Source organism: Buchnera aphidicola (Artemisaphis artemisicola), from assembly GCF_005082365.1.
Lineage (GTDB): Bacteria > Pseudomonadota > Gammaproteobacteria > Enterobacterales > Enterobacteriaceae > Buchnera > Buchnera aphidicola_AR.
On sequence record NZ_CP034900.1, the window covers coordinates 173015 to 288357 of the forward strand.

The 115343-nt window shown below is 24.7% G+C and carries 96 protein-coding genes, 3 tRNA genes, 1 rRNA gene, 1 other RNA gene and 4 pseudogenes (2 of these 105 running past the window's edge); 54 read left to right on the forward strand and 51 right to left on the reverse strand.

Annotation, left to right across the window (positions count from 1 at the left end):
• The 4 genes from nuoL to folC all read left to right on the forward strand — a co-directional run.
• Positions 1–451 carry the final stretch of an NADH-quinone oxidoreductase subunit L gene (gene nuoL, locus D9V59_RS00805; protein WP_158364172.1) on the forward strand. The gene continues 1394 nt to the left of window position 1, outside the view, so only the last 451 of its 1845 coding nucleotides appear in the window; the start codon falls outside the window, past its left edge; it ends in the stop codon at positions 449–451.
• Positions 452–545: 94 nt separating this feature from the next.
• The gene (locus D9V59_RS00810; RefSeq protein WP_158364175.1) at positions 546–2063 is read left to right on the forward strand and encodes an NADH-quinone oxidoreductase subunit M; all 1518 of its coding nucleotides are present in this window, start codon (positions 546–548) and stop codon (positions 2061–2063) included.
• 6 nt (positions 2064–2069) lie between these two features.
• Entirely contained in the window at positions 2070–3542 is a 1473-nt protein-coding gene (locus tag D9V59_RS00815) for an NADH-quinone oxidoreductase subunit N (protein WP_158364177.1), read from the forward strand.
• A gap of 66 nt (positions 3543–3608) precedes the next feature.
• Positions 3609–4868 carry a bifunctional tetrahydrofolate synthase/dihydrofolate synthase gene (gene folC / locus D9V59_RS00820; RefSeq protein WP_158364180.1) on the forward strand — a complete coding sequence of 420 codons (1260 nt, stop codon included), beginning with the start codon at positions 3609–3611 and terminating at the stop codon, positions 4866–4868.
• A gap of 578 nt (positions 4869–5446) precedes the next feature.
• Here the strand turns inward: folC and D9V59_RS00835 are convergent.
• Positions 5447–6394 (reverse strand): ribose-phosphate pyrophosphokinase, encoded by a 948-nt coding sequence (locus tag D9V59_RS00835; protein WP_158364186.1) that lies wholly within the window; start codon positions 6392–6394, stop codon positions 5447–5449.
• Between the two features lie 106 nt (positions 6395–6500).
• Positions 6501–7379, reverse strand: coding sequence for a 4-(cytidine 5'-diphospho)-2-C-methyl-D-erythritol kinase (gene ispE, locus D9V59_RS00840; protein WP_158364188.1), 879 nt, complete (start codon positions 7377–7379; stop codon positions 6501–6503).
• A 203-nt stretch (positions 7380–7582) separates the two neighbouring features.
• Here ispE and prfA point away from each other — a divergent pair, with 203 nt between their 5' ends.
• From prfA to sirB1, 3 genes are all read left to right on the forward strand, one after another.
• Positions 7583–8668, forward strand: a complete 1086-nt coding sequence (gene prfA / locus D9V59_RS00845; RefSeq protein WP_158364190.1) for a peptide chain release factor 1 — start codon at positions 7583–7585, stop codon at positions 8666–8668.
• Complete coding sequence (gene prmC / locus D9V59_RS00850) at positions 8665–9492, forward strand: peptide chain release factor N(5)-glutamine methyltransferase (RefSeq protein ID WP_158364192.1); 828 nt, start codon at positions 8665–8667, stop codon at positions 9490–9492. The genes prfA and prmC overlap by 4 nt, the downstream gene beginning before the upstream one ends.
• Before the next feature lie 168 nt (positions 9493–9660).
• Positions 9661–10470: an invasion regulator SirB1 gene (sirB1, locus tag D9V59_RS00855; RefSeq protein WP_158364194.1), complete on the forward strand. Its 810-nt coding sequence runs from the start codon at positions 9661–9663 to the stop codon at positions 10468–10470.
• A gap of 8 nt (positions 10471–10478) precedes the next feature.
• Here sirB1 and nadE read toward each other — a convergent pair whose 3' ends face one another.
• Positions 10479–11285: an ammonia-dependent NAD(+) synthetase gene (nadE, locus tag D9V59_RS00860; RefSeq protein ID WP_158364196.1), complete on the reverse strand. Its 807-nt coding sequence runs from the start codon at positions 11283–11285 to the stop codon at positions 10479–10481.
• An 89-nt stretch (positions 11286–11374) separates the two neighbouring features.
• Here nadE and D9V59_RS00865 point away from each other — a divergent pair, with 89 nt between their 5' ends.
• Positions 11375–12580 carry an acetate kinase gene (locus D9V59_RS00865; RefSeq protein WP_158364198.1) on the forward strand — a complete coding sequence of 402 codons (1206 nt, stop codon included), beginning with the start codon at positions 11375–11377 and terminating at the stop codon, positions 12578–12580.
• A 39-nt stretch (positions 12581–12619) separates the two neighbouring features.
• Entirely contained in the window at positions 12620–14737 is a 2118-nt protein-coding gene (gene pta / locus D9V59_RS00870; protein WP_158364200.1) for a phosphate acetyltransferase, read from the forward strand.
• Between the two features lie 26 nt (positions 14738–14763).
• Here the strand turns inward: pta and yfaE are convergent, their stop codons facing one another.
• The 4 genes from yfaE to gyrA all read right to left on the reverse strand — a co-directional run bounded on the left by yfaE (position 14764) and on the right by gyrA (position 21081).
• A complete protein-coding gene (gene yfaE, locus D9V59_RS00875) occupies positions 14764–15027 on the reverse strand; it encodes a class I ribonucleotide reductase maintenance protein YfaE (RefSeq protein ID WP_158364202.1) in 264 nt (87 codons plus the stop codon).
• Position 15028: 1 nt separating this feature from the next.
• The gene (gene nrdB, locus D9V59_RS00880) at positions 15029–16159 is read right to left on the reverse strand and encodes a class Ia ribonucleoside-diphosphate reductase subunit beta (RefSeq protein WP_158364204.1); all 1131 of its coding nucleotides are present in this window, start codon (positions 16157–16159) and stop codon (positions 15029–15031) included.
• Between the two features lie 55 nt (positions 16160–16214).
• A complete protein-coding gene (gene nrdA / locus D9V59_RS00885) occupies positions 16215–18500 on the reverse strand; it encodes a class 1a ribonucleoside-diphosphate reductase subunit alpha (RefSeq protein ID WP_158364206.1) in 2286 nt (761 codons plus the stop codon).
• Positions 18501–18564: 64 nt separating this feature from the next.
• On the reverse strand, positions 18565–21081 hold the full coding sequence (gyrA, locus tag D9V59_RS00890; RefSeq protein WP_158364208.1) for a DNA topoisomerase (ATP-hydrolyzing) subunit A: 2517 nt from the start codon (positions 21079–21081) through the stop codon (positions 18565–18567).
• A gap of 259 nt (positions 21082–21340) precedes the next feature.
• Here gyrA and D9V59_RS00895 point away from each other — a divergent pair, with 259 nt between their 5' ends.
• Positions 21341–22066, forward strand: coding sequence for a DUF2076 domain-containing protein (locus D9V59_RS00895; RefSeq protein ID WP_158364210.1), 726 nt, complete (start codon positions 21341–21343; stop codon positions 22064–22066).
• A gap of 96 nt (positions 22067–22162) precedes the next feature.
• Here the strand turns inward: D9V59_RS00895 and D9V59_RS00900 are convergent, their stop codons facing one another.
• Positions 22163–22756 carry a redoxin domain-containing protein gene (locus D9V59_RS00900; protein WP_158364212.1) on the reverse strand — a complete coding sequence of 198 codons (594 nt, stop codon included), beginning with the start codon at positions 22754–22756 and terminating at the stop codon, positions 22163–22165.
• Positions 22757–22835: 79 nt separating this feature from the next.
• Between D9V59_RS00900 and ung the strand changes: the two are divergent.
• Positions 22836–23508 (forward strand): annotated as a pseudogene (ung, locus tag D9V59_RS00905) (uracil-DNA glycosylase).
• A gap of 94 nt (positions 23509–23602) precedes the next feature.
• Here ung and grpE read toward each other — a convergent pair.
• On the reverse strand, positions 23603–24160 hold the full coding sequence (gene grpE / locus D9V59_RS00910; RefSeq protein ID WP_158364216.1) for a nucleotide exchange factor GrpE: 558 nt from the start codon (positions 24158–24160) through the stop codon (positions 23603–23605).
• Positions 24161–24278: 118 nt separating this feature from the next.
• Here grpE and nadK point away from each other — a divergent pair, with 118 nt between their 5' ends.
• Positions 24279–25157, forward strand: coding sequence for an NAD(+) kinase (gene nadK, locus D9V59_RS00915; protein WP_158364218.1), 879 nt, complete (start codon positions 24279–24281; stop codon positions 25155–25157).
• 193 nt (positions 25158–25350) lie between these two features.
• Positions 25351–25680, forward strand: a complete 330-nt coding sequence (bamE, locus tag D9V59_RS00920; protein WP_158364220.1) for an outer membrane protein assembly factor BamE — start codon at positions 25351–25353, stop codon at positions 25678–25680.
• Between the two features lie 32 nt (positions 25681–25712).
• Here the strand turns inward: bamE and ssrA are convergent.
• Positions 25713–26072: a transfer-messenger RNA gene (gene ssrA / locus D9V59_RS00925) on the reverse strand.
• A 90-nt stretch (positions 26073–26162) separates the two neighbouring features.
• Here ssrA and grxD point away from each other — a divergent pair.
• Complete coding sequence (grxD, locus tag D9V59_RS00930) at positions 26163–26492, forward strand: Grx4 family monothiol glutaredoxin (RefSeq protein ID WP_158364222.1); 330 nt, start codon at positions 26163–26165, stop codon at positions 26490–26492.
• A gap of 149 nt (positions 26493–26641) precedes the next feature.
• Here grxD and rnt read toward each other — a convergent pair whose 3' ends face one another.
• Positions 26642–27295 carry a ribonuclease T gene (rnt, locus tag D9V59_RS00935; protein ID WP_158364224.1) on the reverse strand — a complete coding sequence of 218 codons (654 nt, stop codon included), beginning with the start codon at positions 27293–27295 and terminating at the stop codon, positions 26642–26644.
• Positions 27296–27634: 339 nt separating this feature from the next.
• Here rnt and D9V59_RS00940 point away from each other — a divergent pair, with 339 nt between their 5' ends.
• From D9V59_RS00940 to ychF, 3 genes are all read left to right on the forward strand, one after another.
• The gene (locus D9V59_RS00940; protein ID WP_158364226.1) at positions 27635–28246 is read left to right on the forward strand and encodes a Fe-Mn family superoxide dismutase; all 612 of its coding nucleotides are present in this window, start codon (positions 27635–27637) and stop codon (positions 28244–28246) included.
• A gap of 137 nt (positions 28247–28383) precedes the next feature.
• Entirely contained in the window at positions 28384–28944 is a 561-nt protein-coding gene (pth, locus tag D9V59_RS00945; RefSeq protein ID WP_158364976.1) for an aminoacyl-tRNA hydrolase, read from the forward strand.
• A 12-nt stretch (positions 28945–28956) separates the two neighbouring features.
• On the forward strand, positions 28957–30048 hold the full coding sequence (gene ychF / locus D9V59_RS00950) for a redox-regulated ATPase YchF (protein WP_158364229.1): 1092 nt from the start codon (positions 28957–28959) through the stop codon (positions 30046–30048).
• 79 nt (positions 30049–30127) lie between these two features.
• Here the strand turns inward: ychF and thrC are convergent, their stop codons facing one another.
• The 3 genes from thrC to thrA are packed head-to-tail and all read right to left on the reverse strand — an operon-like array spanning position 30128 to position 34819.
• Positions 30128–31417 (reverse strand): threonine synthase, encoded by a 1290-nt coding sequence (thrC, locus tag D9V59_RS00955; protein ID WP_158364231.1) that lies wholly within the window; start codon positions 31415–31417, stop codon positions 30128–30130.
• On the reverse strand, positions 31404–32351 hold the full coding sequence (gene thrB / locus D9V59_RS00960) for a homoserine kinase (protein ID WP_158364233.1): 948 nt from the start codon (positions 32349–32351) through the stop codon (positions 31404–31406). The genes thrC and thrB overlap by 14 nt, the downstream gene beginning before the upstream one ends.
• Before the next feature lie 17 nt (positions 32352–32368).
• Positions 32369–34819 carry a bifunctional aspartate kinase/homoserine dehydrogenase I gene (gene thrA, locus D9V59_RS00965; RefSeq protein WP_158364235.1) on the reverse strand — a complete coding sequence of 817 codons (2451 nt, stop codon included), beginning with the start codon at positions 34817–34819 and terminating at the stop codon, positions 32369–32371.
• A gap of 524 nt (positions 34820–35343) precedes the next feature.
• Between thrA and hpt the strand changes: the two genes are divergently transcribed.
• Complete coding sequence (gene hpt, locus D9V59_RS00970; protein WP_158364237.1) at positions 35344–35880, forward strand: hypoxanthine phosphoribosyltransferase; 537 nt, start codon at positions 35344–35346, stop codon at positions 35878–35880.
• A gap of 6 nt (positions 35881–35886) precedes the next feature.
• Here the strand turns inward: hpt and panC are convergent, their stop codons facing one another.
• The 3 genes from panC to dksA form a co-directional block, all read right to left on the reverse strand.
• A complete protein-coding gene (gene panC / locus D9V59_RS00975) occupies positions 35887–36741 on the reverse strand; it encodes a pantoate--beta-alanine ligase (RefSeq protein ID WP_158364239.1) in 855 nt (284 codons plus the stop codon).
• Between the two features lie 21 nt (positions 36742–36762).
• On the reverse strand, positions 36763–37554 hold the full coding sequence (gene panB / locus D9V59_RS00980) for a 3-methyl-2-oxobutanoate hydroxymethyltransferase (RefSeq protein ID WP_158364241.1): 792 nt from the start codon (positions 37552–37554) through the stop codon (positions 36763–36765).
• A 110-nt stretch (positions 37555–37664) separates the two neighbouring features.
• A complete protein-coding gene (gene dksA, locus D9V59_RS00985; protein WP_158364243.1) occupies positions 37665–38120 on the reverse strand; it encodes an RNA polymerase-binding protein DksA in 456 nt (151 codons plus the stop codon).
• Positions 38121–38390: 270 nt separating this feature from the next.
• Between dksA and truA the strand changes: the two genes are divergently transcribed.
• From truA to D9V59_RS01005, 4 genes are all read left to right on the forward strand, one after another.
• The gene (truA, locus tag D9V59_RS00990) at positions 38391–39191 is read left to right on the forward strand and encodes a tRNA pseudouridine(38-40) synthase TruA (RefSeq protein ID WP_158364245.1); all 801 of its coding nucleotides are present in this window, start codon (positions 38391–38393) and stop codon (positions 39189–39191) included.
• Between the two features lie 155 nt (positions 39192–39346).
• Entirely contained in the window at positions 39347–40783 is a 1437-nt protein-coding gene (locus D9V59_RS03140) for a transglycosylase domain-containing protein (protein ID WP_261979394.1), read from the forward strand.
• Between the two features lie 883 nt (positions 40784–41666).
• The gene (secA, locus tag D9V59_RS01000) at positions 41667–44291 is read left to right on the forward strand and encodes a preprotein translocase subunit SecA (protein ID WP_158364247.1); all 2625 of its coding nucleotides are present in this window, start codon (positions 41667–41669) and stop codon (positions 44289–44291) included.
• A 23-nt stretch (positions 44292–44314) separates the two neighbouring features.
• Positions 44315–44707, forward strand: coding sequence for an NUDIX domain-containing protein (locus D9V59_RS01005; RefSeq protein WP_158364249.1), 393 nt, complete (start codon positions 44315–44317; stop codon positions 44705–44707).
• Positions 44708–44729: 22 nt separating this feature from the next.
• Here D9V59_RS01005 and coaE read toward each other — a convergent pair whose 3' ends face one another.
• Positions 44730–45383 (reverse strand): dephospho-CoA kinase, encoded by a 654-nt coding sequence (coaE, locus tag D9V59_RS01010; RefSeq protein ID WP_158364251.1) that lies wholly within the window; start codon positions 45381–45383, stop codon positions 44730–44732.
• A gap of 108 nt (positions 45384–45491) precedes the next feature.
• Between coaE and D9V59_RS01015 the strand changes: the two genes are divergently transcribed.
• The 4 genes from D9V59_RS01015 to lpdA all read left to right on the forward strand — a co-directional run bounded on the left by D9V59_RS01015 (position 45492) and on the right by lpdA (position 52134).
• Positions 45492–46541 carry a GMP reductase gene (locus D9V59_RS01015; protein ID WP_158364253.1) on the forward strand — a complete coding sequence of 350 codons (1050 nt, stop codon included), beginning with the start codon at positions 45492–45494 and terminating at the stop codon, positions 46539–46541.
• Positions 46542–46752: 211 nt separating this feature from the next.
• Entirely contained in the window at positions 46753–49416 is a 2664-nt protein-coding gene (gene aceE / locus D9V59_RS01020; RefSeq protein ID WP_158364255.1) for a pyruvate dehydrogenase (acetyl-transferring), homodimeric type, read from the forward strand.
• A gap of 15 nt (positions 49417–49431) precedes the next feature.
• The gene (locus D9V59_RS01025; protein WP_261979396.1) at positions 49432–50658 is read left to right on the forward strand and encodes a 2-oxo acid dehydrogenase subunit E2; all 1227 of its coding nucleotides are present in this window, start codon (positions 49432–49434) and stop codon (positions 50656–50658) included.
• Positions 50659–50718: 60 nt separating this feature from the next.
• A complete protein-coding gene (gene lpdA, locus D9V59_RS01030) occupies positions 50719–52134 on the forward strand; it encodes a dihydrolipoyl dehydrogenase (protein WP_158364257.1) in 1416 nt (471 codons plus the stop codon).
• A 150-nt stretch (positions 52135–52284) separates the two neighbouring features.
• Here the strand turns inward: lpdA and speD are convergent, their stop codons facing one another.
• From speD to D9V59_RS01130, 21 genes and pseudogenes are all read right to left on the reverse strand, one after another.
• On the reverse strand, positions 52285–53097 hold the full coding sequence (gene speD, locus D9V59_RS01035) for an adenosylmethionine decarboxylase (RefSeq protein ID WP_158364259.1): 813 nt from the start codon (positions 53095–53097) through the stop codon (positions 52285–52287).
• Between the two features lie 26 nt (positions 53098–53123).
• Positions 53124–53984: a polyamine aminopropyltransferase gene (speE, locus tag D9V59_RS01040; RefSeq protein ID WP_158364261.1), complete on the reverse strand. Its 861-nt coding sequence runs from the start codon at positions 53982–53984 to the stop codon at positions 53124–53126.
• Between the two features lie 273 nt (positions 53985–54257).
• Positions 54258–54956, reverse strand: coding sequence for a 5'-methylthioadenosine/adenosylhomocysteine nucleosidase (locus D9V59_RS01045; protein WP_158364263.1), 699 nt, complete (start codon positions 54954–54956; stop codon positions 54258–54260).
• A gap of 64 nt (positions 54957–55020) precedes the next feature.
• Entirely contained in the window at positions 55021–55365 is a 345-nt protein-coding gene (gene erpA / locus D9V59_RS01050; protein WP_158364265.1) for an iron-sulfur cluster insertion protein ErpA, read from the reverse strand.
• Positions 55366–55591: 226 nt separating this feature from the next.
• On the reverse strand, positions 55592–56746 hold the full coding sequence (gene ftsZ / locus D9V59_RS01055; RefSeq protein WP_158364268.1) for a cell division protein FtsZ: 1155 nt from the start codon (positions 56744–56746) through the stop codon (positions 55592–55594).
• Between the two features lie 55 nt (positions 56747–56801).
• Positions 56802–58058 (reverse strand): cell division protein FtsA, encoded by a 1257-nt coding sequence (gene ftsA, locus D9V59_RS01060; protein WP_158364270.1) that lies wholly within the window; start codon positions 58056–58058, stop codon positions 56802–56804.
• A gap of 176 nt (positions 58059–58234) precedes the next feature.
• Positions 58235–59150 (reverse strand): annotated as a pseudogene (locus D9V59_RS01065) (D-alanine--D-alanine ligase).
• Positions 59147–60594, reverse strand: a pseudogene (gene murC, locus D9V59_RS01070) (UDP-N-acetylmuramate--L-alanine ligase). Before murC ends, D9V59_RS01065 begins: the two co-directional pseudogenes overlap by 4 nt.
• A 28-nt stretch (positions 60595–60622) precedes the next feature.
• Positions 60623–61702, reverse strand: a complete 1080-nt coding sequence (gene murG / locus D9V59_RS01075) for an undecaprenyldiphospho-muramoylpentapeptide beta-N-acetylglucosaminyltransferase (RefSeq protein ID WP_158364980.1) — start codon at positions 61700–61702, stop codon at positions 60623–60625.
• Positions 61702–62886: a cell division protein FtsW gene (ftsW, locus tag D9V59_RS01080; protein WP_158364272.1), complete on the reverse strand. Its 1185-nt coding sequence runs from the start codon at positions 62884–62886 to the stop codon at positions 61702–61704. The genes murG and ftsW overlap by 1 nt, the downstream gene beginning before the upstream one ends.
• 1 nt (position 62887) lies before the next feature.
• Entirely contained in the window at positions 62888–64204 is a 1317-nt protein-coding gene (gene murD, locus D9V59_RS01085) for a UDP-N-acetylmuramoyl-L-alanine--D-glutamate ligase (RefSeq protein ID WP_158364274.1), read from the reverse strand.
• A complete protein-coding gene (mraY, locus tag D9V59_RS01090; protein ID WP_158364276.1) occupies positions 64204–65277 on the reverse strand; it encodes a phospho-N-acetylmuramoyl-pentapeptide-transferase in 1074 nt (357 codons plus the stop codon). The genes murD and mraY overlap by 1 nt, the downstream gene beginning before the upstream one ends.
• A complete protein-coding gene (locus D9V59_RS03145) occupies positions 65258–65845 on the reverse strand; it encodes a glutamate ligase domain-containing protein (RefSeq protein ID WP_410051778.1) in 588 nt (195 codons plus the stop codon). Before D9V59_RS03145 ends, mraY begins: the two co-directional genes overlap by 20 nt.
• Complete coding sequence (locus D9V59_RS03150) at positions 65821–66636, reverse strand: Mur ligase family protein (protein WP_261979398.1); 816 nt, start codon at positions 66634–66636, stop codon at positions 65821–65823. The genes D9V59_RS03145 and D9V59_RS03150 overlap by 25 nt, the downstream gene beginning before the upstream one ends.
• Complete coding sequence (gene murE / locus D9V59_RS01100) at positions 66633–68126, reverse strand: UDP-N-acetylmuramoyl-L-alanyl-D-glutamate--2,6-diaminopimelate ligase (RefSeq protein ID WP_158364278.1); 1494 nt, start codon at positions 68124–68126, stop codon at positions 66633–66635. The genes D9V59_RS03150 and murE overlap by 4 nt, the downstream gene beginning before the upstream one ends.
• Before the next feature lie 30 nt (positions 68127–68156).
• The gene (gene ftsI / locus D9V59_RS01105; protein WP_158364280.1) at positions 68157–69851 is read right to left on the reverse strand and encodes a peptidoglycan glycosyltransferase FtsI; all 1695 of its coding nucleotides are present in this window, start codon (positions 69849–69851) and stop codon (positions 68157–68159) included.
• Between the two features lie 90 nt (positions 69852–69941).
• Complete coding sequence (locus D9V59_RS01110) at positions 69942–70193, reverse strand: cell division protein FtsL (protein ID WP_158364282.1); 252 nt, start codon at positions 70191–70193, stop codon at positions 69942–69944.
• Positions 70174–71130 carry a 16S rRNA (cytosine(1402)-N(4))-methyltransferase RsmH gene (gene rsmH, locus D9V59_RS01115; protein ID WP_158364284.1) on the reverse strand — a complete coding sequence of 319 codons (957 nt, stop codon included), beginning with the start codon at positions 71128–71130 and terminating at the stop codon, positions 70174–70176. The genes D9V59_RS01110 and rsmH overlap by 20 nt, the downstream gene beginning before the upstream one ends.
• Positions 71131–71255: 125 nt before the next feature.
• Positions 71256–71732, reverse strand: a complete 477-nt coding sequence (gene ilvN, locus D9V59_RS01120; RefSeq protein ID WP_158364286.1) for an acetolactate synthase small subunit — start codon at positions 71730–71732, stop codon at positions 71256–71258.
• Positions 71733–71736: 4 nt separating this feature from the next.
• The gene (ilvB, locus tag D9V59_RS01125; protein WP_158364288.1) at positions 71737–73452 is read right to left on the reverse strand and encodes a biosynthetic-type acetolactate synthase large subunit; all 1716 of its coding nucleotides are present in this window, start codon (positions 73450–73452) and stop codon (positions 71737–71739) included.
• Positions 73453–73684: 232 nt separating this feature from the next.
• On the reverse strand, positions 73685–74743 hold the full coding sequence (locus D9V59_RS01130) for an FAD:protein FMN transferase (protein ID WP_158364290.1): 1059 nt from the start codon (positions 74741–74743) through the stop codon (positions 73685–73687).
• Between the two features lie 253 nt (positions 74744–74996).
• Here D9V59_RS01130 and degP point away from each other — a divergent pair, with 253 nt between their 5' ends.
• Positions 74997–76439, forward strand: a complete 1443-nt coding sequence (gene degP, locus D9V59_RS01135) for a serine endoprotease DegP (protein WP_158364292.1) — start codon at positions 74997–74999, stop codon at positions 76437–76439.
• 52 nt (positions 76440–76491) lie between these two features.
• On the opposite strand, the gene dapD is transcribed toward degP, so the two are convergent.
• Complete coding sequence (dapD, locus tag D9V59_RS01140; RefSeq protein ID WP_158364294.1) at positions 76492–77316, reverse strand: 2,3,4,5-tetrahydropyridine-2,6-dicarboxylate N-succinyltransferase; 825 nt, start codon at positions 77314–77316, stop codon at positions 76492–76494.
• A 53-nt stretch (positions 77317–77369) separates the two neighbouring features.
• Entirely contained in the window at positions 77370–78164 is a 795-nt protein-coding gene (gene map, locus D9V59_RS01145; RefSeq protein ID WP_158364296.1) for a type I methionyl aminopeptidase, read from the reverse strand.
• Positions 78165–78387: 223 nt separating this feature from the next.
• Between map and rpsB the strand changes: the two genes are divergently transcribed.
• From rpsB to dnaE, 9 genes are all read left to right on the forward strand, one after another.
• A complete protein-coding gene (gene rpsB, locus D9V59_RS01150; protein ID WP_158364298.1) occupies positions 78388–79107 on the forward strand; it encodes a 30S ribosomal protein S2 in 720 nt (239 codons plus the stop codon).
• Positions 79108–79165: 58 nt separating this feature from the next.
• Entirely contained in the window at positions 79166–79975 is an 810-nt protein-coding gene (gene tsf / locus D9V59_RS01155) for a translation elongation factor Ts (protein ID WP_158364300.1), read from the forward strand.
• 53 nt (positions 79976–80028) lie between these two features.
• Entirely contained in the window at positions 80029–80754 is a 726-nt protein-coding gene (gene pyrH / locus D9V59_RS01160; protein ID WP_158364302.1) for a UMP kinase, read from the forward strand.
• A gap of 63 nt (positions 80755–80817) precedes the next feature.
• On the forward strand, positions 80818–81375 hold the full coding sequence (gene frr, locus D9V59_RS01165; RefSeq protein ID WP_158364304.1) for a ribosome recycling factor: 558 nt from the start codon (positions 80818–80820) through the stop codon (positions 81373–81375).
• Between the two features lie 104 nt (positions 81376–81479).
• A complete protein-coding gene (ispC, locus tag D9V59_RS01170) occupies positions 81480–82676 on the forward strand; it encodes a 1-deoxy-D-xylulose-5-phosphate reductoisomerase (protein WP_158364306.1) in 1197 nt (398 codons plus the stop codon).
• A gap of 73 nt (positions 82677–82749) precedes the next feature.
• Entirely contained in the window at positions 82750–83499 is a 750-nt protein-coding gene (gene uppS / locus D9V59_RS01175; protein WP_158364308.1) for a polyprenyl diphosphate synthase, read from the forward strand.
• Positions 83500–83689: 190 nt separating this feature from the next.
• A complete protein-coding gene (gene bamA / locus D9V59_RS01180; protein ID WP_158364310.1) occupies positions 83690–86095 on the forward strand; it encodes an outer membrane protein assembly factor BamA in 2406 nt (801 codons plus the stop codon).
• Between the two features lie 98 nt (positions 86096–86193).
• On the forward strand, positions 86194–86649 hold the full coding sequence (gene fabZ / locus D9V59_RS01185; protein WP_158364312.1) for a 3-hydroxyacyl-ACP dehydratase FabZ: 456 nt from the start codon (positions 86194–86196) through the stop codon (positions 86647–86649).
• Positions 86650–86690: 41 nt separating this feature from the next.
• Positions 86691–89954 (forward strand): DNA polymerase III subunit alpha, encoded by a 3264-nt coding sequence (gene dnaE, locus D9V59_RS01190; RefSeq protein ID WP_187308366.1) that lies wholly within the window; start codon positions 86691–86693, stop codon positions 89952–89954.
• A 232-nt stretch (positions 89955–90186) separates the two neighbouring features.
• Here dnaE and D9V59_RS01195 read toward each other — a convergent pair whose 3' ends face one another.
• Positions 90187–91905, reverse strand: a complete 1719-nt coding sequence (locus D9V59_RS01195; protein WP_158364314.1) for a proline--tRNA ligase — start codon at positions 91903–91905, stop codon at positions 90187–90189.
• Positions 91906–92211: 306 nt separating this feature from the next.
• On the opposite strand from D9V59_RS01195, the gene flhB reads away from it, so the two are divergent.
• Positions 92212–93363 (forward strand): flagellar biosynthesis protein FlhB, encoded by a 1152-nt coding sequence (gene flhB / locus D9V59_RS01200; RefSeq protein ID WP_158364316.1) that lies wholly within the window; start codon positions 92212–92214, stop codon positions 93361–93363.
• A complete protein-coding gene (gene flhA, locus D9V59_RS01205; protein ID WP_158364318.1) occupies positions 93356–95446 on the forward strand; it encodes a flagellar biosynthesis protein FlhA in 2091 nt (696 codons plus the stop codon). Before flhB ends, flhA begins: the two co-directional genes overlap by 8 nt.
• 104 nt (positions 95447–95550) lie before the next feature.
• On the opposite strand, the gene argS is transcribed toward flhA, so the two are convergent.
• Positions 95551–97278 (reverse strand): arginine--tRNA ligase, encoded by a 1728-nt coding sequence (gene argS, locus D9V59_RS01210; RefSeq protein ID WP_158364320.1) that lies wholly within the window; start codon positions 97276–97278, stop codon positions 95551–95553.
• Positions 97279–97631: 353 nt separating this feature from the next.
• Between argS and D9V59_RS01215 the strand changes: the two genes are divergently transcribed.
• From D9V59_RS01215 to D9V59_RS01225, 3 genes are all read left to right on the forward strand, one after another.
• Positions 97632–99178 (forward strand): 16S ribosomal RNA (locus D9V59_RS01215).
• Between the two features lie 54 nt (positions 99179–99232).
• Positions 99233–99309, forward strand: a tRNA-Ile gene (locus tag D9V59_RS01220).
• A 12-nt stretch (positions 99310–99321) separates the two neighbouring features.
• A tRNA-Ala gene (locus tag D9V59_RS01225) sits at positions 99322–99394 on the forward strand.
• Here the strand turns inward: D9V59_RS01225 and gloB are convergent.
• Complete coding sequence (gene gloB / locus D9V59_RS01230; RefSeq protein ID WP_158364322.1) at positions 99376–100146, reverse strand: hydroxyacylglutathione hydrolase; 771 nt, start codon at positions 100144–100146, stop codon at positions 99376–99378. The genes D9V59_RS01225 and gloB overlap by 19 nt on opposite strands.
• 48 nt (positions 100147–100194) lie before the next feature.
• A pseudogene (gene rnhA / locus D9V59_RS03115) lies at positions 100195–100664 on the reverse strand (ribonuclease HI).
• A gap of 41 nt (positions 100665–100705) precedes the next feature.
• Here rnhA and dnaQ point away from each other — a divergent pair.
• The 5 genes from dnaQ (at position 100706) to D9V59_RS01265 (ending at position 103521) form a co-directional block, all read left to right on the forward strand.
• Positions 100706–101422, forward strand: a complete 717-nt coding sequence (dnaQ, locus tag D9V59_RS01245) for a DNA polymerase III subunit epsilon (RefSeq protein ID WP_158364982.1) — start codon at positions 100706–100708, stop codon at positions 101420–101422.
• Positions 101423–101492: 70 nt separating this feature from the next.
• Positions 101493–101566: transfer RNA gene (locus tag D9V59_RS01250), tRNA-Asp, on the forward strand.
• A 95-nt stretch (positions 101567–101661) separates the two neighbouring features.
• Positions 101662–102246: a D-sedoheptulose 7-phosphate isomerase gene (gene lpcA / locus D9V59_RS01255; protein WP_158364329.1), complete on the forward strand. Its 585-nt coding sequence runs from the start codon at positions 101662–101664 to the stop codon at positions 102244–102246.
• Positions 102247–102371: 125 nt separating this feature from the next.
• Complete coding sequence (gene gpt, locus D9V59_RS01260) at positions 102372–102869, forward strand: xanthine phosphoribosyltransferase (protein ID WP_158364331.1); 498 nt, start codon at positions 102372–102374, stop codon at positions 102867–102869.
• A gap of 91 nt (positions 102870–102960) precedes the next feature.
• Complete coding sequence (locus D9V59_RS01265; protein WP_158364333.1) at positions 102961–103521, forward strand: nucleotide exchange factor GrpE; 561 nt, start codon at positions 102961–102963, stop codon at positions 103519–103521.
• 92 nt (positions 103522–103613) lie between these two features.
• On the opposite strand, the gene D9V59_RS01270 is transcribed toward D9V59_RS01265, so the two are convergent.
• Positions 103614–103904 (reverse strand): RnfH family protein, encoded by a 291-nt coding sequence (locus tag D9V59_RS01270; protein ID WP_158364335.1) that lies wholly within the window; start codon positions 103902–103904, stop codon positions 103614–103616.
• A 77-nt stretch (positions 103905–103981) separates the two neighbouring features.
• On the opposite strand from D9V59_RS01270, the gene smpB reads away from it, so the two are divergent.
• Entirely contained in the window at positions 103982–104458 is a 477-nt protein-coding gene (gene smpB, locus D9V59_RS01275; RefSeq protein ID WP_158364337.1) for an SsrA-binding protein SmpB, read from the forward strand.
• A 15-nt stretch (positions 104459–104473) separates the two neighbouring features.
• Positions 104474–104956, forward strand: a complete 483-nt coding sequence (gene tadA / locus D9V59_RS01280; protein WP_158364339.1) for a tRNA adenosine(34) deaminase TadA — start codon at positions 104474–104476, stop codon at positions 104954–104956.
• A 15-nt stretch (positions 104957–104971) separates the two neighbouring features.
• Here tadA and acpS read toward each other — a convergent pair whose 3' ends face one another.
• The 5 genes from acpS to lepA form a co-directional block, all read right to left on the reverse strand.
• On the reverse strand, positions 104972–105352 hold the full coding sequence (acpS, locus tag D9V59_RS01285) for a holo-ACP synthase (protein ID WP_158364341.1): 381 nt from the start codon (positions 105350–105352) through the stop codon (positions 104972–104974).
• Positions 105353–105482: 130 nt separating this feature from the next.
• Positions 105483–106328, reverse strand: coding sequence for a GTPase Era (gene era / locus D9V59_RS01290; protein WP_158364343.1), 846 nt, complete (start codon positions 106326–106328; stop codon positions 105483–105485).
• On the reverse strand, positions 106325–107005 hold the full coding sequence (gene rnc / locus D9V59_RS01295; RefSeq protein ID WP_158364345.1) for a ribonuclease III: 681 nt from the start codon (positions 107003–107005) through the stop codon (positions 106325–106327). The genes era and rnc overlap by 4 nt, the downstream gene beginning before the upstream one ends.
• Positions 107006–107130: 125 nt before the next feature.
• Positions 107131–108072, reverse strand: a complete 942-nt coding sequence (gene lepB / locus D9V59_RS01300) for a signal peptidase I (RefSeq protein ID WP_158364347.1) — start codon at positions 108070–108072, stop codon at positions 107131–107133.
• 15 nt (positions 108073–108087) lie between these two features.
• Positions 108088–109881, reverse strand: coding sequence for a translation elongation factor 4 (gene lepA / locus D9V59_RS01305; RefSeq protein ID WP_158364349.1), 1794 nt, complete (start codon positions 109879–109881; stop codon positions 108088–108090).
• Between the two features lie 175 nt (positions 109882–110056).
• Between lepA and mnmA the strand changes: the two genes are divergently transcribed.
• The 6 genes from mnmA to rnb all read left to right on the forward strand — a co-directional run.
• The gene (gene mnmA / locus D9V59_RS01310) at positions 110057–111181 is read left to right on the forward strand and encodes a tRNA 2-thiouridine(34) synthase MnmA (RefSeq protein WP_410051779.1); all 1125 of its coding nucleotides are present in this window, start codon (positions 110057–110059) and stop codon (positions 111179–111181) included.
• 32 nt (positions 111182–111213) lie between these two features.
• On the forward strand, positions 111214–111852 hold the full coding sequence (hflD, locus tag D9V59_RS01315; RefSeq protein WP_261979399.1) for a high frequency lysogenization protein HflD: 639 nt from the start codon (positions 111214–111216) through the stop codon (positions 111850–111852).
• A 27-nt stretch (positions 111853–111879) separates the two neighbouring features.
• On the forward strand, positions 111880–113250 hold the full coding sequence (purB, locus tag D9V59_RS01320) for an adenylosuccinate lyase (RefSeq protein ID WP_158364351.1): 1371 nt from the start codon (positions 111880–111882) through the stop codon (positions 113248–113250).
• Between the two features lie 80 nt (positions 113251–113330).
• The gene (locus D9V59_RS01325; RefSeq protein WP_158364353.1) at positions 113331–113921 is read left to right on the forward strand and encodes a transglycosylase SLT domain-containing protein; all 591 of its coding nucleotides are present in this window, start codon (positions 113331–113333) and stop codon (positions 113919–113921) included.
• An 86-nt stretch (positions 113922–114007) separates the two neighbouring features.
• Complete coding sequence (locus D9V59_RS01330) at positions 114008–114787, forward strand: enoyl-ACP reductase (RefSeq protein ID WP_158364355.1); 780 nt, start codon at positions 114008–114010, stop codon at positions 114785–114787.
• A gap of 220 nt (positions 114788–115007) precedes the next feature.
• Positions 115008–115343: the 5' portion of an exoribonuclease II gene (gene rnb, locus D9V59_RS01335; RefSeq protein ID WP_158364358.1), read on the forward strand. The gene runs 1602 nt beyond the window's last position; 336 of the gene's 1938 nt are visible here — the first part of the coding sequence; it begins with the start codon at positions 115008–115010; its stop codon lies beyond the right edge, outside the window.

Here is a 115343-nt window from a genome sequence, read left to right on the forward strand (position 1 = left end):
CGTACTAGGTTCATATATATCACCACCATTATTGAATGTATTTCCTGTTTCTAATCTATTAAATCATGATAAATTTATATTTGAAATAGTATGTAGTATATTATCTATCTCTGGAATATATTTGTCTTATTATTTTTGGATTAAAAAACTGTATTGTATTAATCAAATATTTAAATATAAATTTATGCAAAATATATATTATTTTATTTTTAAAGGATTTGGTTTTGATTCATTTTATAATATATTTTTTGTAAATTTTTATTTATATATATGTAAAATAGTATCTCATGATCCGATTAATAAAATAATTAATTATTTATCAAAAATAACTCGGATACTTAACCTTTTTTTATTAAGAACGAGCAATGGCTATGTAAGATGGTATATTGCTTCTATGATATTAGGTATTACTTCTATTTTTATATTGATTTTATTTTTTAATGTAATTTAAAAACATTTCATATTAATCAACTTATAATTTTAACATGTAAATAAATAATTTAATTGATACAATAGTCATAATAAACAATAGGAATATATGTGTAATGTTACTTTCTTTATTGATTATCATTCCAATTTGTAGTGGTTTTTTTTCTTTTTTTTCTTATAAATTCAATAAAAACATTCCTCGTTGGATTTCATTAATAGGAATTGTATCTATATTATTAATTACGATTATAATATTTTTACAAACAAGTTATCATTCTCTTCAGGAGGTAAATTATCCTTATTGGAATTATCAATTAATTATACCTTGGATACCAAGATTTGGAATTGAATTTAATATTGCAGTTGATGGTTTTTCTATAATTATGCTTATTTTTTCTTCTTTACTATCTATAATAGGAGTTTTATGTTCATGGCATGCAGTTAAAAAAAATGAAGGATTTTTTTATTTAAATTTTATGCTTGTTTTAAGTAGTGTGATAGGCGTTTTTATTTCTATTGATCTATTTTTATTTTTTTGTTTTTGGGAAATTATGATAATTCCAATGTATTTTTTGATTACATTATGGAGTGATCAAAATGATCAAAATAAAATATTTTTTGCGGCTAATAAATTTATTATATATGGACAAATTTCTGGTGTAATACTTTTATCATCTATTTTATTGTTAGTGTTCAGTTGTTATCAAAATACTAATATTTTAACATTTAACTATGATTTATTAATGTCTGCACCTATTAATCAATATATAGAATATCTTGTCATGATCGGTTTTTTTTTATCCTTTGCTATAAAAATGCCAATTTTTCCATTTCATGGATGGTTGCCAGAAATTCATGCTCAATCTATATCTTGTGGTGTAGTAGAAATTATTGGTGTATTACTAAAAACAGCTCCTTATGCTCTTTTAAGATATAATTTAGCATTTTTCCCTTTAGCAACAAAAGATTTTGCTCCAATTGCTATTTTTTTAGGGATTACTAGTATACTATATGGATCTTTTCTTGCTTTTTCACAAACTAATATTAAACGATTAATTGCTTATTCTTCTCTTGCTCATATGGGTTTAATTTTAGTTGGAATTTATAGTAATAATGAAATAGCTCTTCAAGGTATAGTAATACAGATGCTATCTAATAGTTTATCTACTGCTGCTTTATGTATATTATCTGGTTATATTTATAAATATTTTAAAACTCAAGATATGAATAAAATAGAAGGTTTATGGTCTTGTATTTATTTTGTTCCAGCTTTTTCTTTATTTTTTTCTTTTGCAAATCTAGGAATTCCTGGAACAGGAAATTTTATTGGTGAATTTTTAATTTTATATGGTATTTTTAATGCGTTTCCTTTTATATGCATATTAGCATGTACTGGTATGATTTTTTCTTCTATTTATTCTTTGTATATGATTCAAAAAGTTTTTTATGGTTCATATCATAAAAATTTTACAATTTTTTATATAAAAAAAATAGAATTATGGACAATAATAGCATTAATTTTTATATTAATCTTTTTAGGCTTTAATCCACAAAAAGTTATAAATATTTCATATAATTCTATACATAATATTCAACAGAAATTTAACCATTCTATTTTAAAGATAAGGTTGTAATTAATAATGACAATAAATTTTCAACAATTAACAGTATTACTGCCTTTGTTGATTGTAATATTCACTGCAGTAACAGTCATATTATCTATTTCTTATAATCGAAATCATTTTTTTATTGCTATATTAAGTATAGTAGGTCTTATATGTTCATTTTTTTCACTATATTTATTATTTGATGTTATTCCTATAGATGTAACTACTTTATTTCATATTGATAGTTATTCTATTTTATATATCGGAATGATTATAATTTCTAGTATTAGTACATGCATTTTTGCATATCCGTGGCTAGTAAAATATCAATTTAATAAAGAAGAGTTTTACTTATTAATTTTAATTTCAACATTAGGTGCAATATCATTAATTATTTCAAATCATATGGCATCATATTTTATTAATATAGAATTGATATCTTTACCTATTGTTGGTTTAATTGCTTATTCTGATTATGAAAAATATTCTTTAGAAGCATCATTTAAATATATTATATTATCTGCTATTTCATCAAGTTTTTTATTGCTTGGTATTGCATGGATTTATGCTATTTCTGGTAATCTTGAAATTATATCTATACATCAAATTTTTAAAATAGCATCTGAAAAAGAAATATTAGTAGTGCTATTTGGAATTTTTATGATTTTATTTTCTTTATGTTTTAAATTGTCACTTGTTCCTTTTCATTTATGGACTCCTGATGTTTATCAAGGAACTCCTATTCCAGTATTATCTTTTTTATCTACTTCTGGTAAAATTGCTATTTTTAGTATTTTATTGCATTTATTATCACATATATCTGATTTAGATAATAAAATATTATTTTTTGCAATATCAATTATTACTATTTCTTCTATATTAATTGGTAATACAATGGCTCTTTTTCAAAATAATATTAAAAGATTATTTGGCTATTCCTCTATATCTCAATTTGGTTATCTACTTATAGTGGTTCTTGTGTCGAATAAAAATTATCAATTTTCTTTAGAAACGACCACAATTTATCTATTTAACTATTTACTTAGCAACATAGTATGTTTTGGTATTATTAATTTAATCGAAAATACAAACAGACAGCATTATAATAATTCAATTACTTCATATAAGGGATTGTTTTGGTCACAACCTATATTATCTAGTATACTCACTCTTGCTCTTCTTTCTTTATCAGGAATACCTATGACTTTAGGTTTTATTGGAAAATTTTATATCTTGTCAATTATTATAAAAGAACGTTTATGGATGATAGGTATTTCTTTTGCAATTGGAACTATATTAGGTCTTTATTGTTATTTAAGAATTCTTTTAAATTTATACTTAAGTCCTGTAAAATATCCTGAAAGAACTTTAAATATTTCAAGTAACTTGATTTATACACCTACTAAAATAGTTATATTTATTTTAGGAATATTATTATTTATCTTAGGTTTATATCCTGATCCTTTAATGAAATTAGTTCAATTGTTTCAATTAAATTCATATTAAAACTATATTTATATTAAAATTATTAAATATAATTGTAATATAAGATAATAATTATACAATTTATATATGACTAATAAAAATTTTTCTTTATCCATGTGGTTGAAATATTTAGAAAATTTAGATAAAAAAACAATATTTAATCTTTTTGAATTAAAATCTATTGCAAAAATTTTAGATTTATTATGTTTAAAATCTTTTATTTTTACTGTTGGAGGAACTAACGGTAAAGGTACAACTTGTGCAATGTTAGAAACATTGTTATTGAATTCAGGTTATACAGTAGGTTTATATACATCTCCTCATCTTATTAATTATGTAGAACGAGTTAGAATTAATGGTTGTGTTCTTGATGAAAATGATCATATTGATGCTTTTAAAAATATAGAACAAGCCAGAAATTCTACTTTACTAACTTATTTTGAATTCATTACACTGTCAGCATTAATGTTATTTAAAAAGCATTCTTTAGATGTTATAATATTAGAAGTAGGTTTAGGGGGACGATTGGATGCTACTAATGTTATAGATGCTAATTTATCTATAATTACTAATATAAGTTTAGAGCATACTTGTATATTAGGAAAAGATCGTGAAAGTATCGCTCGTGAAAAATCTGGTATTTTTAGAAAAAATAGGATTGCTGTAATTGGAGATATAGATATTCCAAATTCTATTATTAAAATAGCTCAGAAAAAAAAAACAATATTAAAAATAATCAATATAGACTGGTTTTGGAAAGAAAAAAAAAGTTCTTGGAATTTTATTCATTCAAATATTCAATTATATAATTTACCTAAAACTTACATACCATTATCTAATACAGCTACTGCTTTAGCTGCTCTATATTATTCAGGTTTAAAAATTAATGAAGAAATTATAAGAAAATATATTGTCTCTGTCAAAGTATTAGGAAGATTTCAGATAATTTCTACTAATCCTTATATTATTATTGATGTAGCTCATAATCCCAGTGCTGCTTTATTTTTATCTAAACAAATAAATAATATAAATAATATACATATACGGGGAAAGATATATGCAATATTAGGCGTATTAAGAGATAAAGATATTTTAGGAATAATTAATTATTTAAAAAATAAAATTAATTATTGGTACATCACACCTTTACAAACATCTCGAACTGTTACTAAAAAACAATTAAAAAGCATTTGTTCTAAAATTTCTAATATATCTATTGTAAATAATCTTCAAGAAGGTTATAAAAAAGCATTAATATTAGCAAAAAAAGAAGATGCTATTTTAATTTTTGGTTCGTTTTTTATTGTTTCAGAATTTTTTTCATTAACAATGAATAAAATATTATAAACTGATAAAAAATATAATTTTGGTAGATTTATGATTTTAATAGATTATATTATAATATTTATTATTATTGCTTCGATTTCTTTAGGTTTTTTACGTGGTTTTTATCAAGAATTGATTTCTATTTATTTTTGGTTTTTTAATTTTTGTTTTTTTAATAAATATTATTATTTTAGTTCTTTTTATTATAATTCAATGCCATTTTTTTTAAAAAATAAAATTCTTATCTTAATAATGATAATTTTTTTTTTATTATCAAAAAGATGTTAATTTTTTTTATAAAAATATTTATAAAAAGCAGCAAAATTTCTTATTATAATATTATATTAGGAGGTTTATTTGGAATTTTTAGAAGTGGAATATTAATTTTATTATTTTTTTTCTGTTTTAGTTTTTTGAATAAGAGTAATTATGATTTATATATAAGTAATTCAATATTAATTTCCATTTATTTTGAAATAATGAAATATGTTTTATTTTTTTTTCATAGTTTATAAACTAAGCACATTATTAGTATTTTATGAAATTATAGTGTGCTTAGAATTATAGATTGCGAGATGATATTAATATCTTTAATATTTTTAATGTTCAAACATAGCTGAAATAGATTCTTCGTTACTTATTCTTCTTATTGCTTCTGAAAGCATTCCTGCTAATGTTAATGTACGTACATTAGGTAAGATCTTTATTTTTTCTGATAATGGAATTGTGTCGCATACTACTACTTCATCAATAGCAGAATTTTTCAAGTTTATTGCAGCATCTCCAGAAAAAATAGGATGTGTTGCATATGCAAAAACTCTTTTAGCTCCTCGTTCTTTAAGAGCTTCTGCTGCCTTACAAAGAGTTCCTCCTGTATCTATCATATCATCTACTAATATACAATCTCGATTTGCTACATCACCAATAATATGCATAATTTGAGATACATTAGCACGTGGTCTTCTTTTATCAATAATCGCCATATCAGTATCATAAAGAAGCTTAGCAATCGCTCTTGCCCTTACTACACCTCCGATATCAGGGGAAACTACAATAGGATTTTTTAATTCTCTTTGCAGCATATCTTCTAAAAGAATTAAGCTTCCAAAAACATTATCAACAGGTACATCAAAAAAACCTTGAATTTGTTCTGCATGAAGATCTACTGTTAATACACGATCTACTCCAATACTAGATAAAAAATCTGCCACAACTTTTGCTGTTATAGGAACACGTGCTGATCTAACTCGACGATCCTGACGGGCATATCCAAAATATGGTATTACTGCAGTAATTCTACCTGCAGAAGCTCGTCTTAAAGCGTCTACCATTACAACTAATTCCATTATATTATCATTAGTTGGATAACAAGTAGATTGAATTATAAAAATATCGCCACCTCTTACGTTTTCATTGATTTGAACACTAATTTCACCATCACTAAATCTACCTACAGATGCATTTCCTAAATTAATATATAATCGGTTTGCAATGAATTTTGCTAGTCTTGGAATAGAATTTCCAGCAAAAATTTTCATATCGGGCATATATAAAAACCTTTTATTTGTAATTTAAATTAATATTATTTTCTATATTTAATTTTATTATTTAGATAATCAATTATTTAAAATATAGATATAAAAATATTTTTTTTTATTTATAAAAAAGATATTTTTTTTTATTAAGCATTTTATGTAATGGTGAAATATTAACACTTTTCGCTATAAATCCTTGCATATTTTTAGGTAATAAAGAAAAAATTTTTTGAGCGGATTTTTTATTGTTAAATTCGGAGAAAACACAAGAACCAGTACCAGTCATTCGTGAAGGTGCATATGAAGAAAGCATTGAAATTAATTTTTTTATTTTAATAAATTTTTTTTTTGCGATATATTCAAAATCATTACTAAAAGGTAATTTTAATAAACTCTTAAGAGATTTTTTAGAAGTATTGCTCATTAAAAATGGACTCGAAAACATTTGTTTTGTAGATATATGTATGTTGGGATATACGACTAAATACCATTTTTCTTGTCTTTTTATAGGATGCAATATATTTCCTATTCCTTCAACAATAGAAGTTTTTCCTATAATAAAACCTGGGGTATCTGTTCCTATTTTAAGACTAAATGAAGCTAATTCTTGCAACGTAAATTGTGTATTCCATAATTTATTTAAAACTATTAAAGTGGTTGCAGCATTTGAAGAACCACCTCCTAATCCACTACCCATTGGAATTCTTTTATATAAAAATATTTTTGCTCCATAATGATTTGCATCTATTCTGCCATAGGATAATGCTTTTGCTTTTAATAATTTAGCAGAACAAACAATGCTATTTTCTTTATTTTCTAAAAGTTTTTTTTTACTAAATAATTGAATTTTTCCAGTTTTATTAGGAATGATTTTTAATGTATCACCATAATTAAGAAATTGAAATAAAGTTTGTATATTATGATATTTATTTTCACGAATACCAGTGACGTAAAGAAATAAATTAATTTTTACAGGAGATAGCCATGTATAAATCATTTTTTGATTAATTTAAATATATTTATATTAGTGTTTATTGAAATTACAATAAAAAGATTTAAAATGATATAATCATTTTAATATAAATATTCTAATATTCATAGTTTTTAAAATTATTAAAAATATATTTTTGAATATATTAATAATTAAACATTTGATATTAATTAATATTTTTTTTAAATACTAATAAATAAAGGAATATTATGAATAATTCTATCTTAAATAAATTAAAATCTTTGAAAATTCGTTATCAAGAAATAGAATTAATGCTTACTCAAAAAGATGTTATATCAAATCAAGAAAATTTTAAAAATTTATCTAAAGAATATTTAAAACTATCTGAAATTATCAAATTATTTATTCAATGGGAAAAATTAGAAATTGATATTAAGAATATTAATTCTTTATTGAAAGATGTAGAAATTCAAGATATGGCAGAAGAAGAATTGTATTTATTTAAAAAAAAGAAAAAAATAATAGAAGAAAAAATTCATAAATTATTGTTACCTAAAGATCCTAATGATGAACATAGTTGTTTTATTGAAATTAGATCGGCAACTGGAGGAGATGAGTCTTCAATTTTTGCTGGTGAACTTTTTAGAATGTATACGCGATATTCAGAATCTCATTTTTGGAAAGTAGAAATAATGAATACTAGTGAAAGCGAGAAAGGAGGATTTAAAGAAATAATTGCAAAGATTACAGGAAAAGGTGTTTGTGGTCGTTTGAAATTCGAATCTGGCGGTCATCGTGTACAAAGAGTACCGGAAACAGAATCACAAGGAAGAATTCATACATCTACTTGTACTGTAGCTATTATGCCTGTTACTCCTGAAACTGAAAAAGAAGAGATTAATTCTTCTGATTTAAAAATTGATACTTTTCGGTCTTCTGGTGCTGGTGGACAACACGTTAATACTACTGATTCTGCTATTCGTATCACCCATATTCCTACTGGAAATGTAGTAGAATGTCAAGATGAACGATCTCAACATAAAAACAAAGCAAAAGCATTATCTATTTTATCAGCACGTATTTATGCAAATAAGTTAGAGAAAAATCATCAAGAAAATTCTTTAATGAGAAAAGTATTGTTAGGAACTGGTCAACGATCAGATAGAAATAGAACTTATAACTTTCCTCAAAATAGGATTACAGATCATCGAATTAATTTCACTATATATAAATTAGATGAAATATTAGAAGGAAACTTAGATCTGCTAATTGATCCAATAACTCAAGAATATCAGGCTGATATACTTTCTTCTCTATCTAAATCAAAACTATGAATATTAAAAATTGGTTAAAAAAAACTATTCAAATATTATCTTATGTAGATAATCCTAGATATGAAGCTGAACTTTTATTAAGTTATATTTTACAGCGTAATCGTAGTTTTATTATCACAACTGATTATGTTGAACTAACTAAAAAACAGTATAAATATTTAAATCATATAGTATATCGTAGATCTTTAGGAGAACCAATAGCTTATATAATTAAAGAAAAAGAATTTTGGTCTTTGTCTTTACGCGTTTCATATGATACTCTTATCCCGAGATCTGATACAGAAATTTTAGTAGAACAAGCAGTATCTAAAATAAATACTAACTCTTCTCTTATTCTTGATTTAGGAACTGGATGTGGAGCTATTGCTCTAGCTTTAGCAAGTATATGTTCTAATTGGAATATTATAGGAATTGATAAATCAAAAAAAGCACTTGAAATAGCTAAAATTAATGCATTTAAATTAAATTATAAAAATATTTCTTTCTTTTATAGCAATTGGTTTTCAAATGTTCATCAAAAATTTAATATTATTATAAGTAATCCTCCTTATATTAGTAAAAAAGAATTACATTTTTTAAAAAAAGATATTTTTTTTGAACCCCGAAATGCTTTAATTTCTAATAATAATGGATTGTTAGATATTCAAAAGATTATAAAAAAATCAAACAATTATTTATTTTCAGGAGGTTGGTTGTTAATAGAACATGGATGGCGGCAAAAATTGCAAGTGCAATATTTATTTAAAAAATATCATTTTTTCCAAATAGAATCTTATCAAGATTATGGAGGCAATGATCGTGTAACAGTTGGAAGAAAAATATAAAAATAGAATTTTGCATGATTTTAATAAATTCTTATAAAAATAAATATATTATATTAATAACAATAAAAAAATTTTAATATATGTTAATATATAATATATTGCTTATTATAAGTTTTCATAAAATTTAAATTTTTTAACTACTTTAAAAATATTACTATTACTAATAAAATGATATCTCTTTCTAATATTAATTTTTCTAAATTATCACTTTTTGAATCTATTATGATTGCTTTTCAAGCGATTCGAAAAGATTTTCCTACAAATTCTGTTTTATCTGAATTAAAAAATAGAACAAAGGAAGCAAAGTCTTATATTTCATCTGAACATGAACCAAAAAAAAAGTTAGAAAAATTATTAGAACTGTTTTATATTAATTGGAATTTTGGTAGTGCAAGCGGTGTTTATAAGCTTTCAGATGTACTCTGGATTGATAATGTATTGAAAACACGTCAAGGTACTGCAGTGTCTTTAGGTATTCTTTTTCTCCATATTGCTCAAGAATTAAAATTACCATTAAATCCTGTAGTTTTTCCTACTCAACTTATTTTAAGAGCAGATTGGTTGAATAAAAAAAAATGGCTTATTAATCCTTTTAATGGAGATATATTAGACCAACATACATTAGAAGTATGGTTAAAAGGCAATATTAGTCCAACCGCAGAATTATATGAAAACGATTTATATACAGCTGAATCTATTACAGTCATTCGAAAAATGTTAGATACATTGAAGTCTGCATTAATGGAAGAAAAAAAAATGGAATTAGCTTTAAATGTAACTAATTTATTATTACATATTGATCCAAATGACCCGTATGAAATTCGCGATAGAGGACTAATATATGCTCAATTAGAATGCAATCATGTTGCTTTAACAGATTTAATTTATTTTGTAGAACACTGTCCTGAAGATCCAATTAGTGAAATTATCAAAGTTCAAATTCATTCTATTGAGAAGAAAAAAATTACTTTGCATTAAAATATATTTTATTGTGTAATTGGTAGATTACGTTTATGTAATGTTTTTAAGTACATTGTTTCAATAATTTTTTGACTAATAGGATCTATTTTTTTGCCTTCTAAATATGAATCAATTGTATCATATGTTACGCCTAAAATACATTCATCTTCTTGTTGTGGATTTTCATCTTCTAGATCTGCCATTGGTTTTTTTAGATATAAATGCATAGGACAATTTAATTTTTTTAGTAAAAATTTACCTTGTCTTTTATTTAATTTAGCAATAGGATTAATATCTGTTGCATTATCTCCATATTTTGTAAAGAATCCAGTGATATTTTCAGCTGCATGTCCTGTTCCGACTACCAGACCACAATTAACTGCAGCAATACTATATAGTACTTTCATTCTTTCTCTAGCTTTTTCATTGCCTCGGATATAATCTGAAATAAAAATTCCTGATTTTTGTAAAGATTCTTCACTACTTAAAACTGCTGGTTTAATATTAACATTAACAACTTGATCTGGACATATAAAATTAACAACATCTTGACAATCTTTTTCATCATACTGAATACCATAAGGTAAGCGTAATGCAATAAATTTATAACTATTATTTTTCGTTTCTTTTCTTAGTTCTTCTATAGCTATTTGAGATAATTTTCCAGTTAATGTAGAGTCTTGTCCTCCACTAATCGCAACTATTAAAGATTTTAAATCACGATGATGAAGTAAATATTTTTTTAAGAAATCAATACAATTTATAATTTCTATTTCTGGTTTAATAATTGATTTTACTCCTAATAGTTTAATAATTTTTTTTTGAATACTCATATATATTTTCCTGATTGTTTTATATATTAAAGATTAAATATATCCTTTAAGATTAATTATTTTAATATTATTAAAAAGCGGATAAAAAATTGAATAATTTAATTCTTGTATTAAATTGTGGTAGTTCTTCTATAAAATTTGCAATATTAAATCCTAAAACTGAAAAAAAATATTTATCTGGTGTAGTAGAATGTTTATTTTTACCAGAAACATCTATCACATGGAAGTGTTTAGGAATCCAATATAAAAAAAGCATAGGTTCAAAAATTGATCATAAAACTGCTTTAATATTTATTATAGATGAAGTTTTATTTAAACAAAAAGATATTTTAAAAAATTTAATAGGAATAGGACATAGAGTAGTTCATGGAGGAATTAAAATTAAAAAATCAATGTTAATTAATGAAGATGTTATTAAAAAAATTAAAGATGCGATTTCTTTTGCTCCATTACATAATCCAGCAAATTTAATAGGAATTAAAATATTTAGAGAAAAATATTTTAATTTATCAAAAAAAAATGTAGCAGTTTTTGATACCTCTTTTTATCATAATATGCCTGAAATTTCTTTTTTATATGCAATACCATATAATTTTTATAAGAAATATGGCATTAGACGTTATGGTGCTCATGGTATCAGTCATAAATATGTAGCTAAAAAAGCTTCTATAATTTTAAATAAAACATTTAGTTCTTTAAATATAATAACATGTCATTTAGGTAATGGAGCTTCTGTTTCTGCTATTTGCAATGGAATATGTGTAGATACTTCTATGGGATTAACTCCTTTAGAAGGATTAGTAATGGGCACAAGGAGTGGTGATATAGATCCTTCTATTGTTTTTTTTATGAATAAAAAACTCAATATGAGTCTTGATGAAATTGAGATAATTTTAACAAAAAAATCAGGATTATTAGGTTTAAGTGAAATAAGTAGTGATTTTCGTTATTTTGAAAAAAATTATAATATTAAAAAAAATGCTAAAAGATCTGTAGATGTATTTTGTCATCGATTATCTAAATATATTTCAGCTTATACTACTTTAATGGAAAATCGTTTAGATGGAATTGTCTTTACAGGAGGAATTGGCGAAAATGTACCATTAATTAGAAAATTAACTCTTTCTCGTTTATCTCTTTTAGGATTTAAGATAGATAACAAACTTAATTCATCTATGATAATGGGAAAATCCGGATTAATTAGTAAAAATCTTTCTTGGCCAGTATTTGTTATTGCAACAAATGAAGAATTAGCAATAGCCAAAGAAACAATGAATATAATTAACAAAAAATAGTTATTTTTAAAAAAATGATGTCATCATAATAGGATAATTATGTCACGCACTATAATGCTTATTCCTTTAAACAAAGACGCAAGTTTAACCACAATTAGTTTAAGTACAATTTATTTTTTTTCTAAGCATAAACTTTCTAAGTCTATTTTATATATTTCTTGTATCAATAGTGCATTTAATAGTACATCATTAATTATTAAAAAATATTTTTCAGAGCGTGTTGATACATTAGATGTTGTAGATTTTTCTAAAGTTTTTTTTGCGTCTTATGAATATGATACTTTATTAAACAAGATAATTGAAGAATGTTATCAAAAAAAATTTTTATATGATTTAATTTTAATTGAAGGAGTTCAGTATAATCATAGCATTAATGCTGAACAAATTAATTTTGATATTTCTCAAAATTCTAGTGCAGAAGTAATATTTATAGAAAATTTAAAATATAATTCATCTGAATATATTCAGAAAAAAGAAAATAAAATTAAATTATTTTTAGAAAATAAAAAATATAAAAATATTTTAGGCATCATTTTTAATGAAATTAATTCTCCTTTTATAGATAAACAATGCAATTTTATACAAAAATTAAAAATTTTAAGAAAAAAAGAAAAAAATAAAAGAGATTTAATTATTAAAAAAAAATTATTCAAGAATCAATTTTTTTCAACTATAGCTTGCATTCCATGGAACAAAAAAATTATAAAAACAAATATTTTAGAAATTTATAGATTTTTAAACATAAAATGTTTAAATTTAATAGAAAAAAAATCTTGTTACGTAGAAAAGATTATGATATTTGATGAGAATTATATAAATATATCAAACAAAAATTATTCTAATACTTTAGTTATTCTTTCTTTTAGTCGTATAAATATTTTTTTAAATTTTTTTAAATTAAATCTAAAAATGCATAATATTCAAGGTGTTATTTTAACTGGAGTATTAAATTCAAAAAAAAATATTATATCTTTATGTCAAGTATTTATTCGCAGGTGTATTTATGTTCTTTTTACAAAACTTAATACGTTAGAAATTCTATCTCAATTATGCAATTTTAATTTTAATATTTATTTGAAAGATAAAATATATATTAATAAATTACAAAAATATGTTTCTAGTTTTTTTTGCTATTCTTCTATAACAAACTTTAAAAAAAAATATAGTTATAATAAAAAATATTCGCCTAAAGAATTTTGTTTATATATAAAATTATTATCAAGAGAAAAAAATAAACGTATTCTATTACCTGAATCATATGAAATTCGAATATTAAAAGCTGCTTCTATATGTCATGATGATAAGATTGCTCAATGCGTGTTATTAGGTGAATCTAAAAAGATTTATAGAATAGCTGATAATGCAGGAATTAAATTAAGCAGAAACATTGAAATAATAAATCCTATATCAATAAGAAAAAATTATGTTAATCGTCTTGTAGAACTTCGAAAAACAAAAGGCATGAATGAATTGTTAGCTAAAAAACAATTAGAAGATAATATTGTTTTAGCTACATTAATATTAGAAGCTGATCAAGTAGACGGATTAGTTTCTGGATCAGTTAATACTACTTATAATACTATACGTCCAGCGCTACAAATTATTAAAACTAGTCCTAATAGTTTATTAGTTTCATCTATTTTTTTTATGTTATTACCTAATTCAGTTTTAATTTATGGTGATTGTGCTATTAATATTAATCCTACTGCAGAAGAATTAGCAGAAATTGCTATTCAAACTGCAGATTCATCAAAAATTTTCGGAATAGAACCACGTATTGCTATGTTGTCTTATTCAACTGGCAATTCTGGTATTGGATATGAAGTTGAAAAAGTCAGAACTGCTACTTGCATTGTAAAAAAAAGAAGACCTGATTTAATTATTGATGGTCCTATTCAATACGATACAGCTATCTCAAAAACAGTTGCTAAATTAAAAGCACCAAATTCACCAATCTTAGGATCTGCAAATATATTTATTTTTCCAGATTTAAACTCTGGCAATATAGCTTATAAAGCAGTACAACGTTCTTCTAAAATTTTATCCATTGGTCCAATGTTGCAAGGTTTAAAAAAACCAGTCAATGATTTATCACGAGGTGCATCAATAGAAGATATTATTTACACAATTGCGTTGACATCTATTCAAGATATATAAGATATGTATAATAAACAAAATTTATCTTAAATTTTAATTATGATATTTCCATCTGGTTGACAGCAACATGGAAAAATCTCTCTTTTTTTAAATAAAGCAGCCATTGGCTGTTTTATTGAATAAAATATTTTTCCTTTAATTAATTCTATACGACATAAACCGCAATATCCAGATCGACATTGATATTCTATATTGACGTTATTTAGCTCTAATATGAGTAATAATAGATTTGTTTTTTTATATATTATATTTTTTTTGATATTAATTATATTGATAATAGAAAAGTTCATTTTATAGTTGAAATTTTTTAAATTCGTTGTCAGATACTTCTGAATCAATTTGTCCGACTAAATAAGAACTGATTTCTGTTTCTTGAGGTGCTGTTTGTATGTAATCAGAAGTTAACCAATCATTGATCCAAGGAATGGGATTAGACTGTTTTTTAAATGGCATGTTAAAACCTATTGCATGCATGCGAATATTAGTAATGTATTCTATATATTGACAAAGAATGTCTTTATTTAATCCAAGCATAGAACCATTTTCAAATAAATATTCAGCCCATTTTTTTTCTTGTTGTGCAGCTAATAAAAATATATTTATAGCTTCTTCTTTACATTCAAAAGCAATATCTTTCATATTTTCGTCGTTATTAATGTTACTTAAAAGATTTAAAATATGTTGTGTTCCAGTTAAATGTAAAGCTTCATCACGTGCTATTAATCTGATAATTTTTGCATTTCCTTCCATTAATTCTCTTTCTGCAAATGCAAATGAACATGCAAAACTAACATAAAATCTAATTGCTTCTAAAACGTTAACGCTTATTAAGCATAAATACAATCTTTTTTTTAATAAATTTAAATTAATATTAATTTTTTTTTTATTGATTAAGTGATTTCCTTCACCGAATAAATGCCAATAATTAGTTATTTTTATTAATTCATCGTAGTATATAGAAATATTTTGAGCTCGATCATTAATGTTTTTGTTTGAAATAATATCATCAAATATTAATGATGGAACATTGACAATATTTCTTATTATATGAGTATAAGAACGCGAATGAATAGTTTCTGAAAATGACCATGTTTCAATCCATGTTTCTAATTCAGGAATAGAAATAATAGGTAAAAAAGCTACATTAGGACTTCTGCCTTGAATTGAATCAAGAAGCGTTTGATATTTTAAATTACTAATAAAAATATGTTTTTCATGATCAGGTAAATGTTGAAAATCTATTCTATCTCTAGAGAGATCAATTTCTTCTGGTCTCCAAAAAAATGATAATTGTTTTTCAATTAATTTTTCAAAAATGTTATATTTTTGTTGATCGTATCGTGCAATATTGACGGGTTGTCCAAAAAACATCGGTTCTTTAAGTTGATTATTTTTTTTTTGAGAAAATATTGTATAAGACATACTACTTTACCTAATATTTAATTTAATATTTTTTTAAAAAATATATTTGATTTTTTTATATAACACAAGAACCACTTTCACAAATGTTGTTTTCTAAGATTTCAGATTTAATATTTTGATAATCTTTAGAACCATCTCTAGTATTTTGATAATATAATGTTTTTAATCCCAATTTATAAGACAATAAAAGATCGTATAAAAGTTGTTTCATAGGAATTTTATTATTTAAAAATCTTTTTGGATCATAATGAGTATTTACAGAAATTGATTGATCAACAAATTTTTGCATAATACCAGCTAATTCTAGATATCCTGTGTTATCAGGTATATCCCAAAGTAATTCGTATTCTGATTTTAATTTTTTATAGTCCGGAACTACTTGACGTAATATCCCATCTTTTGAAACTTTAATGCTAATAAAACCTCTTGGTGGTTCAATTCCATTAGTTGCATTAGATATTTGTGATGATGTTTCTGAAGGCATTAAAGCAGATAATGTAGAGTTTCTTAATCCATATTTTTTAATTTTATTTCGTAATAAATTCCAATTTAAATGTAATGGTTCATTACATATTTTATCAATATCTTTTTTATATGTATCTATAGGTAGTTTCCCTAAGTAATAATTAGTATGATTAAATAAAGAACATGCTCCTTTTTCTTTTGCTAAGTCGCAAGATGCTTCTAACAAATAATATTGAATTGCTTCAAATGTTTTATGTGTTAAATTTTTTGCACTGCCATCTGAATAACGTAGTTTGTTTTTGGCTAAATAATATGCAAAATTAATTACACCTATTCCTAAAGAACGTCTAGAAACAGCTGATTGTTTAGCAGCTAATATTGGATAATTTTGATATTCTAATATTTCATCAAGTGCGCGTACAGATAATATTGATAATTCTTTAAGTTCGTTAAGATTTTTAATAGTTCCTAAATTAAAAGCTGCTAGTGTACACAGTGCAATTTCTCCTTTTTTATCATGAACGTCATTTAAAGATTTAGTGGGAAGTGTAATTTCTAAACATAAATTAGATTGTTTTATTGGAGATAATTTAGGATTAAATGCACTATGTAAATTACAATGATCTACATTTTGTATGTAAATGCGTCCAGTAGAAGTGCGTTCTTGCATCATTAATGAGAATAGATCTAATGCTTTGATTCTTTTTTGTCTTATGTTTTTGTTTTTTTCATATTTTATGTATATTTCTTTAAATTTTTTTTGATCAGAAAAAAATGATTCATATAATTCAGGTACATCTGATGGACTAAATAATGTTATTTTTTCTCCTGATAATAATCTTTCATACATTAATTTATTAATTTGAAGAGCATAATCGATATGACGTACTCTGTTTTCTTCAATTCCTCTATTATTTTTTAAAACTAATAAACTTTCTACTTCAAAATGCCATATTGGATAAAAAATAGTTGCAGCTCCACCTCTCACCCCTCCTTGTGAACAAGATTTTACAGCACTTTGAAAATATTTATAAAATGGTATGCACCCAGTATGAAAAGCTTCTCCATTTCTAATAGGACTGCCTACTGCACGAATTTGTCCAGCATTAATGCCAATTCCTGCACGTTGAGAAACATATTTAACAATAGAACTAGCAGTAGCGTTAATAGAATTTAAAGTATCAGCACATTCAATTAAAACACAAGAACTAAATTGACGAGTAGGAGTTCTTACACCTGACATAATTGGTGTAGGTAATGAAATTTTAAAAGTAGAGATAGCATCATAAAAACGCTTGATATAATCCATTCGAATACATTTTGAATATTGAGAAAATAAACATGCAGATATTAAGATATATAAAAATTGTGCACTTTCGTATATTTTTCCACTAATACGATTTTGTATTAAATATTTTCCTTCTAGTTGTTTTACCGCTGCATATGAAAAATTCATATCTCTCCAATGATCAATAAAACAATTCATTTCTAAGTATTCTTCATAAGAATAGTATTCTAATAAATTTTTATCGTATTTTCCTAAAGCAACCATTTTTTTTACATGATTATATAAAGTAGGCGGTTCAAATTCTCCATAAGCTTTTTTCCTAAGATGGAAGATAGCTAATCTTGCAGCCATATATTGATAGTCCGGTGTATCTTCTGAAATTAAATCAGCTGCGGCTTTAATAATAGTTTCATGAATATTCACAGTACTAATATTATTATAAAATTGAATACGTGAACATAATTCAACTTGAGAAACAGAGACATCATCTAATCCTTCTGCCGCCCAATTTAATACTTTATGAATTTTATCTAAATTTATTTTTTCTTTTTTTCCATTTCTTTTAATAACAAAGAGACTTTTTTTCATATTAATTTAACTTATTTTAATAAGTGTAAAAATATATTTTATTTTTATAAAAATATATTTTTCTTTATATAGGTTCTACAATCTTTTGTAAAGCAACAACTTTTTCATTTTTTGAAGTTCTTATTAAGATTACACCTTGTGTGTTTCTTCCTAATATTCCTACCTCAGACACTCTAATTCTAACTAAAGTTCCTGCATTAGTGATCATCATAATTTGATCTTGCTCTACAACTTGTATAGCTCCGATTATTTTTCCATTTTTTTTTGTAATTTTTATGGATATAACACCTTGAGTAGCACGTGATTTTATAGGAAAATCAGTAATTTTTGTGCGTTTACCATATCCATTTTTAGTTGCAATTAAAATACTCCCTTTATTTTTAGGTACAATTAAAGAAACAACTTTATCATTTTTTTTAATTTTAATGCCTTTGACACCAGATGCAGTTCTTCCCATAGTTCGTACGCTATTTTCTAAAAATTGAACTACTTTGCCATTTTGTGTAAATAACATAATATTATTATTTCCATTTGTTAAAGCAACTCCAATTAATTCATCATTAGCATGTAAATTAATAGCAATAATTCCTGTAACTCTAGGTTTTTTAAATTGATTTAAGGAGGTTTTTTTAACTATACCATGAGCTGTAGTCATAAAAATATTAAGATTATCTTTGTAATCATGTACTGGCAATATAGCTGTAATTCTTTCTTTAGCACTTAATGGTAATAAATTTACTATAGGTCTTCCTCTTGCATGTCTACTAGATTCTGGTAATTGATAAACTTTCATCCAATATAGAATTCCTCGACTAGAAAAACATAATATAGTATCATGTGTATTTGCTATTACTAGACTTTCTATAAAATCTTCTTCTTTCATTGTTGCAGCTGATTTTCCTTTTCCTCCTCTTCTTTGAGCATTATAATCAGATAAAGGTTGATATTTAACATATCCTGAATGAGATAATGTTACTACAACATCTTCTTGATTAATTAAATCTTCAACATTAATATTTGTTTGATTTTCAATTATTTCTGTACGTCTTTTATCACTAAAATTATTTTGTATAAATAATAATTCTTCTTTAATTACGTCAAACATGCGATTAGAATCTTTAAGTATTTCTTTTAGTTCTTTAGTTTTGTCCAGTAAAATATTTTGTTCTGTAATAATTTTATCATGTTCTAAATTAGTAAGTTTTTGTAAACGCAGATCTAAAATAGCTTGCGCTTGTTGTTCAGTAAAAAAATATTCTTGATTTTCATTAGATAATTTTTTTGATTTTTCTATTATTTTTTGAGCTTTGATAGAATTTTGTATGTTTTTAAAAATCCATTTTTTTTCAATTATCAATTTTTTTGCATTTACTGAATTTTTTGAATTTTTTATTAATTGAATAATTAGATTGATGTTTTTTAAAGCAACGTTTAATCCTTCAAGTATATGAATGCGTTTACTCATTTTTTTTAATTCAAAGAGACTTCGTCTTATTATTATTTCTTTTCTATGTGATATAAAATTTTTTAATATTTCTTTTAAAGATAACATTTTTGGTTGACCTTGACACAAAGCAACCATATTAATTCCAAAAGAAATTTGTAATTGCGTTAAAGAGTACAGTTGATTTAAAATTATTTCAGGTATTGCTTCTTTTTTAATTTCAATAACAATTCTCATGCCATCTTTATCAGATTCGTCACGTAAAGCAGTGATCCCGTCAATTCTTTTATTTTTTACTAACTCAGCTATTTGTTCAATTAAACGTGATTTATTTACTTGATAAGGTATTTCGTCAAATACAATTGATTCTTTCTTATTTTTTACATTTTTTTCAATTTTATTACGTGCTCGAATATAAATTTTTCCTTTTCCTGTACGATAAGCTTCTTCGATTCCTAATTTTCCGTTAATTATCCCCGCAGTAGGAAAATCTGGTCCTGGAATATGTGCAATCAATTCTTGTAAAGTAATATTATTATTATCAATATAAGCTAAACAACCATTAATAACTTCATGTAAGTTATGAGGAGGAATATTTGTTGCCATCCCTACAGCTATACCTGATGAACCATTTATCAGAAGATTAGGTATTCTTGCTGGAAGGATTTCTGGTATTTTTTCAGTTCCATCATAATTTGGTAAAAATTCAACAGTATTTTTTTCTAAATCATTTAAAAGTTCATGAGCTATTCGAGACATTCGAACTTCTGTATATCGCATAGCTGCAGCAGAATCACCATCTACAGAACCGAAATTTCCTTGTCCGTCTATAAGCATATAGCGTAAAGAAAATTTTTGAGCCATTCTTACTATTGCGTCATATACTGCAGAGTCTCCATGTGGATGATATTTTCCAATAACATCTCCTACTATTCTTGCAGATTTCTTGTACGTTTTATTCCAATCATTATTTAATATATGCATAGCAAATAAAATTCTTCGATGAACAGGTTTTAAACCGTCTCGAACATCAGGTAAAGCTCGACCAACTATTACAGACATGGAATAATCTAAATAGGAGCTTCTTAGCTCTTCTTCAATATTCACCTGTATAATTTCTCGTGCAGGGTCTTTCATAAAAACTATTATCTCTTTTATTAAAACAATGAAATTAAGTAGAAAAGTATAACATAGTTAAAGTGTTAGAAGCATATAAAGACAATTATTATTCATGATAATATTTTTAATAAATTTCTTTATTATAAAAAATTTTTTTATATTGTTTATTTTAGATGAAAGTATTATTATAAAAGATAATAATAGTATTTTTTAATTTAAAAAGAAATTATTTAAACTAAAATATTTTATTAACTTGACTTTAAAGTGAGATCTTAATATGAAAGATGAAGAAAAAAATTTAATAGAAAACTTATTTCATCGTTTGAAAAATGCTGAATTAAAATCTTCTGAAAGAGATATATCTGCAGATAATTTAATTCAAATGTTAGTAAAAAAACAACCGTCTTCTTCTTATTATATGGCACAAACAATATTGATTCAAGAAACAGCTATAAAAAAAATGAGCAGACAGATTGAAGAATTAAAACGAAATATAAATTTTTTAAATCAAAAAGAACAAAATAAAAAATCAAGTTTTCTATCAAATTTATTTAAAAAACATCCTAGTTCTTATACAAAACCTAATGATAGCAATGTATGGAAACAGCAAGAATATCCTTCAAAATTAAATAATTCTCATAACTTTGATACATCTTCACGTTCACAAACACTTTCAACGTCTGCAAGTAATAATAGTAGCGGTTTTCTTAAAAATGCTTTACAAACAGCTACTGGAGTCGCAGGAGGTATGATTTTAGGTAATATGCTGATGAATGTTTTTAATCATTCTAAACCAGAAGAAGAAATGTTTGACACTATTGATCAATCTTCTATAAATCATAACATTAATTCAGAAGACAATTTTTCCGATAACACTACTGATAATCATTTAGTTAATTATGAATCTGAAGAATTAAATTCAAATGATACAACTAATGATATTTATGATACAGATGATAATACTTATGATAATACTGATATAAATGATGAAAATTTTATTTAAAATTTTATTTTTTATAGTTATATATAATATACATTATTAATATATTAAAAAAATAAAGCCAGCATAAAATATTTTTTTTTGCTGACTTTAGATATTTTAATAATTTTGACTTAAATATTCACAAATTCCTTCTGAAGTGGTTTTTATGCCTTTTTGTCCTTTTTCCCAATTAGCTGGACATACTTCTCCGTGTTTATTGTAAAAGTCTATAGCATCAACTATACGTATTATTTCTTTTATGTTTCTACCAAATGGTAAATCATTTATAACTTGATGACGTATAATCCAATTAGAATCAATTAAAAAAGAAGCTCGTAATGCAACACCAAGTTCTGGATGTTCGATTCCATATGATTTTTGAATACTATGTTTAATATCAGAAACCATAGGGAAATTTATTTTTCCAATGCCACCGTTTTTAGGTAATGTTTTTTGCCATGCTTGATGAACGAAAATACTATCAATAGATACTCCTACTATTTTGACATGTCTTTTTTTAAATTCTAAATGCAGTTTATTAAATTCTATAATTTCAGATGGACATACAAAAGTAAAATCCATAGGCCAAAAAAACAAGATAACTGATTGACCATTAGAATATTTTTTAAGATCAAAATTTTCAGTAATTTCACTGTTTTCTAAAATTGCTGGAGCGATAAAATTAGGTGCATGTTGTGTGACTAAAACCATTGTTTTTCCTATAATGTGTATTTATTAAAAAAATATTTTTTATTTTTACAAAATTATTAATAATAAATTGGAAATTAAAATGAATATAATTTTATCCTGGAAAGATGTTTTGTCTCAAGAAAAAAAAAAGATATTTTATTAATATAATGAAATTTATTCAAAAAGAACGTTTAAAAAAAACTATTTATCCAAATCAAAAAGATGTATTTAATGCTTTTTCATTAACTAATTTTTGCACTATTAAAGTAGTCATTCTTGGACAAGATCCATATCATTCTCAGAATCAAGCTCACGGATTGTCATTTTCTGTTCCTAAACACACAACTATACCACCTTCTTTAAAAAATATATATAAAGAGTTAAATTATAATTTTAAAAAGAAATATAAATTTAATCATGGATGTCTTATAAGTTGGGCTAGTCAAGGTGTATTTTTATTAAATACTATTTTAACAGTTGAATCAGGAAGACCTAGATCACATAGCACCATAGGATGGAGTATGTTTACTGATAAAGTTATTTCTCTTATTAATTTTCATAGAAATAATGTAGTTTTTTTACTATGGGGAAATGAAGCACAAAAAAAAATTAATTTAATTAATATAAAAAAACATTACATTTTAAAAGCAGCACATCCTTCTCCATTATCAGCACATCGAGGTTTTCTTGGATGTAATCATTTTTTTTTAACGAATAAAATTTTAATTAATAATAAACAACATCCTATTAACTGGTTTTCAATTTTAGAATAGAAAAAACTTTTTTAGATACTAGTAAAAAAGTGATTCTAATTTCTAATTATTAAATAATAGAGTAAAAAAATATATTTAAATATTACAACTAATATTATTTTTTAGAAACTGTAACAGTAGCTTTTCTCAAAATTACTTTATTAAAAATAAATCCTTTTTTTACTACAGAAATAATATGATTAGGTTCAGCTTTTTTAGATGATTCGATTAAAATAGGACTATGAATTTCAGAATTAAACAGATCGTTTTTTTTACCTTCGATTTGAACTCCTAATTTTAATAATAAATCTAATAAAGATTGCAATGTTAATTCAATCCCTTTTATTAAAGGTTCATCTTGTACATCTAATTCTTCAGAACTATTTAAAATATCTTCTAAAGAATCTATGATTGGAATAGTAGTTTTTAAAAAATTTTCAATTTCTATATTTTTTATCTTTTTTATTTTATTTTGAGTATGTTTTTTTATATTTTCTATATTAGCTAATTTTCTTAGTTCAATATCATGTATTTTTTTTTGATTATGTATTAAAGTTAATTTTAGTTCTTCTATTTTTTTATTTTGATTGATTATTACATCATTTATATTTTCTTTTTCTATGTTATTTTGTGAAACATTTTTATCAATATTTTGTTTATCTTGATTATCCATAAATTCTACCAGTTAAAATATTAATTGTTACTCTATTATAGAGTGTATTATTGATCTTTTTCAAGGTCATTTATTTTAATATAATACATATATTATTTTTATTAGGAATTTTTATGCAATGAAGCAATATTTTACTTGTATTGGCATTATTGGACGTCCTCGTCATACGAATGCTTTAATAACACATAAGATACTTTATCAGTGGTTAATAAAAAACGGTTATAATGTTTTTATTGAACACACTATTGCTAAAGAATTAACATTAAATAATCCTAATACTGCCACATTAATTGAAATTGGTCAATTTTGTGATTTAGCGATTGTCATAGGAGGAGATGGAAATTTATTATGTGCAGCTCGTGTTTTATCTTTTTATAACATTAAGATTATTGGGATTAATCGAGGTAATTTAGGATTTTTAACTGATTTAAATCCTGATTCTAGTTTTAAAAAATTATCAGAAGTTTTATCTGGAAATTATTTATTAGAAAATCGTTTTTTATTAGATGCTCAAGTTTGTCAAAAACAATTAATTTCTAGATCGAGTGTAGCAATTAATGAAGTAGTGCTACATACGAAACATTTAGCTCATATGATAGAATTCGAAGTTTATATTGATAATAAATTTTCTTTTGCTCAACGTGCTGATGGATTGATTATTTCTACTCCTACAGGTTCTACTGGTTATTCTCTTTCAGCTGGAGGACCAATTATAGAAACATCTTTAGATGCTATTTTATTAGTACCAATGTTCCCACAGAGTTTGTCTGCTCGTCCTTTAGTAATTCATAGTGATAGTATAATTTGTTTGAAATTTGCAAATATTCAAAATAACTTAAAAATAAGCTGTGATAGTCAAACTGTTTTAAAAATTAATAAAGGTGAATGTGTATTTATTCGACGTAGTTGTTATTATTTAAATCTTATTCATCCTACAAGTTATAATTATTTTACAACTTTAACATCTAAGCTTAACTGGTCTAAAAACTTTTTTTGAAATTTTATTAAAAATAAATATTATAAAATAATTAATATGCTTTTATAATTATAAATTTAAATATAATATTAAAAATAAAAACAAATAAATTTTTAAAATTTATAAATTTATAAAATTTTAAATAATTAGATGTTTAAAATTGATTAAATATTTAACTATATATTAAGTGTACATGTAGGAAGTTATAATAATAATGAATCATTATACTAAAATACTATTAATTGTGTTTTTTTTGTCTAGTTGTTCATTTTTAGACAAAAAAAAATATGATTCTTTTTCTTTAAATAAAAATTTTTTTTTGTTAAACGAAATAGATTTTAAGAAAAATATTTTAAATAAAAATTTTATTGGTATGACACGCAAACAAATAGTTTATATTTTTGGTATGCCAATTATTAAAGATTCGTTTCATGATGTATATCATTATCATTTTTATAAGAATAAGAATGCTAATTTTATTCAAAAAGAAATGTTAAATTTTTATTTTAAAAATAATAAAGTATCAAATTTTAATATAAAATAGTTTATATATACAATAATATGGAAAATTTTTTTTTGGAGCTGGCGGGATTTGAACCCGCGTCCAAAATTTCTATAAATAAAGTACTACATGCTTAGTTTTTTTTAAAGTTCCTTTCCTAATTTGAAAAAACAAAAATTAAGAATATAGCTTGAAAATATTTCGTGTTACATCATCAAGCTTGATGGCCACGTTTTCTCTTGTTTTGACCTTCCTGTATTCTCTTCCTAAGAGAAAAGGCTGAGAAGGAAGGGCTTTATGTAGTTTTTTAAGCTGCTAAAGCGTATTGTTTTTGATAATTTGCAGATATTTTTTTACGGTTTTTATCGAGGCAAACCGTCCCTCGGCATGCACTTTATTTTTTTGATAATTTTGTCAAATCCAAAAACAGCCCCTAATTTTTATAACAGAGTTTCTAGTATACAAAAAAAAAATCAATTGTCTATGAATTATTTAAATAGAAATTTTAAAAGTGGAAATTAATTATGAGTGTTATTGAAAAAATAAAAAAACAAATTAAAAATAATGTTATCTTAATTTACATGAAGGGAACACCTCAATCTCCTAGTTGTGGTTTTTCTGCTCAAGCTGTTCAAGCATTATCAGTTTGTGGAGAAAAATTTGCTTATGTAGATGTTTTAGAAAATACAGATATTAGAAATGAATTACCGAAATATGCAAATTGGCCTACATTTCCTCAATTATGGATCGACGGCGAATTAATTGGTGGTTGTAGTATTATATTAGAAATGTTAGAAAATGGAGAATTACAAAAATTAATATCTAATACAATAAAAAAATATAACAAATCTTAGTTTTTAATGAAATTTTAAAAATGTATAGAAAATTAGATATGACATTATATTTAGAAATAAAATATGTAATTTTTATTCTTAATGTCATATCTTTTTTCTTTTTTAGTAATATATTTAATATAAAGTATACTACCTTGAAGAATTCAATATTAATTTAAATTAATGTTTTTTAGGTTTATAGGCCATCCGCCTAAACGTTTCCAACGGTTCACTAATGCGCAAAAAAGATTAGCAGTTTGTGTGCTATCATAAAGTGCAGAATGAGCTTGATTATTATCAAACGATAGACCAATGGCTTTACATGCTTTAGATAATACTGTTTGACCAACTACTAATCCGCTTAATGCTGCTGTATCAAATGTTACAAATGGATGAAAAGGATTATTTTTTATTTTTTCTCTTTTCATTGCTGCCATTAAAAAATTATGATCAAAATTAGCATTATGTGCAACTACAATACCCCGACTGCATCCTTTTATCTTGATGCCTTGACGTACCATGTCTAATATTGATTGAATTGCTATTTTTTCACTAATAGCTCCACGTAATGGATTAAAAGGATCAATTTTATTAAAAGCTATTGCATCAGAATTTATTGTAGAACCTTTAAATGGTTCTATATGAAAATGTAATTTATCTTCTTTATGCAACCATCCTAATTCATCCATTTTTAATGTTATTAAAGCAATTTCTAATACTGCATCAGTATTAGGGTTAAATCCAGCTGTTTCAATATCTATAACAACAGGATAAAAAGTACGAAAGCGATCACTTAATAAATTTAATTCTTGATTTATAGACATCAAAATCTCATTTTAAAACAAGTTGTGTTTAATATAGTTAGTTTTTTATTTTTTAATATTTAACAAATTATCAAAAATAAATTAATATATGAATATGTAGAGAATTTTTTTTATTTTTGGTATTTTGTATATATAAAATGTTTATAATAAAGTTTTTTATTATAAAAAAGATAATTTTTATAGTTTAATTTTTAGATATTTCTTGTATATCAATTATGATTTTCTTGATAATTTGACAAGTGTACTATAATTTATAAAAATATTTAAGATCAAATTGCTAATTTCATTTATTACAAAATTGTATAATATTATTTTCATCATATATATTAGGAAAATAAAATGAGTTACACTCTTCCTGCTTTACCTTATTCATATAATGCTTTAGAACCATTTTTTGATGAACAAACAATGAGAATTCATCATACTAAACATCATCAAAATTATATTAATAATACTAATTCTATTTTAAATAATACTAATTTTTCTTCATTATCTATTGAAGAGTTAATGTCTATTTTTAATGAAATTGTTTTAGAAAACAAAAATGCATTACGTAATAATGCAGGTGGACATATAAATCATATTTTGTTTTGGAAAGGTTTAAAACCAGGCACAGTATTAACAAATGATATAAAAATAGAAATAGAAAAACAATTTGGTAGTGTAGATTCTTTCAAAGAAAATTTTGAAAAAGTTGCTCTTAATCATTTTGGATCTGGTTGGGTATGGTTAGTAAATCAAAATGGTTTATTATCTATAGTATCTACTGTTAATCAAGATAGTCCTTTAATGGGTAAATTAATATCTAATACTCATGGAGATCCTATTATTGGGTTAGATCTTTGGGAACATGCTTATTATTTAAAATTTCAAAATAGACGATTAGAATATATTAAATCTTTTTGGAACATTGTTAATTGGGAAGAAGCTACTAATCGTTTACAGAAATAATTTTTCATTACAGTTATTCTATTACTTTAAAAAAAACATTACTAAAAACATATAATAAATATTATATGTTTTTAATATATTGTAAAAATATAAAAAATAGTTTTAAGATAAAAGGATATTTTTTGAATACAATTAAAATGATTGTTGGATTATCTAATCCAAAAGAGGAATATCATAATACACGTCATAATGTAGGTTCTTGGTATATTTATGCTTTAGCAAAATATTTTTTAAAAATTTTAAAAGAAGAAAAAAAATTTTTTGGTTTTACTACTTCAGTTATTATAAATTCTTATTCTATTCGATTGCTTATACCTAATATATTTATGAATATAAATGGTAAATCAGTCTTTAAAATGGCATCTTTTTATAATATTAATTTAAATGAGATATTAATAATTCATGATGATTTAGAATTAAAACCTGGAGTTTTTAAATTAAAATATAGTTTTGGACACAATGGACATAATGGATTAAGAAATATTATAAATTCATTTAATAAAAAAGTAAATTTTTATCGATTTAGAATTGGTATTGGTCGTCCTAAAAATAAAGATCAAGTATCTTCTTTTGTTTTATCAAAGCCTACTAAATCAGAAAAAATATTAATTAAAAATTCTATCGCAGATGCTATTAAAACAACTTTTAGATTAAATATTTTAAATAATCATCAATTAAAAAAATCTTCTATTTTTTAAGGTGTTAAAGATATGGGTTTTAAATGTGGAATTATAGGATTACCTAATGTTGGTAAATCTACTTTATTTAATATTTTAACTAAAGGAAATTCAGCAGTAGCGAATTTTCCTTTTTGCACTATTAAACCAAATATAGGAATAGTTGCAGTTGATGATTTACGTATTGATAATTTAGCTAAAATTGTTTCTCCTAAAAAAATTATACATGCATTTATAGAATTTATAGATATTGCAGGTTTAGTTAAAGGAGCTTCTAAAGGAGAAGGATTAGGTAATCAATTTTTAAGCAATATAAGAGATACAGATGCTGTAGTACATGTTGTTCGTTGTTTTAAAAATAATAATATCACTCATGTTTATAATGAAGTCAAACCTACTTCAGACATTGATATTATTAATACTGAACTTATATTATCTGATTTAGATATTTGTGAAAAAACTATATTGCAATTACAAAAAAAAACAAAAACAAAAAATTTTGAAGAAAAAGATCAAAAAATATATATTTTAAAAAAATGTATTAATCATTTAAAACAGTGTTTAATGTTAAAAACTCTTAATTTAAATATAGAAGAAGAAAAAATAATAAGTACTTTACGTTTTTTAACCTTAAAACCTACAATGTATGTAGCTAATATAAATGATGAGAAAGAATCTTATTTTTTTTTAGAAGAATTAAAAAAAGTTGCTGATAAAGACGGTTCTATAGTCATTCCAATTCATGCTAATCTAGAATTAGATTTAGTTAATATGAAATCTGAAGAACAAAAATCTTTTATGAAAGCTTTTAATATAAAAAAGCTAAGTTTTAATAGAATTGTTTCTGCTGGATATAAAATACTTAATTTAATAACTTTTTTTACTGTAGGAGTAAAAGAAATTCATGCTTGGGCTATTCCTAAAGGAAGCACTAGTCTTCAAGCTGCTCATAAAATACATAGTGATTTCAGTAAAGGTTTTATTAGAGCACAAATTATTAAATATTCAGATTTTATTAAATATAAAAGTGAGTCTAAAATTAAAGAAATAGGAAAATTTAGAACAGAAGGAAAAAGTTATTTTGTTCAAGATGGCGATATTATGCATTTTTTATTTCAAGTTTAAAAAATAATTGATTTTTAATAATTTATTATATATTATTTTTTAGAGAGGCAAATATTAATCGTCCTCTCTAACTTAAATTTTATCTTTCTAATAAAATTTCTTTTAATTTGCTAAAATTAGGATTAATATTATAAGATAACAATGGTAGGTTAATTCTTGTTTTTAGCTCATTAGGTAATGCAATATCATTTTTCAGTATTTCTTCTACGGTATTTTTAAATTTAGCTGGATGTGCGGTTCCTAAAAATAAGCCAAATTCATCTTCTTTTAATTGATCTTTTAATAATCGATATGCTATCGCAGCATGTGGTTCAGAAACATATCCTAATTTAAATAATTCTTTTAATGTATTTTGAGTAGAGTAATCTGATACACTACCAAATCTTAGTTCTTTTAAATTCCATTTTTTTCGATTAAATAATTCTTCTATTCGAGGCCAATTGTTAGGTTGACTAATATCCATAGCATTAGAAATTGTAGATACAGTTTTTTTTGGATTCCACATGCCATTTTTAAGAAATCTTGGAACTGTATCGTTAGCATTAGTACATGCTATAAATGATTTGATTGGTAAACCAAGAGACTTAGATAATAATCCAGCAGTTAAATTTCCAAAATTACCACATGGAACTGCTATTACTAGATTTTTTCTTTGTTGCTCTGAAATTAAAGAAAAAGCTTCAAAATAATAACAGATTTGTGCTAATAATCTGCTTATATTAATAGAATTAGCTGAATTTAATCCTATTGATTCTTTAAGAATTTTATCATTAAAAGCTTCTTTTACTAATTTTTGACAATCGTCAAAACTACCGTTAATTGATACAGTTTTAATATTTTTACCTAAAGTGCAGAATAATTTTTCTTGTAATTCACTAATTTTTCCTTTTGGATATAAAATAACTACTTTAACATTTTTCATATCATAAAATGCATGTGCTACTGCTGCACCTGTGTCACCTGATGTTGCAGTTAAGATAGTTACTGATTCATTTTTTTTATTAAACAATAATATCATTTGTGCCATAAAACGTGCACCAAAGTCTTTAAATGCTAAAGTTGGACCATGGAATAATTCGAAAGAATGTATATTATTTGTAATTTTGATTTTTAATGGATGTTTAAATGAAAATGCTTTTTTTACATGTTGGTATAATATTTCTTTAGGTATTTCATTATAAATAAATCTAGAAAGTATTTCAGTACTACGCGTGATAAAATCCATTTTTAATATTTTTGATAATTCAATAGGTGTAATTATAGGTAATTCTACAGGGAAAAATAATCCTTGTTCTCTACCTAATCCTAATTTTACAGCTGTTTCGAAATCTACTTGTTCACGATTATCTTTTAAGTTATAAAGTTTCATTATTAAATCCTATTTTACGTGCACCTTTTAAATCTAAAAAACAAATATGAACAAATCCACTTTTATTTTGTAAATAATTTTCTGTTAACCATAAAGATATTTTTTCAGCTATTTTTATATCATCAGAAACAGCGAAAATAGCAGGTCCTGAACCAGATATTCCAAAACTTATAGCTCCAATTTTTTTAATTTTTTTCTTAGCTTTTAAAAAATCAGGTAATAACTGAATGCGATATGGTTCCGCTATAACATCTTTCATTAATCGAGCTGCTAAATTAGGTTGCCTACTATATAAAGCATGAATAAAACCTGCTAGATAACGACTATTCTTAATGCAAATTTCTTTTTTATATTTTTTTGGTAGTATATTTCTTGCTTCTTCAGTAGAAACATTAATTCCTGGCCAAGCTATAATCCAAAACCAATTTTTAAAAATAGGAATTGTTTGACTTATTATTTCAGATTGTTCTAATATTAATTGCAATCCTCCAAGATAAGATGGAGCAACGTTATCATAGTGTATACTTCCTGATATTTCGCCTTCTATTTCTCCCATTAAAAATAATAATTCTTTTTTATTTAAAGGTTTTTTAAAAAATTCATTCATTGCAACTAAAGCTGCTACTACTGAGCAAGCACTAGAACCTAGTCCTGAACCAATAGGCATATTTTTTTCTAGAATAATAGAAACGGGAATATTTTTTTTTGTAATTTTACAAAATTTTAACCAACATTTCCAAATAATATTTTTTTCAGTATTTTTAGGTAATTTATTAGCAAAAATACCTTGGTTAATTAATTCAAATGTTTTTGATAATTTTATTGTGACCAAATCTCCTAATAAGGCGCCGTTTATAGGTCTAATTGCTGCACCTAAAATATCAAATCCAACTCCAACATTACCAATAGAAGCTGGTGCATAAATTTTAATCATTACTATGATCCTGACGTTTATGATAGTGTACGCAGTAAGTCGGAAAATACTCCAGACGCTGTAACATTATTTCCAGCACCATAACCTCTTAATACAAGAGGAATTGGTTGATAATAATTAGTATAAAACGCTAATGCATTTTCACCGTTTTTTACTTTATATAATGGATCATTAACATTTACTTCTTCCATTTTTATAAAACATTTTCCATTTTTTTCTATTGTTGCAATAAATCTTAATACATTTCCTATACTACGTGCTTTGTTAATTCTTTTTAAAAAATCTGAATCTAGTTCTTTTAATTTTAAAAAAAACATGTCAATATTTTGATATTTTTTAAAAATTTCTGGTAATAAGGGTTCAATGGCGATATCTTTGAGTTCTATATGATATCCAGATTCACGTGCTAAAATAAGCAACTTTCTAGCTACATCTATTCCGGATAAATCCTCAAAAGGATTTGGTTCAGTAAAACCCAGTTCTCTAGCTTCTTTAGTAGCTTCTGACAATAAAACGCCTTCTTCTAGTTTACCAAAAATAAAAGATAAAGAACCAGATAATATACCTTTAAAACGAATTAAGGTATCACCGGTTTTAAATAGATTTTGAAGGGTTTCTATAACTGGTAATCCAGCTCCAACATTAGTTTCGTAGAGAAATTTTTTATTTGTTTTAAAAACAGCATTTCTAATATTTTGATAGTAAGCCCATTCACTAGTATTAGCTTTTTTATTAGCAGCAACAACATGAAAATCATTGTGTAAAAAATTTATATATTGTTCTGCTAATACTTGATCAGATGTACAGTCAATAATTACTGCATTTGAAAAATTATTATTTTTTATTATTTTATTTAGTATCTTTAAATTAAATTTTTCAGATGAATTTTGAAAATCATCCTTCCAATGAGATAAACTCATTTTATTTTTTATAAAAAGTATTTTTTTAGAATTGGCAATAGCAATGATTCTAATTTCTATATTTTGTTTGTTTAAAAATTGTTTTTGTTTTAATATTTGATTAATTAGCGCACTTCCGATACCGCCTGTTCCTATTAAAAAAACATGAATAATTTTTTTGTTAGAAAACAATACATTATGAACGTTTTGAACCGCTTGTAAAATATTTTCTTTTTTAATAACAAGTGAAATAGAATGTTTTGAAGAACCTTGTGCAATAGCAAGAACATTAATTTTTGATGTTCCTAAAGCATAAAAAATTTTTGATGCAATATTATGTTTTATATAAATATCAGACCCAATCACCGATAAAATAGATAGATTATTCGTGATTTGAAAAGGATTTAATAATTTATCTTTTAACTCTAGTTGAAACTCTTTATTTAATAGAGATACCATCATATGGTATTGATATTCTAGAATACAAAAATTAATTTTATTTTCTGCAGATGATTGAGTTATCAATAATATCTTAATATCATGTCTTGATAGTATAGTAAATATACGTGAAATTATATTGTTTATATTTTTTATATAATATCCAGATATATTAAACATGATTATTTCATCAAGATGAGTAACACCTTTTAAAAAATTTTTTTCAGAATTATTTTTTTTGCATATTAATGTTCCAATTGATTCAATATCAGCTGCATTTTTAATAAAACATGGAATATTAAATTGAGAAATAGGCTCTATAGTACGAGGATGTAAAACTTTAGCTCCAAAATGAGACAATTCCATTGCTTCTTCATATGTTAGTGATTTTAATAAATAAGCATTCGGAACTTTTCTTGGATCACATGTAAAAACTCCGTCAACGTCGGTCCAAATTTCACAGCAATTTGCATTTAAACATGCTGCTAGAACTGCTGCAGAATAGTCAGATCCATTTCTCCCTAACACTACTAATTCTTTATCTTCATTTCCAGCAATAAAACCAGCCATTAAGATAATAGAATTTTTATTAAAATTTATATTATTAATGCGTTTTTTAGATTTATATATATCAACAGTACAATCTAAATAATTATTTCCTATAGATACAAAATTTTCTACAGGATTAATAATAGTAACATTATAATTTTTAGATTGTAAAATACTTTTCATTATGAAAACTGAAAGTATTTCTCCACGAGAAATTATGTTAGCACGAATATTATCTGGACATTGTTTTAATAATACAATTCCATGCACTATATTTTTTAAGTTATTAAATTCTTTTTTAATAATTTTTTCTATTTTTTGATAAGGAAAATTAGATTGTATATTAGAAAGATTATTTATTAATTCAATAAATATCGTTTCTGTAATATTTATGGTTTCTAAAATTTCATCATGCTTAATTTTTTTTTCTATAATTGTTACTAAATAATTAGTAATATTTGCAGGAGCAGAAAGTACTGTTGCAACTTGATCAGTTTTCATGTTTTTTTCTATAATACTTGCTACATATAGAAACTTTTCTGCATTAGCTAATGAAGTTCCGCCAAATTTTAATAATTTCATATTTTATAATTCCTTATATTTATGTCATAAAAAAACCCGCTTTAAGTATTATTATGAGCGAGTTTTTTTGAAAAAAGAATCTTAGCCCACATCATGACTAGTTATAATAATTAGAATAGCTATTCTAGTGAAGAGGCTATAATAGACATTAATACTTTTTATAAATGTATAAATTACTTTAATAAATCATATTAAAAATTTAAATATAACTTTTAATGAAAAATATTTTTTATTAGAATATTTTAAAGTAATAATTTTATTGATTTTATCATAAATTAGGTATATTTATTTTTATAAAAAATGATTATTATATTTTATAATAAAAAATTATTTTAAAATTTTTTATTGAATGAATTTTTATAACATAATGATCATCATCAGTGCAATAGTCAAAAAAATAAATGTTTTTTTAATTATATGTTAAAAATGTATTTTTTTAACTATACTGTATATCTTTAATAAAGATTAATATATTTTAAAAAATTTTAATATCATTTTATTCACATAAAAATTTAAATCATATTATGAAGCATGCTATTGAAGTTATTATTTCTGAAGAAGCACTCAATATCCGTATTCGAGAATTAGGTCAAGAAATTACTCAAAAATATAAAAACAGTAAAAATAAAATGATATTAATTGCTCTATTACGTGGTTCTTTTATTTTTATAGCAGATTTATGTCGTAGAATTAATATTCAACATGAAGTAGATTTTATGACTACTTCTAGTTATGGACGTGGCATGATCTCTAGTGGAGATGTAAAAATTATAAAAGATTTAGATGTAGATATTTATGATAAAAACGTTTTAATTGTAGAAGATATTATTGATTCAGGACAAACTTTAAGCAAAGTATTAGGTATACTCAAATTAAGAAATCCAAAATCTTTGTCAATTTGTACTCTTTTAGATAAACCAGAATGTCGTGAAGTTAATATTAATGTTGATTTTATAGGATTTTCTATTTATGAAAATTTTTTTATAGTAGGTTATGGTATCGATTATGCTCAATCTTATCGTTATTTACCATATATAGGAAAGGTAATCTTAAAAAAATAATATATTTTAACGAAAAAAAATTTTTTTATTATCAATTAAACGGGTTTTACCTAACCATGCAGATGCTAAAAGAATTATTGTTTTACTTTTTTTTGTTGGAGTCATAAGTGTTTTATAATCATATATATTAAAAAGATCAATAGAGAATCCTTTTTTTATTAATAAATTTTTAGATAAATTAATCACTTTTTCTATTTCATGATTGTCTTTTGTAATTATTTTTTTGCAGGTTTTTTTGATGATTTTATATAAATAAGGTGCTACTTTTATTTCACGAATGCTTAAATTATTATTTCTGGAACTTAAAGCTAGTCCATTTTTTAATCGTACTGTGGGTATGCTAATTATTTTTATCATATAATTCAACTCTTTTATGAGTGTTTTTATTATTAAAAGTTGTTGATAGTCTTTTTCTCCAAAAAAAGAATAATCTGGTTGTATCAAATTAAATAGTTTAGAAACAATTGTTGTAACACCTCTAAAATGTCCAGGTCTTGATTGACCTTCTAAAATATTAGATAGTTTTGGGACTTCAACAAATGTATGATTTTTTATATCATTTGAATAAATATCATCAATGTTAGGAAAAAAAAGAATATCTACATTATATTTTTTTAATATCATGCAATCTTCTTGAAAAGTTTTAGGATAATCTTTTAAATCAAATGAATTATTAAATTGCATGGGATTAATAAAAATACTTACAATAATAATATCAGTATATTTTTGAGCTGATAAAATTAATTTAATATGACCATAATGTAAATTTCCCATTGTAGGTATCAATCCTATTTTTTTATTTGTTTTTTTAATATGTGTTATTTTTTTTCTTAAAATATTAACTTTTTTAATTATATACACTATGACTCCAAAATGAGCAATTTAGAAACTATGTTTTATATTAGGAAAAACATTTGTTTGCACTTCTTGTATGTATTTCTTAACTGCTTCTTGAATACTGTTACTTTCAGCAAGAAAGTTTTTTGCGAAAGTAGGAGTATTTTCTTCTGTTATTCCTAATAAATCTTGCATTACAAGAATTTGTCCATCAGTATATTTTCCTGCACCTATTCCAATAACTGGAATAGATAAATTTTCTGTTATTTTTTTTGCTATTTTTTTTGGAATACATTCTAATACAAGCATTTTAATTCCAGCTTCTTCTAAAACAAATGCTTCATCTATTAATTTATTTGCGTCATGTTTGTTTTTCCCTTGAATTTTATAACCGCTAAAATAATTAAAAGATTGTGGTGTTAACCCTATATGCCCACATACTAATATTAATCTACTAGATAATTCTTTAATAATTTCAGTTAACCATCTTCCACCTTCTATTTTAATCATATTCGCACCACATCTCATAATTTTTGCTGTATTACTAAGAGCTTGTTTAGTTTCATAATAGGACATAAAAGGTAAATCAGATATTAAAAAAGTATTTGGAGCTCCTTTTCTAACAGCTTTTGTATGATATTCAATATCTTTAATTTTTACTGATAATGTTGAACTATTCCCTTGTATAGTCATTCCTAGAGAATCACCTACTAGTATAACTGGAATTCCTTGATTAGAAAATAATTTAGCAAAACTAAAGTCATAAGCTGTAATAGCTGCAAATTTATATTGGTTTATTTTCCAATTATTCAACTGAGAAATAGTAATGCATTTCATATTTTCTCCATATAATAAAGTTATTACTTTAATATATAAAACTTAAAAGGATACTCGAATCTATTTAAAATTTTATCGAATATCCTTTGATAATTTTTTAAGTTAAAAAACTAACCAGTCATTTGTTTTTTTCTAATCTCTGCTAATGTTTTACAATCAATACAAAGATTAGCTGTAGGTCGAGCTTCTAAACGACGAATACCAATTTCAACATTGCAAGAATTACAATAACCAAATTTTTTTTCTTTAATATTTTTTAATGTCATTTCAATTTTTTTTATTAATTTTCGGCTACGATCACGATTTCTTAATTCTAAACTAAATTCTTCTTCTTGTGCTGCCCTATCAATAGGATCTGGAAAATTAGTAGATTCTTCTTGCATATAAAGGAAGGTATAGTTAATTTCGTTTTTTAATTGATTTTTCCAAGTTTCAAGTATTTTATGAAAATGTAACATTTGATTTTGATTCATATATTTTTCATCTATTTTTTTTTGATAAGGTTTTAATCCTGCAATAGAAAGAACATTTAAAGATGAAGTTTTTTTATTTTTTTCTTTATTCATATATTTCTCCAATAAGAATGTTTTTAAAATTAAATATAAACAAAAATAATAAATAAAGAATATATATGTAATTTTTTATAGATAAATATTTTATTAAAAAGATTATATTAATATTTTTTATTCTATAGTTAATGAAATTATTATAATAAACAATTTTAACATAAACTATAATTAAATATATTTTTATATAATGATAGATAAAAATATATTTATATGAAAATATAATTCAATTATTTTAAATTAAAATTTACATAGGATTGTAATTAAATAATGCAAAAAAATTTTATAAAAATAGCTTTAGGAATTGAATATGATGGAAGTTTTTATCATGGATGGCAAAGTCAAAAAATAGTACCTAGTATTCAAGAAGAAATAGAAAAAGCATTATCTGTTATTGCTAATCATAAAATTAATATAATATGTGCAGGAAGAACTGATACTGGAGTACATAGTATAGGACAAGTTGTACATTTTAAAACTAGAGCAGTGCGTAGAATATCATCTTGGATAATAGGAACAAATACTTATTTATCTGATTATATTTCTGTTATGTGGGCAAAAGAAGTACCAGAATACTTTCATGCTCGTTATAGTGCTATCACACGTTCTTATCGTTATGTAATATATAATAATAGTATTCGTTCTTCTATATTTTATAATAAAACAAATCATATTTATAAAGAACTAGATGTTAATAAAATGCACTCTGAAGCTCAATTTTTATTAGGTGAACATAATTTCACATCATTTAGAGCTCTTAGCTGTCAGTCTTTATCACCTTGTAGGAAAATTATAAAATTAAATGTTTTTCGTTTTAAAAGTTTGGTAATAATTGATATTATGGCAAATTCTTTTTTACATCATATGGTTCGAAATATTGTTGGATCATTAATTGAAATTGGAATTTCTAAGAAAAAAAAATTTTGGATACAAGAATTATTACAAAAAAAAAACAGACGTTATGCAGGAGCAACTGCTCCAGCAAAAGGTTTATATTTAATAAATGTAGAATATCCTTTATATTTTAATTTACCTAAATCAAGATATGATGATTTTTTGAAAAAATTATAAATATTATTTCTTTGCTACTTTTATTTTGATTATTATTAATAGAAATTACTAGGATTATTCATGTATATAAATATAAAAAAAAAATTTTATTGTTGAAAATATTTTTTTTAATATTAATTTTTATTATTTTTTACGGGATATATTTGTACATCAAGATGACCCGATTAATTAATGGAAAAATATGGATTTTCCCTCTTTCAATATATGGACGCATAATAAATTTAAAACCAGGTGATTTGTATTCTCAGAAAAAAATATTAAATTTTTTAAAAAAAAGGATGTATAAAAAAGTAAAAAAAACAATGTTACCAGGAGAATTTAGTATAAAGAATAACACTATTGATTTTATTAGACGTTCTTTCGATTTTCCTGATATTAGAGAAAGTGAATTTTATATACGATTATATTTTAAACAGAACAAATTAATAAAAATTAAAAATATTGAAAATAATCACAATTTTAATTTTTTTCGTTTAGATCCTAAATTAATTGCAATTTTAAAATCTCCTCAAGGAAAAAAACGTATATTTATTTCTCGTAATAAATATCCAGAAATTTTAGTAAAAACGTTATTAGCAACAGAAGATAAATATTTTTATAAACATTACGGTATCAATTTATCTTCTATGGGTAGAGCATTTTTAACAAATATTATAGCTGGTCGTATAATTCAAGGTGGTAGTACTCTTACTCAGCAATTAGTAAAAAATCTTTTTTTAACTAACACTCGCTCAATTTTGAGAAAAATAAATGAAGTATACATGGCATTGATTTTAGATTTTTTTTATACGAAAGATAGAATTTTAGAATTATATTTAAATGAAGTTTATTTAGGACAAGATCGTAATGAACAAATTCGAGGATTTCCACTTGCAAGTATTTATTATTTTGGTCGACCAATAGATGAATTAAATTTAGAACAATATGCTTTATTAGTTGGCATGGTAAAAGGAGCTTCTTTGTATAATCCTTGGGAAAACCCTATTATTACATTAAAAAGAAGAAATTTAGTTTTATTTTCATTATATACTCAAAAATATATTACAAAAAAAATATATAAAGATATTTCTAAACGTCCATTAAATGTTCAATCTAAAAGTCACGCTATCATTCCTGATCCTAATTTTACGCAACTTGTTTGTAAAGAATTTAAGAGAAAAATTAATAGTAGCATAGATAATTTTCAGGTTATGAAAATATTTACTACTTTTCATTCTATGTCTCAAAATTCACTAGAAAAATCTGTAAGATTAAGAATTTCTATATTAAAAAAACAAAAAAAAATAAAAAATTTAGAAGTAACTATGATAGTTATAGATAGATTTACTCGGGAAATAAAAACTCTTATTGGCAGTTCTCAAATTCAATTTAATATTTATAATTGTGCTTTAAAAAATCGTCGTTCCATTGAATCTTTATCTAAATTAATAATATATTTAACTAGTTTGTTACAACCAAATAAATACAATCTAAATATTTATATTACTGATCTGCGTATTTCAATTAAATTAGATAATCGAAATTATTGGACCCTGCATAATAATGATTATCGTTATAAAAGAAAATTTATTAGATGCTTTAATTCCAATTAATTAATATACCAACAGCTAATCTAAGTATAGATATAAGATTTAAAAAATTACTTGACAGTTGATTTTATTTAAGAGTTTCTGAAAGTCAACTTACTCCATTCTTATCTAAATCTTTAAGATCTATTAATTTAACACCTATTGAAGTAGTATAAATATTTCAAATTATTGCTAATAGTAGTAATAAGTTATTATTTTCATCAAAAAAATCAGTTATATCGCACGATAGAAAGGTACACTATTAAAGTGTATCTTAATTAAAACATATAATTTTAGATAAAACTTCTTATTTAAAATTATATGTAATATAAAAAATTGTCATCAATGAAATAGCGAAATTATTAGGAAAAATTTTTAAAAATTTTTCTTTAGTTGGAAAAATCCGAAATACAACTAATTTAGTTAATAATTGGTTTGTAAGAATTGATAGAAAAAATTGTAATTACTTGCATAAGAAGAGATGATAATAGAACGATAAGATTATATATGGTACTTCTAATGCTGTAAAAATTTATTAAAAATATCTTGAATATCAGATTTTTATAAAATTAACATTAAATGTTCTAAAAGATATTAATATATTTTATATAAGTTAATTAGAAAAATTATTTTACGAAAAAAAATGATAAAAATAATAGACTTATACTATTAAGGTTTATAAAAAATAAAAGTATTTCTAATGATACTAATGCAGTATTATTCAATTTAAAGAAATTAAAAAATAAAAAATTCTTTATTATAATTAAATAATTTTCGTATTAATATTTATATATTTATATTTAATATTAATTTAATATAAATTATATATAACAATATTTAATCAATTACTTTAATAAAAAATTTTAAACATTATTTAATGTAAAATTTTAAATATGAGAATTATAGCATGCTAATTAAATTTTTAAATAAAATATTTGGTAATCGCAATGATCGTATTTTAAAAAAGTTTAACAAAATAGTATTTTCTATTAATGAATTAGAAAAAAAATTTGAAAAATTATCTGATAAAAATTTAAAAGAACAAACAAAAATTTTTCGTCTTAGATTAAGAAATGGTGAAACTTTAGATAATTTGTTGCCCGAAGCTTTTGCTGTTGTAAGAGAAGCAAGTAAACGTGTATTCAGTATGCGTCATTTTGACGTACAAATTCTTGGAGGAATAGTTTTAAATAAACAATGTATTGCAGAAATGCGAACAGGTGAAGGGAAAACTTTAACATCTACATTGCCATCTTATTTAAACGCTCTCAGTGGAAGAGGTGTGCATATAGTAACTATGAATGAATATTTAGCTAATAGAGATGCTAAAAAAAATACATTATTATTTGAATTTCTTGGTTTAACAGTAGGCTTGAACTTATCTGAAATGTCTTATATTGATAAAAGAAATGCTTATTTGTCTGATATTACATATGGTACAAACAATGAATTTGGTTTTGATTATTTACGTGATAACATGGTTACATCTGCTAAAGAACGTGTACAGAGAGAATTACATTATGCATTAGTAGATGAAGTAGATTCAATTCTTATTGATGAAGCTAGAACTCCTTTAATTATTTCTGGACCTTCAGACGATAGTTCTAAACTATATAAAGAAATTGATAAAATTGTGCCTTTTTTAATTTCTCAAGATAAAGAAGATTCAGATTTTTTTAGTGGAAAAGGTCATTTTTCTATTGATGAAAAATCTAAACAAGTATATTTAACAGAACGAGGTTTGATAGAAGTTGAGAAAATATTGCTTAATAAAAAATTTATGAATGTAGGAGAATCTTTATATTCTTCTAATAATATAATATTAATGCATCATATTTTATCCGCACTTCGTGCTCATAAATTATTTATTAAGGATGTAGATTATCTTGTAAAAGACAATGATGTTATCATCGTTGATGAACATACCGGTCGAACTATGCCAGGACGCAGATGGTCGGATGGATTGCATCAAGCAATAGAAGCTAAAGAAAACGTACCAATAAAAAATGAAAATCAAACATTAGCATCTATTACTTTTCAAAATTATTTTCGTTTATATCAAAAGATAGCTGGTATGACAGGTACTGCAGCAACAGAATCGTTTGAATTTGATTCTATTTATAATCTTGATACTATTGTAATTCCAACTAATAAACCGATGATTCGTAAAGATATGTCTGATTTAGTCTATATTACTAAAAAAGAAAAATTTAATGCTATTATTAAAGATATACAAAATTGTATAAAATTAAATAAACCTGTTTTAGTTGGTACTGTTTCTATTGAAAAATCAGAAATTATCTCAAAAAAATTAACTATTTTAAATATCAAACATAAAGTTTTAAATGCTAAATTTCATGCTAAAGAAGCTGAAATTATAGCTCAAGCAGGAAAACTTGGATCTGTTACAATTGCTACTAACATGGCTGGTCGGGGAACAGATATAGTACTTGGTGGTAATTTAGAAGTAGAATTAAATCGATATTCAAATTTAAGTTCAAAAGAATTAGAAAAAATTAAAAAAAAATGGAAAGACGAACACGATTTAGTTGTTTCTTTAGGAGGTTTACATATAATTGGTACTGAACGTCATGAATCACGTCGTATCGATAATCAATTAAGAGGACGTTCTGGTCGTCAAGGAGATAGTGGTTCATCACAATTTTATCTCTCAATGGAAGATTCTTTGATGAGAATTTTTGCATCTGATAAAATTATTCATATAATGAAGAAACTAGGATTGTCTTCAAATAAAGCAATAGAACATCCTTGGGTCACAAAAGCCATAGAAAATGCTCAAAAAAAAGTAGAAAGTCGAAATTTTGATATTAGAAAACAATTATTAGAATATGATGATGTAATGAATGAACAACGTCGAGCAATTTATTTTCAACGTAATAAAATAATTGATTCAAAAGATATTAAAATAATAATTGAAGAAATATTAAAAGATGTTTTAATAAAAGTGATTATTGTCTATATACCTAATGGTGCAGCGAAAAAAAAATGGAATATTATTAATTTAGAAAAGAAATTAAATCTTGATTTTCATTTATGCGTACCATTTTCTGACTGGTTAGATACAGAACCTGAATTAAATGATAAACAGCTTACAAAAAAAATTATTAAATTTGCAGAAATTAATTACAAAAATAAAGAATATTTAATTGGTTCAAATAATATGCGTATGATAGAAAAATCTATTATGTTAGAAACATTAGATTCTCTTTGGAAAGAACATTTATCATCTATAGATTATTTAAGACAAGGAATTCATTTAAGAGGTTATGCGCAAAAAGATCCTAAACAAGAATATAAAAGAGAGTCTTTTAATATGTTTTCTAACATGTTAGAAGAACTGAAATATGAAGTTATTTCATTTCTTAGTAAAATTAATTTATCTTATGCAAAAAAATATATATATTTTAATTCTAGTTTCAAATCTATATCTAGAAATACTAAAGTAAGTCGTAATCAACCTTGTGTTTGCGGTTCTGGGAAAAAATATAAACATTGTCATGGAAGTTTATAGAACATAACTTTGGAAAAGTTATAATGAATGATAAGGTAGCGATTGGTATTCTTATAAAAAATAATCAAGTATATATTACTAAAGGAAAATATAAACAGAATATATGGGAGTTTCCAGGTGGAAAACTGAAAAAAGATGAAAATATAATACATGCATTAAAAAGAGAAATTTTAGAAGAAGTGGGAATTATAGTTTTAGAATCTGTTTTTTATCAACGTATAAAGTATATTCGTTGCAAAAAAAAAATAACATTGTATTTTTTTTTCATAATAAAATGGAAAGGTGAACCTTATAGTAGAGAAGGATATTTTTATATTTGGAAATCCATGCGTAATTTAAAATCTTCTCATTTTCCACCTGCAAACTCAAAAATTATAGCTTTCCTTAAAAAAGCATCTGTTTTAGAAATATTTTAAAGTAAATTAAATATAAAATATATTAATAAAATTTTGTTAGATAATTTTTTTTAATATTCTTGTTTTTTTCATTTTTAAAATTTTTTGCTAAGTATGAATAAAATTTATTAAAATAACAAACATATATATTTATTTTTTTTATTTCTTTTACATTAGAAATAATGTCATCTGATAGAGAAATTCTTTGTTTTCTAGTTGCTTGTAATGAAATAATTTTTTTAGCATCTTGAATGCTGATTGTATCTCTAGTTACTATACGTTTAATTTGATTTTTTACACTTGTATCAATTAAAAGAATACGATTTGCTCGTTTTTCTAGTTTTTTTTCAATCAGTAATGGTGTTACCCAGATACACCAAGAAGATTTTATTAATTTGATTTGATTTTTAGTTTCTTGATAAACTTTAGGATGTAATAAATTTTCTAACCATATACGATAGTTTTTATTGCTAAATATATATTCTCGAAGTAATAGTCTATTGATAGATTGATCTAAATTCAATATTTTTTTTCCAAATTTTTTTGTAATAGAATAAAATATTTGAACATCATACTTAATTATTTTTTTAGTAATAACATCAGAATCAATAATATTAATACCTATTTTTTCAAAACGATTAGAGACGGTAGTTTTTCCACTACCAATACCACCAGTAAGTGCTACAATATAAGTCATATTTTTTATTTTATAGTGCTTATTTATTAATTTTTTAATTGAATATAAAATGCTATTTTAAAAAATTTTTATCTTCGTATTTTATATTTAAAATAGGATAATAATTTTATGAGAATTGAAGAAGATATTAAATTAGGTTTTAAAGATGTATTAATTAGACCAAAACGTTCTACTTTAAAAAGTCGTTCTCAAGTTGATCTTATTCGTCGTTTTTCTTTTAAATATTCTTCTAGTTTTTGGTCGGGTATTCCTATTATCGCTGCAAATATGGATACAATAGGAACATTTTCAATGGTACGATCTTTATCAAAATTTAACATTCTTACAGCAGTTCATAAATATTATTCCTTGCAAGAATGGGAAAAATTTATCAATTCTTCTTCTAAAGATGTATTAAATCATATAATTGTATCAATGGGAATCTCTAATGCAGATTTTTTAAAGATTAAAAAAATTTTTTTACTATCTTCAGAAATAAAATATATTTGCATTGATGTCGCAAATGGTTATTCTGAACATATGGTATCTTTTGTAAAATTAGTAAGAAATTTTTTTTCAGATAAAATTATTTGTGCTGGTAATGTTGTGACTGGAGAAATGGTTGAAGAATTAATACTTGCTGGAGCAGATATAGTTAAAGTTGGCATTGGACCAGGTTCAGTATGTACAACAAGAGTTAAAACTGGAGTTGGATACCCTCAACTTTCTGCTATTATAGAGTGTTCTGATGCAGCTCATGGATTAGACGGTCAAATTATTAGTGATGGAGGATGTACTGTTTCTGGAGATATTGCTAAAGCTTTTGGGGGAGGAGCAGATTTCGTTATGTTAGGAGGGATGCTTTCAGGTCATAATGAATGTTCAGGAGATATTATAGAAGAAAAATCGAAAAAATATATGTTGTTTTATGGAATGAGTTCTATTGTTGCAATGAATCGTCACTCTGGTGAAATAGCAGGATATCGTGCATCAGAAGGAAAAGTTGCTAAAATACCTTTTCGTGGAAGTGTCGATGTTACTATACGTGATATTTTAGGAGGTTTACGTTCTTCTTGTACTTATGTAGGAGCCCAAAAATTGAAAGAATTAACTAAAAGAACTACATTTATACGTGTTAGTGAACAAGAAAATTCTATTTTTAACATGTTTAAAGAATAGAAAATATTTTATATTTAATTCTTATAAAATCAATAAAATTAATTATGTAAATATTTAATTTTATTGATTTTTTTTAAATATTTATTATATAAGTTGTATTGTACTGCAATATATAAAATTTATTGTTTAAAACTAACGTACTATAAAAATTTTTACAGATTAAATATTAATTTAACCATTAAATATCTATAATATATAAGGAATTTATACCATGTCAGAACATTTATATGATGACGTGGATCCAATTGAAACAAGTGATTGGATACAAGCTATTGAATCTGTCATTCATCAAGAAGGTATTGAAAGAGCTCGTTTTTTAATTGAAAAAGTTTTAAAAAAATCTAAACTTAATAAAGTAGAATTTTTTAGATCTTTCTTTACTAGTGATTATATTAATACTATTTGCAGTGAAGATGAAGTTGAATATCCTGGAAATCTAATTTTAGAAAAACGTATACGTTCAGCAATTCGTTGGAATGCCATTATGATGGTATTACGTGCATCAAAAAAAAATTTAGAATTAGGAGGTCATTTATCATCTTTTCAATCATCTGCAACTATATATGAAGTATGTTTTAATCATTTTTTTCGATCTAAAAATAATAAAGATGGAGGAGATTTAGTTTATTTTCAAGGTCATATCTCTCCAGGCATTTATGCTAGATCTTTTCTAGAAGGACGATTATCAGAAAATCAAGTTAATAATTTTAGACAAGAAGTTGATGGAAAAGGTTTGTCTTCTTATCCTCATCCTAAATTAATGCCAAATTTTTGGCAATTTCCTACTGTATCTATGGGACTTGGACCACTTTGTTCTATTTATCAAGCTAAATTTTTAAAATATTTACAACATAGAGAGTTAAAAAATACTTCAAATCAAGTTGTTTACGCTTTTTTAGGAGATGGTGAGATGGATGAGCCAGAATCTAAAGGTGCTATTTCTGTAGCTGTTCGTGAACAATTAGATAATTTAATATTTATTATCAACTGTAATTTACAAAGATTAGATGGTCCAGTAATAGGTAATGGAAAAATTATTAATGAATTAGAAAGTTTTTTTTATGGTGCAGGATGGAAAGTTATAAAAGTTATTTGGGGAAGTCGATGGGACTGTTTATTAAAAAAAGATAAAAGCGGTAAATTAGTTCAGTTAATGAATGAAACCGTTGATGGTGATTATCAAAATTTAAAATCTAAAGATGGTGCATATGTTCGAAAATATTTTTTTGGAAAATATAAAGAAACACTTGAATTAGTTAAACATATGACAGACGAAGAAATATGGCAATTAAACAGAGGAGGACATGATCCTAAAAAAATGTTTAATGCTTTAAAAAAAGCAAAAGATACAAAAAATAAACCTACAGTCATTTTAGCGCATACTGTTAAAGGCTATGGAATGGGGACTTCTGCGGAAGGTAAAAATATTGCTCATCAAATAAAAAAAATAAATATTGATGGCATTAAATATATTCGAAATCGTTTCAATATTCCAATATTAGATGATGATATAAATCAATTACCATATATTACTTTTGACAAACATTCTGAAGAATATTCCTATATACATTCTCAAAGAAAAAAATTAGGAGGATATATTCCTTTTCGTTTATCTAATTTTACTGCTCAATTAATTTTACCAGAACTGATAGATTTTAAATCACTATTAGGAGAACAAAATAAAGATATTTCTACAACTATGGCTTTTGTGCGTGTTTTAAATATTATTTTAAAAAATAATTGCATAAAAAATTTAATAGTCCCTATTATTGCTGATGAAGCACGAACCTTTGGTATGGAAGGATTATTTAGAAAAATTGGAATTTATAATTCTAGAGGTCAAAAGTACATTCCTCAAGATCGTGAACAATTAGCATATTATAAAGAAGCAAGAAATGGTCAAATATTACAAGAAGGCATTAATGAATTAGGTGCAGCTGCATCTTGGTTGGCTGCTGCTACTTCTTATAGTACTAATAATTTTCCAATGATTCCCTTTTATATTTATTATTCAATATTTGGTTTTCAAAGGATAGGGGATCTATTTTGGGCGGCTGGTGATCAGCAAGCAAGAGGTTTCTTGATTGGAGGAACTTCAGGAAGAACAACATTAAATGGTGAAGGATTACAACATGAAGATGGACATAGTCATATACAATCTTTAACAGTTCCTAACTGTATTTCTTATGATCCTTCTTTTGCTTATGAGATTGCCGTAATCATACAAAATGGATTAAAACGTATGTACGGACCTACTCAAGAAAATATATATTATTATATTACTACAATTAATGAAAACTATCATATGCCAGCTATGCCTGAAGGTGTAGAAGAAGGAATTTGTAAAGGGATATATAAATTAAAAACTTTAAACGGTAATAAATTAAAAGTTCAATTATTAGGTTCAGGTGCAATTTTACGTTCTGTTTGTGAGGCTGCAGAAATTTTATTAAAAGATTATTTTATTACAACAGATATATATAGTGTTACTTCTTTTACAGAACTATCTAGAAATGGAGAAGATTGTGAAAGATGGAACATGTTAAATCCTAATAAAGAAAATAAAATAGCATATATAAAACAAGTAATGAATAATAGTCCTGCTGTTGCAGCTACAGATTACATGAAGTTATTTGCGGAACAAATTCGTCGTTATATTCCATCAAAAGAATATTACGTATTAGGAACAGATGGTTTTGGACGTTCAGATAGTCGCAATAAATTACGTGATCATTTTGAAGTAAGTGCATGTTATATCGTTGTAGCTGCTTTAAGTTTATTAGCTAAACTAGATAATATTGATAAGCAAATAGTAGAAGATGCAATTATTAAATTTAATATTAATCCTGAAAAAATTAATCCGCGCTTAGCTTGAGGAGTAAAAATAAAAGTGGATATTGAAGTAAAAATGCCTGATGTTGGTTTAGATGAAGTAGAAGTAATAGAAATATTAGTAAAAGTTCATGATCAAGTGGATTTAGAACAGGGACTAATAACTATAGAAGGAGATAAAGCGTCTATGGAAATACCATCTCCTATATCAGGTATAGTAAAAAAGATTTATGTAAAAATTGGTGATAAAATTAAATTATCTACTCCTATCATGATTTTAAAAAAAAATGATCTGAATAATGATACAAAAGAGACAAATATAAACTCTTTTAAAAAAGAAGAAAAGAATTCAAATGATATTAATGAAATTTTAAACAATAATTATAAAAAAAATATTTTTGTTCATGCTACTCCAGTAATCAGGCGTTTAGCGCGAAATTTAAATATTGATTTACAAAAAGTATTTGGTACTGGTCGTAAAAATAGAATTTTAAAAGATGATATAGAAAAATATTATAACATTTCTAAAGCTAATATTCCGGAAGATAATAATAGAATTAATTTAAATATTTTAAAAAATAGAAAAACAGAAGAAATTGAATTAGGTTCTCTACAAAAAAATATTGGTGATAATCTTCATAAAAATTGGATTAATATTCCTCATGTTACACAGTTTGATGAAGTAAATATTACTATTTTAGAAGAATTTCGTAAAAAATATAATTCTGAAAATAAAAATTCAAAACAAGTAAATAATAATATTACAATTTTAGTTTTCGTAATCAAAGTCGTTGCTCATGCATTAGAAAAATTTCCTATTTTTAATAGTTCTTTAAATATAGATAATAAAAAAATTATTTTTAAAAAATATATTAACATAGGAGTTGCTGTAGATGTAAATAATGGTTTATTAGTTCCTGTATTAAGAGATGTCAATAAAAAAAATATCGAACAATTATCTTATGAACTTATGTGTTTATCAGAAAAAGCAAGAAGAAAAACATTAAATACATCTGAAATGACAGAAGGTTGTTTTACAATATCTAATTTAGGAAAAATTGGAGGTGGTTGGTTTTCTCCTATAATTAATGCACCTGAAGTAGCTATTCTTGGTATTTCTAGATCTCAAATCAAACCATTTTGGAATGGAAAAGAATTTATTCCATCTTTAATGCTCCCATTATCTTTATCTTATGATCATCGTGTAATTAATGGAGCTGATGCAGCACGTTTTATTACATTTATTAACAAGTTATTATCTGATATTCATTTTTTAATTATGTAATGTTTATTTTTTAATAAAAAATAATATTTTATTAAAATTTATTATATAAGAGGTTATATAATGTGTCAAAAGATTTATGCACAAGTAGTAATTATTGGATCAGGTCCATCTGGTTATTCTGCAGCTTTTCGTTGTGCGGATTTAGGTTTAGATACTGTTTTAATAGAACGTTATGATAAATTAGGAGGCGTTTGCTTAAATGTTGGATGCATTCCTTCAAAATCCTTACTTCACATAGCAAAAGTTATAAAAGAAGCAAAAGAATTAAATATAGCAGGTGTTTCATATAATAAACCAGTTATTAATATTGATAAAATTAAAGATTGGAAAAATAGTATTATCAATAAATTAACTAGTGGTTTATCTAGTATGAGAGAAAGAAGGAAGGTAAGATTTTTTCAAGGAAATGCTATTTTTAATACTGACAAAAGTCTTATAGTTGAAAATCAAAAAGATAAATTTATCATTTTTTTTGATAATGCAATCATTGCAACTGGTTCTAAACCAATTAAAATTCCTTCAATATCTTATAATGATGAAAGAATTTGGGATTCAACTGATGCTTTGTCATTAAAAATGATACCAAATCGTTTTTTAATTATAGGAAGTGGAATTATTGGTTTAGAAATGGCAACAGTATATAGTGCTTTAGGTTCTAAAGTAGACGTAATTGACCGATTTAAACATTTTATGCCTATGTTAGACAAGGATGTTTCAGATGTATATATAAAATCTATTAATCAAAGATTTAATTTAATGTTAAATACTTATGTAGAAAATATTGAATCAGCAAAAAATGAATTAATAGTACATATGATTAAAGATAATCTTGATAAAAAAAACAAATATTATGATGCTGTTTTAGTAGCAATAGGAAGAAAACCTAACATTACTTCATTGGGATTAGAAAAAATAGGATTAAAAATAAACCATTTAGGTTTTATTCAAGTAAACAATCAATTAAGAACTAATATTTCTCATATTTATGCTGTTGGTGATGTAACTGGAGCTCCTATGTTGGCTCATAAAGGAGTTCATGAAGCACATATTGCAGCAGAAGTTATATCTGGTAAAAATCATTATTTCGAGCCGCAAGTTATTCCATCAATAGCTTATACTGAACCAGAAATTGCATGGGTAGGATTGAACGAAAAGGAATCTAAAAATAAAAAAATAGATTATGAAGTTGCTATTTTTCCTTGGAGTGCTTCTGGTAGGGCTATTGCCTCTAATTGTACAGTAGGTATAACAAAATTACTTTTTAATAAAAGTAATAATAAAATTATTGGCGGTTCTATTGTAGGATCAAATGCTGGAGAGTTAATTGGAGAAATTGGACTGGCAGTAGAAATGGGATGTGATGCTGAAGATATTGCACTGACTATTCATGCTCATCCTACTTTATATGAATCAATTGGATTATCTGCTGAAATTTTTCAAGGAACTGTAACCGATTTATTAAATGTAAAAAAATAATGTATTTTAATTTTTTTAAAATTTTCATTTAAACTCAAACAATTAATTTTCATTCAAACAAGAAAAGATTATAGAAATTTTATTTCTATAATCTTTTCTTGTTTGAATGAAAATTAATTGTTTGAGTTGCTTAATTGAAAAAATTTTTAATTAAATATTGCATGAGTTTGAATCTATTATAGACATATTTTTTCCATAATATATTTCTCTCATTTCTTTCCATAATAAATTAATAATATGAGTATATTCTTCCTTTTTCAAATCTTTTAAATGAATATTAAATAAATAATTTTTTAAATTAAATTCCCTTAACAACATACGAGTATGAAAAATGTTTTCTTGATATACATTAACGTCAACCATATCATACATTGATTTTATATCTTCAGACATAAAATTTTGAATAGAATTTATTTTATGATCAATAAAATGTTTAATACCATAAATATCACGAGTAAACCCCCTTACGCGATATTCAATAGTTACAATATCTGATTCTAACTGATGTATAAGATAATTTAATGCATTTAAAGGTGATATAATTCCACATGTTGATACTTCAATATCAGCACGAAAAGTACAAATACCACTTTGAGGATGGCTTTCTGGATATGTATGTACACAAATATGACTTTTGTCTAAGTGAGCTAGAACAGAAGAAGATATAATCTTATTATTTAAGATATTTATCTTATCTGAATTAATAGGTTCTTCACATACTAAAATAGTAACACTTGCACCTTGAGGTTCATAATCTTGATGAAATATATTTAATACGTTGGCGCCAATAATCGAACAGGTTTTTTTTAATATTTTAGTTAAACGAATAGCATTATATTGTTCGTCAATGTAAGAAATATAACTATTTTGAGAATCATTAGTATTCGCATAACAAATATCATAGATACAAAAACTTAGGCTTTTAGTTAAATTATTAAAGCCATATAATTTTAGTTTTTGCAATTTAATTACTCTCCTATAAAAGGATTTTAACTTTCATCTAATGCGTTTAGCATGTATTGAGGTAAATAAAAACTACTTGTATGAATTTTAGCATTATAGTAATTAAAAGATAATTTTGTCTTTTTTATACTTGATTCTAATTTTTTTATGTTTTTTTGAGAAAATTCTATATTGTCGCTACCCCATGCAAAAACCATCATTCCACCATAATAACTGGGAACATTTATTTGATAAAATTTTACATCATAAAAATATTTTTTTAAATTTTTATAAGTAAGAATTGCTTCATTTTTTTGAAGAAAAAAAACTCCGTTTTGAGCTACAAAAATACCATTTTTATTAAGATGATTTTTACAGTTAGAATAAAATTCTGATTTAAATAAATTTTTTCCACAACTGATAGGATCTGTAGAATCTGATATTATCAGATCAAATTTTTCTTTTGTTGTTTGTATAAAATGCAAGCCATCATCAATAATTAATTTCAAACGAGAATCTTCGTAAGCATTACAACTGTGATTAGGAAAATACTTTTTACATAAATTAATAATATCAATATCAATTTCAACCATGGTAATTTTTTCAACTTTTTTATGTTTGCAAACTTCTCTTAATATACCCCCATCACCTCCTCCTATGATTAATATGTTTTTTATTTGACCATGAGCAAACATTGGAACATGAGTTAACATTTCATGATATATGAATTCATCATGTTCAGTTGTTTGAACAATATCATCTATTGCCATGATTTTTCCAAAAATAGAATTTTTAAAAATTATTACTTTATGATATGTAGTTTTTTTTTGATATAAAAGTTTATCAATTGTAAAATATTGTCCAGTATGACAGTAAAGTTTTTCGTGCCATGTATTTTCTTTTTCCATGGGTTTATTTGTATATCCTATAAAGTGTAGCATTCTAGATTATTTTGGGATTAATAAAAATTATGAGTGTTGTAAAATAATACATCTTATTTTTACAGTTTTTCAAAGAAGGATAATGATTTTCATAAAAATTTATTTTTAAAAAATTAATTTAATTTCTTTTACGAATATATTCTTTAAAAACAATTTAATTTATAAATGAGTTCTCTTACTATAGAGATTATCAAAAATAATATAAAAGTGCTATTATTTATTAAAGAGATTTTATGACATTTATATATTAATTATATTTTTTAAAATTATTTTAACAAATTTAGAAGATTGATATGATGCAATTGAAATATTTTCTTTAAAATTTAATGTAGCATTATTATCTGATAAATCAGAAATAGATTTTACAATAATCAGTGGAATATTAAATTCATAACAAACCTGAGCTATTGCTGCTGATTCCATTTCTACTGCTATTGCAGAAGGAAATTTATTTTTTAGTTTTAATATTCTTTCATCTTTTCTAATAAAAGAATCTCCAGTAATAATTAATTTTTTTTTAAATTTTAATTGATATTTTTCAAAAATTGACTCAAGAAAGTTATATATTTTTTTATTAATTATAAATTTTTCTGGATATTGGGGTATTTGACCAATAGTATATCCAAAATTTGTTAAATCTACGTCATAATAGCATACTTTTTTAGGAACAATGACGTCTCCAATTGCAAGTGATGAATTTAGACTGCCAGCAGATCCAGTATTAATAATAATATTTGGTTTATATAAATTAATAAGAAGCACCGTTGCAATGCTAGCACAAACTTTGCCTATTCCTGATTTTATTAAAAAAATATCATTTTTGTTAAATTTACCTATATAAATTATATAATTAGCAATTTCCTTTTTTGTATGTATTTGTATTTTTTTTTGAATTATTTTAATTTCTTGATTAATAGCACCTATAATTCCAATTTTCATTTTTTTAATATAACATTTTGCTTATGATAGAAGATAATTTTAATAAAATATATATTTTAAAAATTTAAATACTAAATGATGAACCACATCCACATGTGTTTTTTGCGTTTGGATTAAAAACTATAAATTTAGAGCCTTCTAAATTTTCTAAATAATCTATTTTACCACCATTTAAATACTGTAAACTGATAGGATCAATAACTAATGAAATATTTGATCGAGTAATTATAATATCATCTTTATTAATTTTTTCATCAAGAATAAATTGATATTGAAAACCACTACATCCACCACCATTTATATAAATTCTTAATTTTAAATTATAATTTTTTTTTATTGTAAGAAGATTTTGAATTTTTTTAATTGCTTTATCAGTAATATTAAGATGCTTTTTAGAAATATCATTCATTTTATTTTCACCAAAATTTATAAAAATACTATACATCTTCTATTTTTGTTTTATCTTAAATTAAGAGTATCAAAATATTTGATATATTTATATAATATAGATTGAATCATCCATGCGCCGATAGATGATCTAGTCTTTATTGGCGCAGGTTATTTGAGATAATATTATTAATCAATGTTTAACACAATATTCTTTTAAAATAATATATAAATTTTTCTATAAACAATTAATCTGTTTTTTTACGAAGAAACGATGGAATATCAAGATATTCTGTTTCTTTATGATTTTTATCTTGTGATTTATTAATTTCTTGTTTTTTTGTTCTTTTATCAATCTTGTTAGGAGATAAGTTTAAATATTGATAACGATAGTCCATTATAACTTCTCTAGAAGATTTATTCTTTATTTGATTAATCTCTGAATTTTTTTCGATACCAATTCCAGTTGCAACAACAGTGACTCGAAGAGTATCATTCATATCAGGATCAAGAGATGTTCCTATAACCACTGTTGCGTTATCTGAAGCAAAAGATCTAATAGTATTCCCTACTGTTTCAAATTCATCTAATTTCAAATCGAAACCAGCAGTGATATTGACTAAAACACCGCGTGCACCTGATAAATCTATGTCTTCTAATAAAGGACTAGATATAGCTATTTCCGAAGCTTCTTCTGCACGATTTTCTCCAGAAGATATACCGGTACCCATCATTGCATATCCCATCTCTATCATTACAGTCCGTACATCGGCGAAATCTACATTCATCAAACCAGGTCTTGTAATTAATTCAGCAATACCTTGTACTGCTCCTTTTAAAACGTTATTAGCTGCACTAAATGCATCAAGTAAAGAAATTCCCCTATTTAATACTTTTAATAACTTATCATTAGGAATAGTAATTAAAGAATCTACATATTTAGATAGTTCGATTAGACCTTGTTCTGCTACAATCATTCTTTTTTTACCTTCAAAACTAAAAGGTTTTGTTACTACTGCAACAGTTAGAATTCCTAGTTCTTTTGCAATTTCAGCTACTATAGGAGCAGCTCCAGTACCAGTGCCTCCACCCATACCAGCTGCTATAAAAACCATATCAGAACCATCTAATGCAGATTTTAATAATTCTTTATCTTCTTCTGCCGAGGTTCGTCCAATTTCTGGATTAGCTCCAGCACCTAGTCCTTTGGTAATATTATTGCCAATTTGTATAGTTTGACCCACTTCTATTTTTCTTAACGCTTGCGCATCAGTATTAATAGCAAAAAATTCAACACCTTCAATACGTTCTCTAACCATATGTTCTACAGCGTTTCCACCACCACCTCCAACGCCGATTACTTTAATTATGGCATTATTACTTAATTCTTCAGGTTCAAACATAACTGTTTTCCATTATATATCTATATTTTATCAAGTTATAAGTATAATTTATTTTTTAAAATTCTTTTTTAAACCAATTGTTAATTTTTTGAAAAATTTTTTCAATAAAAGAATTATGCATTTTTTTATTTTCAATATTTATATAAAATTCTTTGCCATAATGTAATAAACCCACTACTGTTGAGTAATCTGGTTCAGTTATATTTTCTATTAATCCGGAGATATTTATCGGTTTAGCAATTCTTACTGGTTTATGAAATATTTTTTCTGCACATTCTTTTAAACATGAAATTTTTGAACCTCCTCCAGTAAGCACTATACCACTTAATAATTCATATTTTTCTCCTTTTTGATGAAGTTTTTTCTGTACTTTAATGATTTTATCTTTAATTAAGGATAATAACTCAATATATCTTGATTCAATCACTTCAATTAATGCATCTTGTTGCAGAGTTTTTTGAAAATTTTCATGTATATTAGAATAATCAATATTTTTTGATGAACCTAAAATGGGTTTTGTTGTAGATCCGTATTTAATTTTTATATTTTCTGCATCATTATATGAAGTACTGAAAGCATATGAAATATCACTAGTTACAATGTTTCCTGCATATGGAATAACTTGACTGTACTGTATTGAACCATCAATATAAATAGTAAAATCTATTGTTCCTCCTCCTATATCAATCATACATACTCCAAACTTGCATTCATCTTCTGTTAAAACTGCTTTACTTGAAGCAAGACCAGAAAAAATAACTTGATCAACTTTTAAATCACATTTTTCAACAGCTTTAATAATATTTTTAGTTATATTTTGATGACAAGTAATTAAATGAGCTTTTACTTGCATGCGTATTCCAGATAAACCTATAGGATTTTTTATTCCAGATTGTTGATCAATTAAATATTCTTGTGGTATTACATGTAGTATATGATGTTCATTAAGAATTTGAATAGATTTTGCAATATGTATTACGTTTTCCAAATCTTCTTTTGTTACTTCGTTTTCAGAAATAGGTACAATACCTATTTCATTGTAACAATTAATATGTTTATTAGATAAAGATAAATATACAGAAGAAATTCGACAATCTGACATAGTTTCAGCTTTATTAATAGATTCTTGTATAGAAGAAACTAGCGCATCTAAATTATTAATTCTACCTTTATCTATTCCCTTAGATTTAGAAACTCCTAACCCAATTATTTTAATTGTATTATCTATTAAAACCTCTCCTACTAAAGTTACTACCTTGGTAGTTCCAATTTCCAATCCAACAACTAGTTTTCTGTCTTTTGATATGATCATTTTTCTTTGACCTGTACTTATTTCTTTAAATTTTTACTTTTTTAGTAAAAATATATCTTGTTTTTTTATATTTATGATATATTAAAATTGAATATAAGACAGAATTACGTATATTTTTTAATAGATTTAAAGTGTATTTTTATACAATATTATACACTTTTTTAAGTTTTTAAAATTTAGATAGTCATGTTTAGTATTAATAACACTAATTCATCAAATGATAATCCTATTTTTTTTGCTGATATAGGAACTAAACTTCGATTTGTCATTCCGGGAATAGTATTTATTTCTAATAACCAAAATTGATTATTATTATCTAATATAAAATCAATTCTTCCACATCCACTGCATCCTATTATATTCCATGCTAATAAAGCTATTTTTTTCAGTTCTTTTTCTTGTATAACAGATAATCCACTTGGACAGATGTATTGTGTAGAAGAAGCGATATATTTAGCATTGTAATCATAAAAACTATTTTGAGTAGAAATCATAATAGTAGGCAGTATTTTGTTACCAAGAATAGAAACTGTGTATTCTTGTCCTTTTATAAATTTTTCAATAAGAATATTATTATCATATTTAAAAGCTATATTAATGGCATTATCAATTTGTTTCAAAGAAGAAACTAAAGTCATTCCTATACTCGAACCTTGATTATTGGGTTTAATTAAGACAGGTAATCCTAGTTTTAATATTTTTTGAATTATGTTTTGATTTAATAATTTTGTATTTTTTTTTTATATAAATATCAGGAGCTGTTTTAAGACCAGAAGATTTCCATAATAATTTAGTTCTAAATTTATCTATAGAAATAGAAGAAGCCATAATGCCACTTCCGGTATAAGGAATATTTAAATATTGAAGTACTCCTTGAATACTTCCATCTTCACCTCCTTTTCCATGTAATGCAATATATGCTTTATCAAAGTCTTCATTTTTTAATTTTGTTATACAAACATCACGTGTATCAATAGGATGTGCGTCTAATCCAGATTTTAATAAACTTGCAAGTACAGCATGCCCGGATTGAATAGAAATGTTTCGTTCAAAAGATGTTCCACCTAATAAAACTGCTATTTTTTTTTTCATATTATCACTTTTTTAGTATTTTTTATTAAGAATTTATTTATTATATCATCTATGTTTCCAGCGCCTTGTATTAAAATAATATCATTTCCATTTAACTTAGGAATAATTATATCTAATATTAAGTTATAATCAGTAATATATTTTACATAAATCTTATTTAGATTTTTTATATCTTTATAAAGAGAAAAACTATTTCTTTTGGTAATAAACTTTTCATTTGCAGAATATACTTTTAATATAACAAGAATATCTACTTGAGATAAAACTTTTATAAAATTATCATATAAATAATGTGTTCTTGTATATCGATGAGGTTGAAAAATCATTATTAAGTTTTTTTTTGGCCAACTAATTCGTATTGTTTCAATTGTTTCAGACAATGCGGTCGGATGATGTCCATAATCATCTATTAACATAGTATTAAAATTATTGCCTATATTATTTTTTATTAAGAAGTATCCAAGAAATTCAAATCTTCTACAAGTACCTTGGAATTTTTTCAAAGATGCAATTATATCATGTTTTTTAATTCCTATATGTATTGCTAAAGAAATAGCAGCTGCTGCGTTTAATGCATTGTGTTTACCAGGAATATTTAATTTTATATTTAAATGATCTTGATTTTTTATAATTATTTTAAAATATCCAGTAAATAAATGCTGTTTATAGGAAACAATTTGAATGTCTGCATTTTCATTAAATCCATATGTAATAATTTTGCATCTAATATTAGATAGAATTTTGGAAATTGTTTTATTATCTATACAAACTATAGCTGTTCCGTATAATGGTATTTTTTTTAAAAAATTCAAAAATGTTTTTTTTAATTTTTCAAAACTGTTATTATAATAATCCATATGATCAGATTCAATATTAGTTACAATGCTTATTGTAGGATTTAAATATAAAAAAGACGAGTCGCTTTCATCCGCTTCTACAATAAAGTAACAAGAAGAACCAAGTTTTGCATAAGAATGAATTGATTTTATTAAACCTCCATTAATAACAGTAGGATTTAAACCATTTTGAATAAATATATCTGAAATCATCGAAGTAGTGGTAGTTTTGCCATGCGTTCCAGAAATAGCTATTCCAAATTTATATTGCATTAATATTTCAAGCATTTCTGCTCTTAATAATACAGGAATGCCAAGTTTTTGAGCTGCAACAAGTTCTTGATTTATTGACAGAATAGCACTAGATTTGATAATAAAATCAACATTTTGAATATTTTTTGAAGAATGTTCAAAATATATCTTTGCTCCTAAATTGATTAATTCTTTAGTTATTGAATTGTTCAATAAATCAGATCCGCTGATTTTATGACCTAATTTTAATAAAATTAAAGCCATTCCTCCCATTCCTGAACCACCTATTCCAATTAAATGAATATTTTTTTTTTACAATAAAAAAAATTGTTTTTTTTTATATTTTCTTTGTTCATAATATATTAGCTTTATTAAGTTTTTATTTTAACATGTTAAATTTATATTATTTTGAGTTATGCCATCAATAATATCGGCTATTTTAATAGTTGAATCACGAATACCTAAAGAATAAGCTTTTTTCGACATAATAAAAAGTTTTTTTCTATCTAATGAATTAAGTATGCTAACCATTAATGAAATATTAAAATTAGATTGATCAATAATTTTTGCTGCACCAATTTTTTCTAATTCTTTTGCATTATGATGCTGTTGCTTATCTTTATGTGGATAAGGTACAAATATTGCAGCTAATCCTACAATAGATATTTCACTGACAGTTAAAGCACCAGATCGACAAACAACAATATCAGCCCATTCGTATGCATAAGCTATGTTTTTTATGAAACAAGTAACAATGTTGTTATTCAGTCCATTTTGTTGATATGTTTTTTTAGTTTCCTGAAATGCAGAATAACCTGTTTGATGCCAAACAATAATTTTTTCTCGTAATAGCAATGAAACTTTTGGTATAATATAATTCAAAATTGAAGCACCTTGACTGCCTCCAATAACTAGTACTCGCAAAGGACCATTTCTATTTTTAAATCGATTTTCAGGTAAAGGGATATCAAGAATACTTTGACATACTGGATTACCTACGACTTCAGCATCAGTTAAAGCTCCAGGAGATGCTTGTATATTTTTAGTAGATATTTTAGATAGCCAGCGATTTGTAATACCTGCAATTTTATTTTGTTCATGCAATATTAATGGAATATTAGAATTCCAAGCAGCTACACCACCTGGTCCCGATACATATCCTCCCATTCCTAATACAATATCTGGAGACCATTTTTTTATAATTTTTTTAACTTGATAATAAGCACTTAATATATATATTGGAGAAAAAATTAAATTTTTTAAACTAGCATTACGTAATCCTTTAATTTTAATAAAGTGAATTTTAATACCATATTGAGGCACAATTTCTGATTCTATTTTATTTCTTGTTCCTATCCAATTTATATGCCATCCCTTTTTGATTAGACAACGTGCTATAGTTAGTGCTGGAAAAACATGACCACCACTACCACCTGCTAAAATTATTATTTTTTTAGGAAGAATCATGTAAATCCTCTAGGAAATGCTTGTGATTTGCTTAATTTTATTTCAAAATCTATTCTTAATAGTAAAAAAATAGCTATTGAGTTAACAATTAAACTAGAGCCACCATAACTAATAAATGGAAATGTCAGTCCTTTAGTAGGTAAAAGACCAGTAACAGTACAAACATTGATCAATGTTTGGAAACTAAACCAAATTCCAATAGAACAGGCTAAAAATCCTGAAAAGTTTTGTTTTTTTTCTAAAGCACTTTGTCCGATGCGCATAGCTCGAAAACAAATAGTAAAAATTATAGACAATGTTATAAAACAACCAATATAACCTAGTTCTTCACCTATAATAGAAAAAATAAAATCACTATGTGCATCAGGAAGATAGTTAAGTTTTTGTATTGAATTACCTAATCCTTCACCTAAAATATTACCACGTCCTAATGCTATTAATGATTGTGTTAATTGATATCCAGTACCAAATGGATCCTGCCAAGGATTCCAAAAAGACAATATTCTTTTAATGCGATAAGGTTCTAAGAATATTAACAATATAATTATTAATATACTACTGATAATAATTATAAAAAATTGTCCTATTTTTGCACCAGAAAGAAAAAGAATAGATAAGCTAGTAAAAAGTAAGACTATTACACTTCCTAGATCTGGTTCTATTAACAATAGAGTTGATTGTATTATTACAATAGTTATAGGTTTTAAAAATCCCCAGAAATGATTTTGGACTTCATTAGATTTTCGTGATATGTAATTGGATATATAGCAAAAAGAAGAAATTTTACATATTTCAGAAGGTTGTATATTTAACAAACCTATATTAATCCATCGAGAAGACCCATGTATCGAATGTCCTATTAAAAGAACAAAAAATAATAATATTATTGAAATAATTAGCATGAAACTGCTATATTTTTCCCAAAAAATCATTGGTATACGTAAAAAAATAAAAGATAATAAAAATATTAACAAAATATAAAATATTTCTCTTTTTATAAAAAAAAATGGATCTTGATATAAGCTTTCACCTATTGCAATGGATGAAGAGAAAACCATAATTAGACCAATAGATAATATACTTAAAGTTAACCATAATAATATACGATCATATAACATGATATACAAATCTTTTGAATTATCTATATTTGTGAAATTTTCTTTTTTTGTTTTTATGACCATATTAAGAAGTAAGTTCCTTGGTTAATTTTATAAAAAGATTACCTCTCTCTTCAAAGTTAGAAAATTGATCTAAACTACTACAACCAGGCGATAAAAGTACAACATCTCCTGATTCAACTTGCTTTGAAATTAACTTCATAGCTTGCTTTAAATTTTGAACACATATAGATTTTTTTTTACATATTTGAAAAAGTTTATCTCTATCTTTTCCAAAACAATAAATCTTTATTTTTAATTTTTTGAAATAAACTCGTAATATATCAAAGTTTGCTGATTTACTATCTCCTCCTAATAACAATCGTATTGTTCCTTTTATATTTAAAGAATCTAAAGCTGTTTTAGTACTATAAACATTAGTAGATTTAGAATCATTTATCCAATTTATTCCGCGACTATTTTTTATAACTTGGAATCTATGTGGTAAAGTTAAAAAATTTTTTATTGTATCCAAAGTTTCTTTTCTAGGAAATAGCATTGCATCAGAAATTGCTAAAGATACTAATGCATTATCATAATTATGATTACCATATAATAATATCTGTTGACTATTTAGTATTTTTTTTTGTTTACAATATAAAATAGAGTATTCTTTTTTATGATCTGTATAATAATCACTATTTTTCATTCCAAAACTAATTTTGTTTTTATTTTTAATAAGATGATTTATATTTTCTTTAGAATTAATTATACAAATATCTGCTTGATCATAAATAGATAATTTGATTTTTTTATATTGTTCATATCCATTGATATATCGATCCATATGATCTTCTTTAATATTTAAAACAACAGCTATTTTTGATTTTAAATTAAATATATTTTCGAGTTGAAAACTAGATAATTCTATTATGTATAAATTAGCTTTTTTATCAAGCATTTGTAGTGCAGGAAAACCAATATTTCCACCTAAACAGACTTTATAACCTGCATTTTGTGCAATTTTTTTAACCATTGTAGCTACTGTGCTTTTTCCATTTGTACCTGTTATTGAAATAATGGGAGCATTTGCTTCTCTGGAAAATAATTCAATATCGCTAATAATTTCAATTCCTAATGAACGAGCTTTAATCAAAATAGGTTTAAATGAAGAAATTCCTGGACTTATGATAATTAAATCTGACTCTAATATCCATTTATGTTCTAAACTTCCTAAGTAATATTCAATGTTTTTAGGAAGCTTAACAAAATGAATAGAATTTTTAGATTCATCAATAATTTTTACTTTAATACCTTTTTTTAAAAAAAAATTAATACATGATATTCCTGTTAAGCCCATACCTAAAATCAATATCTTTTTACCAAAATAACTATATGACATTAAAATACCTTTAAGGAAAGAAGACTTATTAAAAGTAATATAAAAGAAATAATCCAAAATCTGACAACAATTAAAGGTTCTGATATACCTTTTATTTCATAATGATGATGGATAGGAGCCATTTTAAAAATTCTTTTTTTTCTTATTTTAAATGATATAATTTGCAAAATTACAGATATTGTTTCTAAAACAAAAATTCCTCCCATTATGATTAATAATAATTCTTGATGCAATAATATTGCTATCGTTCCTAAAGCGCCACCTAATGATAATGATCCCACATCTCCCATAAATAATTTAGCTGGATAGCTATTAAACCATAAAAATCCTAATGCTGATCCAATAATAGCACTACATAATACAGCTAATTCTTCTGAATTTTTCACATAATTAATATTTAAATAATGACAATTGTTTATATTGTTACTAAATAAAGATATTAGTGCGAAACCACATGTTAAAAAAATAATTGGCATAGTAGCTAAACCATCTAATCCATCAGTTAAATTAACTGCATTGCTTGTTCCAACAATAATAAAATAAGATAGAAATATATATAAATAACTTATTTCCAAATTATTTTTTTCATAAAAAGGGATTATTAATCGAGTAGATATAATATTATGATTATTAATACTCATTATATAGATAAGTATAATAGCCAGAATAGATAACCAAAAATATTTCCATTTTAATAACAATCCTTTAGTGTTGTTATATTTTATTTTTTTGTAATCATCTATAAAACCTATTAATCCATATCCTAGCAAAATACTAATAACATACCAAATATAAACATTAGATAAGTCACAATAAAAAATTGTTGAAAAAAATATAGAAAATATAATAAATATTCCACCCATAGTAGGTATATTTTTTTTTAAAAAATGCGTTTTTGGTCCATTATGTCGTATAATTTGATATTTTTTAAATTTTTTAAAATAATTTATCCAATACAAACCAATAAATAAGTTCATAATAAAAGAAGTTAGCAAGCTAAATATTGCACGATATGCAATATGAGAAATAATATTTAAATGAGAGTTAAAAATTTTATTTAGTAAAATCAACATTTTTTTTGCTCTCCTTAACAAGATATTGTACTACTTGTTCCATTTTTGTATTACGTGAACCTTTGACTAATATTGTAATTTTTTTTTTCTTTAAAAATATTTTTTTTAAATGTTTATTTAATGTTTTTTTATCAAAAAAATGTTTACTATTATTAAAAATTTTTGTGATTTCATGACTTATAGTGCCAATGCTAAAAATTTTATTAATATTAGATAAATTAGCAGTATTACCTATCATTTTATGATATAAAATACTATTTTTTCCCAATTCAGACATATCTCCTATAACTAGTATTTTATAACCTGGCATTTTATCTAATACCTTAATAGCTGAAATCATAGAAGAAACATTAGAATTATAAGTATCATCAATTAAAATTTTATTAGGATTTAATATAATAGACTCTAGTCTTCCAGATATGATAGGAGTATTTAATAATCCTATTTTTATAATTTTTAAAGGTATGTTTAAAGAAAAAGAAAGTGCACTAGCTGCTAATGCATTAGAAACATTATGATGACCGAGGAAAGGTAATAAAATATTTATTTTTCCACATGGTGTATGCATTGTAAAAGAAGTGCCATATAAATTAATTTTAATATTACTAGAAAAAAAATGGCTATATTTTTTTTTTTTATAGAAAAATATAAGATATTTCTTTGTTTTATTTCTTTCTTCCATTGTGAAAGATGATTACTATCCAAATTAATAATCACTGTTCCATTAGATTTTAAACCGGAAAATATTTCTGATTTTGCTCTAGATACTCCTAATAATGATTTAAATCCTTGTAAATGAGCGTATTGAATATTATTTATTAATATAATCTCTGGTTTAGTAATATTACTAGTATAAGTAATTTCTCCTGGTTTATTTGCGCCTAACTCAACTACTGCATATTTATGGTTTTTTGTTAACTGTAGCAAAGTCATAGGAACACCAATCTTATTATTTAAATTATCAATTGTAGATATTGTACTTCCAGTTTGTCTTAGTATTGAAGCAGTCATTTCTTTAACCGAAGTTTTTCCGCAAGAGCCAGTAATAGCTAATACTTGTGCATATGTTTGTTTACGAATCCAAGAAGCTATCTGACCTAATGCAATAGATGTATTTTCTACTAAAATATAAGAAATATGACATATTATTTTTTTTTGTATTATAATACTAGAACAACCTTTTTTAATTGCATCGTCTATAAAGATATGAGCATCAAATTTTTTGCCTATTAAAGCAATAAAAAGACAACCAGGAATAATTTTATTAGTATCAATTACAATGTTATCTATGAATAAATCCTTTCCATATAGCTGCCCTTTAGTAATTTCAGCAATTTTTTTTAATGACAAAGTAATCATATCTGATTTCCTAATAATTTTAAAACTATCATTTTGTCTGAATGATATGTGTGTTGATCTTGAATAATCTGTTCTTCTTCATGTCCTTTTCCAGCTATTAAAATTATATGATTATGTTTTGCTTTTGAAAAAGCATAAGATATTGCATTTTTTCTATTACTAATAACTAATATGTTTTTTTTATTTTTGCATCCTTTTAAAATATCTTGGATAATTTCTAATTCTTTTTCATGTCTTGGATTATCATTAGTTAGAATAACTTTATTTGCTATTTTTTCTGCAATAGATCCCATTATCGGACGTTTCTTTTTATCTCTTTCTCCTCCACATCCAAAAATACACCATATATATTTTTTATAATGTAAACGAATAGCATTAAGAGTTTTTTTTAAGGCATCAGGAGTATGAGCATAATCAATAATAAAAATTGGTTTTTTATTGACTGAAAATATTTGCATTCGACCTTGTATAGTTTTTATTTGAGTGCATGTTCTGATTAATTCATACAAACTATGGCCTAATTCTAAAAGACAAGCTAATGATAGTAGTATATTGTATACATTAAAATCACCAATGAGACAAGATGATATCTTGCCTTCTCCCCAACTTGATTGAAACGTGATATAAATTAAATTATTGTTATGTTCAATATTAGTAGCATTAATCCATTTTGTAGCATACTTTTTTTGTATACTATTTTTAATAGTAACTGCTATTGTATAGCAGTTTAATAATTTTTTTAACCATATTTTCCCATATTTATCATCAGCATTTAATATAATCTTTTTTACTTTATGTTTGCTAAATAGCAACCATTTTGCTGATTGATAGTTTTTCATGTTTTGATGATAGTCTAAATGATCTTGTGTTAAATTGGTAAAAATAGCAATTTCAAAAGGTACTGCTCGAACGCGATTTTGAATTAAACCATGCGAAGACACTTCTATTGTGACTAATTTAGTTTTTTTTTCTAATGCTATTGATAAAAAAGAATGAATAAAAATAGCAGAAGGAGTTGTGTTTTTTGTAGAATATAGAGAACCATAAAAACCGTTTCCTAAAGTTCCCATTGTTGCAGTTTTATTGCCTAAAATTTCACTCCATTGATTAATTAATTGAGTTACAGTAGTTTTTCCATTAGTACCAGTGACTCCAACTATTTTTAGTTTTTTTCCTGGTTTTTTATAAAAACGACTTGCTAATATAGAAATATTTTTAGATAATTCAAAGAAATATATTATAGGAATATTATCAATGTATTTGAGTGTACCGTGAATTTCTTTGCTTTGAGTTTCATATAAAATTGCTGATACTTTTTTATAAATAGCTTCATTAATAAAATTACGTCCATCTTTTTTTTCTCCCGGAATAGCTATAAATAAATCTCCTGGAGTTAAAGTTCTACTATCTGCATTTAATTTTAGAATATGTATATCAGGAATTTTTTTAATCCATGGTAATAATAAATATTTTAATTCAATTTTATTCATTTATTTTTTTGTTAATAACTCATTATTTTTTTATAAATCATCTTCTGGGATATTCATCTGTTTTAATATTAATTTCATAATACTACTAAATATTGGAGCAGAAACTGCACCTCCATAATATTTTTTTCCTTTAGGATTATCAATAACAATTATTAATGAAAACTTTGGATTGCTAGCCGGTGCAATACCTGCTGTATAAGCTGTATATTTATTGATATAATATCCATGAATTCCTACTTTTTTTGCAGTACCGGTTTTAATAGCAACACGATATCCTTTGACTGCTGCTTGTAAACCTCCTCCACCTGGTTTAGCAACACTTTCCATCATATTAATGACATTTTGTACGTATATTTTGGGAAAAACTCTTTTTCCTTCTTTAATATTATCAGATTTAATAATAGAAAGAGGACGATAAATCCCGTAACTCCCGATAGTAGCATATAATCGTGCTAATTGAAGAGGAGTCACCATAAGTCCATACCCAAATGAAAAAGTAGCTTTATCTAAATTAGACCATTTTTTTTTTTTAGGTACAATTCCTTTATTTTCTCCAACTAATCCTAATTCAGTTGGTTGTCCTAATCCAAACTTGATATAACTATCAACTAATTCTAAAATTGGTATAGAGGAAGCAATTTTTGATATTCCTACATTACTTGATTTTTGCAATATTCCAGTTATATTAAGTTTATCGTGATAAGAAACATCTTTTATTTGATGTTTGTTTATTAAATAAGGTTTAGTATTTATTACTGAGTTCTTTTGAATTGTTCCAAGTTTTAATGCTTCCATAATTACTATTGGTTTTATTGTTGAACCTGGTTCAAAAATATCTGTAATTGCTTTATTTTTAATATTTTTTTGTTCAACATATTTAATATTATTAGGATTATATGAAGGACTGTTTGCTATAGCTAAAATTTCTCCAGTCTTAATGTCAATTAAAACTGCAATTCCAGAATCAGCTTTATTTTTTTTTACTCCTTCATTTAATTTTTCATATACAATTGTTTGTAACTTTTTATCAATACTTAGTGTTATGTTATTAGATGTGCATTGATCAATTAAAGATATATTTTCAATTACTTGTCCTTTATTATCTTTTCTTATTTTTCTTTTTCCTGGTTTTCCTGTTAGCAGTGTATTAAAACTTTTTTCTATACCTTCAATACCAACTCCATCTATATTTGTAATTCCTATTAATTGAGCTGCAATTTTTCCCGAAGGATAATATCGTTTTGACTCTTCTAATAAAAAAATTCCAGGTAATTTTAACTGTTTAATATACTCTCCGATTTCAGGAGTTATTTGACGAGCTAAATAAATAAATTTTGATTTTGGATGATACTTAATAAGTAAAATTATTTTTTTTAATGGAATAGACAGTATTTCTGATAAAGCTTGCCATTTTTTATTATTTTTAATATCTTCTTTATTAATAATTTTTGAAGGGTCTGCACAGATTGCATTAACTAGTACAGTAGCTGCTAAGGGATATCCTGATCGATCTTTAATCATTCCTCTTGTATTAAGTAAAGATTGAATTCTTAATGTTCTACGATCTCCTTCAAGAATTAGCTGATCAGGATTTATTATTTGTAAAAAAAATATACGTAGAGTTAAAATAATTAAAGATAAAACAATAAAACTGCATAATATTAAAAAACGCCAGTTTATGTATGTTTTTTTTATTAAAAAATTAATTTCTTTTTTTTTGTGCATTTTAAAATAATACTTATTAATTTATATTTTTGATTAAAAAAATTTTTATAGAATACAGCTATATTATTATTTATATTGAATTAATAGAAATCATTTTTTTACTGTAGAACAAATTGATAAAGAATTTTTTTCAATTATTAAATTTCTCCATGTATTATCTTTTTCTTTTTTTTTTAAAATTAAATTTTCTTCTTGAGTAACTAATAGTCTAGTTTTATAAACTGTAACAACAATACAAATAGCAGATAATATAATTGCTATTAACAAAATTAAATGAGTCTTTCCATATAAAAATAAATCATATTTAATTATTTTTATTAAATCATAACGTTGATTTTTCATATTGTTTTATTTCTGCTATTCGAAGTATAGAACTGCGAGCTCTAGGATTGTCATTAATTTCTTTTTTTGTAGGCAGTATTCGATCAATCATTTTTAATTTACATATTTTTAATTGATTTAATTGTTTTTCTGTAATAGGCATACCATATGGTACAGTGGCTTTTACACTATTTTTAATCATAAATTTTTTTACTATTCTATCTTCTAGAGAATGAAAACTAATAATTGATAAACGTCCTCCTGGTTTTAATATTTTCAATGCACTTTTCAATCCTTTTTTTATTTCTTCTAATTCTTGATTAATATAAATTCTAATAGCTTGAAAAGTTCTTCTTGCTGGATGTTTAAATTTGTTTTTTATTGGTATTGTTGCTCGAACAATATTAGACAATTCGAAAGTACTTGTAATTTTTTTTATTTTATTTCTATTTTTAATAGCATAAGCAATTTTTTTCGAAAAACGTTCTTCTCCAAAATTTTTCAAAACAAAAGCGATTTCTTCGACAGTACTTTTAAAAAGCCAATCTGCAGCAGAAAGTCCATAATTAGGATTCATTCTCATATCTAAAGGACCGTCTTTTTTAAATGAAAAACCTCTTTTGTTGTTATCTAGTTGTATTGATGAAACGCCTAAATCAAATATAATTCCATTTACTTTTCCTGTAATATTTTCATTAGATGCGTAATCTAATAATTTTGAAAACGTTGTATTAATTATATGAAAACGTGAATCTTTAATTGTCTTTCCTATAGAAACAGCAATCGGATCTCTATCAATAGAATACAATTTTCCATCTTTTCCTATTTTTTTTAAAATTTCATTTGAATGTCCACCAGAACCAAATGTACTATCGATATAAATGCCATTTTTTTTAATTTTCAAAGAATGAATTAATTCTTTTTTCATTACTGGAATATGTTTAGCTATATATTTCATTTTTAATATATATGTGATATTGCATGAAAGAATACTACATGATCATTTAACCAAATGATCATGTCTTGAAATCAACAATGATTTTTAGAAAACTATTAACTTTTATTAAAATTTTATAAATATATTTATCTACGATTCATACCTACAATTCCAGAACGACTAACTTCTATTATTTCTGAAATATTACGCATTATTTTAAGAAATGAATTTATTTTTTGTGTAGTTCCTGCTAACTGTAATATGTACGTTGTAGAAGTTATATCGACAATTTGTCCTCGAAAAACTTCAGTAATATGTTTTACTTCATCTTTTCTAGATTGATTCATTTGAACTTTTAATAGCATAATTTCACGTTCTATATGAGAATTTTGTCCAATTTCTACTACTCTTAATACATCTATTAGCTTATGTAATTGTTTTTCAATTTGTTCAATTGCTTTTTCATTGCCTATTGTTTGTATAGTCATTTTTGATAAAGAAGAATCTTCAGTTGGGGCAACTGTTATGGTTTCTATATTATATCCTCTTTGTGAAAAGAGCCCTATTACTCGTGATAGTGCACCTGATTCATTTTCTAATAGAATAGATAAAATTCTTCTCATATTTTTAGGAAACCTCTTTTTTCCTTAACCACATTTCATTCATTCCACCACCTTGAATTTGCATAGGATAAACGTGTTCAGAATTATCTATTTCAACATCTATAAAAACTAAATGACCATTAGATAATGCATTTAATCCTAAATTTAGCTTATCTTCTAATTCTGTAGATTTAGTAATTTTTATTCCTATATGACCATAAGATTCAGCTAGTTTTACAAAATCTGGAAGTGAATTCATATAAGAATGAGAATGTCGTCCAGAATAAATTATATCTTGCCATTGTTTGACCATGCCTAAAGAAGAATTATTTAGATTTAAAATCAGAACTGCTAAATTATATTGTCGTGCTGTAGATAGCTCTTGAATGTTCATTTGAATGCTGCCATCTCCAGTTATACAAATTACAGTTTCTTTAGGTAAAGCTAATTTAACACCTAATGCTGCAGGAAGTCCAAAACCCATAGTACCTAGACCTCCTGAATTAATCCAACGTCGAGGTTGATTAAATGGATGATATAATGCAGTAAACATTTGATGTTGCCCAACATCTGAAGTGATATAAGAGGTGCCTTTAGTTAATTTAAAAAGAGTTTTGATTACTGTTTGTGGTTTAATTTTATTACTTTTAAAATTATATTCTAAACTATTATTTTTTTTCCATTGTTCAATGGATTCCCACCAATTTTTTAAACATGGAATTTGTTTTTCTTTTTTTAATAGTTCTAGCATTTTGTTTAAAATATATTTCGCATCACCAACAATAGGTATATCAGCAGAAACAGTTTTTGAAATAGAAGTAGGATCAATATCAATATGCAAAATAGTAGCATTCGGACAATATTTATCTAAGTTATTTGTAGTTCGATCATCAAATCGTACACCTATTCCAAAAATTAAATCAGCATGATGCATAGTCATATTAGCTTCATAAGTTCCGTGCATTCCTAACATAGAAATATTCTGAGGATGATTTCCTGGAAAAGCACCTAATCCCATTAAAGAAGTAGTAACAGGACAATTTATTTTTTCGGCAAATATACGTAATTCCTTGCTGCTTTCAGAACTAATGATTCCACCACCTGCATAAATTACAGGTTTTTGAGATTGTAGTAATGTATCAAGTGCTTTTTTAATTTGTCCTGTATGCCCTTTGGTTATAGGATTATATGAACGTATATAAATATTTTTTGGCCATTCATAAGGACATTTATGTTCTTTTTTTAAAATATCTTTTGGCAAATCAATTACAACAGGTCCTGGTCGTCCACTCGACGCTAACCAAAAAGCTTTTTTAAAAACAACTGCTATGTCTTCAGTTTTTTTGACTAAAAAACTATGTTTTACTACTGGACGAGAAATGCCTATCATATCACATTCTTGAAAAGCATCATAACCTATCAATGAAGAAGGAACTTGACCTGATATGATAACCATTGGAATTGAATCCATATAGGCAGTAGCAATACCAGTAATAGAATTAGTAGCACCTGGTCCAGAAGTTACTAATACTACTCCTATTTTTCCAGTAGCACGAGAATAACCGTCAGCCATATGTGTCGCTGCTTGTTCATGTCGAACTAAAATATGTTTAATTCCGCCAATGGTTTTTAGAGCATCATAAATATCTAGTACAGCACCACCAGGATAACCAAATATATGCTGTATTCCCTGATTAATTAACGATTGAACGACCATTTCGGCTCCTGATAACATTTCCATTTTTTCCTCCAGGATACTAATTTAGTAGATTTTATTTCCTATTTCGCTATCTATCAGTTCAGTTTATCCTGTAGTTTATCTAGATAAAATTAGCGCTATTTAAGTGGATAATATATTATATAAAGAAGTTTTTTAAAAAAATTGTATAATTATTATGACAATAATATTAGATATTATCAATTAATATAAAATACTAAGTATAATTAATATAATCAAATATTCCAATTTTAATTTAGTAAAAATTATTTTTTTTAATTAAAAATTTCTTAAATTTAGGTGAAATCCATGTTGAAAAAATATTTTTTTTTTGAGTAATGAGACAAACTGCTAAATTTTCTTTTAATGCAATTTCTTTAGCTTTTTTAAATCCTGCTATTAATAAACCTGTGTCCCAACTATCTGCTTCTAAAGCTGTTTTAGCAATGACACTAACTGATACTAAATTATGAGTAACCGGCTTTCCATTGCTAGGATCAATTAAATGTGAAATATGTTTTCCTTTAAGATAATAATAATTACGATAACTACCTGCTGTACTAATTGAATGATTTTTTAAACATATAAGTAAATGTATTGATATTTCTTTATCAGTTGGTTTTTGAATTGCAATTATTTTAGATTTTTTTTGATTTTTCTCTGTTTTAACAACAACAGCTCCTCCGATTGATACTGTATAATTTTTTATGCCCTTTTTTTTTAGTATATATGATATATGATCTGCAGCAAAACCTTCACCAAGAGTAGAAAGATTTATTTCAATACCATTAATGTCTTTTTCTAAATACATTCCAGAAGAGTTTTTAATAAGTTTTAAATGTTGACTACCAGAAAGATTGAGATACTTTTTAAGTTTTTTTTTAGATATGTAATTATTAGGCTTTTTTTCTGTTCCAAATCCCCATATATTTATTAAAGATCCAATTGTAATATCTAATTTTCCATTAGTTTTTTTATTGATTTTTAGTGCTGTTGAAATAAGACGAAAGAATTTTTTATTAATTATTTGAGGTTGATTTTTTTTTATTCTATTAAATTGAGAGACTATAGAATTTTTTTTCCAAGATGAGAGCATATCTTCATCTTTATTTAAATATTTTTGTATTATTTTTTTTATATATACTTGATTTTTTAATTTGGGAATTTTTACTTGCCAATATGTTCCCATAGTTTTTCCTGTTAATGTTACAATATGATTTTGCGCTTTTTTAGTTTGATTAAAAAATATAGCTATTATAAATATAATGTGAATTATACAAAAAATAAAATTACAAATAAGATTAACAATTTTCAATAATAAAATCCTCTTAGTTATATAAATTCAATAATAAAATTATAAAATATATATTTCTAAATGATAATTGTTAATTATAAATTTTTATAATATTTTATAGTTCATTTTTATTTATAAATAAAATTTAATTATATAAATTTTATATATATTAACCAAGAATGGAGTTAAATGAAGATGATGTGTATAATCTAATTAAGAAAAGTATTATAATAGTTTCATTTACAGATTAGATTGTAATTACGAGAAAGACATAATGAAAAGAATAACTATAATATTGAAAGAAGCTATTTTAATTTCTACTTTATTGATGAGTTTTGGAATGTCTTGGGGTAATATTGTTCCTTCTACAAGCAATAATACTGCATCAAGAGAACTAGCTCCTAGTTTAGCTCCAATGTTAGAAAAAGTAATGCCTTCAGTAATTAGCATTAATATTGAAGGGACTACTATTGTACGTAGTTCTCGTCTACCTCATCAATTTCAACCTTTTTTTGGAGATAATTCTCCTTTTTGTCAGGGTGATTCACCATTTAGACATTCTCCTTTTTGTAGGGTTGATCCCGAGTCTGATGATACTAATGAAAAGTTCAGCGCATTAGGTTCAGGTGTTATTATTAATGCTGACAAAGGATATGCAGTAACTAATAATCATGTTGTTGAAAATGCAAGTAAAATTCAAGTTCAATTAAGTGATGGACGTCGTTATGAAGCTCAAATAATAGGAAAAGATCCTCGTTCTGATATAGCTTTAATACAATTAAAAAATGCAACAAATTTAAGTGAAATCAAAATTGCTGATTCTGATACCTTAAAAGTTGGAGATTATACTGTAGCTATTGGTAATCCATATGGTCTTGGAGAAACTGTTACCTCTGGTATTATTTCTGCATTAGGAAGAAGTGGATTAAATCTTGAACAGTATGAAAATTTTATTCAAACTGATGCAGCAATTAACAGAGGCAATTCTGGTGGAGCATTAGTAAATTTAGATGGTGAATTAATCGGAATTAATACTGCGATTTTAGCACCAGATGGTGGAAATATTGGGATAGGTTTTGCTATTCCTGGAAATATGGTAAAAAATTTAATTGCACAAATAGTTCAGTTTGGACAAGTTAGAAGAGGAGAATTAGGAATTATAGGTATAGAATTAAATTCAGATTTAGCACAAGTCATGAAAATAAATGCACAAAAAGGAGCTTTTGTAAGTCAAGTTCTTCCTAATTCTTCAGCTTTTGAAGCAGGCATTAAAGCCGGAGATATTATTATTTCATTGAATAAAAAACCTATTTCTAGTTTTGCAGCATTACGTGCGGAAGTTGGATCGTTACCAGTTGCAACTAAAATGGAATTAGGAATATTTAGAGAAGGAATAATTAAAAATATTATTGTGGAATTAAAACATTCTTTAAAAAATAGTTTCAATTCAGAAAACAGTTATATAGGTCTTGAAGGTGCTGATTTGAGTGATTGTGTAATAAATGAAAAAAAAGCTATAAAGGTAGAAAATGTAAAACCAAATACTGCAGCATCAAAAATGGGATTTAAAAAAGACGACATAATTACTGGATTAAATCAGAAATTAGTTAGTACTTTAGAAGAATTAAAAATAATTTTAGATACTAAACCTGCAATATTAGTTTTTAGCATAAAAAGAGGTAATGATATTATATACTTAGTAAGTGAACAATTATAAATAGTAATTCAAGAATTATAAAATAGTTCCGCCCGAAAAACGGGCGGTTTTTTTATTTTATATTTCTTAGTAATTTATTAATTTCTGTTTTTCTTGATGTTTTTGAGTCTACTTTTTTTACAATAATAGCTGCATAAAGATTATATTTTCTATTATCAGATGGAAGACTGCCAGAAACAATCACTGAATTAGTCGGAACTTTCCCGTAAAAAATTTTTCCAGTTTCTCGATCATAAATTTTAGTACTTTGTCCAATAAAAACACCCATAGAAATTACACATCCTTTTTCTACAATAACTCCTTCTACTATTTCTGAACGAGCACCAATAAAACAATTATCTTCAATAATTGTAGGATTATTTTGTAATGGTTCTAGAACACCTCCTATTCCTGCTCCTCCAGATACATGAACATTTTTCCCAATCTGAGCACAAGAGCCTACAGTAGCCCAAGTGTCAATCATAGTTCCTTGATCAATATATGCTCCTATATTAATATAAGAAGGCATTATGACTGTATTGCAATTAATAAATGCACCATATCTTACTGTTGCTGGTGGTACTATACGCACATTTTCTTGTTTAAATTTTTTTTCATCATAGTCTTTATATTTTAATGGAATTTTGTCGTAATAATTTGTGTGATTACCTTTTATCAGGTTATTATTTTTCAAATAAATATATAAAAGAACTGCTTTTTTTAACCATTCATGCGTAATCCAATCATTATCTTTTTTTTCTGAAATTCTTACACTGCCGTTGTTTAATAAACTAATTACATAAAAAATATTTTTTAAAATACTATTATCTATATTGTTAATAGTGATGTTATTTTTTTTTGCATATACTTCTTCAATAATTTTTTTTAATTTTTGCATATTTTTTATTTAACCTGATTTTTTAAAATACAATAAAAAATTATAAAAAAATTTTAATTTATATTAACTATTTTTTCTTTAATTTCTTCATCTTTTTGCCATGTTAAAACATCGCATCCATTATCAGTTACTAGTATAGTATGTTCATATTGTGCTGAAAGAGAACCATCTTTAGTCTTGATCGTCCATCCATCTTCCATGCATTTAACTTCGGGTTTTCCAGCATTAATCATTGGTTCAATAGTAAAAATCATACCTTTTTTTAAAATAATATCATTTTCTTTGTTTTTATAATGCAAGACATGAGGTTTTTCATGAAATGTACGACCAATTCCATGACCACAATATTCTTTTACAACAGAAAAATGATTACTTTCAACATAATTTTGAATAATTTCTCCAATTTTATATAATTTTATCCCTGGTTTAATAAATTGTAACGATTTATATAGGCTTTCTCGAGCAACTTTACATAAACGTTTAGATAAAATGCTTGTGTTTCCTATAAAAAACATTTTTGATGCATCGGTATAATAATTATTTTTTACAATTGAAATATCTATATTAACTATATCTCCTTCTTTTAAAATTTGTTTTTTATTTGGAATTCCATGACAAACAACATCATTAATAGAAACACAAATTGATTTTGGAAATCCATGATATCCTAAACATGCTGATGTAGCTTTTTTTTCATAGATAATATAATCGTGACAAATTTGATTAATTTCTTCTGTATTGATATCAGGCTGAAGGTATTTTCCGATCATTTCTAGTACTTCAGCTGTTAATTTTCCAGATTTTCGCATTTTTTTAATTTCTGATTCTGTTTTAATCATGCAATTCATAATATTTAACCATTTTTATATCAATTTTTAATTTAAGATATATAAATTATACTTTAAAATTTTTTCTTTTTTAAATTTAATTATTTTTATATAGAATTTATGTATTAATATAATTAATATTGTTAATATAAAAACATGATATAAATACTTTATTATATTTTGTTTTTCATCATTTATTTAAAATATTGCTTATACAATATTTTTTTACAAGGTAAAAAAAACTATGGAAATAGTATCAATGCGAGAAATGTTAAAAGCAGGAGTTCATTTTGGGCACCAAACACGTTATTGGAATCCAAAAATGAAGCCTTTTATTTTTGGTACTCGTAATAGAGTGCATATTATTAATTTAGAAAAAACTCTTCCAATGTTTAATTTTGCTCTCAGTGAATTAAAAAAAATTTCTTCTAAAAAAGGTAGAATATTATTTGTAGGGACTAAAAAAGCTGCGAGTAAAGAAATAAAAGAGGTAGCTGTTAATTGCGAACAATTTTACGTTAATCATCGCTGGTTAGGTGGCATGCTAACAAATTGGAAGACTGTTCGACAATCTATTAAACGTTTAAAAGATTTAGAAGTAGAATCTAAAGATGGTACTTTTTCTAAATTAACTAAAAAAGAAGCTTTAATTAGAACACGAGAATTATATAAGTTAGAAAAAAGTTTAGGTGGTATTAAAAATATGGGAGGATTACCTGATGCATTATTCGTTGTTGACGCTTTACACGAACATATTGCAATAAGAGAAGCTAATAATTTAGGAATTCCGATTTTTGCTATAGTTGATACTAATTCTAATCCTGATGGTATAGATTATATTATACCTGGAAATGATGATGCTATTAGATCTGTGAGATTATATTTGAATTCTGTATCGCGTAGTATTGCTAAAACAAATCACGAAAATTTATCAGAAGAACTTTTAATAGATACTAAAATATAAAATCTAATAAAAATCATTAAAATTTTAAAAAATTTCAATAACAAGGAAATAAATATAAATGACTTTTATTCATATTACAGCTGATCTTATTAAAAAACTTAGAGATCGTACAGGAGTGGGTTTTTTAGAATGCAAACGAGCTTTAGTAGAAGAAAATGGAAATATAGAATTATCAATTGATAACTTAAGAAAATCTGGAAAATTGAATGCTGAAAAAAAAATTAATAATATTACAAATCAAGGTATGATTTTTGCCAAAATTGAAAATAACATTGGTGTACTTCTTGAATTAAATTGTGAAACTGATTTTGTATCTAAAGATAAATCTTTTATTTCTTTAGGGAAAGAAATCATGTTAACTGCTATATCAAAAAAAATAAAAGATATTAATAAGTTAAGAATTATATTTGAAGACAAAAGAACTGATTTACTCCTAAAAGTAGGGGAAAACATTAACATACGTCGCTTTCATTTAATAGAAGGTGATAATCTTTGTTCATATGTGCACGGAGTAAGAATTGGCGTCTTAGTTGATATTAATAATCTTAAAAATGATAAAATACTTAAAAATATTGCAATGCATATTGCTGCCAGCAAACCAGAATTTTTACATCCAGAAAATGTATCAAGTACAGTCTTTAAACGTGAATATCAAATTCAATTAGAATTAGTAAAAAATCTTAAAAAACCTTCCAATATATTAGAAAAAATCATTGAAGGAAGAATGAATAAATTTATTAAAAGCATTTCTTTAACAAGTCAGAATTTTATTATGGATTCTACAAAAACAGTAGGAGATGTATTGAAAGAATATAACGCATATATTAAATCATTTATTAGATTTGAATTAGGTGAAGTCATCGTTTAAATACATGTTATAATTTTAGATTTTATTATAAAAATATATTTAGGTTAAAAAATATGTCTACTAATCACAAGTGTATATATCGACGTATTTTGTTAAAGATAAGCGGAGAAGTATTGCAAGGTGTTAGTCAATTTGGAATCAATATTAATGCTTTAAAAAAAATTGTAAAAGAAATTCAAGCTATAGTAAATATTGGCATTCAAGTAGGTATAGTTATTGGAAGTGGAAATTTATTTCGTGGTTCAGAATTGTGCAAATTAGGTTTAAATCGAGTAGTTTCTGATCACATAGGAATGTTATCAACGGTTATTAATAGTTTAGCAATGAGAGATGCAATAAATTCAATTTCTTCTATTAATACTTGTTTGATGTCTGCTATTCCATTAAATGGAATTTGTGAATCTTATAGTTATCAAAAAGCTCAACGTTTATTATCTGATAATGTTGTTATTATATTTTCTGCAGGTATAGGAAATCCTTTTTTTACAACTGATTCTGCTGCTTGTTTACGTGCAATTGAAACAGAATCAGATATTATTTTAAAGGGTACTAAAGTCGATGGAGTATATTCGCAAGATCCAAAAAAAAATACTAATGCTGTTTTATACAAAAAATTAACATATAAAGACGTTCTGCAAAAAGAATTAAAAATAATGGATTTATCTGCTTTTATACTAGCTCGAGACTATCATTTACCAATTCGAGTTTTTAATATTAATAAGCCTGGTTCTTTGTATCGTATTATGATGGGAAATAATGAAGGTACTCTTATTACGTAAATTATAAAACATAAAAAAATATAATATTAGTTATAATTTAAAATATATCCCATAGGTAATTATATGATTAATCAAATTAATAAAAAAAATCATGAACGCATGCAAGCATGCATTAAAAAATTTGAAAACAACATTAATAGTATTAAAACTGGAAGAGCATCTCCAAAATTACTTCATAACATTTATATTGAATATTTTGGTGTTCAAACGTCTTTACGTCAAGTATCTAATATAATAGTCGAAGATGCTCATACTCTTAGAATTAATGTTTTTGATAATTCTATTACATCTATAATTAGTAAAGCGATTTTAAATTCTAAACTTGATTTAAATCCTATGATACATGGTAAAGATATATTAATATCTATACCACCATTAACAGAAGAAAGACGTAAGCAATTAATTAAAATTATTCGTGGTGATGCTGAAAGTAGTCGCATTTGTATTCGTAATATTCGAAGAGATTCAAATGATAAAATTAAAAAGCTTCTAAAAAATAAAATAATTAATGAGGATGAAGTACATTCTTCACAAAGTACAATACAAATAATGACGGATCGATATATTAAAAAAATCGATGATTTTTTATTTAAAAAAGAAAAAGATCTCATGAAGATTTAAAAATGTTTTTTAAAAAAATATGTTTTTGCTTTTAATAAAGTAATTATTATATTAATTTAAAAAAATGTAGAAAAATTTTATTATCTTTTATAACAAGAAGATTTATGAAAAAAATAACTATTTTAGGATCAACAGGTTCTATTGGCGTAAATGCATTGTCTATTATTAAAAAAAATCCTAATTTATTTAAAGTAGTTGCTTTAGTAGCTAATATTAATGTTGCTGTTATGTTTAAACAATGCAAGTTATTTTCTCCTGATTGGGTGGCAATGGGAGATGAAAAATCTGCTCAAAAATTAAAGAAAAAGTTAAAAAATAAAAACATAAAAACAGAAGTTCTTTTTGGAGAAAAAGATATTTGTAAATTAGCTGCATTAAAAGAAACAGATCAAGTGATATCTGCAATTGTTGGAATAGCTGGTTTATTGCCAACGTTATCTGCGATTTACGCTGGGAAAGCAATATTACTAGCTAATAAAGAGTCTTTAGTTACATGTGGTCATTTATTTATGCAAGCACTTAATTTAAGTGGTGCTAAAATTTTTCCTATTGATAGTGAGCATAATGCTATTTTTCAAGTATTACCTTTAGAAATACAAAAGAACTTAGGGGTAGTTCCATTAAAAAAATATAATATAAAACATATTATTTTAACTGCTTCAGGAGGGCCTTTTTATAAATTTTCTTCATCTGATTTGTCTCAGATCACTCCTAAACAAGCATGTTTCCATCCTAATTGGTCTATGGGAAAAAAAATATCTGTAGATTCGGCAACTATGATGAATAAAGGTTTAGAATATGCTGAAGCAAGATGGTTGTTCAATGCTTTAGAATCAGAAATAAAAATTTTAATACATCCTGAATCAATTATTCATTCCATGGTTCAATATTATGATGGAGCTTTATTAGCACAATTATCAGTTCCTGATATAAGAATTTCTCTTTCTTATGCGATGTCTTGGCCTGATCGAATTTCTTTTGAAGCTCCTTTTTTAAATTTTTCAAAAATATGCAATTTTTCTTTATGTGAACCTAATTTTATTCAATTTCCATGTCTAAAATTAGCTATTGATTGTTTTTCACAAGGTCAAGCTGCTATGACTACTTTAAATGCTACAAATGAAATTGCTGTTGAAGCTTTTCTTAATTCTCAAATTTCTTTTACTGATATTTATAAAATAAATATTGAAATTTTAACATCTGCTTGTTTTATGGAACCACATTCTATTGAAGATGTATTAGAAATTGATAGAAAAACTAGAATATTAGCTAAGAATAAAGTTTCATCTTTAGTTTGTTAACTATATATTTTGTTTATTGATTAAATAAACATTTTTAATAAAATTTTATTTTTAAGAGAAATTTATAAGTACTATGTGGTATGAATCTTCATCAAAATATAAAAACGAATTTTCAGAAGAAAAACTTCGTCATATAGCAATTATTATGGATGGAAATAGAAGATGGGCTAATAAAAAAGGAAAAACACTTGTTTTAGGTCATAAAGAAGGCTTTAAAGCAGCAAAAAAAGCCGTAAAATTTTCTATTATGAGTGGTTTTAAAATATTAACTTTGTATGCTTTTAGTAGCGAAAACCGGGAGCGTTCAGCATTTGAAATTAAATCTTTAATAAAATTATTTTTTTTTGCATTGGATAGTGAAATAAATAATTTTAATAAATATAACATTAGATTAAAAATTATTGGAGATATAAAGTATTTTAATGCAAAATTACAAAAACGTATTCTTCAAGTTGAACAAATGACTATACATAATAATGGTTTGATATTAAATATTGCTATTAATTATGGTGGAAGATGGGATATAGTTCAAAGTTTAAAAAAAATAGTTAATAAAGTAGAAAATGGATTGTTAAAAATAGATCAAATTAAAGAAAATACTATTTCTGAACATTTATCTACTGGCGAATTACTTCCAGTAGATTTAGTTATTAGAACTGGAGGAGAAAAAAGAATGAGTAATTTTTTATTATGGGAAATAGCTTATTCTGAATTATATTTTACTGATATTTTATGGCCTGATTTTAATCATAATTCTTTTCAAGATGCTGTAAATTCTTTTTTGTCTCGTGAACGTCGTTTTGGAGGACTTAAAAAAATATAAATAATATTACTATCTTTATATAAAATAATTCTTTACGTAAATAAAATTTAAATTTTTTTAAGAAACTCTAAATTAATTGTTATTAATGATTTTTTATAAAATAAATAATTAATATTTTTTAAATTTTGTTTTTACTTAATTATTTCTTCTACTTAAGATGAAATCTATTACAGGGAAAATTGTAATAATAATGTTGATTAAAAAAATTTTTATACCTTGTTTAATATTTTTTAGCACAGCAGTTTATGCAGAAAACACTTGGTTGGTAAAAGATATTCAATTCCAAGGATTGATTAATCTTTCTAAAAATGAAGTATTAAATAATATTTTTTTTCACGTTGGAAGTAAAATATCTGAAGTTGACATTAAAAAAAGTATTCAATCTTTATTTCAAACTGGAAAATTTGAAAATATTGAAGTAATGTATTCTAAAAAAACAATTATTTTTAAGGTTGAAGAAAAACCTATTATTTCTAATATCATTATTTCAGGTAATAGTATTATTAATGAATCTATTTTAAACCAATACTTAATGAAGTTAAATATTCAAAAAGGCGCTCCATTTGATTCTTATGCAGTTAATGTGTTATCAAAAACACTAGAAGATTTTTATAAAAATCTTGGAAAATATAAGTCGAATGTTAAAATATTAAAACTTTTTTCTGAACATAATATCATTAATCTAAAAATAATTATTAATGAAGGTGTATCAATTAAAATTAATACTATAAAAATATTTGGTAATAAAGATTTTTCTAAAGAAAAAATCATGTCTTTATTTAAGTTAAGTAATTATAATCCTTGGTGGAATTTTTCACATCAATATACTTATTCATCTAAGAATTTAGATCAATTTTTAGAAGATCTAAATAATTTTTATTTAAACCAAGGATATTTTTATTTTAATATTAATGATAAAAAAGTAGATTTTGTTAAAAATAAAAATTATGTCAATATTTTTATAAATATTTCTGAAGGCAAAAAATACAGGATTTCAAATTTTTTTATTAATGGAAATTTATTCCCATATCAAAAAATTATTAAAAATTTTGTTAAATTAGAAAATTATGAACTGTATAATAAAGAAAAAATTAATTTTATAGTAAATAAGATAACAAGATTTTTATCTGAAAAAGGTTATATTGATTCAAAAATTGTTGTAGTTCCTGATATCGATCATGAAAAAAAAACAATAGTTTTAAACTTTAATATTGATATAGATAAACGTTATTATGTTAAAAAAATTAAATTCATAGGAAATCAATTAACTGAAGATAAAGTTTTAAGGCGTGAAATAAAACAAATAGAAGGTGAGTATTTTAATATAAAATTAGTAGAATTAGGTAAAAGATTATTAGAAAAAACAAAATATTTTAGTGATGTACAAATAATTAAAGATATAGATCCTCATGAGTCTAATCAATTAAATATTATTTATCGAGTAAAAGAAGAACCTACTGGTTCTATTAATTTTGGATTAGGGTATGGAAAAGATAGTGGAATTAGCTTTAATGCATCTTTTGCTCAAGAAAATATATTAGGTTCAGGAAATTCTTTAAAAGCTAGTGCTATTAAAAACGATTATCAAAAATATATTGATTTATCAATGAGTTATCCTTATTTTATATCTAATAATATAGATTTAAATACTAGATTTTTTTATAATAATTTTAAATATAACTTTAATAGTATTTCTAATCTTTTAAAAAATACTTACGGTTTTGAAGGAAACTTAGGATTTTTTATTAATCATAGGAATAAAGTGCATTTTGGTTTTGGCTATACTCATAATGGTATTGAAAATAAAGAAAAAATGGTTGATACCACTTTATTTAATCAAAAATTTTCTGAACCAGAATTATTAAAAAATAATTTAGTGAATGATTTTACTTTAAATTATTCTTGGATATATGACAATTTAGAATATCTTTATTTTCCTATTTCTGGCAATCAAACATATATTAGTGGAAAAAACACGGTCCCTGGTTCTGATAATAATTTTTATAAAATAATATTAGATTCTGAACACTATATTCCCTTAAATAAAGAAAAAAGTTTTATATTTTTAAGTCATATTCATGCAGGAATTGGAAATAGTTTTAACAAATTCAAAAAATTTCCTTTTTATGAAAATTTTTACACCAGCAGTACAAACAATATTCGTGGTTTTCGGACTAATACGATTGGTCCAAAAACAGTTTACGATAGTACTGATTTAGATAAATGTATTAAATATAAAAATAATAATACATGTGAATCCTTTGATTCTTTTGGAGGTAATGCTATATTTATTACTAATTTAGAATTTAGTGTACCTCTTCCGTTTATAGAAGATAAATACGCTAAATTTTTTCGTACTTCTTTATTTTTAGATGCAGGTAACATTTGGAATATAGAATTCAATAATAGCAAAACAAACAATTTTTTAAAATTATTTGAACCTAATATTTTAAATAATCTTTATTCATCAGCTGGTCTTTCATTACAATGGTTTTCTCCTATCGGTCCATTAGTTTTTTCTTATGCGGTTCCTATTCAGAAAAATAATGATTATCAATTAGAACCATTTCAATTTTATTTAGGTAAAAATTGGTAATTTTAAAATAAAATCATCAAATTTTTTATAAAAAAATATTTTATTTTTTATGTTTTTTTATCTTGAATTGAACATATTATAAAAACAAGGTGTGTCTTTTGAATTTTGTAAAGAATACATTAAATATTAAAAAAATTTTTAAAATTTTACCGCATCGTTATCCTTTTTTACTAATTGATCGAGTTTTGAACTTTAAAAGTTTTAAATATTTAAATGCAGTAAAAAACTGCACTATTAATGAACCTTGCTTTCAGGGTCATTTTTTGAAAGAACCTATCTTTCCTGGAGTATTAATAATTGAAACAATGGCTCAAGCAGGAAGTATTTTACTTTATCAAAGTACAGGTCAATTAAGTATAAACAAACTATATCATTTTGTAGGTATAGATAGTGCTCGTTTTAAAAAAAATGTTATTCCTGGAGATCAAATGCATATCAAGGCTAATATTTGGAAATACAGTAAAAATCTTTTAATTTTTAAAAATACTGCTTTAGTAAATAATAATATTGTTTGTAAATCTAAGATAATTTTTGCTAAAACATCTTTTTTTTAATACAAATCTATATTTATAAATGTAAATTTTAGGAAATATAAATGCATAAACCAAAATTTATTCATCTTCATGTACATAGTGATTATTCGATTATTGATGGATTATCAAAGCCTGAAGATTTAGTTAAAAAATCTATGTCTTTAGGTATGCCTGCTATTGCTATAACAGACTATAATAATTTATATGGAGTGATTAAATTTTATAATACAGCTCATAAATTAGGAATAAAACCTATTATTGGTATTACAGTTCAATTTTGTTCTCCATTAATAGATAATGAAATAACTAAACTAACTTTATTAGCTGCTACACAAGAAGGATATAAAAATTTAATTCTGTTAATTTCTCAAGCATATCAAAAAGGATACGTTGATAATTATAATGTAACTATTGAAAAACAATGGTTATTAAAATATAACAAAGGATTAATATTACTTTCTGGAGGTTGTCAAGGTGAAATTGGAAAAATTTTGCTTTATAACAAATCATCATTAATATCTACTTGTTTATCTTTTTATAAAAAATATTTTCCTAATTCTTGCTATCTAGAATTATTTCGTACTAATCGAGATAATGAAGAAAAATATTTACGTTTAGCAGTAAATCTATCTTTATCTTCAGGAATTCCTGTCGTTGCGACTAATGATGTATGTTTTTTAAATAAAAATGATTTTCAAGTACATCAAATTAGAATAGCAATTAATGAAGGTGAAATATTAAAAAATTCAAAAATTCAAAGTAATTATAGCAATCAGCAATTTTTAAAAAGTGAAAAAGAAATGTGTGATCTTTTTTCAGACATTCCAGAAGCACTTATTAATAGTGTTGAAATTGCAAAACGTTGTAATGTTTTTATATTTTCAGGACAATATTTTTTGCCACAGTTTTCAACTGGAACAATAAGCGTTGAAAATTATTTGATTGACAAGGCTTATCAGGGAATAAAAAAACGTTTATATATTTTAAATATAAATAACAAAGAACATAAATCTATTTATAAGAAATATAAACATCGTTTAGATATGGAATTAAATGTAATTAATAAAATGGGTTTTCCTGGATATTTTTTAATTGTTATGGAATTTATACAATGGGCAAAAGATAATAATATACCAGTTGGTCCAGGACGTGGTTCTGGTGCAGGTTCTCTTGTAGCATATGCATTGAATATTACAGAGATAGATCCATTGTCTTTTGATCTTTTATTTGAAAGATTTTTAAATCCAGAACGTATTTCACTTCCTGATTTCGATATTGATTTTTGCATGGATCAACGTGATAAAGTAATTGAACATGTTTCAAATATATATGGAAGAGATGCAGTAGCTCAAATTATTACTTTCGGAACATTAACTGCTAAAGCTGTAATTCGAGATGTAGGAAGGGTTTTAGGTTATCCTTATGGATTTATCAATAAATTATCTAAATTAGTACCATTAGATCCTGGAATAACTTTAAATGAAGCTTTTTCGAAAGAATCTAAATTATTCAATATTTATAAAAACAATGAAGATGTTAGAAGTTTAATTGATATTGCAAAAAAATTAGAAGGAACAAATAGAAATGTTGGAAAACATGCAGGTGGAGTGGTGATTTCTCCTACTAAAATTACAGATTTTTGCCCATTGTATTGTGATGAAAAAGGGGGAAATCCTGTTACTCAATTTGATAAAAATGACGTAGAATATGTAGGATTAGTAAAATTTGATTTTCTTGGTTTACGTACATTAACTATTATTAATAATACAATTAAAATGATTAATGTTAAATTAAAAGTGAATAAACAAAAATTAATAAATATCAATTCTATTCCTCTTGATGATACTAAATGTTTTGACTTATTAAAAACATGTCAAACTAATGCTGTTTTTCAATTAGAATCTCCTGGCATGAAAGAATTAATTAAAAGATTACAACCTGATTGTTTTGAAGATATTATTGCTTTAGTAGCTCTATTTAGACCTGGTCCCTTACAATCTGGAATGGTTGATAATTTTATCAATCGCAAACATGGATGTGAAGATATTGCATATCCTGATCATAAATGGCAACATATATTGTTGAAACCTATATTAGAATCAACATATGGAATTATTTTATATCAAGAACAAGTGATGCAAATAGCTCAAATTTTAGCAGGATATTCTTTAGGAAGAGCAGATATTTTAAGAAGAGCTATGAGCAAAAAAAATCTAAAAGAGATGGCAGAACAACGTTCTATATTTGAATCTGGAGCTTTAAAAAAAGGTATTAATAAAAAATTAGCAATAAAAATTTTTGATTTATTAGAAAAATTTGCAGGATATGGATTTAATAAATCTCATTCTGTAGCTTACGCTTTAGTCTCATATCAGACTTTATGGTTAAAATCGCATTATCCTGCAGAGTTTATGGCAGCAGCTATGACATCTGATATAGATAATACAGAAAAAATAGTTATTTTAATTAATGAATCTTTAAATATAGGCTTAAAAATTATACCTCCGAATATTAACTTAAGCAAATACGAATTTTATGTTAATAATAAAAGTAATATAATTTATGGTATGGGTGCAATTAAAGGCATGGGGCAAAGTTCAATAAATCACATTATTAAAGAACGAAAAAAAAATGGAATTTTTCATGATTTATTTGATTTTTGCATGCGACTTGATTGCAGTAATAAAATTACTCGTAGAATTTTAGAAAAATTAATAATGTCTGGAAGCTTTGATTGTCTTAATGCAAATAGAAATTATTTACTTCAATCTATTGATGATGCTATAAAAGCTTCAAAAGAGGCTCTTAAAATTAAATTTTTTAAACAAGAAAGTCTTTTTGGTATTTTTAAAGACGAATTACATCAAGTACAAAAAAATAATTTTATTAATACATCTTATTCTACTAAAAAAAATGATCTAGAAAATGAATACCAGGTCTTAGGATTTTATCTTACAGACCATCCTATTAATGAATATACAAAAGAATTGAAAAATTACTTAAATGGTATGACAATATCAAAATTAAGATTTATCAAAAAAAAAACAACAGTTCTAATAGCAGGAATAATTATTTCTATTAAATTTAAAATAACTAAAGATAATTATCGTATAGCTGTTTTAATATTAGATGATAACACTAGTCGGATAGAAGTAGTAGTTTTTACAGATTTATTAAAATTATATGAACCGTTGTTAAAATTACACAAAATATTATTTGTACAAGGTCTTATAAATTTAAGTGTTATCACTCAATATCTTAAAATAACAGCTTGTAATCTTATGAATTTAAATATGATCAGAAAAAAATATATAAAAATAAATTAATAATTAAATCAAATAAAGAAAACAACTTATTATGTAATAAGTTATTTTTTTTAGATAAACAAATTAAAAAGAGATATTTTTATTTTTTTATTCTTATAAAAAAATATTTTAATATCATAACATTCTTGAGTTAAAATTTTTTTACATTTATTTTTTAAAATATTCTCTATTGTATAGATATATAAAATTTATAATTTTTTAAAAAAACGTTTTTTAAAAAATTTTTCTTGTTTTAATAATTGATTTTTTGAATTATAAAATTAATTGCATCTGTAATATTAACTAAAATAGTTTGTTTATTTTTTCTTGTACGATATTCAATATTATTATTATTAATAGAACATGTGCTAATGATGATTTGATGGGGAATGCCAATTAAATCCATTTCATTAAACATAATTCCTGGTCTTTCATGTCTATCGTCTAGAATAACATCTATTTTATTTTTTTTAAGCTCTTGATATAATGTATAAGCTATTTTTTTAATTTTAATACATTTATGCATATGTATAGGTATAATAACTACTGAAAAAGGTGCAATAGAATCTGGCCAAATAATTCCTTTATCATCATGATTTTGTTCAACAACTGCTGCTATAATGCGCGTTATTCCTATACCATAACATCCCATATACAAGTGTTCCTTATATCCATTTTTAGTTTGAACAAACGCATTCATCTTTTTAGAATATTCTTGATTAAGTTGAAATATATGTCCAATTTCAATGCTTTTTTTAATGTTTAGGTATCCAATTCCGTTAGGACTTAAATCTTTATTTGTAACTTTTCTGATATCTTTAATGATTGGAATAGGTAAATCAATTCCCCAATTAGCATTAATAAAAAAATGATTTTTAATATTTGCACCAATAGTAAAATTTTTCATTTTATAGGTAGAAATATCTGCAATAATAGGTATTTTTAATCCTAAAGGACCTAAGAATTTTTTTGTTACTCCTATAAATTTAATAATTTCTTGTTCATTAAGAAAAGTTAAAGGTTTTTTAAGAATTTCAATTTTTTCTACTTTAGATAAATTTAATTCATGATCTTTTCGTATTAATAACGCTGCTACTGAAGTAGAGTTTTTTATATTCGTTTGAACCAAAATAGTTTTAATAAAATTTTTTAATAAAACACTTGATTTTTCGATGTTTATTATAGATTTTTTAGTATTTTTAGTTTTTTGAATAACTGTATTCTTGTTATTCTTTTTTAAAAAATCAATTGTTTCCATAGATTCAGCTGTATTCATATTTGAACAATATGATTTATTTTTAGAAAACACTATTTCGTCTTCTCCATTTTCAGAAAAAGATTGAAATTCATGCGAAATACTACCTCCCATAGAACCTGAATCAGCGTTTACAATGCAAAAATCTAATTTTATTTTATTAAAAATATTTATATAACTATTGTAAAATTTATTATAAGTATTTTGTAAACAACTTTCGTTAGAATGAAAAGAGTAAGCATCTTTCATTGTAAATTCTCGAGCTCTAATTATTCCAAAACGAGGACGTATTTCGTCTCTAAATTTTTTTTGTATCTGATATATTATTAATGGAAGATTTTTATAAGAATGAATTTCATTTCTAATAAAATCAGTAACAATTTCTTCGTTAGTAGGTCCTAAAATAAATTTATTTTTATGACGATCAAAAAGTTTTAATAATTCTTCTCCATATAAATTTAAACGTCCAGTTTTTTCCCATAAGTTTTCTGATTGCATAATTGGCATTGATATTTCTAATGCATTAAGTGCATTCATTTCTTTTTTAATAATCTTTTTAATTTTATTTATTATTCTAATACCAGTAGGCAACCAAATATATAATCCTGAAGATGTTTTTCTGATAATGCCGCTTCTCAGCATAAGTTGATGACTTATAATTTTTGCATCTTGAGGTATATTTTTTAAAGTTAATAGTAGATATTGACTTGTTCGCATTGAATGGGATCTCATAAAATAAAGTTTGTACTTTAAGATTTTTTTAGAACTTTATTTCTAATGGTGAATGTAATTAGTAAATGTAATAATTATTATATAATGAAATCTTATCTTAAATGCTTTTTAGAAGAAATAGATTTTTTTTATTAATATAAAATTCTTTTTTTAAATTTAATAAAAATGAAATATGTTATTTTTAAAAATAGAGTTTTTTTATTTTAATAATTAATAATTCACTTGTTTTTTTTTAAATAGAAAGGTTTAATAAAATTTTTATGTATAAAATAATGGTTAAAAATATTTAAAATGAATCATAATACAAATGAAGAAAAAACAGAAAATCCGACTGAACATCGTATTAAAAAATTTCGTAAAAAGGGAAAAACAAGATATTCTAGAGAATTAAGTTCTTTTTTAATTTTATTAATTGGATTCACTATTTTATGGTGGTACAAAGAAATAATTATTATTGATTTTAAAAAAATGATGTTTAATTGTTTTTATTTTAATAGAAATGATATTTTAGATCCCAAAAATATTTTTTTTAAAATTTCTATATCTTTAAAAAAGATAATTGTTCTTTTTTTTCCGTTTTTCATCTCTTTATTAATTGCAATTGTTATACCTTCAATTATTTTTAGTGGTATTAAATTTAATTTTAGATCATTAGAATTTAATTTTAAAAAATTAAATTTATTCTATGGTTTAAAAAAAATATTTTCTTTTCATATTATAATAGAATTTATTAAAATTATAATAAAATTAAGTATAGTCAGTAGTATACTATTTTTCTATTTATGGTCCTCTTTTTCTGAAATATTGGTATTAAATGCTAAAAGTTATAATTCTTCATTATTTCATGGATTTAATATAGTTGTATCTTCTTGTATTTTAGTCATATTAGGGTTGCTTCCTGTTATTTTATTCGATGTTATTTGGCAGCAATTTAATTATTATAAAAAATTAAAAATGACTCATCAAGAAATAAAAGATGAATTAAGAGAAAAAGAAGGAAATCCAACTATAAAGATGCGTATTCGTCAAGTTATGAAATCTTTCGTACGTAGAAGAATGATTTCAGATGTTCCTAAAGCGGATGTTATAATAACAAATCCTATACATTATGCAGTTGCACTTCAATATGACGAAAAAAAAATGCATGCTCCTAAAGTTATAGCTAAGGGAATAGGTGAAATGGCTATTAAAATACAAAATATAGCTCTTAAAAATAATATTTCTATTATTTCCGCGCCATCATTATCTCGTTCATTATATCGCTATACTGAAATAGGTCAATATATTCCAGGTCCTCTTTATAAAGCTGTTGCAGAAGTTTTAGCATGGGTTTGGAAAGTGCGTAAATGGAAAAAAGAAGGTGGAATTTTCCCTGAAAAACCTCAAAATATAACAGTTCCTTCAGAATTAAATTTTACAGGAGATTATAAAAATAATGATTAATTTTTCTTCTTTTTTTCGTCTAATAAAAAGTTTAAAAACAACTCAATGGCAAATACTTGCTGGTCCAATATTAATTTTAATGATTCTAGCAATGATGGTTTTACCATTAGCACCTTTTTTCCTAGATATATTTTTCACTTTTAATATTGCTTTATCTATAATAATTTTACTTGTTTCTATGTTTACGCGTCATACATTAGATTTTACTGCTTTTCCAACAATTTTACTTTTTTCTACATTATTACGATTAGCTTTAAATGTAGCTTCTACTCGAGTTGTGTTTTTGAAAGGTCATACTGGAACTAATGCAGCGGGAAAAGTAATTGAATCATTTGGTCATTTTTTAGTTGGTGGAAATTTTGCTATTGGAATAGTTGTATTTATAATTTTAGTTATTATTAATTTTATGGTTATTACTAAAGGTGCTACTAGGATAGCAGAAGTTGGTGCGCGATTCATATTAGATGCTATGCCAGGAAAACAAATGGCTATTGATGCAGATTTAAATGCAGGTTTAATTGGTGAAGAACAAGCAAAAAAACGTCGTATAAAAATAACACAAGAAGCAGATTTTTACGGTTCTATGGACGGTGCTAGTAAATTTGTTCGAGGAGATGCTATTGCTGGGATTTTAATAATGATTATTAATATTTTTGGAGGTTTAATTATTGGTTTAATACAACATAATATGTTATTGAATAAAGCAATCGAAGTTTATACACTATTAACTATCGGAGATGGTTTAGTTGCTCAAATTCCAGCTTTAGTCATTTCTACTGCAGCAGGTGTTATTGTGACACGCGTTAGTACTGATCAAAATGTTGGAGAACAAATAGTTAGTCAATTATTTTATAATCCTCAAGTGATTTTATTAAGTGCTATAGTTTTAGGTGTTCTTGGTTTGGTTCCTGGAATGCCTAACATTATATTTTTAATATTTACTCTTTTATTATTTATTCTTTCTTGGTGGTTATATGAACAACAATATTTTTCAGAAAAAAAAATTTTAAATTCTAATAATAAGTACAAATTAATACAAGATTCAATTTCAGAAGCTTCTTGGAATGATGTAGGACTAGAAGATCAAATTAGAATTGAATTAGGTTATAATTTAACACCAATGACTGATATACACCAAAAAGATAATTTATTAGATAAAATTCGTATAATTCGAAAAAAAATTGCTCAAGATATTGGTTTTTTACCACCTCTCGTGCATGTTAAAAATAATATAAATTTATCAGGAAATACATATTATATTTTTATTAAAGGTGTAAAAGTAGGAAAAGGTAAATGTTTTTATGGACGTTTTATAGCGATTAATTCAGGTAGAGAAACAGAATCTTTACCTTTTGAAAAGATAAAAGAACCTACTTTTGGTTTATCTGGTTATTGGATTGATGAAAATTTTAAAAACGAAGCACAAAAAAAAGGTTATTCTGTTATAGATTCTAGTACTGTAATTTCTACTCATCTAAATATTTTAATTTACAATCATATTAATGAATTATTTGGTCGTCAAGAAGCTCAACAATTATTAGAACATATAAATGTAAAAATGCCAAAATTAACTGATAATTTAATTCCTGATTTAATTAATTTAACAGTTTTTCATAAAGTTCTGAAAAATTTATTATTAGAACACGTTCCGATCCGTGATATGAGAACAATTTTAGAAACATTATCAGAATATGCAGATACTCAAAAAGATCCCAATGAGTTAACTAGCATTGTTCGTATTTCGTTAAGAAAAATTATTATGCAAAAATTATTTCATAAAAGAAATATTATTGAAATAATAGGACTTGAATCAAATTTAGAGCAATTATTACTAAATAGTTTAACATCAGGAAATTATACTATAGAACCTACTTTATCTGAAACCTTATTAATAAAAACAAAAGAAGCTATTAAAAAACAGTTGATAATGAACGCTCCTCTTGTATTATTAGTTAATCATCCTCTTCGCTATTGTTTATCAAGATTTTTAAGACAAAGCTTTCCTGAATTAACGGTTTTGTCTCATATGGAAATTTCAGGTATTAAAAAAATAAAAATAACTAACATTATTGGTAAAAATTAATTACTTTTTCAAATGTTTATCAAGATTGGTGCGGTTGTAAGTAGTACGTTTTAGTACTGCATTATTTCCTCACCTTACTAAATTTTTAAAATAAAAATAACTTTTTACATTTTTTTGATTGTTTTAATACCGAGAATGTTTAGTCCTTTTTTTAATGTTTTAGCAGTTAAAATCGATAATTTTAATCTACTTTTACATATTTTTATTTTTTTAGCAAAAAGTACTGAACATTCTTCATAGAAAGTAGAAAAACAAGTAGCTAGTTGGTAGAGATATTTACACATTATATGAGGAGTTCCTTTTTCAGAAATCAATAGAACAATTTCTTCAAATTCTAGTATTTTAATTGCTAAATTAATTTCGCTTTTTTTTGTTAAAATAGTTTTTTGTTTTAATTGATTAATAGGTATAGTAGATTTTTTTATTATAGAAATAATTCTTGTATATGCATACTGTATGTAAGGTGCTGTATTTCCTTCAAAACTTAACATTTTATCCCAATCGAAAATATAATTAGTGTGTCTGTTTTTAGATAAATCGGAATATTTTACTGCACTAATACCTATTATATTAGCTAATTTTATTAATTTTCTTTTAGATAAATTCGGGTTTTTATTTTTAATAATATTAGTAGCTCTTTCAATTGCTTCATCAATAAGTTTAGAGAGTTTTATTGTATTACCGTCTCGTGTTTTAAATGGTCTTTTATTCTGAGACAACATCATTCCAAATGTATGATGTTCTAATAAAAAATTTTGGGGTATATAATTAGCTTTTTTAGCTATAGTCCATGCTTGTATTAAATGTTGATTTTGACGAGAATCTGTATAGTATATAATTCGATCGGCATGAAGTTTTTGATATCTATATTTAAAACAAGCAATATCAGTAGTAGAATATAAAAATCCTTTATCTTTTTTTTGAATTACTACACCCATGGATTCTCCTAATCTATTTTTAAATTCTTTTAAAAAAACGATTGTAGAACCATTTTTTTCAATTGCTATTTTTTTATTTTTAAGATCTTCAACAATTCCAGGGAGAATTTTTCTATATAAACTTTCTCCCATAGTATCTTGTTCTTTTAAAGTCACATTTAATTTTTTATATATTTTATAATTCTCAATCATTGTAACAGATACTAACTTTTTCCAAATAGTACAGCAATATTCATCTCCATTTTGCAATTTTACTACATATTTTCTAGATTTTTCTGCAAATAATTTGTCATCATCATATTTTTTTTTTGCTTTACAATAAAAATTTTCAAGTTCTATAAGAGAGAAATTATTGTTTTTTAAATTTTTTTCTTCTAAGTATGCTATCAACATACCAAATTGTGTTCCCCAATCCCCAATATGATTTGCTCTAATCACATTATGTCCTAAAAAAATTAATGCTCTTACTATAACGTCTCCAATTATTGTTGATCGCAAATGCCCTATGTGCATTTCTTTAGCAATGTTTGGAGACGAGTAATCTATTACAATGTTTTTAGAAGGAACATAATTTATACCAAGACGATGTGAAATAAAAATTTTTTCTAATTCTTCAGAAATCCAATGATGATTAATAAAAAAATTAATAAAACCTGGTTTAGAAAACGTTATTTTTTGGTACATATATTTATTCTTAATATTCAAGATGATTATCTTAGATAATTTATCAGGTTCTAATTTTAACTCGTTAGCTATTTTAATTAAGTTATTAATCTGATAATGACCTCGTTCTGTTTTTTTATTTAGTATAATAATAGGTTCATAATTACTTTCAGAATTAATTTTTATTAAAATATCTTGAATATCTTTTTTAATTATATTTTTTAAATTCATATTAAAATGCCTTTTTAAATAAATAAGTATATATTATTGTTGAAAAAGTTAATATAAAAGATATATTCTATGATACCTTATAAATGTAAATAAATATTTGATTCTATTTAAAATAGAATATTATTTTTTTAAATTATGTATTAATTTAATTTTTACAATTTAAAAAAATTTTTTGTTTTTTATATAAAAAGGTTGACAACATAATAAAAAGAAGATAATCTTTAATCATCAAGTTTTCAAAAACAAAAATCGCTCTTTAAAAATATATTAGATAATCTGTGTGGGCACAGAAATTAAGTACAAAACGTATTTATTCATAAATTTCTTAAAGATTCTTTTTAAGAACAGTTTTTCAATTGAAGAGTTTGATCATGGCTCAGATTGAACGCTGGCGGCAAGCCTAACACATGCAAGTCGAGCGGCAGCGAAAGAAAGCTTGCTTTCTTGTCGGCGAGCGGCAAACGGGTGAGTAATATCTGGGGATCTGCCCAAAAGAGGGGGATAACTACTAGAAATGGTAGCTAATACCGCATAACGTTGAAAAACCAAAGTGGGGGACCTTATTGGCCTCATGCTTTTGGATGAACCCAGACGAGATTAGCTTGTTGGTAGAGTAATAGCCTACCAAGGCAACGATCTCTAGCTGGTCTGAGAGGATAACCAGCCACACTGGAACTGAGACACGGTCCAGACTCCTACGGGAGGCAGCAGTGGGGAATATTGCACAATGGGCGAAAGCCTGATGCAGCTATGCCGCGTGTATGAAGAAGGCCTTAGGGTTGTAAAGTACTTTCAGCGGGGAGGAAAAAAATAAAACTAATAATTTTATTTCTTGACGTTACCCGAAGAAGAAGCACCGGCTAACTCCGTGCCAGCAGCCGCGGTAATACGGAGGGTGCAAGCGTTAATCAGAATTACTGGGCGTAAAGAGCGCGTAGGTGGTTTTTTAAGTCAGATGTGAAAGCCCTGGGCTCAACCTAGGAACTGCATTTGAAACTGAAAAACTAGAGTCTCATAGAGGGAGGTAGAATTCTAGGTGTAGCGGTGAAATGCGTAGATATCTGGAGGAATACCTGTGGCGAAAGCGGCCTCCTAAACGAAGACTGACACTGAGGCGCGAAAGCGTGGGGAGCAAACAGGATTAGATACCCTGGTAGTCCATGCCGTAAACGATGTCGACTTGGAGGTTGTTTCCAAGAGAATTGACTTCCGAAGCTAACGCATTAAGTCGACCGCCTGGGGAGTACGGCCGCAAGGCTAAAACTCAAATGAATTGACGGGGGCCCGCACAAGCGGTGGAGCATGTGGTTTAATTCGATGCAACGCGAAAAACCTTACCTGGTCTTGACATCCACAGAATTTTTTAGAAATAAGAAAGTGCCTTCGGGAACTGTGAGACAGGTGCTGCATGGCTGTCGTCAGCTCGTGTTGTGAAATGTTGGGTTAAGTCCCGCAACGAGCGCAACCCTTATCCCCTGTTGCCATCGGTTCGGCCGGGAACTCAGAGGAGACTGCCGGTTATAAACCGGAGGAAGGTGGGGACGACGTCAAGTCATCATGGCCCTTACGACCAGGGCTACACACGTGCTACAATGGTTTATACAAAGAGAAGCAAATCTGCAAAGACAAGCAAACCTCATAAAGTAAGTCGTAGTCCGGACTGGAGTCTGCAACTCGACTCCACGAAGTCGGAATCGCTAGTAATCGTGGATCAGAATGCCACGGTGAATACGTTCCCGGGCCTTGTACACACCGCCCGTCACACCATGGGAGTGGGTTGCAAAAGAAGCAGGTATCCTAACCTTTAAAAAGGAAGGCGCCTACCACTTTGTGATTCATGACTGGGGTGAAGTCGTAACAAGGTAACCGTAGGGGAACCTGCGGTTGGATCACCTCCTTAAAAATATATACTTTTTTGAAAGTGCCCACACAAATTATCTAATACAAAATTAGAAGGCTTGTAGCTCAGATGGTTAGAGCGCACCCCTGATAAGGGTGAGGTCGGTGGTTCAATTCCACTCAGGCCTACCAATTAAATCATCTGGGGCTATAGCTCAGCTGGGAGAGCGCCTGCCTTGCACGCAGGAGGTCAGCGGTTCAATCCCGCTTAGCTCCAAAAAAACTATCTTTTTTTATTCTTAATTGAACAAATACATCAAAAGGTGTCGAATTTCCTTTTAACTTCATTATTTCTTTTAAATAAATTTCATCAGTTCTTAAAAATAGATTAATTTTTTTTTCAAATAAAATATATGAAGGTAAGCTAGATTTTCCGGATTGAATTACATTTTTTATCTTTTTAAAAAAAAATAAAATTCTTTTATCATCAGGTAAAATAGACATAGCAAATTTTAAATTTTCTAACGTATATTCATGAGCACAACATAAAAAAGTGCTATCTGGAAAAGATTGAATTAATTTAAGAGAATTGTACATATCTAAATATTTTTTTTTATAAACTCGCCCGCAACCCCCTGAAAAAAGAGTATCTCCACAAAAAAGATATGGTTTACTGTAGTACGAAACATGTCCTAACGTGTGACCTGGAGTAAAAAATACATAAAATATTCTATCTAAAATAGAAATTTCATCTCCTTCAGTAATAATATGTGTTACGTATTTTTCTTTTGTTTCATACGGTCCAAAAATTTTTACTTTAGGATAATATTTAATTATATTTTTTACACCGTCTGTATGATCTGAATGATTATGAGTTAATAAAATAGCAATTGGATATAACTTTTTTTTCTTCATTTCTGATATGACAGGTTCAGATAATCCAGGATCTATAATGATACAAGCACCATAAACATTACAAAGAATCCAAATATAGTTATCAATCAATATAGAAATTTTTTTTAAAATCATATTATAATCGTCTTTTTATATATAAAAATTTTTATTTCAGATAAATTTTCATAACTTACTATTTTCATAGTAAATATCTTTTTTAGAAGGATTATGAGCAGCATTTTTTGCTATTATATCACATCTTTCATTTTCAAAATGACCAATATGAGATTTAACCCAAAACCAATTAACTAAGTGTTTTTGCAAAGCATTGTTAATACGTAACCATAAATCTATATTTTTTACAGATTTTTTTCTTGTGGTTTTCCATTTTTTTTTTTCCATATCGGCATCCAATCAGTAATTCCTTTTTTTACATATAAACTATCTGTAATAATTTCTACTAAACATGATTCATTAAGTGATTCTAATCCTGATATTATAGCCATTAATTCCATTCTATTATTTGTAGTTAAATAAAAACCTGAAGTTAATATCTTTTCATGTAATTTATAACGTAATATTGTACCATATCCTCCTGCTCCTGGATTTCCTAAACACGAACCATCTGTAAATATTTTAACTATTTTTAACATAATAACAGTTATTCCAAAATTATATATGTGATAAAATTATGATTAATCAAAAAAGAATAGTTGTACTAGATACTGAAACAACAGGAATTAACAAAAGTAATTTTCCTTATATCAATCATAGAATTATAGAAATTGGTGCGGTTGAAATTATTAATCGTCGTTTTACCGGAAATAATTTTCATAAATATGTTCAGCCGAATAGATCAATAGAACATGATGCTTTTAAAATTCATAAAATCACTGATGATTTTTTATTAGATAAACCTTTATTTAAAGATATAGCTGATGATTTTTTATATTATATTAAAAATTCTCAATTAGTTATCCATAATGCTTCTTTTGATTTAGGATTTATAAATCAAGAATTAATGATGTTAAATAAAAAAATAAAAAAAGTCGATACACTTTGTTCTATTGTTGATACATTAAAAATCGCTAGAAAATTATTTCCTGGTAAAAAAAATACCTTAGATGCATTATGTAAACGTTATAAAATTAATAAATCTTATAGAGATGTACATAGTGCAATTATAGACTCTTTTTTATTAGGAAAATTATATCTTTTAATGACAGGAGGTCAAGAACAAATGTTTGTTTGTGATACAATAAATGATAAAAAACTTATTCAAAAATCAAAAAATTTTATTAGAACAGTACATTCTCCTTTAAAAGTCATTAAATCTACAGAAAAAGAAAAAAGTTTACATGAACAATATTTACAATATATGAAAAAAAATAATATATGTTTGTGGAAATAATTTTTTAACAAATCTATAAAAGATTATTGACTGAATTTTTTAAAATATGTACAATGGTATTATACTAAAAGGTGCGGTAGTTCAGTTGGTTAGAATATCGGCCTGTCACGCCGAGGGTCGCGGGTTCGAATCCCGTCCGCACCGAAAAAATATAATTTTAAAAAAATACTCTATAGTTATTTTTTAAAATAAAATATTTCATATATTTTTATTAAATAAAAATTTAAAAATTTCAAATTATGTATAAAAAAATTATTGCATCTGAATTTAATACCGCATCAAAAATACTTCATAAATTTTTAAGAGATGAAAATCAAATATATAAAATTCAAAATTCTGCTATTTTAATTGCTAAATCTTTTCAAAATGGAAAAAAAGTTATATCTTGTGGAAATGGTGGTTCGCACTGTGATGCTGTACATTTTTCAGAAGAATTAACTAGTGTTTACAGAAAAAAAAGATCTGGATATCCAGCTATATCAATTTCTGATAGTAGTTATATTTCTGCAGTAAGTAATGATTTTGGATATGATAAAGTATTTTCACGTTTTATTGAAAGTCTTGGATGTAAAAATGATGTGCTATTAGCAATTTCTACTTCTGGTAACTCTTTAAATATTATTAAAGCCATACAGGCAGCAAAGAAAAAAAAAATGAAGACTATCGTTTTAACAGGAAATGATGGAGGAAAAATTAAAGATTTATCTGATATAGAAATTTGTATTCCTTATTATGGATATTCAGACAGAATACAAGAAATGCATATTAAAATTATTCATATATTAATATTAATTATAGAAATAGAAATGCAAAAATTTGATTAACTATACAAAATTATATTTTTTTAAAACAAACATTGTTTTACTGTATCAAAGTAAATTAAAATCCTGACTTACAAATTATTTCCACTTTTTAATAAATACTATTTTATAGTTTTGGAATTTCTTTTATGAGTGAGAAATATATTGTCACCTGGGATATGCTTCAAATTTATACTAAAAAATTAGCTCATCGATTACTTGAAAGAATAAATTCTTATAATGGAATTATTGCCGTAAGTCGAGGAGGTCTTGTTCCATCAGCTTTATTAGCTAGAGAATTAAATATAAGATTTATTGATACTGTATGTATTGCAAGTTACAATTATGATTGTTTGAAAAAAAATAGAAAAATCATTAAAAAAGCAAATAGTGATGGAGAAAAAATAATTGTAGTAGATGATTTAGTTGATACTGGCGGAACTGCAAAAATTATTCGAAATTTATATCCAAAATCATATTTTGTCACTATTTTTGCTAAACCTATGGGTCGTTTATTAGTAGATGATTACATTATAGACATCCCTCAAAACGTATGGATCGAACAACCTTGGGATATGTCAATTTCTTATATTCCTCCTCTTATTCAAGACTATAAATCAAAAAAATATCTTAATTTAAAAAAATAAAAACTATACTTTTAAAGATTTTTCATATTTTTTTTTAAAACGCAAGCTTAATAAATATTTTTTTAAAGTAAATATTAACAAGGATATATCTATGATAAATAAAGAAGAAAATAATAATAAAAATATAAAAAAAAATAATGAAAACAGCATCGATGATAATTTAATAAAAAATAATTTAATTAAATTTTTAAAAATTCAATTACAAGAATCTGAAGAAAAAATAATAGAAACAGAAAAAATTAGTGAACAAGAAACTACTTTATTATCTAACAGATTAGAAAAAGAAATTGAAAAAGCTAGAAAGTTTTCTCTAGAAAAATTATTATCAAATTTTTTACCTATTATTGATAATATAGAACGCACATTGCATACAATAGAAAAAAATAAATCAAAAAAAAATTATACAAATTTTTTAGATAAAGTGAAATTTACTAATAATTTATTAAAAGATTTATGCATATCATTAAATATTGAAAAAATAGATAAAGTTCATATATCTTTTAATCCTGCTATTCATGAAGCTATGTCAATTTATTATACTGATGAAATAGAGTCAAATCAAATAGTTACAGTTATGCAACCAGGCTATATTTTACATAAATCTCGTTTACTTCGTCCAGCTATGGTAGTAGTTTCAAAGAAAAAAAAATAACAATTATATATTTTTAGATTTAATAAAGATTAAAACTTTTAATTTTATTAAATCTAAAAATAAATATTTTTTATTAATTTAAAAGATATATATTAAATATTTCTTTTAAGAAAAGAAAGTTTCTTTCGTCTCCTTTCTTTTGGATCAATTATTAAATTTCTATAAATTTCAATTCTATCTCCATCGTGGATGTATGATGTTAAATTTATTAATTTGTTATATATTCCAAAACTATTCTTATATAATGAAATGTTATTATGTTTTTTTAATATATTTGATGCTAAGATTGCATCTTTCACAGTAGCTCCTAATTTTAATTTTACTTTATAAATATATTGAATGTTTGGCAGAGCGTAAACTACTATTACTTGAATATTATTCATAATATTTAATAATAAATATATTTTTTGTAATTTTAATAAATATTTTAACTTATTTTGATTTTGGAATAAATTTAATTATGTTTTACAAAAAAAAATATGATATAAAATCATCTAAAATTGTAATTAATAAAAAAGCATACCACAATTATTTTATAGAGGAAACATTTCAATCTGGTCTTATATTAGAAGGATGGGAAGTTAAATCAATTAGATCAGGTCGAATTAATATATCAGAAAGTTATATAACTAATACTTTTAATGAATTATATCTTTATAATTGTCTTATTCAAGCTCTACCTATGTCTTCAAATCATATTTTTTGTAATCCAATTCGAAAAAGAAAATTATTATTACATAAAAATGAAATTAATTTTTTATCTATGAAAATAAAAAATATAGGATATACATTGATTCCTTTATCTTTATTTTGGAAAAAATCTTGGTGTAAATTAGAATTAGGATTAGCAAAAGGAAAAACTTTATATGATAAAAGATTAGATTCAAAAAAAAAGGAATGGAATAAAGAAAAATTTAAAATACTCAAAAAAAATTAATTTTATAAAAAATACATGGTATCTAATAAACAAGATAAAAATTGGATGAAAATTGCTTTAGAATACGCATATTATGCTCAAAAAAAAGGAGAAGTTCCTATAGGAGCAATATTAGTTTTCGAAAAAAATATTATTGGCATTGGCTGGAATAGTTCTATTACTAAAAATGATCCTACTGCACATGCAGAAATTATTGCATTAAGAGATGCAGCAAAAAAAATAAAAAATTATAGATTATTAAATACTACATTATACGTGACTTTACAGCCTTGTATGATGTGTTGTGGAGCTATTATAAACAGTCGTATTGAAAGATTAGTATTTGGTGCTAATTATACAAAATCTGATAATAGAAATTCTTTAAAAAATATTTTTTTCAATTTAGAGCAAGACTATAAATTAAATATTAAAAAAAATATATTAGAAAAAGAATGTTCTAGTGTTTTAATGAAATTTTTCCAAGAAAAAAGAAAAAATAAAGTTTATTCTAATAAATAATTCAATGATTTAGAATTAAGATTCTAAAATAACTAAAGCACAGGTGTACAACTTTTCATCGGATATACTGACATGTACAAATTTACACTTAATTTTTATAGATTTTTTTAAAGCATTTTTTAAAAAACGTAATTTTGGTTTTCCCAATTTATTGTTATAAAATTCTAATTCGTTAAATCTAATTCCATGATTTATACCTGTTCCTAATGCTTTAGAAGCAGCTTCTTTTGCCGCAAATTTTTTTGCAAGAAAATAAATACTATTCTTACTAAGAATATATTGATTCCTTTCTTCTAGAGATAAAATTTTTTTAATAAATTTATCTCCGTAATTAAAAAAAATTTTTTTAATACGTAAGATCTCTACAATATCTGTTCCTATACCTATAATAGACATTATTAATAACATACCTCTAATTAATATTATTTATTTATTATAAAATAATTATTTTTTAAAATTAGTTAAATAATTCAAGTTTTAACTAATTTTAAAAAATTAGTTTTTTTGTTGATTACTTTTTAAATAATTAATTTTTAACCCATAAAATAAGGCAAGTTTTAATATGAAATTCTTTTTCTATATTGTATCTTGATATAGTACTAATTTTTTTTATTTTTTCTCCATTATGACCAATAACAATTCTTTTTTGTCTATTGTTTTTTACCCAAATAATAGCTCTTATATTAAATTTTTTATATTGTTCTTCGTGAAAAGATTCAATTGTTACCTTAACGATAGAAGGTAATTCATCTCCTAAAAAAAATATTAATTGTTCCCGAATAATTTCAGAAATTGTAAAAAATTTAGAATTAGTTGTAATCCAATTCTTGGGATATAAATGTTTTGTTTTAGGTAAATATGATTTAATTATTTTATTCAAAAAGATTATATCTTTTATTTTTTTAGCAGAAATAGGAATAATTTCTGTAGAAGAGATTTTTTTCTTTAAAAAATCTATAAAAGGCAATAAAATTTCCTTATTAAGAATTTTATCAATTTTATTAATCAAAATAATAATTGGAATGTTATTTTTTTTAATTTTATTTAAAATAATTTCATCTTCTTTAGTCCAGTAGATACGATCAATAATAAAAATTATTAATGTTGTATTTTTTATTAATATATGAATATTATTTTTGTTATCTTTATTTGAATTATTTCTGTTATTACAAACAATTCCAGGTGTATCAATGTAAATACATTGATGAGAATCCTGTGTTTTAATGCCTATAATGTTTTTTTGTGTTGTGTTTTTTTTTCTCGACACAATCGAAATTTTTTTTTCGATTATTTGATTCAGCAATGTTGATTTTCCAACATTTACCTTACCAATAATAGTTATATATCCACAATAGTTTGATTTTATATTCACTCTACACCTAATTGAATTAATGCTTTTTGAGCTGCATCTTGTTCAGCTTTTCTTCTACTAGAACCAGTGCCAATTAAATGTTCTGAAATAGTGCTTACTTTACAATGAATAGTAAATATTTGATTATGAGCTTCACCATATATTTCTACTATAAAATATGTAGGCAAAGATAAATGTTTCGATTGTAAATATTCTTGTAATCGTGTTTTAGGATCTTTCTGGTTATCTCCAGGATTAATTTTTTCTAAACGCTTTTCATACCATTTTAATATTAATTCTTCTACAGTTTGAATATTACTGTCTAAATAAATACTGCCAATTAAAGCTTCAACAGTATTTGCTAAAATAGATTCACGACGAAAACCACCACTTTTTAGCTCTCCTTGTCCTAACTTTAAATATTCTCCTAAATCAAATTCATATGCAATTTCTGCTAATGTATTACCCCGCACTAAAGTTGCTCTCATACGACTCATTTCTCCTTCATCAATATATGGAAAATGTTGATACAAAGCATTTGCAATTACAAAACTTAAAATAGAATCACCCAAAAATTCCAATCTTTCATTATGTTTACTACTTGCACTCCGATGTGTTAGAGCTTGTCTCAAAAGATCTTTATGAGTAAAAGTATATCCTAATACTTTTTGTATTTTTTTTGTTATGATATAGTTCATGTTATACCAATTTCAATAATATTTTAACTGATTTTACATATAACATAGAAAAACAGAAATTTTAATAAAATTAAAAGTGCATCTTTAGTATATAATATTAATTGCATTACGCTACATTAATTTTTTTAATATATATTTCCAATTCTGTTGATACGTATGCCTGTAGGCCATTCATTTTCATTTTTATCGAAACTCATCCATATTTTAATGGCTTTTCCAACTAAGTTTTTTTCAGGTACAAACCCCCAATAACGACTATCTAAACTATTATCACGATTATCTCCCATCATAAAATACTCACCTTTGGGTACAATCCAAGTTAATTTAGGCATATTTTTTTGCTGATAATATTCTTGTTTCGGATTTTTAATATTACTTAACAATAATATATTATGTTTAAAATTATTAATATCTTCTTGAAGAATATCAAAATATAATGAATTATATGTTTTTTGTTGTGACGTAGAATATTCATTATTAAATAAGTATATTTTCTGAATAAAATTACTTGATTTAGCTTGAGAATAACGTATTAATATTTTTTTTGTGCAATTTTTTTTTATTAAATAATTTTTACATATTTTTACATGTTTATTATGAATATTATATTCAATTTTATCTCCAGGTAATCCTATTACACGTTTAATATAGTATAAATTATGTTCGAGAGGATGTTTAAAAACTACAATATCCCCACGTTTAGGATGACCTATATCTATTAGTGTTTTATTCGTAATTGGATCTTTAATACCATATGAAAACTTTTCAACTATGATAAAATCTCCTACTAAAAGTGTAGGCATCATAGAACCTGAAGGAATTTGAAAAGGTTCATAAATAAATGAACGCATAATAAATACGAATAAAAAAACAGGAAAAAAGGATGCTAAAGATTGTAAAAATGTTTTGCAATTTAAAATTGTATTGTTGTTTTTATATGAATTATTTTTTTTAATTATTTTTTTATTAATTAAATAATTTTTAATATTTTTAATACGATAAAAAACCCAAAATATTCCAGTAAAAAACGTGCTAATTAATAAAAAAATAGTTAATATATTAGACATTTATATTTCCTTATACTAATTTTTATTAGTATTTAACATTGTTAAAAATACTGTTTTAGGTAAATTAACATTGCCTATTTTTTTCATTCTTTTTTTTCCATCTTTCTGTTTTTGTAATAATTTTTTCTTTCGACTAATGTCACCACCATAGCATTTTGATAAAACATTTTTTCTTAATTGTTTTATCGTAGAACGCGCTATAATTGCATTATTAATCATAGCTTGAATAGCAATATCAAATTGATGTCGGGGTATTAATTTTGTTATTTTATCAACTATTTCTCGTGCACGATATTGAGCATTTTTATAATAAGTTAGAATTGTTAATGCATCTATTTTTTCTGAGTTAATTAATATATCTATTCGTACTAATTTTACAGATTGAAAAAATTTAAAATCATATTCTAATGAAGCGTAACCTCTAGATACTGATTTTAATTCATCAAAAAAATTTAGAACTACTTCATTCATGGGTATGTTATATTTCAATGATACTTGATGTACATGATAAACTATATTTATTTGAACTCCTCTTTTTTTTATACATAATTTCATTACTGCTCCAAGAAATTTTATAGGTACAAGAATATTGCATTCTACTATAGGTTCTCTAATTGTTTTGATATTATTAATAACAGGTAATTTTGAAGGACTATCTAAATAAATTATTTTTCTATTTAGTAATTCTATTTCATAAATAACTGTAGGTGGAGTTGAAATTAAATTAATATCATATTCTCTTTCTAAACGTTCTTGAATTATTTCCATATGTAACATTCCTAAAAATCCGCATCTAAATCCAAACCCAAGAGCAGTAGAATTTTCTGGTTCATAAAATAAAGAAGCATCATTCAAACTAAGTTTTCCTAATGCATCTTTAAATGCTTTATATTGATTAGATATTACAGGAAATAAACCAGCATATATTTGAGGCTTAATCTTTTTAAATCCAATTAACATATTTTTTGCTGGATTATCAGTTTTAGTTAGTGTATCTCCTACTGGAGCAGCAATAATATTTTTAATACCACAAATAATCCAACCTACTTCTCCACATTGTAATTTATTTCTATTCAACTTTTTAGGAGTAAAAATTCCTAATTGTTCAACAAAATAATTTTTTCCTGTACTCATTACTTGTATTTGATCTTTTTCAAATAAAATTCCATTTTTAATTCTTATTAAAGACACTACACCTACATAATTATCAAACCAAGAATCTATAATTAAAGCTTGAAGAGGATTTTTCATTGAACCATTAGGAGAAGGAATATCTGTAATTATACGTTCTATTAATTCTTGTATACCTTGACCTGTTTTAGATGAACATCTAACAGCATCTACAGCAGATATGCCTATAATATCTTCTATTTCTTTAGCTACTTTATCTGGATTTGCATTAATTAAATCTATTTTATTTAATACTGGAACGATTTCTAAATTCATTTCTAATGCAGTATAGCAATTAGCTAGAGTTTGAGCTTCAACGCCTTGACTAGAATCTACAACTAATAACGCTCCTTCACATGCTGCTAAAGATCTAGAAACTTCATAAGAAAAATCTACATGACCTGGAGTATCAATAAAATTTAAATGGAATATACTTCCTGTTTTATTTTTGTAATCAATCATAACACTTTGAGCTTTTATAGTAATTCCTCTTTCTTTTTCTAAATCCATAGAATCTAGTACTTGATTAGACATTTCCCTTTCAGATAAACCACCGCATATTTGTATCAATCGATCAGATAAAGTTGATTTTCCATGATCGATATGAGCTATAATAGAAAAATTTCTTATATTTTTCATATTTATTTTATACCATTTTATTTTTTATCTATTTTAACATGCAGTAAAATATTTTTTACTATTTTTATATTTTTTTTTTAAATGAAAACGATTTAAAATAATAAATTATTATATTCTATATATTAAAGATATAATATACTTTAAAAAATTTTAAAAAACACACTTATACAAGATTATGATAAATATTATCAACATAAAAAAAAGAAAACGTCAAAAAGTAATTGTCGCTATGTCTGGAGGTGTAGACTCATCTGTTTCAGCATGGATGTTAAAAGAAAAAAAATATCAAGTAGAAGGTTTGTTTATGAAAAACTGGGAAGAAGATGATACAGAAGAATATTGTAATTCAACTAAAGATTTATCAGATGCAAAAAATATATGTAAAAAATTAAATATATATCTTCATACAATCAATTTTTCATCAGAATACTGGGAATATGTTTTTGAAAATTTTTTACAAGAATATACAAAAGGAAATACGCCAAATCCTGATATTTTGTGTAATCAAAAAATTAAATTTGATATTTTTTTAAAATACGCACTTCAAGAACTTAAAGCTGATTATATAGCTACAGGTCATTATGCTCGTATAAAAAAAATTAATGGAAATTATTTTCTTTTAAAAGGTAGAGATTCAAATAAAGATCAAAGTTATTTTTTATATACTTTAAGCAGTATTAAACTTAAAAAAATTTTATTTCCTGTTGGTGATTTAACAAAAACTAAAGTTAGAAATATTGCTAAAAACATAGATTTTGCAATATCTAATAAAAAAGATTCTACTGGAATTTGTTTTATCGGTCCTAAAAAAATAAAAAATTTTTTAAGTTTTTATATTAGTAAAAAAAAAGGTAATATAGTTACAACTTCAGGAAAAATTATTGGAAAGCATGATGGAGTTTTTTATTATACTTTAGGTCAAAGAAAAGGATTGGGTATAGGTGGAATAAAAGGAGAATATAATTTTCCATGGTATGTAGTAGATAAGAATGTTAAAAAAAATATATTAATAGTTGCTCAAGGATCTTGTAATAAACATCTTATGTCTATAGGTTTAATAGCTAAAAATATTCATTGGATTAATAATAATAAATTATCTTTTCCATTTTCTTGTATGATTAAAACAAGATATCGTCAAAAAGATATCAAATGCAATATAGAATATATAAATGATCAACATTTAAAAATACTATTTAATAAACCAGTTATCGCAATTACACCGGGTCAATCAGTAGTATTTTATTTATCAGAAATATGCATGGGTGGTGGAATTATTAAATCTAGATTACCATTATTATAACTTTAATTATTTTAAATAGTAAGGAGATAATTGTGATTAAAAAAATGTATTCAATTACATTATCACTTGCAGGTATTTGTCAATCAGCTTATTTAGTACAACAATTAGCTCATTCAGGAAAATGTGATCAAGAAGCTTTTCAAACATCTTTAAATAGTATTTTGGAAATTAATCCTACTTCTGTTATAAAAATATATGGTAATGATGAAAAAAATTTAAATATAGGATTAAAAATATTAGTTTCAGTATTGACTTTTTCTAGTAATTCTTATTCATATATAGAATTAATTAAATATATTTTTGATATGATGATTATTGAGAATAAATTAAAAAAAAATAATTTAGCTGTTTGTTCTTTAAAAAAAAAAATATTAATTATATCTAGTGAATACTATATTAGTAATAACATTAATATTTTAACAAATCAATTAGCAAAAATATATTTAGAGATAATTAGTACTTTAGGTTCAAGAATTCTAATAAAAGGTACAAAAATATTTCTGCAAGACTTTCAAATACAAGAAAAAATTCGTTGTTTATTGTTATCAGGAATTCGCTCTATAGTTTTATGGAAGCAATTTGGTGGTAATTATCTTAAACTAATATATTTTAGATATTATATTATAAAAAAAGCGAAAAAAATACTGTTTAATTTAAAGAAAACTACTTAGTTGTTATAAAATATAGGATCTAAAGATATGAAATTAAGTTCTCTAACAGCCATCTCTCCTATTGATGGTCGATATAGTCTTTCTACAATATTATTAAGAAATATTTTTAGTGAATTTGGTTTTTTAAAATATCGTTTATATGTTGAAATACAATGGTTAAAAAAAATGATTAGCATGTCTCAGACATTAAAAATCAATAACATTCCAGATGTAGAAATATTGTTTCTTGATAATATTCTTAAAGTATTTGATGAACAAGATGCTATTCGTATTAAAAGTATAGAAAAAAAAACTAAGCATGATATTAAAGCTTTAGAATATTTTTTAAAAGAAAAAATTTCTACATCAAAAAATCTTTCAATTATTTCTGAATTTATACATTTTGGATGTACATCAGAAGATATCAATAATATAGCATATGCTTTAATGTTAAAAGACGTTCGTTATCAAATAATTTTACCATTATGGAATAAAATTATAAAATTCTTAAAAAATATGATTTTTCAATATCAGAAAGTTCCTTTACTATGTTTAACTCATGGACAGCCAGCTACTCCATCAACTATGGGTAAAGAAATCGCTAATTTTTATTATAGAATGAAACGTCAATATATAAAATTTAAAAATATCGAAATATTAGGTAAAATGAACGGAAGTACTGGTAATTACAATGCACATTTAGCAGCATATCCAAAAATTAATTGGCATAAAATAAGCAAAGAATTCGTAACATCATTAGGAATTAATTGGAATCCGTATACTACTCAAATTGAACCACATGACTATATCGCCGAATATTGCAGTTGTATATCGCTATTCAACACAATACTAATTAATTTTAATCGTGATATTTGGGGTTATATCTCTTTGAATTATTTTAAACAAAAATTAATAAAGGATGAAGTAGGTTCTTCTATTATGCCCCATAAAATAAATCCAATTAATTTTGAAAATTCTGAAGGTAATTTAGGATTATCTAATGCTTTGCTAGGTCATATGATTATAAAACTGCCTATTTCTAGATGGCAACGTGATTTAAGTGATTCCACAGTATTACGAAATTTAGGTGTAGCTATTTCTTATGGAATCGTTGCATATGATTCTGTTTTATTAGGACTTTCTAAATTAGAAATTAACGAATCTCAATTATTACATAATTTAAATGAAAATTGGTCTGTATTATCTGAAGCAATTCAAACTGTTATGCGTCGTTATGGAATTCAAAATTCATATGAAAAATTAAAAACTTTAACTCGAGGAAAAAAAATAAATAAAGATGTTATAAAAAATTTTATTTCTAATTTAAATATTCCAGAAAAAGAAAAAACACGTTTACAACAAATAACTCCTTTTAATTATATTGGGGCCTCTAGTACAATTGTTAAGGAAATACAATAAAACAAAAAGTATTGTTTATATATTTTATAAAAAATTTTTTATATTTTTAAATTTTAAAAAAAACATAAGGAATTATATTTATGAAATTAGGAATTATAATTATTTCTATAATATTATTAACTGGATTCAATAAATTTTTACATACTGAATCAAATTTAAAAATGAATTATTCTATAACTAAAAAAAGTATAGAAAAAAAATTATATAAATGGAATTCTTTTATTGAAGAAGCTTCTCAAAAATATAAGGTTGATAAAAAATTAATTCAATCTATTATTTATGTAGAATCTTCTGGTAATCCTAATGCTAAAAGCAGTTCTAATGCAATTGGATTAATGCAAATAAAACCTTCTTCTGCAGGATTAGAAGTTTATCGCTTTTATGGTAAAAAAAATCAACCTTCTATCGAAGAATTATATAATCCACAAAATAATATTAATATAGGAACTGCTTATCTTAATATTTTGCAAAAAAGCTTAATAAATATAAAAAATAAAGATATAATGAAATATGCTACGATCATATCATACGTCAATGGAAAAAGTGCATTTCTTAAAATATTTGCTAAAAACAATAAAGAAGCAATAGCTATAATTAATCAAATGACATTAAAATCTTTTTTTTCATACGTAAAAAAAAACATCCAGCAAAACAAGCATTTCCTTATTTAATAAAAGTAATTGAAATTTATAATCTAATATAAAATAAATTTAAATAATTATAGCATTATTTCATGTCCATAATTGAGACATATAATATGGGATTTTTAAAAGGCAAAAAAATTTTAATCACTGGTATTTCAAGTTCGAGATCAATTGCTTTTGGTATAGCAAAATCTTTATATAATCAAAACGCAGAATTAGGATTTGTATGCAAAAATGAAAAGATATGTAAAAAAATAAAGCCTATTATAAAATCGATGCAATCTAATATTTTACTATCATGCGATGTTTCTAATGACGAAAATATTAAAGTACTTTTTTTAAATTTAAAAAAAATATGGAAAAAATTTGATGGTTTAGTACATTCTATCGCTTATTGTCCAAAACAATATTTTTATGGAGATTTTATTGATAATATTACTCGAAAAGGTTTTAATATTTCTCATGAAATCAGTTCGTATAGTTTTTTAGCTTTAGTTAAAGAATGTAGAGAAATGTTAAATGATTCTTCTTCTCTTTTGACTTTATCATATATAGGCTCTCAAAAAGTCATACCAAACTATAATATTATGGGTGTATCTAAAGCTTCATTAGAAGCAAGTGTTCGTTATATGGCATATACTTTAGGAAAAAATAATATTCGAGTGAATGCTATTTCACCTTGTCCTATTAAAACTATTTCTTCATATAAAATTAAAGATTTTAACAAAATACAAAATTCTTGTTATAAAATGTCTTGTATAAAAAAAACAATTACTAGTAAAGATATAGGTAATGTCGCTGCTTTTTTATTATCTAATTTATCTCTCGGAATTACCGGATCAATAATTTATGTTGATAATGGATTTCATTTAAGTAGTATAAATATACTATAACAACATTTAATATAATTAAATCATGTTTACTGTAAAAGTAAATAATTTTTTTAATAAAACATTAAATATATGATTTTTTAAAAAATTAGTTATTATAAAATTTACATAAAAATTTAAAAAAAATTTTCATGTTATTTTATAAATTATTTTCATTTTTACCTTAATTTTTTAAATTTATAAAATTATTAATTTTTTACTATGACAATTAGGCTATGCTATTATGTTTCAAAATAATCCATTACTTACACAGTTAAAAAAAAATCTACATGCTAAAACTCCAAGAGTTGAAGGCATAGTAAAAAGCACTGAAAGAGGATTTGGATTTTTAGAAATCGATTCACAGAAAAGTTATTTTATACCTCCTAAGAATATGAAAAAAGTAATGCATGGAGATAAAATAATTGCACTATTAAAAATAGAAAAAGATAGAGAAATAGTTCAACCAGAAAAACTAATTGAACCTTTTTTAAACAGATTTGTTGGAAAAATAGAAGAAAAAAATAATAAATTATTTATAACACCAGATTATCCTTTCTTAAAAGATCTTATAATATGC

Excerpts from the sequence above, each read along its gene's own strand:
- gpt (WP_158364331.1), top strand. The coding sequence starts at position 102,372 with ATGAGTGAGAAATATATTGTCACCTGGGATATGCTTCAAATTTATACT.
- D9V59_RS00900 (WP_158364212.1), bottom strand. The coding sequence starts at position 22,756 with ATGGTTTTAGTCACACAACATGCACCTAATTTTATCGCTCCAGCAATT.
- lpdA (WP_158364257.1), top strand. The coding sequence starts at position 50,719 with ATGTGTCAAAAGATTTATGCACAAGTAGTAATTATTGGATCAGGTCCA.
- panB (WP_158364241.1), bottom strand. The coding sequence starts at position 37,554 with ATGAAATGCATTACTATTTCTCAGTTGAATAATTGGAAAATAAACCAA.
- nrdB (WP_158364204.1), bottom strand. The coding sequence starts at position 16,159 with ATGTCTTATACAATATTTTCTCAAAAAAAAAATAATCAACTTAAAGAA.
- flhB (WP_158364316.1), top strand. The coding sequence starts at position 92,212 with ATGAATCATAATACAAATGAAGAAAAAACAGAAAATCCGACTGAACAT.
- pyrH (WP_158364302.1), top strand. The coding sequence starts at position 80,029 with ATGTCTACTAATCACAAGTGTATATATCGACGTATTTTGTTAAAGATA.
- folC (WP_158364180.1), top strand. The coding sequence starts at position 3,609 with ATGACTAATAAAAATTTTTCTTTATCCATGTGGTTGAAATATTTAGAA.
- smpB (WP_158364337.1), top strand. The coding sequence starts at position 103,982 with ATGTTTTACAAAAAAAAATATGATATAAAATCATCTAAAATTGTAATT.
- frr (WP_158364304.1), top strand. The coding sequence starts at position 80,818 with ATGATTAATCAAATTAATAAAAAAAATCATGAACGCATGCAAGCATGC.
- ispE (WP_158364188.1), bottom strand. The coding sequence starts at position 7,379 with ATGATTTATACATGGCTATCTCCTGTAAAAATTAATTTATTTCTTTAC.
- ilvB (WP_158364288.1), bottom strand. The coding sequence starts at position 73,452 with ATGGAAATGTTATCAGGAGCCGAAATGGTCGTTCAATCGTTAATTAAT.
- speE (WP_158364261.1), bottom strand. The coding sequence starts at position 53,984 with ATGGAAAAAGAAAATACATGGCACGAAAAACTTTACTGTCATACTGGA.
- D9V59_RS00810 (WP_158364175.1), top strand. The coding sequence starts at position 546 with ATGTTACTTTCTTTATTGATTATCATTCCAATTTGTAGTGGTTTTTTT.
- prmC (WP_158364192.1), top strand. The coding sequence starts at position 8,665 with ATGAATATTAAAAATTGGTTAAAAAAAACTATTCAAATATTATCTTAT.
- flhA (WP_158364318.1), top strand. The coding sequence starts at position 93,356 with ATGATTAATTTTTCTTCTTTTTTTCGTCTAATAAAAAGTTTAAAAACA.
- uppS (WP_158364308.1), top strand. The coding sequence starts at position 82,750 with ATGTGGTATGAATCTTCATCAAAATATAAAAACGAATTTTCAGAAGAA.
- murD (WP_158364274.1), bottom strand. The coding sequence starts at position 64,204 with ATGTCATATAGTTATTTTGGTAAAAAGATATTGATTTTAGGTATGGGC.
- grxD (WP_158364222.1), top strand. The coding sequence starts at position 26,163 with ATGAGTGTTATTGAAAAAATAAAAAAACAAATTAAAAATAATGTTATC.
- thrA (WP_158364235.1), bottom strand. The coding sequence starts at position 34,819 with ATGAAATTATTAAAATTTGGCGGAACTTCATTAGCTAATGCAGAAAAG.
- tadA (WP_158364339.1), top strand. The coding sequence starts at position 104,474 with ATGGTATCTAATAAACAAGATAAAAATTGGATGAAAATTGCTTTAGAA.
- thrC (WP_158364231.1), bottom strand. The coding sequence starts at position 31,417 with ATGAAACTTTATAACTTAAAAGATAATCGTGAACAAGTAGATTTCGAA.
- grpE (WP_158364216.1), bottom strand. The coding sequence starts at position 24,160 with ATGGATAATCAAGATAAACAAAATATTGATAAAAATGTTTCACAAAAT.
- gloB (WP_158364322.1), bottom strand. The coding sequence starts at position 100,146 with ATGATTTTAAAAAAAATTTCTATATTGATTGATAACTATATTTGGATT.
- D9V59_RS01325 (WP_158364353.1), top strand. The coding sequence starts at position 113,331 with ATGAAATTAGGAATTATAATTATTTCTATAATATTATTAACTGGATTC.
- sirB1 (WP_158364194.1), top strand. The coding sequence starts at position 9,661 with ATGATATCTCTTTCTAATATTAATTTTTCTAAATTATCACTTTTTGAA.
- dnaE (WP_187308366.1), top strand. The coding sequence starts at position 86,691 with ATGCATAAACCAAAATTTATTCATCTTCATGTACATAGTGATTATTCG.
- bamA (WP_158364310.1), top strand. The coding sequence starts at position 83,690 with ATGTTGATTAAAAAAATTTTTATACCTTGTTTAATATTTTTTAGCACA.
- dksA (WP_158364243.1), bottom strand. The coding sequence starts at position 38,120 with ATGAATAAAGAAAAAAATAAAAAAACTTCATCTTTAAATGTTCTTTCT.
- D9V59_RS01270 (WP_158364335.1), bottom strand. The coding sequence starts at position 103,904 with ATGAATAATATTCAAGTAATAGTAGTTTACGCTCTGCCAAACATTCAA.
- nadE (WP_158364196.1), bottom strand. The coding sequence starts at position 11,285 with ATGAGTATTCAAAAAAAAATTATTAAACTATTAGGAGTAAAATCAATT.
- ispC (WP_158364306.1), top strand. The coding sequence starts at position 81,480 with ATGAAAAAAATAACTATTTTAGGATCAACAGGTTCTATTGGCGTAAAT.
- D9V59_RS03140 (WP_261979394.1), top strand. The coding sequence starts at position 39,347 with ATGACCCGATTAATTAATGGAAAAATATGGATTTTCCCTCTTTCAATA.
- rnt (WP_158364224.1), bottom strand. The coding sequence starts at position 27,295 with ATGTCTATAAATCAAGAATTAAATTTATTAAGTGATCGCTTTCGTACT.
- ychF (WP_158364229.1), top strand. The coding sequence starts at position 28,957 with ATGGGTTTTAAATGTGGAATTATAGGATTACCTAATGTTGGTAAATCT.
- mraY (WP_158364276.1), bottom strand. The coding sequence starts at position 65,277 with ATGTTGATTTTACTAAATAAAATTTTTAACTCTCATTTAAATATTATT.
- dapD (WP_158364294.1), bottom strand. The coding sequence starts at position 77,316 with ATGCAAAAATTAAAAAAAATTATTGAAGAAGTATATGCAAAAAAAAAT.
- D9V59_RS01005 (WP_158364249.1), top strand. The coding sequence starts at position 44,315 with ATGAATGATAAGGTAGCGATTGGTATTCTTATAAAAAATAATCAAGTA.
- nrdA (WP_158364206.1), bottom strand. The coding sequence starts at position 18,500 with ATGAAAAAAAGTCTCTTTGTTATTAAAAGAAATGGAAAAAAAGAAAAA.
- nadK (WP_158364218.1), top strand. The coding sequence starts at position 24,279 with ATGAAGCAATATTTTACTTGTATTGGCATTATTGGACGTCCTCGTCAT.
- lepA (WP_158364349.1), bottom strand. The coding sequence starts at position 109,881 with ATGAAAAATATAAGAAATTTTTCTATTATAGCTCATATCGATCATGGA.
- truA (WP_158364245.1), top strand. The coding sequence starts at position 38,391 with ATGCAAAAAAATTTTATAAAAATAGCTTTAGGAATTGAATATGATGGA.
- rpsB (WP_158364298.1), top strand. The coding sequence starts at position 78,388 with ATGGAAATAGTATCAATGCGAGAAATGTTAAAAGCAGGAGTTCATTTT.
- thrB (WP_158364233.1), bottom strand. The coding sequence starts at position 32,351 with ATGATTAAAATTTATGCACCAGCTTCTATTGGTAATGTTGGAGTTGGA.
- tsf (WP_158364300.1), top strand. The coding sequence starts at position 79,166 with ATGACTTTTATTCATATTACAGCTGATCTTATTAAAAAACTTAGAGAT.
- coaE (WP_158364251.1), bottom strand. The coding sequence starts at position 45,383 with ATGACTTATATTGTAGCACTTACTGGTGGTATTGGTAGTGGAAAAACT.
- prfA (WP_158364190.1), top strand. The coding sequence starts at position 7,583 with ATGAATAATTCTATCTTAAATAAATTAAAATCTTTGAAAATTCGTTAT.
- secA (WP_158364247.1), top strand. The coding sequence starts at position 41,667 with ATGCTAATTAAATTTTTAAATAAAATATTTGGTAATCGCAATGATCGT.
- pta (WP_158364200.1), top strand. The coding sequence starts at position 12,620 with ATGTCACGCACTATAATGCTTATTCCTTTAAACAAAGACGCAAGTTTA.
- argS (WP_158364320.1), bottom strand. The coding sequence starts at position 97,278 with ATGAATTTAAAAAATATAATTAAAAAAGATATTCAAGATATTTTAATA.
- D9V59_RS01265 (WP_158364333.1), top strand. The coding sequence starts at position 102,961 with ATGATAAATAAAGAAGAAAATAATAATAAAAATATAAAAAAAAATAAT.
- D9V59_RS00895 (WP_158364210.1), top strand. The coding sequence starts at position 21,341 with ATGAAAGATGAAGAAAAAAATTTAATAGAAAACTTATTTCATCGTTTG.
- D9V59_RS01195 (WP_158364314.1), bottom strand. The coding sequence starts at position 91,905 with ATGCGAACAAGTCAATATCTACTATTAACTTTAAAAAATATACCTCAA.
- D9V59_RS00835 (WP_158364186.1), bottom strand. The coding sequence starts at position 6,394 with ATGCCCGATATGAAAATTTTTGCTGGAAATTCTATTCCAAGACTAGCA.
- hpt (WP_158364237.1), top strand. The coding sequence starts at position 35,344 with ATGAAGCATGCTATTGAAGTTATTATTTCTGAAGAAGCACTCAATATC.
- ftsA (WP_158364270.1), bottom strand. The coding sequence starts at position 58,058 with ATGATCATATCAAAAGACAGAAAACTAGTTGTTGGATTGGAAATTGGA.
- rnc (WP_158364345.1), bottom strand. The coding sequence starts at position 107,005 with ATGAACTATATCATAACAAAAAAAATACAAAAAGTATTAGGATATACT.
- lpcA (WP_158364329.1), top strand. The coding sequence starts at position 101,662 with ATGTATAAAAAAATTATTGCATCTGAATTTAATACCGCATCAAAAATA.
- D9V59_RS01110 (WP_158364282.1), bottom strand. The coding sequence starts at position 70,193 with ATGAAAAATCAACGTTATGATTTAATAAAAATAATTAAATATGATTTA.
- D9V59_RS01045 (WP_158364263.1), bottom strand. The coding sequence starts at position 54,956 with ATGAAAATTGGAATTATAGGTGCTATTAATCAAGAAATTAAAATAATT.
- acpS (WP_158364341.1), bottom strand. The coding sequence starts at position 105,352 with ATGTCTATTATAGGTATAGGAACAGATATTGTAGAGATCTTACGTATT.
- D9V59_RS03150 (WP_261979398.1), bottom strand. The coding sequence starts at position 66,636 with ATGATTACTTTGTCATTAAAAAAAATTGCTGAAATTACTAAAGGGCAG.
- mnmA (WP_410051779.1), top strand. The coding sequence starts at position 110,057 with ATGATAAATATTATCAACATAAAAAAAAGAAAACGTCAAAAAGTAATT.
- gyrA (WP_158364208.1), bottom strand. The coding sequence starts at position 21,081 with ATGAAAGACCCTGCACGAGAAATTATACAGGTGAATATTGAAGAAGAG.
- D9V59_RS01015 (WP_158364253.1), top strand. The coding sequence starts at position 45,492 with ATGAGAATTGAAGAAGATATTAAATTAGGTTTTAAAGATGTATTAATT.
- ftsW (WP_158364272.1), bottom strand. The coding sequence starts at position 62,886 with ATGGTCATAAAAACAAAAAAAGAAAATTTCACAAATATAGATAATTCA.
- aceE (WP_158364255.1), top strand. The coding sequence starts at position 46,753 with ATGTCAGAACATTTATATGATGACGTGGATCCAATTGAAACAAGTGAT.
- map (WP_158364296.1), bottom strand. The coding sequence starts at position 78,164 with ATGAATTGCATGATTAAAACAGAATCAGAAATTAAAAAAATGCGAAAA.
- murE (WP_158364278.1), bottom strand. The coding sequence starts at position 68,126 with ATGAATAAAATTGAATTAAAATATTTATTATTACCATGGATTAAAAAA.
- rsmH (WP_158364284.1), bottom strand. The coding sequence starts at position 71,130 with ATGAAATATATAGCTAAACATATTCCAGTAATGAAAAAAGAATTAATT.
- pth (WP_158364976.1), top strand. The coding sequence starts at position 28,384 with ATGATTGTTGGATTATCTAATCCAAAAGAGGAATATCATAATACACGT.
- yfaE (WP_158364202.1), bottom strand. The coding sequence starts at position 15,027 with ATGAACTTTTCTATTATCAATATAATTAATATCAAAAAAAATATAATA.
- erpA (WP_158364265.1), bottom strand. The coding sequence starts at position 55,365 with ATGAATGATATTTCTAAAAAGCATCTTAATATTACTGATAAAGCAATT.
- D9V59_RS01330 (WP_158364355.1), top strand. The coding sequence starts at position 114,008 with ATGGGATTTTTAAAAGGCAAAAAAATTTTAATCACTGGTATTTCAAGT.
- D9V59_RS03145 (WP_410051778.1), bottom strand. The coding sequence starts at position 65,845 with ATGCATACACCATGTGGAAAAATAAATATTTTATTACCTTTCCTCGGT.
- purB (WP_158364351.1), top strand. The coding sequence starts at position 111,880 with ATGAAATTAAGTTCTCTAACAGCCATCTCTCCTATTGATGGTCGATAT.
- D9V59_RS00940 (WP_158364226.1), top strand. The coding sequence starts at position 27,635 with ATGAGTTACACTCTTCCTGCTTTACCTTATTCATATAATGCTTTAGAA.
- lepB (WP_158364347.1), bottom strand. The coding sequence starts at position 108,072 with ATGTCTAATATATTAACTATTTTTTTATTAATTAGCACGTTTTTTACT.
- degP (WP_158364292.1), top strand. The coding sequence starts at position 74,997 with ATGAAAAGAATAACTATAATATTGAAAGAAGCTATTTTAATTTCTACT.
- bamE (WP_158364220.1), top strand. The coding sequence starts at position 25,351 with ATGAATCATTATACTAAAATACTATTAATTGTGTTTTTTTTGTCTAGT.
- ftsZ (WP_158364268.1), bottom strand. The coding sequence starts at position 56,746 with ATGTTTGAACCTGAAGAATTAAGTAATAATGCCATAATTAAAGTAATC.
- ilvN (WP_158364286.1), bottom strand. The coding sequence starts at position 71,732 with ATGAGAAGAATTTTATCTATTCTATTAGAAAATGAATCAGGTGCACTA.
- ftsI (WP_158364280.1), bottom strand. The coding sequence starts at position 69,851 with ATGCACAAAAAAAAAGAAATTAATTTTTTAATAAAAAAAACATACATA.
- D9V59_RS00815 (WP_158364177.1), top strand. The coding sequence starts at position 2,070 with ATGACAATAAATTTTCAACAATTAACAGTATTACTGCCTTTGTTGATT.